A 112858-nucleotide genomic window follows, 5' to 3' on the forward strand; every position below is an offset into this window, starting at 1 on the left:
CCGCGCGCGACGTCCCCGCGGCCCGGGGCGCCGCCCGGCCCCGCCTGGCCGTCCCGGCCGGCCCGGCCGGGCTGTTCCCCCGGCCCACTGCGCCCCGCCACCCCACACGGGGGGCGCCCCCGTCGGGCCCCGCCCCTCTGTCCGTGCTGACGTGCGCTACGCGCAGGTGAACCGGGCCCCCGCCCAGTCCGCGTGGTCCCCGCTCTTGGAACCGTTGGTGTCACTCACCTTCAACCGCACGTGCCGGGCCCCGCGCACGTCGACGTCGACCGGCACAGTCGCCGAGGCGCCCGTCACCTTCGGCGAGGTCCACAGCACCTTGCCGTCGGCCTCGACCGAGAAGGCCACCTCCCCGTAGCCGTTGATCTCGTCGTCGATGCCGGCGTCCGCGGTGAACTTCGTGCACCGGCCGCCCGCGTAGACCTCGATCTCGGAGTCGGCGTGCGTGCCGATGCCCTTCTCGTACGTCCTTCCGGCGAGGGTCAGCGTCTTGCCGTCGCCCGCGGCCGACTCGCCGTTGCTGCGGTCGTGTTCGGCGGGGCCGTAGCCGTTGGTGGACTTCAGCCACGCCATGTCGCTCGCCCAGGTGTCCTTGCCGGGCGCCTCGGGCATCACGCCGAGCGCGAACCGTCCGGTGGCGGTGCGTTCCTGGCCCGCCGAGCGGTAACGGGCGCGCGCGGTGAGCGGCAGGTCACCGGGGTCGGCGTCCTTGGCCGGGGTGACGGCCAGCTCGACGCGGCGCGTGGCGCCCGCGCGCACGCGGTCGGCCTTCGCCGCCTGTACGGTCCACCCCTTCGGGGCGTCGAGGGTGACCTCGACGCCGGTGGCGTCCTTCGTGCCCGCCGTGACGTCGACGGCGACCTTGCCGGGCGTGCCCGCGCCGAGCTCCTGGCCGGCCGGGACGCTCACCGCGGCACTGGCGCCGGGCACGGCGCCGCCGACGGCGCTGGTGTCGTCGAGGGTCAGCTCGAAGGAGCGGTCGGTGCGGCGGGACGCCGTCTTCACCCGCACGACCCCGCCCCGGTCGTCCTTGTCGTAGAACCAGCCCTGCGCGGCCTTGTCGTACGCGCTCTTCGACGTGAGCCGCGGCAGCCGGTGCCCGTCGAGCCCGACCCGGCTCGGCGCGTCCCCGGTGTGCAGGGTGAACGCGTAGGGCCGGCTCGACGCCTTGCCCTCGAACCGGCCCTTGCTCGCGCCGATCCGCACGCTCACGTCACCCGCGCCCGAGCGCGGTGCCCGCACGTCCGCGCGCTGCGTGGCGTACCGGCCGTCGCGGTGCTGCCGGGTCACGCCGTCGTCCTCGTACAGCTCGAAGGAGGAGCGGCCCTGCGGGTAGATGTCCCAGGCGAGCGGCGAGTCGGCCTTCCGGTCCTGGTGGGAGCGGATGCCGCCCGGCCACATCGGCACGCTCGCGCCGCCCTTCACGAACAGCGGCAGGGTGTCGAGGGGCGCGCTGTAGCCGTCGACGGTGGTCGGCCCCTGGTAGGTCCGCCCGGTCCAGTAGTCGGTCCAGGTGCCCTTGGGCAGGTAGATGCCGTCGCGCGTGGCGGTGTCCTTGTACACGGGCGCGACGAGGAAGTCCTCGCCGGTCAGGAACTCGTACTTGGCGGCGTCGGTGGCGGCCTTCGGGTCGTCCGGGTACTCCAGGGCCAGCGGCCGCACCGCGCCCACGCCGGTCTTGGTCGCCTCGTGGGCGTACGAGTAGAGGTAGGGCAGCAGCGACTCGTGCAGCTTCAGGTACCTGCGGTTGATGGAGGTGTAGGGCTCGCCCTGGCGGAAGGGCTGCTTGTCGCTGGCGGCCCAGCCGTCCATCGTCATCGTGACGGGCAGGAACATCTTCCACTGCAGATCGCGTACGTACGTCTTGGGGCTGCCGCCGAAGATGCCGTCGACGTCACCGGTCGTATAGGCCATGCCGGACATCGTGGATCCGGCGTACGTGGGGATCTGCCAGCGGATGTACTCCCAGCTGCCGCTCTGGTCGCCGGACCACTGCACACCGCAGCGCTGCGCGCCCGACCAGCTCTCCGGCGCCCAGGTGAAGCCGCGGGCGTCGCTGTTGTCCTCGATGCCCTGGTACGCGTCCTTGCAGCCGTCGAGCGCCTTCTTGTAGCCGTCGCCGACCCAGGCGACGTCCAGCTTGGCGACGCGCTGGCCCGCCTTGACCTGCTCGGCGATCTTGTCGAGGCCGTCCTCGGTCCACAGGCCCATCTTCATCTTGCGCTCGGCGAGGCCCTTGGAGACCTCGGAGAGGTTCTCGTAACCGCAGCCGTAGCCGTCGTTGACGAGCATCCAGCCGTTGGGCATGTCGTTCTCGACGTAGCCGTCGGCGACGTCGAGGGCGTCCAGGGTGTGGCGTTCCCCCCGGTTGGCGTTGTGCAGATAGCAGTCGGCGTCACCGATCTCCATGCCGTAGACGGGCGGCATGAAGGGCTTGCCGGTGAGCTTCGTGTACTGCCCGATGACGTCCTTGGCCGCGTCGTCGCCGCGCCCCGCGAAGTAGTAGGCGTCGAAGCGCTGTTCCTTCGCGGTGGCGGTCACGGGCTCGGCGAAGTCATAGGTGTTGGGCGCGTAGGTGTTCCGGAAGACGCCGTATCCGGCCGAAGACAGGTAGAAGGGCACGGAGTTGGGGTGCCCGCCGTCGTCCCAGTTGTAGTCGACGCCGACCTCGACCTTCTTGCCGCGGTGCGAGGTGTTGCCGCGCCCGTTCTGCATCCCGGCGCCGTAGAACTGCTCGTCGGCGCCGCGCGCGAGGCTCTGCGTGGTGGCGTCCTTCGTCCAGGAGAGCCCCTTGGACTCGGCCCAGATCCGGCTCCCGTCGGCGCGGTACAGCGCGAACCGGAGCGGCGACTTGTAGGCGCGCAGGGTCACGGCGGAGGTGCGCAGCTCGTAACGGTCGCCCTTGTCCGCCCACTTGGTGCGCGGCGCCTTGCCCTGCGGCAGGACGATGTCCTTGCCGGCGGGGTCGGTGAACTTCCCGTCCGGCGCGAGTTCGAGCCGGAACGTCTCGGCCGACACGAAGCTGACGCGGGCCTCGGCCTTGCCCGCGGACAGACGGTAGACGGGCCCCTCGTGGGCGAATCCGGTGACGTCGCCGACGGTGGTCGCGGGTTCGTCGGCGGCCTCCGCGGCCCCGCCACCGGGCCCGGCGAACACGGCGAGCAGGCCCAGGAAAGCGGCGGCGGCCACCGATCTGAAGCGCGTGGAAGATCTCATGGCGGAGGTCTAGCGCGGGAACTGGCCCCGGGGCCATGGACTTTGCTGGGCCACTCCTGGATTTCCCGAAGCGACCCACCGGCGCCGGACCGTTTTCAGCCGGGCCGGCGAAGCTTCAACCCGTCCGGCGCTTGAGGACGAGCCGAAAGACGATCGGCCTCGCACAGGACGACAGCCCTTCCAGCAGGACGCCGGCGAAGCTTCAAGCCCGTCCGACGCTTGAGGACGAGCCCGGAGGGCGACAGACCTCAGCGCCGGACGACAGCAAGGAGAACGCGGGCCCAACCGCTACAAGGCCACGCCAAGCAACGCGTCGACGGCGCGGGAGACAACGCCGGGCGCGCCCTCGTCCGTTCCGCCGGCGGCAGCCTGCCCCGCGGCCCAGCGGTCGACTGCGGCGAGCGCGGCCGGTGCGTCCAGGTCGTCCGCGAGGGCCTCGCGGATCTCCTCGACGAGCGCGTCGGCGCCGGGCCCGTCGGGACGGGACACGGCCGCACGCCAGCGCCCGAGCCGTGCGACGGCCTCGTCGAGCACCGCGTCCGTCCACTCCCAGTCCGCCCGGTAGTGGTGCGCGAGCAGCGCGAGCCGGATCGCCGCCGGGTCGACCCCGTCGCGCCGCAGCCGCGAGACGAAGACGAGGTTGCCCTTGGACTTCGACATCTTCGCGCCGTCCAGGGCGACCATGCCCGCGTGCACGTACGCCTTGGCGAAGGGGAACTCCCCGGTCAGCGCCTGGGCGTGGGACGCGCCCATCTCGTGGTGCGGGAAGGCGAGATCCGACCCCCCGCCCTGCACGTCGAAGCCCATCCCCAGGTGTTCCAGGGCGATGGCCACACACTCGATGTGCCAGCCGGGCCGGCCACGGCCCAGGCTGGCGCCGTCCCAGCTCGGCTCGCCCTCGCGGGCCGCCATCCAGAGCATCGGGTCGAGCGGGTTCTTCTTGCCCGGTCGTTCCGGGTCGCCGCCGCGCTCGGCGGAGAGCAGCTTCATCGCGGCCGTGTCGAGCCCGGACACCTCCCCGAAGTGGGGGTCGGACTCGACGGAGAAGTAGACGTCGCCCTCGAGTTCGTAGGCGGCGCCCATGTCGCGGAGCCGTTCGACGAGCGGCACGATGCCGGGTATCGCCTCGACGGCTCCGATGTAGTGCTGCGGCGGCAGGAGCCGCAGCGCGGTCATGTCCTCACGGAAGAGCGCGGTCTCGCCCTCGGCGAGCTCCACCCAGTCCTTGCCGTCGCGGTTGGCGCGTTCCAGGAGCGGGTCGTCCACGTCGGTCACGTTCTGGACGTAGTGAACCTGCCGCTTGGTGTCGAGCCACACGCGCTGCACGAGGTCGAACGCGTTGTAGGTCGCCGCGTGACCCATATGGGTCGCGTCATACGGGGTGATGCCGCAGACGTAGATACGGGCGACGGGACCGGGGTCGAGGGTGACGAGCTCACCGGTCGCGGTGTCGTGGATCCGGAGGTCGCGGCCCTTGCCAGGAAGGGCGGGGACCTCAGAAGCGGGCCAGGCATGCATGCCATGAGCCTAACCGGACGGGGCGTCCGCATACGAGTGGGGATCAACGAAACGGTGGCCGGTTGGTCACTCTTGCGCGAGCGCGACGGATGTGCAGGGGTGCCGACAGATGTGCGGGGGTGCCGTGGAGCCGCCGGTGGGGCTATACGGGCGGCCAGGGAATCGGCGGCCAGTCCCCCGCGGGCTCCGGGTGCCGCCCCGACCTCAGCAGCTCCGCCACCCGGGCGCGCAGGGCCTCGGTCTCCGCCCCGGTGATCAGCGGGGCCAGCCGCTCGGCCAGCGCGGCGCCCTCCTTGAGGCCGTCCCGCAGGCCCTGAAGGACCTCGACGGCCTCCTCCGTCAGGGGCTCCCCCGCCCACCCCCACAGCAGCGTCCGCAGCTTGTTCTCGGCGTGGAAGGTGACCCCGTGGTCGATGCCCCAGAGGTGGCCGCCGGACGCCAGCAGGTGGCCGCCCTTGCGGTCGCTGTTGTTGATCACGGCGTCGAGGACGGCGAGCCGGCGCAGCCGCGCGTCGTCCACGTGCACCAGGAGCGCCGTCCGCTCCTCGTCGACCTGCGCGAGACCGACCGCCTTCCAGCCCTCGCCCGGCTCATCGCCGTCGACCAGGGCGAGCAGCTCCACGTCGTCGGAGCCCTCGATCCACAGCTGGCACATGCCCTCGCCGTGCGGCCCCTCCCGCAGCACGGTCGGCGGCACCAGATCCCAGCCGGTGGCCAGCGACACCTCGTACGCGGCGACCTCGCGCTGCGCGAGCGTGCCGTCGGGGAAGTCCCACAGCGGGCGCTCCCCGGCGACCGGCTTGTAGACGCAGGCGGCCTCCCGGCCCTCGTACGCGACCGTGCAGTACAGCACCGCGTTCGAGGCCTCCCGGATGCGCCCGCGCACGGTCAGCTCCCCGTGAGTGAGGAGCGGAACGGCGTCGGCGCTCACGCTCCCCGCCGGTATCCGTTCTGGCGCGGGCATACGTGTCCTTCCGGGTCGAGCGGGAGGCTGCACAGCGGGCACGGCGGGCGGCCTGCGTTGACGACGTCGAGGGCGCGCTTGGCGAAGGCACGGGCCTGCGCCCCGGTGAGCCGGACCCGGAGCATCGGCGGGCCGTTCTCCTCGTCCTGCAGAAGCCTTTCCTCCGCCTCGGCGAGGTCGTCCTCGGAGTCCGCGTCCAGCTCGACGAGCGCCTGCGCCTCGACGATCATCCGCTCCTCCTCGCCGTCCCAGGCGAGCGCCATCGTGCCGACGCGGAACTCCTCCTCGACGGGCGAGTCGAGCGGCGCGCTGTCGGCGACCTCGGAGGGGGTGACGGCGGGTACCGCGGCGCTGCCCCCGCTGCGGCGCACGACCTCGTCGAGGAGCTCCTCCATGCGCTCGGCGAGCGCGGCCACCTGGGTCTTCTCCAGGGCGACACTGGTCACCCGCATCCCCGCGGAGGCCTGGAGGAAGAAGGTACGCCGTCCGGGCAGCCCGACCGTTCCCGCGACGAAACGCTCCGGCGGGTCGTAGAGGAACACCTGACGGGACACGTCCTGTCTCCATTGATCGACTGCAAAGTACGGAGGGCTGTTCCAGCCCGGTTCACCCTACTGCGCGTGACGATCACGGTGCGCCCGCACCGCCCCCCACCGTCGCGTCGTCGCCCGGCGGCTCCTCGCGCGGCGCGAGCGAGGCGAAGTCACCGGTGTCCCCCAGGCGTACGAGGAAGGGGCGCAGCCGCGTGTAGCGGATCACGGTGACGGAACAGGGCTCCACGGAGATGCGCTGGAAGAGGTCGAGGTGGAGCCCGAGGGCCTCCGCGACAAGGGACTTGATGATGTCGCCGTGCGAGCACATCAGGTAGGCGGCGTCCTCGCCGTGCTCGCGCTCCACGCGCGCGTTCCACTCGCGGACCGCCTCGGCCGCCCGTGTCTGCATGGCCCGCATGGACTCGCCGCCGGGGAACGCGGCGGCCGACGGGTGCCGCTGGACGACCTCCATCAGCGGCTCGTCGGCGAGTTCGGCGAGCTTGCGGCCGGACCAGTCGCCGTAGTCGCACTCGCCGATGCGGTCCTCCTGGTGCGCCTGGAGTCCGGGCCGGGCGGCGAGCAGCGGCGCGACGGTCTCCCGGCAGCGCTGCAGCGGGCTCGTGACGACCTCGGAGATCGACAGCGGGGCGAGCCGCCCGGGGAGCGCGGCGGCCTGCGCGGTGCCGCGCTCGTCGAGGGCCACGCCGGGGGTCCACCCGGCGAGCAGACCGGCGGTGTTGGCCGTGGAACGTCCGTGCCGGACGAGGATCAGCGTGGGCATGCCGTTCAGCCTAAGCGGCCGAGGGGGTGCGGCGCCCGGACGGGTTGGGGAGAATGCGCGATGTGATCGTCGACTGCGCCATCTACCGGGAGGGCCGCCGGACCGAGGGCCCCGAGGACTTCTCCGACGCCCTGGACGAGGCACGGGCGGAGCAGAACGCGTTCGTGTGGATCGGGCTGCACGAACCGACCGAGAAGGAGTTCGCCAAGGTCAGTCAGGAGTTCGGGCTGCATCCGCTGGCCGTCGAGGACGCCCTCAAGGCCCATCAGCGGCCGAAGCTGGAGGTCTACGACGACTCGGTGTTCATGGTCCTCAAGCCGGTCGTGTACGAGCAGGACAGCGACACGGTCTCCTCCGGCGAGGTCATGATCTTCATGGGCGACTCGTTCGTGGTGACCGTCCGGCACGGCGAGGGTGCGCCGCTCGGTGTCGTACGGCACCGCCTGGAGGCCGACCCCGACGTCCTCAAGCACGGTCCGACAGCCGTCCTGTACTCGATCGCCGACGCCTCCGTGGACCACTATCTGGAGGTCGCCGACGAGTTGCAGGCCGACCTGGAGGTCCTGGAGGCGGAGGTCTTCTCGCCGGACGGCGGCAGCGCGTCGCGGAACACGGCGTCGCGGATCTACACCTTCAAGCGGCAGATCCTGGAGTTCCGCAGGGCGACCGGGCCGCTGGCGCTGCCCGTGGCACGCCTCTCCGGAGCGGGCCCGTACGCCCCGTCCGTGCCCTTCGTGGACGAGACGGCGCAGCCCTTCTTCCGGGACGTCAACGACCACCTTACGCGCGTCAACGAGTCGGTGGAGGGCCTGGACCGGCTGGTGTCCGACATCCTGTCCGCGCATCTGGCGCAGATGAGCGTGCGGCAGAACGACGACATGCGGAAGATCTCGGCGTGGGCGGCGATGGCGGCGGTCCCCACGATGATCGCGGGCGTCTACGGCATGAACTTCGACCACATGCCCGAGCTGCACTGGTGGTGGACGTACCCGGCGGTGATCCTGCTGATGGCCGTCCTGGAGGTCGTCCTGTACCGGATGTTCAAGCGCCGCGGCTGGCTGTAAGCGCCTTCCCCGGGGCGGGTGTCAGGCGAACTCGGGTGCCGGTGCGGCAGGGCCGCCCAGGGCGTCGCGCCGGGCCGGCGTCTTCAGGGAGACCATCCGCCGCCAGCCGCCGGCCCGCTCGTACCCGTACAGGGTGTGGATGCCCGCGGTGAGCAGCTGCCGTTTGGCGTGCGGCCAGTGCAGGATGCGCCCCATCCGGTCCATCACGGCGAGGCTCACGTCGCGGTAGATGCGGATCTCGGCGAGGGCGCAGGCGTGCAGGGTGCGCTGGATGGCGCGGCCGTGTCCGGCGTACGCGAACCGGAGCAACTCCTCGTGGCAGTACGCCAGATGGTTGTCCTCGTCGTGCGAGATCATCCGCACCGCGCGGCCGATGTCGGGGTGGTCGGCGAAGTACTTGAGCAGCAGCCGCATCTGCTCGGATGCGCGCTGCTCGGTGACCCTGCTGTGGGCGAGGTAGGTGACGATGTCCTGCACGGCGAGCGGCTCGTCGGTCTTCAGGCGCTCGTGCGCGAGGCCGATGCCGTGCTTCTCCAGGAGCATCGTGTAGTCGGTGTCGTGCGGGACGTCGACCGGTTGCAGCCCGCGCTTCTTCATGAGCGCCTGGAAGATCCTGCCATGCTTGTCCTCGTCGGCGCCGTGCCGGGCGATCTTCGGGGCGAGCGTGCGCTCGCCCGGCGGTACGAGGGCGGCGATGCGGCCGTTCTCCCAGCCGCCCTGCGCTTCGCCGCCGGCGGCGATGGAGCAGAAGAGCCGGAACGACTCGTCGTCGTCGAGGATCTCCCCGAAGACACTCTTGGCCGACAGCATCACTGGCACCTCCATGCCCTGTGCGGGAACCTCCGCAGAGATCACTCAAGTCCGAGGTGCCCCATCGGGCAACAGCTGTAGTGGTCCGCTCCGCCGAACGAAGGACACGCCGCCGCCACGAGGCCGTAACCGCGGGCCCCGTGACGCGTTGTTCCCCGTGACGGCCGTGGCGGGGAAGACCCCCCGAGCCCCCACCACGGCCGCGGACTTCTCTCCCCCTCCCCCAGCCTTCGGCTACGCGAGACCGGCGCGCTCCAGGGCCTCGGTGCCGGCGCGCAGCGCGGTGAGCCGCTCCTCCAGCGTGAAGCCCGCGGGGGCCAGCGTGAGTGTGGTGACACCCGCGGCGGCGTAGGCCTGCATCCGGTCGGCGATGCGCTCGACGGAACCGAGCAGCGTGGTCGAGTCGATCAGCTGTTGCGGCACGGCCGCGGCCGCCCCGTCCTTGTCGCCGCCCAGGTACTTGTCCTGGATCTCGGCGGCCTCCTTCTCGTACCCCATGCGCTGCGCGAGCTGGTTGTAGAAGTTCTGCTTGCGGCTGCCCATGCCGCCCACATAGAGCGCGGTGTACGGCCGGAACATGTCGGCGAGCGCGTCGACCCGGGAGTCCTCGCCCACGGCCAGCGGCAGCGTCGGGACGACGTCGAAGCCGTCCATCGTCTTCCCCGCCTTCTCGCGCCCGGCGCGCAGGTGGCGGACCGCGGTGTCCTCCAGGTGCTCGGCGGCCGGGAAGATCAGCAGGGCGCCGTCGGCGATCTCGCCGGTCTGCTCCAGGTTCTTCGGGCCGATCGCGGCGACGTACAGCGGGATGTGCTCGCGCTGCGGGTGGACGGTCAGCTTGATGGGCTTGCCGGGGCCGCCGGGCAGCGGCAGCGTCCAGTGCTCGCCCTCGTAGGAGAGGCGCTCGCGGGTCATCGCCTTGCGGACGATCTCCACGTACTCCCGGGTGCGCGCCAGCGGCTTGTCGAACTTGACGCCGTACCAGCCCTCGGAGACCTGCGGGCCCGAGACGCCGAGGCCGAGCCGGAACCGGCCGCCGGAGAGCGAGTCCAGGGTGGCGGCCGTCATCGCCGTCATCGCGGGCTGCCGCGCCGGGATCTGGAAGATCGCGGACCCGATGTCGATGCGTTCGGTCTGCGCCGCCACCCAGGACAGCACCGTCGCGGCGTCCGAGCCGTACGCCTCGGCGGCCCAGCAGACCGCATAGCCCAGCCTGTCGGCCTCCTTGGCGACGGCGAGATTGTCCGCGTCCATCCCGGCGCCCCAGTAGCCGAGGTTGATCCCGAGCTGCATGACCGATCCCCTTACCGCTGTACTCATGAGTAACGTCCCTGTGCCGGGGACTGTAGCGCGCGGTGCCGCATCCGTCAGTGCCGCGTCCGTCAGTGCCGCAGGGAACGGGTGGCCCGGTTCTCCACAATCACCGGCTTGTCCACAGCCCCGCCCGCCACCGGGGCCCGGCCAGTAATCTCAGCGCCCATGGAGCAGAGGCATCTCGGCCGCACCGGCCTGCGCGTGTCCCGCATCGGACTCGGGACCCTCACCTGGGGCCACATCGAGGAGAACGACGCCGCCGACCTGTTGAAGGTGTTCTGGGAGGCGGGCGGCACCCTCGTCGACACGGCCGACGTGTACGGCGACGGGGAGGCCGAGTACCTGCTCGGACGCCTGATGGAGCGGCTCGTGCCGCGGCGCGACCTGGTCATCGCGACCAAGGCGGGCAGCGTGCCGGACCCCGAGCGGCGCATCGACGGCTCGCGCGGCCATCTGCTCGCGGCGCTCGACGCGTCGCTGACCCGCCTCGGCACGGATTACGTGGACCTGTGGCAGGTGCACGCCTTCGACCCGGACACCCCGCTCGAAGAGACCCTGCAGGCCCTCGACATAGCGGTGACCAGCGGGCGGGCCCGCTATGCGGGGGTCTCCAACTTCAGCGGCTGGCAGCTCGCCAAGGCCGCCACGTGGCAGCTCGCCCAGCCGGGCACCCGCACCCGCCTGGCCGGTACGCAGATGGAGTACTCCCTGCTGCAGCGCGGCGTCGAGCGCGAGGTGCTGCCCGCCGCCGTCGACCTGGGCGTGGGCCTGCTGCCCTCGTCGCCGCTCGGCCGGGGCGTGCTCACCGGCAAGTACCGGCACGCCACCCCGGCCGACTCGCGCGGCGGCTCCGACCAGATGGCGCCCTTCGTGGCGCCGTACCTCGACGACACCGCGAGCCGCATCGTCGACGCGGTCGCGACGGCCGCCGACGGGCTCTCGGCGACCCCGCTGCAGGTCGCCCTCGCCTGGGTGCGCGACCGCCCCGGAGTGAGCGCCCCGATCGTCGGCGCGCGCAACGCGCAGCAGCTCACGGCCGCATTGTCAGTGGAGACCCTTAGTCTTCCTGACGAGATCTGCCGGGCGCTCGACGACGTGTCGGCGCCCGTGCACCGCTATCCCGATCACGACTGGAGCACGCTGTGAGTACGGAACCCGCCGCCACGGAGGACGCCACGCCGGGGACGCCGGAGGGCGGGGCCGCGGACGACTCCGAGCCCACTCCGGACGAGACCGCGCCGGTCGACGAGACCGAGGACGCCGAAGCCGCGCAGGACGGTGCGCCCGCCGAGGACGCCGACGACGCTGACGACGCTGACGACGCCGACGACGCCGACAACCCGGACGTCTCCGCTGACGCCGACGACAAGGGCGCGTCCGAGGGGGAGAGCTCCGAGCAACTGTCCGAGACCGAGGCCGAGATCGCCGCGCAGCGCGAGCTGCGGGAGCGCATCGAGCAGCGGAAGGCGTCGAAGCAGGCGCCGATCGAGGCCGGTACGAAGCTGAGCGGCACCGCCGCCGACCTGCTGGCCGCCGTGCGCGCCGTGGAGAGCGGCGAGAAGCCCGTCGCGAGCGCGTTCCAGGAGTCCGGCCCCGCGCCCCGCAGGCCCGCGCCGGCCCGCGCGCCCGAGCCCGTGCGTCCGCAGCAGCCCGCGGCGTCGCGGGCGCCCGCGACGGAGACCGTCGAGGCGGTCCGCGCCGTGCTCGCCGAAGGGGGCGCGCCGCCCGCGCTCGCCGAGCCGACGGCCGCCGCGCTCGGTGAGGGCGCCGAGGAAGACCTGCGCGCCGACCCCTGGCAGTTGCTGCGGGTCCCCGGTGTCCGGCCCGAGCAGGCCGACGGGTTCGCCCGGGCGCTGCTCGGCGCGGAGTGCCGGCCGGACGACGAGCGCAGGGGCCGCGCGGTCACCGTGTGGCTCCTGGAGCAGGCCGCCGTCGCGGGGCACACCGCGCTCGACCTTGCCGCGCTGACGGCCGCCCTGGGGCAGCGCGCGGTGCCGGATCCGGACGCCGCCGTGCAGAGCGCACTCACCGAGGGCGACGCACTGGTCTTCCAGGACGTCATCGAAGGCGCCGACGTGCCCGTTCAGCGCGCGCAGGAAGAGGCGCGCGGTGGGGGCGCGGACGACACGGCGGACGAGGGGGCCGAGGAGGGCCAGGAGCCGGAGCGCCCCGTCCGCGTCATGATCGGCCTCGAACGGTACGCACTCGCGGAGGAGAGCCTCGCCGACGGCCTCGCCCGCGTCGTCAACTCCCGCCCCGGCGAGAGCGGTTCGGACCCCGCGGCCGACGACTGGGAGGCCGCCGCCGCGCAGGCGTCGGGGTCCACCGCCGAGCTGATCCGCTCGGTCGCCGGGCACGGCCTCGTGCTGCACTCCGGCGGCGAGGAGGCGCGCGCCGAGCCCGCCGCGCTGGCGGCCGCCGCGGTGTCGCTGGGCCTGCGGGTGTGCGCCGCGGCCCACAGCGCCGACGGCCGCCGCCGGCTCGCCCGCGCCACCGGCTCGGACGAGACCGCGGTGACGGTGGCGGGGCTGCTCTCCGGCGACCAGGGCCCGGGCCGCGACCCGGACGGCGCGTTCGCACTCGACCTCCTGATCGTCCTGGACGCGCCGCAGCTGGACGTGGAGAGCGCGGCCATGCTCGTGGAGTCGCTGCCGGACGGGGCCCGTCTGGTGCTGAGCGGCGACCCGGGGGTGCTGTGGTCCGCGGGCCCGGGCCGGGTCTTCGCCGACCTCGTCGCCGCGCGCTGCTGCCCGCAGGTCGTCTCGCGCACCCCGGACCCGGGCCCCGTCGGGGAGCTGACGTCCGGCATCGCGATCGGCGAGCTGAACCAGGTCGAGGCGCCCGGCAAGGAGGTCGTCCTCGTCCCGGTGCGCGACGCCCCCGAGGCGATCCACCGCACCGTGCAGCTCGTCGCGGACTCGGTGCCGCGGGCGATCGGGGTGCCCGCCGAGCAGACGCAGGTCATCACGCCCGGCCACGGTGGCGCCGCAGGCACCCGCGCACTCAACGCCGCGTTGAAGGAAAGGCTGAATCCCGGCCCCGGCAGGTTCGGCGGCTTCGACCCCGCCGACCGGGTCGCGCACGTCCCGGCGGCCGGCCGGACGACGCTCGGCCGGGTGGTGCGCGCGGACGCGGAGGGCCTGCACCTGGAGTGCGACGGCTCCCCCGTCGTCGTACCGAAGGAGCGGGTGGAGCGGGAGGTGCGGCACGCGTGGGCGCTCACCGCGCACCAGGCGGCGGGGCTGCGCTGGCCCGCGGTGGTCGTGGTGCTGCCGGGCGACGCGGCGCAGCTGCTGACCCGGCCGTGGGTCTACACCGCGTTCAGCCGCGGGGAGCGCCATCTGTCGGTCGTGCAGGGCGTGGAGCAGGCGCTGCCGCGCGCGGTGGCGGAGCGCCTCTGGAAGGACCGTACGACGCGGCTGCAGACGCTGCTGCGCCCGCAGGTGCCCGCCGCGACGTCCTGAGCCGCCCGCTCACCCGCCGTGCGCGCGCCCGCCGCCCCGAGGGAGCGGCGGGCGCGCGCGGCGGTCAGCGACCGGCTCTCCCGACGCCCCGGACGTCGGAGTCGGGGTCCGGCCCGGGGTCGGCGCCGGAGTCATCGGAGTCGGGCTCCGCGTCGGCGTCGGCATCGACCTCGATCTCGATCTCGTCGAGGGGCACCGCCACGTCCGGATCGATGTCGACGTCCGCGTCGAGTCCGTCGAGCCCGTGGAGTCCCTCGTCGTCCAGTTCGTCGTCGAAGACCACGCTGACGTCGAAGCGGCACACCACCCGGTGCGGATCCGCCTGGTCGAAGGGGGCGTCGAGCCACTCCCCGGGCTCGGCGGGGCCGTCCACCGCGGTGACCCAGAGCGTCGAGTCACCCTCCTCCAGGCCGAACTCCTTGTGCCGGGAGGAGATTTCGTCCGGTTCGAACTCGCCGAAGAGGACGCCGAGCGCGCTGTGCACGGTGTCGGCCGAGCCGCCCGAGCCCCTGCCGCCCGCGTCGAGGTCGGCGACCCGCTGGGCCTGGGCGAGCAGCCGCTGCGACTCCACCACCGTGTAGTCGCGGCGGATCAGCACGCTCAGCGCGTTCGCCTCCTCCGGGCCCTGGTACGGCGGCAGCGCGTCGTCCGTGCCGGGGATCTCGAAGGGCGTGACCTCGTCGTAGCGGTCGTAGAGGAGTTCGTCGTACTCCTCGGCCGCGGCGGCGAGTTCGTTGAACGCTTCGTAGACGGCCGGATCGTCCTCGCCCGACCTGCGTTCGACCGCGGCCAGGTGGCGGTCGAGCGCGGTCTTGACCGCCTCGGCGGCGGCGCGTACCTCGGCAGCGGTGGGCTGCGCAGCATCAGACATAGTGCAGACGCTATCCGTACCGGGCCCATGCCCGCACAATAGATGCGATGCCGGAATACGAATTTGTCGACGTGTATGTGCCGCGCGGGGTCACCCGCAAGGAAGCCACGCGTCTGCTGACGGACCACGCGGAGTACGGACACTGGGAGTTGGACCGTCTGAGGCTGCATCCCGACGGCAGCCGCCGGGTGCGGCTGAAGCGACGGATCATCCGCCAGGTGAGGGCCACCTGGTGAGGGCAGCCCCATGAGGGTCGCCCGGTGAGAGCTGCCCGCTGGGGCCCCGCGGCGCCCCGCCGCGCCCCGTGACGGCCCGCGGCGGCGCGGACGCGGAACGGAGCGGGCCCCGCGACCGGCGGGCCCGCTCCGTTCCATGTGCTCGTGACGCGGCTCAAGGTGCTCGCGACGCGGCGGCTCAGACGTTCGTCCGGGCCCTGCGGTAGAGCACGGCGCCCGCGAGCAGCGCGCCCGCGCCCGCCGGAAGGACGAGGCCGAGCGGCAGCTCGCTGCCGGTCGAGGCGAGCTGGGCCGTCGCCGCCGGCTCCACGACCCGCGTGGGCACCTCGGGCGCCACGAGCCGCGAGGTGCCCTTGGGCTCGGTGGCCTGCTGGGCGCCCGGGTGGTTCGGAATGGCCCGGTCCTGCGAGCTGCCCGGCGTGACCGGAGTGTCCGGGCCCCCCGGGTGATGCGGCTTGCCCGGGTGGTGGGGCTTGCCCGGGTGATGCGGCTTGCCGGGGTGGTGCGGCTTGCCCGGGTGCCCGGGGCCGGACTCGTTGGCGCAGTCGTTGCCCATGGCCGGGTTGCCGAGGCCGCCGATGGTGACGCTGTTGCCGCAGATGTTGACCGGGGCGTCGATCGGCAGCTGGATGTCGTTGCCCGAGCCGACGCCGGGCGAGCCGCCGGTGTGGCCGCCGGCCTGAGCCCCGCCGCCGCCCTTCTGGTGACCGCCGCCCTGATGGCCGCCACCCTTGTGGCCGCCGCCGTGGGAGCCGTTGACGCAACGGTTGCCCATGGCCGGGTTGAGGACGCCGATCACGTTGACGGTGTTGCCGCACACGTTGACCGGCGCGTCCACGGGAAGCTGGACGGCGTTGCCCGACAGCACGCCGGGCGAGTCCGAACTGCCGCCGCGGGCCCCCGAGTCCGCGTGTGCGTAGCCCCCGGTCGCGGCGAGAACGCCGGTCGCGGCCGCCACGGTGATCAGGCCTTTGCGCGTGACCTGTCGCATAGCTGATTCCTGTCTTTGCCCTACGGAAGACGTCCGGACGTGGGTGCCCGGACGGGGAATGCCCGTCGGCCCCGGAGTGCGTGGCGCGCACTCCGGGGCCGATGGACTCAGACCCTCAAGGGGTGAGGCACTACAACGTCACTTGTTGACGCAGACATTGCCGAAGGCGGGGTTCAGCAGGCCGACCACGGAGACCGTGTTGCCACAGGCGTTCACCGGCACGTGGACGGGAACCTGGACAACATTGCCCGAGATGACACCGGGAGACTTCACGGCGGCACCCTGGGCACCGGCGTCGGCGGCGGCGATACCCGCGCCCGCGAGCACGAGACCACCCGTGGCAGCCACAGCGGCGACGATCTTCTTGATCATTATTCCTCCTTGTTGGCAATGCAGTCCCAGCCGCGGACTGCACACCTGTAACGAGGGGGAAGTGAGAGGGCTACGAGCCTCTGGTTGCTTTCACTCTTTTCAGTCAAGTACGTACGCGCTGGCGATTATTGGAGAGTCGTTTCAGCACGCAAAGCGGCCGATTCCGATCGGTCCCGGCCGCGCCACGTCAAGAGGCGTCACGTCAGGAGGCGTCACGTCAGGAGGCGTCACGTCAGGAGGCGTCGATGAACCGGTCCAGGACCCGGACGCCGAACTTCAGGCCGTCGACCGGCACCCGCTCGTCGACGCCGTGGAACATGCCCGCGAAGTCCAGCTCCGGCGGCAGCTTCAGCGGCGCGAAGCCGAAGCCGCGAATGCCGAGGTCGTCGAAGGACTTGGCGTCCGTGCCGGCCGACAGCATGTAGGGCACGGCGCGGGCGATCGGGTCCTCGGCGCGCAGCGCCGTCTGCATGGCGTCGACCAGCGCGCCGTCGAAGGTGGTCTCCAGCGCCTTGTCGGCGTGCACGTCCTCGCGCCGGACATGCGGGCCGAGCAGCCGGTCGAGGTCGGCGAGGAACTCCTCCTCGTACCCCGGCAGGTACCGGCCGTCGACGTGCGCGGTGGCCTGGCCGGGGATCACGTTGACCTTGTAGCCGGCGCCGAGCTGCGTCGGGTTGGCGGTGTTCTGCAGGGAGGCGCCGATGAGCTTGGCGATCCCGCCGAGCTTGGCGAGCGTCTCGTCCATGTTCTCCGGGTCGAGCTCGGTGCCGAGGGCGTCGCCCAGCTCGTCGAGGAAGTGCCGCAGCGTCTTGGTGACCCGCACCGGGAACTTGTGCCGGCCGAGGCGTCCGACGGCCTCGGAGAGCTCGGTGATCGCGTTGTCCTTGTGGATCATCGAACCGTGGCCCGCGGTGCCGTCCACGGTCAGCTTCATCCAGTGCATGCCCTTCTGGGCGGTCTCGACGAGGTAGAGCCGCAGGTTCTCGTTGACCGTGAAGGAGAAGCCGCCGACCTCGCTGATCGCCTCCGTGCACCCCTCGAAGAGCTCGGGGTGGTTGTCGACGAGGTAGCGGGCGCCGTACGTGCCGCCGGCCTCCTCGTCGGCGAGGAAGGCGAGGACGATGTCGCGCGGCGGCTTGCGGCCGCTGCGCATCCGCTCACGGATGACCGCGAGGGTCATCGCGTCCATGTCCTTCATGTCGACGGCGCCCCGGCCCCACACGCAGTCCTCCGCGATCTCCCCGGAGAAGGGGTGGTGCGTCCAGTCGACGGCGTTGGCGGGGACGACGTCCGTGTGGCCGTGGATGAGGAGCGCGGGCCGCGACGGGTCCTCGCCCTCGATCCTCGCGACCGTGGAGGCCCGGCCGGGGTGGGACTCGAAGATCTTCGGTTCGAGCCCGACCTCGGCGAGCTTCTCGGCCACGTACTCGGCGGCCTTGCGCTCCCCCGGGCCCGAGTGGTCGCCGTAGTTGCTCGTATCGATCTGGATCAGTTCGCGACAGAGGTCGACGACCTCGTCCTCACCGGTGACGGCCTTGCCCGTGCTGGACCCGCTCACGCTGGTTCCTCCCGCATTCGCTGCTGGTGGTCCCCCTCATCCTCTCTCTCCGCGGCCGTGTGCCCAAGGCCGGGCGGGGGTCGTCACCAGCCGTTCACAGCGGACTCAGGGGGTGATCGAGTCCCCCTGGAAGCCTGGTAATGTTCTCTGTGTCGCCGCGGGGAACGCCCCGCGAGGACAGACACCTGGTCCGGGTGGCGGAATGGCAGACGCGCTAGCTTGAGGTGCTAGTGCCCTTTATCGGGCGTGGGGGTTCAAGTCCCCCCTCGGACACCGGCAAGGCCCCAGTCGAAAGACTGGGGCCTTTTGCGTGTCACCCCTTTCCGGCCTGTCCGGTCAGTTCCTTCAGGGCGACGTTGAGCCGCAGGACGTTGACCCGGGGGTCGCCCACGAAGCCGAGGACGCGGCCGTCGGTGTGGTCGTCGACCAGCTTCTGGACGCGCGCCACCGACAGGTGGTTCCTGGCGGCCACGCGGCGGACCTGGAGGTCGGCGTAGGCCGGGGAGACGTGCGGGTCGAGGCCGGAGCCCGAGGAGGTGACCGCGTCGGCGGGCACGTCGGCGGGGCGGACGCGGTGGCCGGCGGTGGAGTTGTCCCTGATGACGGCCGCCTTGGCGGTCTTGATCTGCTGGATCAGCTCCTTGTTGTCGCCGGCGAGGTTGGTGGCGCCGGACAGGAGCAGCTTGTAGCGGGTGTTGACGCTGTTCTCGCCGAGGCCGTTCGAGGGGCGGGGCTGGAACCATTTCAGGTCCGGCGCGGCCGTCTCCTGTCCCTTCTTCAGCGGCAGGTCGTAGCGCTGGCCGATGAGGTCGGAGCCGACGACGCGGCCGTCGGCCCGTACCTCGGAGCCGTTGGCCCGGTCGGGGAAGAGGGTCTGGGCGGCGCCGGTCACCGCGAGCGGGTAGAGGACGCCGCAGAGCGCGGTCAGGACGAGCAGGGCGCGCAGTCCCGCGCCGAGCAGCCGGGCGGAGCTTCGTACGGAGTTGTTCATGACCACGTCACCCAATGCCGGGAAGGAGAGAGAGGAGTACGTCGATGACCTTGATGCCGACGAACGGGGCGATGAGACCGCCGAGGCCGTAGACGCCGAGGTTGCGGCGAAGCATCCGGTCGGCGCTCATCGGCCGGTACCGGACACCCTTCAGGGCGAGCGGCACGAGCGCGACGATGATCAGTGCGTTGAAGACGACCGCGGAGAGGATCGCGGACTCGGGCGACGACAGGTTCATGATGTTGAGCTTGTCGAGGCTCGGGTGGGCGACGGCGAACATGGCCGGGATGATCGCGAAGTACTTCGCGACGTCGTTGGCGATCGAGAAGGTCGTGAGCGCGCCCCGGGTGATGAGGAGCTGCTTGCCGATCTCGACGATCTCGATGAGCTTGGTGGGGTCGGAGTCGAGGTCGACCATGTTGCCGGCCTCCTTGGCGGCCGACGTGCCCGTGTTCATCGCGACGCCGACGTCGGCCTGGGCGAGCGCGGGGGCGTCGTTGGTGCCGTCGCCGGTCATCGCGACCAGCTTGCCGCCGGCCTGCTCGCGCTTGATGAGCGCCATCTTGTCCTCGGGCGTGGCCTCGGCGAGGAAGTCGTCCACGCCCGCCTCGTCCGCGATGGCCTTGGCGGTGAGCGGGTTGTCGCCGGTGATCATGACGGTCTTGATGCCCATGCGGCGCAGCTCGTCGAAGCGTTCGCGCATGCCCTCCTTGACGACGTCCTTGAGGTGGATCACCCCGAGGACCCGGGCGCCGTCGGCGTCCTCCACGGCCACCAGGAGCGGTGTGCCGCCGGCCTGGGAGATCGTGTCGTTGAGTTCCCGCGCGTCCTCGGCGACCGCTCCCCCGCGCTCCTCGACCCAGGCGATGACCGAACCGGTCGCGCCCTTGCGCACCTTGCGGCCGTCCACATCGACACCGGACATCCGGGTCTGCGCCGTGAACGGCACCCACGCGGCGCCGGTCAGCTCCCCCCGGTGCCGCTCGCGCAGCCCGTACTTCTCCTTGGCGAGTACGACGACGGAGCGGCCCTCGGGCGTCTCGTCGGCCAGTGAGGAGAGCTGGGCCGCGTCCGCGAGTTCGGCCCCGGTGGTGCCGCGCACCGGCACGAACTGAGCCGCCCGGCGGTTGCCGAGGGTGATGGTGCCGGTCTTGTCGAGCAGCAGGGTCGAGACGTCGCCGGCGGCCTCCACCGCCCTGCCGGACAGGGCGAGGACGTTGCGCTGGACCAGGCGGTCCATGCCGGCGATGCCGATCGCGGAGAGCAGGGCGCCGATGGTCGTCGGGATCAGACAGACCAGGAGCGCGGTCAGGACGATCATCGAGGTCTGGTCGTCGGCGCCCGCGTAGATCGCGAAGGGCTTGAGGGTGACGACGGCGAGCAGGAAGACGATGGTGAGGGAGGCGAGGAGGATGTTCAGCGCGATCTCGTTGGGCGTCTTCTGCCGGGCCGCGCCCTCGACCAGGTTGATCATGCGGTCGATGAACGTCTCGCCGGGCTTCGTCGTGATCTTGATGACCACGCGGTCGGAGAGCACCCTCGTACCGCCGGTGACGGCCGAGCGGTCGCCGCCGGACTCCCGGATGACGGGGGCCGATTCGCCGGTGATCGCGGACTCGTCGACGGAGGCCACGCCCTCGACGACGTCACCGTCGCCGGGGATGATGTCGCCGGCCTCGCAGACGACGAGGTCGCCGATGCGCAGGTCGGTGCCGGGCACGGACTCTTCCGTGGTGCCGGTGAGACGGCGGGCGACGGTGTCGGTCTTGGCCTTGCGCAGGGTGTCGGCCTGGGCCTTGCCGCGGCCCTCGGCGACCGCCTCCGCGAGGTTGGCGAAGAGGGTGGTCAGCCAGAGCCAGACGGTGATCGCCCAGCCGAACCGGTCCCCCGGGTCCTTGACGGCGAGGACGGTGGTGACCACCGAGCCGATCAGGACGACGAACATGACGGGTGACTTGACCATCACGCGCGGGTCCAGTTTACGGACCGCGTCCGGCAGCGACTTCAGGAGCTGGGCCGGGTCGAAGAGGCCCGCGCCGACCTTGCCCGCGTCGGGGCTCTGGTGGGCGGGGGGCGCCGGCTGTCGGGGGGCGGGGTCCTGGGTGGCAGGGTCCTGGGGGGTGACCGCGCCCGTGGGCCGGTCGTCCCGCTCGTGCTTCGTGGTGTGAGTGCTCATGACGCCAGCCCCTCGGCAAGCGGTCCCAGCGCTAGCGCGGGGAAGTAGGTGAGACCGGTGATGATCATGATGGTGCCGACCAACAACCCGGTGAACAGCGGCTTTTCGGTGCGCAGGGTGCCCGCGGTGACCGGGACCGGTCTCTGCCCGGCGAACGATCCGGCGAGCGCGAGGACGAACACCATCGGCAGGAAGCGGCCGAGCAGCATGGCGATGCCGAGGGTGGTGTTGAACCACTGCGTGTCGGCGTTCAGGCCCGCGAAGGCGGAGCCGTTGTTGTTGGCGCCGGAGGTGTACGCGTACAGGATCTCGGAGAAGCCGTGCGCGCCGGAGTTGGTCATCGAGTCGCCCGGGGTGGGCAGCGCCATCGCGACGGCCGTGAAGCCGAGGACCAGCGCCGGGGTGATCAGGAGGTAGCAGGCCGCCAGCTTGATCTCGCGGGTGCCGATCTTCTTGCCCAGGTACTCCGGGGTGCGCCCGACCATCAGGCCGGCGATGAACACCGCGATGATCGCCATGATCAGCATGCCGTAGAGGCCGGATCCGGTGCCGCCCGGCGCGATCTCGCCGAGCTGCATGCCGAGCATCTCGATGCCGCCGCCGAAGCCGGTGTAGGAGGAGTGGAAGGAGTTGACGGCGCCGGTGGAGGTGAGCGTGGTGGCCACCGCGAAGATCGACGACCCGCCGATCCCGAACCGGGTCTCCTTGCCCTCCATCGCCCCGCCGGCCAGGTCGAACGCCGGGCCGCCGTGGTGGAATTCGGTCCACATCATCAGCGCGGTGAAGCCGAGCCAGATGGTCGCCATCGTCGCGAGGATCGCGTGGCCCTGCCGCAGCGAGCCGACCATCCGGCCGAAGGTGCGGGTCAGCGCGAAGGGGATGACGAGGATCAGGAAGATCTCGAAGAGGTTGGACAGCGGGTTCGGGTTCTCGAAGGGGTGGGCGGAGTTGGCGTTGAAGTAGCCGCCGCCGTTGGTGCCCAGCTCCTTGATGACCTCCTGGGAGGCGACCGCTCCGCCGTTCCACTGCTGTGTGCCGCCCATGAACCGGCCGACCTCGTGGATGCCGGCGAAGTTCTGGAGAGCGCCGCAGGCGACCAGGACGAGGGCGCCGACGACCGCGATGGGCAGCAGGACGCGGACGGTGCCGCGCACCAGGTCGGCCCAGAAGTTGCCGAGTTCACCGGTGCGGAGGGAGGCGGGTTCACCGGTGCGGGTGGGGGTGCCGCCCGCTCGTACGGCGCCGAAGCCCCGTACGAGCGCGACCGCCACGGCGATCCCCACGGCCGCCGAGACGAAGTTCTGCACGGCGAGGCCGCCGGTCTGCACGACGTGGCCCATGGCCTGTTCGCCGGAGTACGACTGCCAGTTGGTGTTGGCCACGAAGGACGCGGCGGTGTTGAACGCCTGGTCCGGGTCGATGGAGCGGAAGCCGAGCGAGCCGGGCAGCGAGCCCTGCAGCCGCTGCAGCAGATAGAGGAAGAGGACGCCGGCCGCGGAGAAGGCGAGGACCCCGCGCAGATACGCGGGCCAGCGCATCTGCGCGTCGGGGTCGGCGCCGATGGCCCTGTATATCCACTTCTCGACGCGGAGGTGCTTCTTCGAGGAGTAGACGCGGGCCATGTGGTCGCCCAGCGGCCGGTGGACCAGGGCGAGCGCCGCGGTCAGGGCGAGGAGCTGGAGCACGCCAGCGAGGACGGGGCTCATGTTCGTGCTCAGAACCTCTCCGGGAAGACGAGGGCGAGGACGAGATAGCCAAGGAGGGTGACGGCCACGACGAGGCCGACGATGTTCTCGGCGGTCACAGCTTCGTCACCCCCTTGGCGACGAGTGCCACCAGCGCGAAGACCGCGATCGTGGTGACGACGAAGGCCAGGTCGGCCATCGTGAGCTCCTGGAGGAAGTGGACGGTGCAGCACGTGCTCGGACGGTCCGAGGTAACCGCCCTTTTCACCGTCCACAGCCGTCGTTGACACCCTCCATACGGCACGCTCAGCCGTCTTGACGGCTCTCATACGTCAGGGCCTCACGGGCGGACTCCCGCTGGTCTCACGCGTGCAGCGCGTGCCCCGTCGTCACGTCCACGTGCGCCGGGACCTCGTCGTGGCGGTCGCCGACCGTCGACGTCCCGGTGGGCTCGAAGAGGAGGATGCGGGCGCCGTCCGGGGCGCTCGGCCGGTGCTCCGTGCCGCGCGGCACCGTGAAGACCGAGCCCCGCGGGAGCGTGACCCGGCGCTCCCCCGCCGGTTCGCGCAGGTCGATGTGGAGCTCGCCGCCGAGTACGAGGAAGAACTCGTCGGTGTCGTCGTGGACGTGCCAGACATGCTCGCCCTCGACCTTGGCGACGCGGACGTCGTAGTCGTTGACGGAGGTGACGATGCGGGGGCTCCACAGGGCGTCGAAGGAGGCGAGGGCCTGGTCGAGAGCGATGGGTTCGGTGTTCATGGAGTGATCTTGCGACGTGACCCGCCACCGCCACGAGTGCTAGAAATCGCACATGACGCAAGGATCCTCGCAACCGCCCGCCGGACGACGGGCGCATCGCGTCGTGGTCGTCGTCGACGAGGGCACCAACCCCTTCGAAGTCGGCGTCGCCACCGAGGTCTTCGGACTGCCGCGGCCCGAACTCGGCCTGCCGGGCGCCCTGTACGAGATCGTGCTCTGCACCACGAGGCCGGACGTCCGCATGAACCACGGCTTCTTCACCCTCACCGGCGTGCCGGGGCTCGATGCCGCCGACACCGCGGACACCCTGATCATGCCGGGGCGGCCCGACCACACCGTGCCGCGCGCCCCGGACGTCCTGGCCGCCGTCCGGCGGGCCCACGCGCGCGGCGCCCGCATCGTGAGCTTCTGCACCGGCGTCTTCGCGCTCGCCGAGTCGGGCGTCCTCGACGGGCGCCGCGCCTCCACGCACTGGCAGTGGGCGGACGCCTTCCGGGAGCGGTTTCCGGCCGTGCGGCTCGAAGCGGATGTGCTCTTCGTCGACGACGGCGACATCCTCACCGCGGCGGGCAGTTCCGCCGCACTCGACCTGAGCCTGCATCTCGTGCGCATGGACTTCGGGGCGGAGGTCGCCAACTCCGTGAGCAGGCGGCTCGTGTTCGCCGCCCACCGGGACGGCGGGCAGCGGCAGTTCATCGAACGGCCCGTGCCCACGGTGCCGGACGAGTCCCTCGCACCGCTTCTCGCCTGGGCGCAGGGCCAGCTCGCCGACTCCCTCACGGTGGCCGGTCTCGCGGCCCGCGCCGGGGTCAGCCCCGCGACCCTGCACCGCCGTTTCCGCGCCCAGCTCGGCACCACCCCGCTGGCCTGGCTGACGGCCGAGCGGGTGGCGCTGGCCTGCCGACTCATCGAGCGCGGCGAGGAACGCCTCGACGTGGTCGCGCGCCGCAGCGGTCTGGGCACCGCGGCCAACCTGCGGGCCAGGCTGCGCCGCGAGACGGGGCTCAGCCCGTCCGGTTACCGGCAGCGGTTCGGCCCCGCGGGGTCTGCGGCGGCTGGCCGGTTCCCGGCTGCCGCCGCGGCCCGGACCCCGTGAAGACTGGCCTCCCCCACCCGGCGGGCGCCGCCGCCCACCGTGCGCCCACGTCACCGAGCAGAGGCGGACCGCCATGCCGAACGGAGCGCAGATCCTGATCGACGGCCTCGTGGACGGGGGTGTACGGGCCTGCTTCGCCAACCCCGGCACCTCCGAGATGCACTTCGTCGCCGCGCTCGACGAGACGCCCGGACTGCGGCCCGTGCTCTGTCTCTTCGAGGGGGTCGCCACGGGGGCCGCGGACGGGTACGGGCGGATGACGGGGCGCCCCGCGTGCACCCTGCTGCACCTCGGGCCCGGCCTCGCGGGCGGCCTGCCGAACCTGCACAACGCCCGGCGGGCCGCGACGCCCCTCATCAACGTCGTCGGCGACCACACGCTGCACCACAAGCGGCTCGACGCGCCCCTGGAGTCCGACATCGGGGCGCTCGCCCGCACCGTGTCGGCCTGGACGCGGCGTACGTACTACGCCACCGAGCTCGCCGGGGACGTCCCGGCCGCCGTCGCCGCCGCGACCGGGCCGCCCGGCGCCGTCGCGACGCTGATCGTGCCCGCCGACGTCTCCTGGTCGCAGGCGGGCGAGCCGTCGCGGGCCGCGCCGCCCGGGCCCGCGCGGCGCGGCCTGGTCTCCGTGGACGCCGTGACCGGGGCGGCCGCCGCGCTGCGCTCGGGTGCCGACGTCGCCCTGCTGCTCGGCGGGGATGCGGTCCGCGGGGCCGGGCTCGCGGCGGCGGGGCGGATCGCCGGGGCGACCGGCGCGAAGCTGCTGTGCGAGACCTTTCCCGCCCGCATGGAGCGCGGCGCGGGCCGCCCCTCCGTCGAGCGGCTCGCCTATCTCGCGGCGGGTGCGGCGGGCCAACTCGCGGGCGTACGGCACCTGGTGCTGGCCGGCGCGGCCTCGCCGGTCGCCTTCTTCGCGCACCCCGGGCGCGGCGGTGCGCTGGTCCCCGAGGGGTGCACGGTGCACACGCTTGCGGCCGGTGCGGAGGACGTGACGGCGGCGCTCGAAGGGCTCGCCGAGGTGGTCGGGCCCGGCGGCGCGAAGCCGGTGCGGCAGGCGGCGGACCGGCCCGCGCTGCCGCTCGGCGAGCTGACGGCCGAGTCGGCGGCGGCCGTGATCGGGGCGTTGCTGCCGGAGGGCGCGGTGGTGGTGGACGAGGCCAACACCTCCGGCCTGTGGCTGCCCGGCGCGACCGCGGGCGCGCCGCCGCACGACTGGCTGACGCTCACCGGCGGTGCGATGGGGCAGGGGCTGCCGCTCGCGGTGGGGGCGGGGGTGGCCTGCCCCGACCGCCCGGTCATCGCGCTGGTCGGCGACGGGGCCTCGATGTACACGCTGCAGGCGCTGTGGACGCAGGCCCGGGAGGGCCTCGACGTCACGACGGTGGTCTTCGCCAATCGTTCGTACGCGATCCTCAACCTGGAGCTCGGGGCGGTGGGCGGGGGCGGCGAGCGGGCGCGGCGGCTCCTCGACCTGTCGGGCCCGCCCCTGGACTTCGTCGCGCTGGCGCGCGGGATGGGGGTACCGGGAGAACGGACGGCGACGGCGGAGGAGTTCGCGGCGGCGCTGAAACGGGGGGTGGCGGAGCGGGGGCCGTTCCTGATCGAGTGCGGGGTCGCGGCGCTGGCTTGAGGGGTCATCGCCGCTCGGCGCGCCCGCCGGCATGCCCGCACACACGCACCCCCGCCACGGGGCTCCGCCCCGGACCCCGCTCCTCAAACGCCGGAGGGGCTGAATTGCAACCCCGGATCCCGCTCCTCGAATGCCGGAGGGGCTGAAGTACAACCCCGGGCCCCGCTCCCCGAACGCCCGAGGGGCTGAAGTACAACCCCGGGCCCCGCTCCCCGAACGCCCGAGGGGCTGAAGTACAACCCCGGGCCCCGCTCCCCGAACGCCGGACGGGCTGAACTCCAACCCCGGACCCCGCTCCTCAAATCGCGGAGGGGTTGAATCTCAACTCCCGTCGTGCACCGGCTGCACCTGTCGCCACGGTGCGAACGCGGTGGCTCCGCGTGGTAGGAGACCCGCGAGTTCCGGGCAGTGGCGCAGCAGGACGGAGTTCATGCCGCCCTTCTGGACCCAGTCGATGCCGAGCGGGGTGTAGATCTCGGGGCGGAAGTCGACCGTGAGGAAACGGTCGCTCTGCAGCCGCCGGGTGGCCATCAGGATGAAGACGCGGAACGCGGTGTCGCTGAAGCCGAAGCCGTGTGGCGGGTTCTCGGCGAACAGGCCGACGACGGTGTCGATCTCGTCGACGGACCGGTAGACGTCCCGCAGTCGCGCCACGGTCTCGGGGTCCTGCGACAGGTCCTCGAAGCGGCGGATGCGCCGCTTGTGCAGGCCCGCGCGGAAGTCGTTGTAGCGGGGCACGCCGCGCCTGCGGGTGCGGACCAGGTCGACGACGGAGAGGTCGATGATCTCGCCGTCGCGCTCGAACTGCTGTAGCGCGCGCGGGAAGTTGTGCAGGGTGATCGCGCCGGGATGGGCGATGCCGAAGGAGTAGAGCGTGTCGGCGAGACCCGTCTTGCGGATGGCCGCCTCCGCGGCGCCGCCCTGGATGTCGCGGAAACCGAGCGTCTCCAGGCGCTGCCCGAAGTGGTGCTCGCGCATCTCGAAGTCGTCGGGGATCAGCGGGTGCATGCGGTAGACGGTGACGAAGTCCTCCGTCAGGGAGTACGGGGCGCCGTGGTGGTCGGGCAGTGTCCTGGGGATGCCGGTCAGCGAGTGGGATTCGAGCAGCCACAGGCCGAGCTTCTGCAGCCATTTGCCGGGCGGGCCGTCCCAGTTGGTGTGCAGGCCGAGGTCGATGGCCTCGGTGGCGAGGATCGCCGGGGTCCACTCCACCGTGTGAATCTTGGCGATGAGGGCCGAGACGACGAGGCGCGCCGTGTGATAGACGCTCTCCTCGCTCATCGAGGGGTAGGCGTGCCGCAGCGCGTCGCAGACCGCGTTGTGCTCGCGGGCGAAGAGGGTGTGCAGGGCGCTGAGCCCCATCCACCAGCTCTCGGCGAAGCCGGTCAGCGGGATGCCGCCCGTACCGATGGGCAAGTGCCCCTCTTCCAGGCGGAGTTTGGCACCCCCACCGGGCTCGCGCAGGTACCTGGCGGTCTGTTCGTTCTCGCCGTACACCTCGGAGCCGTCCCACCAGTGGGACGCGGCGTTGGCGAAGAGGAGCGGCGGCCGGTCGCCGGGCAGTTCGATGCCCTCGTTCTCGGCGAAGCGCATCACCTTCTCGGCGGGCCCGCCCGGGGTGTTGTGCCAGACGGTGCCGGGCGGCAGCGGCACCTCGACGGACTTGCCGCCCGGCTTGTGGCGCCGGTGGTTGACCCAGTCGTGGACCTGGAACTGGATCCAGGCGGCGGCCAGCACGTTCAGCGAGGTCGCGGGCAGGAAGGTGTCCCGCTGCAGCAGTTGGCGGCTGACCGTGACCGGGTTCGGCACGTCGAAGAGGTCGGGGCGGTGGACCGGGGCGAGGTTGCGCCCGAAGGACGCGCCGACGGCGCCCATGGTGGGCTGGGAGAGGTCGTTGTACGTGCCGTCGTAGGAGCGGACGGTGCGCAGCCGCTCGTCGAACGGGGCAGGCGCGGGCATGGCCTTGGGCGGCGCCTCGTGCACGTCGGTGTCGATGAGGTTGAAGCGGCGCAGCGCCTTGCGCAGGAAGACGAGGTTGAGCAGGCTCGTCTCCAACGGCAGCTTGTGCCAGGGCACTTGGCGGTTGAGGAGGCGGAACGCGGCGCCGACGGGAGCGCCCAGCGCCTTGTTGCGCAGCGGTTCCACGGTGACGAAACGCAGTCCGCCCCGGTGTGCGGCGCTGGCCTCGTAGGCGGACTTGCGGGCCCGGTTGAGGTTGCCGAGCGGGCGGAAGTCGTCGGTGGTGTACCAGGGGTTGAAGCCGATGGCCTCGACGCGGCCCGCGGCGGCGCGCGCCTCGGCGGTGTCGAGGTCCTGGCCGGGAACGGTGAGGGTGGCGACGGGCACGGCGGGCGCGACGTTCTCCGGCCACACCGCCGCGCCGTCCTCGATCGGGGTGCGGCGTTCGTCGACGTACCGCTGGACGCACAGGTCGAAGACGATGTCGTGGCGGGCGAGCCGCGTCTCCAGTTCACGGCGCAGGTACTGGGGGTCGCGGTGGCCGCCGGCGTTCCGGGAGCCGCCGGTGGTGCCCGCGGGGCGCAGCAAATAGCGCACCGGCCCCGCGGGGCCCCACAGGATGGCGCTGCGGGACCAGTACGTCCGGGTGGCGAGGCTGTCGACCGGGTGCCGGGTGGCGGCCCGTACGTTGTGCCGCATCCGGGTGGCCGTACTGGGGCCGACGGCGAGCGGGAGCTTGACGAAGAGGGCGACGGCCTTCTTCGAGCGGGTGGTGGCGCCCGCCATGGCGCGGGCGAAGGCGACGAACTCGCGGGCGTCGCGGGCGTGCGAGACCGGGTGGTCGGTGGCCAGCAGGTCGTGGTTCTCGTCCGCGGTGACGGCCACGCGCACGGCGATGCCGCGCAGGTCGGGGGCGCCGTCGGCCTGCCGGATGCCGCTCGCGTTGGAGAGCCGCACGGTCGCCGGGTAGGCGGCGCCGGGCCGGGCGAAGCCGCAGCGCAGGGCGTCGGGGAGGTCGTCGTGGAAGCGCAGCCGGGCGTTCTCCACGCCGAGGGCGGCCTTGGCGTGCAGGGTGCGCTCGATCCCGGCACCCTTGGCCGCCCGGCGGTTCTTCTCCTGCACCTTCATCAGTTCCACGGCCAGGCGCTGGAACAGCCGGTGCTCCGCTTGTGGACTGCCGCCCAGGTAGCGCTCGTAACTCTGCTGGTGCTGTCCGGTGTCGGCCATCGGGCGCCTCTTCCTTCGCACGGCTGCTTGCGGGAGTGCGTACGGGACAAGGGGGCAGGCAGACGCTACTGGCGGCACCGGCGGCCCGCAGCGGCGGTTCCCGCCTATGTGCGCGGCAGGTTCCCGGCTTCGAACAGGCGGGCGGGGCAGGGCATTTGGGCCCGTGGACGGCGGTCAAGGGTGTACGGGGGCCGACGTGCGGCGCGGCGTTCACACCCCGTGTGCGCGCTCGCTTCCCAGCAGCCCCACGCGAGCGAGGTGCGCGGTGGCCGGGTCGCGACGGGTGGGCGCGGCGCGGGCCGCGGACGTGCGGGTCCGGGGCACCGCCGCCTGCGAACGCCTACTCGATGAAGGTGCCGTCGACGTACACCCATGCGCCGTCGAGCCGTTCGAAGCGGCTCTCCTCGTGCAGGGCGTCCGGACGGCCGCCGTCGGTGTAGCGGGCCCGGAAGGTGACCGTGCCGGTGGCGTGGAAGGCGGTGCCCTCGGAGACTGCCCGGATCTCCAGGCCGGTCCAGCGCATCGCCGGGTCGAACTCGACGCGGGGCGGCCGGGTCCGGGGGTGCCAGGTGCGCAGCAGATACCCCTCGTCCCGTACGGCGAAGGCGCTGTAGCGGGAGCGCATCAGCTCCTCGGGGGTGGTCGCGACGGCCTCGCCCCGGTGCAGCCGGCCGCAGCACTTCTCGTACGGCAGGGGGCGCCCGCAGGGGCAGGGCGTGGCGGCGGGGCGGGCGGCGCGTCGGGGCATGACGCCCATTGTCGCCGACCGGCGGGGGCGGCGTGCGCGGGGACGGGTGCCGGGGTCCTGCGCCACAGCCCGCCGGGGCCCGTCAGGGAGCCAGGATGTCCAGTTCCTCCAGGGCGCCCAGCGCGATCTCCCTGGTCAGCGCCTCCGCGCGGACCGCGTCGCCCTCCCTGACCGCCTCCGCGACCTTGACGTGCAGCGTGACGGCGGGCGGGTCGGGGTCCTCGAACATGACCTGGTGGGCGGTACGGCCGGTCAGGACCTCGGCGACGACGTCCCCGAGCCGGGCGAACATCTCGTTGCCGGAGGCGTTGAGGATCACCCGGTGGAAGGCGACGTCGTGCTTCAGGTACCCCTCCAGCTGGTGGCCGCGCGAGTGGGCGACCATGCCGAGGGCGCACTCGGTGAGCTCCGCGCACTGGGCGGCGGTGGCGTGCCGGGCGGCGAGCCCCGCGGCGACCGGTTCGACGGCGGAGCGCAGCACGGTCAGCGAGCGCAGCTGCCGGGGCTGGTCCGGGCCGGCCAGGCGCCAGCGGATGACCTGCGGGTCGTAGACGTTCCACTCCTCGGCGGGCCGCACGGTCACGCCCACCCGGCGGCGGGAGGCGACCAGGTGCATGGACTCCAGGACCCGCACCGCCTCGCGCATCACGGAGCGGGACACCTCCAGGCGCTGGGCCAGCTCGTCGGTGCGCAACACGCTGCCCGGCGGGTACTCGCCGGCCGTGATCGCGGGCCCGAGGCTTTCCAGTACGCGGGAGTGCAGCCCTCGGGGCGGTTCGGTCATGGCGAAAGCCTACGAGGCCGGAGCTCCGGACAATAAGTCAGACTTTTATGTCACAGCCTCTTGAATTTGTCGGACCTAATGAGTTTCAGTGACGTGAACAACCGACCGATGTCGATGAAGACAGCGAGGCAGGACGCGATGCAGGAACGGCGCACCCCCCACGTCGTCGTAGTCATGGGCGTGGCAGGAACCGGCAAGACCACGATCGGCCCCCTGCTCGCGGCCCGGCTCGGCGTTCCGTACGCCGAGGGCGACGACTTCCACCCGCCGGAGAACATCCGGAAGATGTCGTCCGGTACGCCGCTCACCGACGACGACCGGTGGCCCTGGCTCGACGCGATCGGCGCCTGGGCGCACGGGCGGGCCGGGCTCGGCGGCGTGGTCAGCAGCTCCGCGCTGAAGCGGGGCTATCGCGACCGGTTGCGGGCGGCCGCGCCCGGCGTCGTCTTCGTCCACCTCACGGGTGACCGGGCACTCATCGAGGACCGGATGTCGCACCGGCAGGGGCACTTCATGCCTGCGGCGCTGCTCGACTCCCAGTTCGCCACCTTGGAGCCTCTCGGGGCGGATGAGGTCGGCGTCGGCGTCGATGTCGCCGGGAGCCCGGACGACATCGCCGACCGGGCCGTCGAGGCGCTCGGTCGTCTTGGCTGAGCGCTCCCGCCAGTAGTTCTCTGACCGCGGGCCGGCTGTGGCTGGTCGCGCCCACGCGGCGGAGCCGCACATGTAACAGCCCCGCGCCCCTTCGAGGACGCGCCCCGCACCCCCGTACCCACGTACAAGGAACCCACCGTGACCCATCTCAGCGTCGAGATGTTGGCAGCGGAGTCCGTCGAGCCGATCACCTCCGCGGGCCACGCCCAGCTGGGGATCGCCGTCCTCGCGGGCATCGCCGTCATCGTCCTGCTCATCACCAAGTTCAAGATGCACGCGTTCCTCGCGCTGACCGTCGGGTCGCTGGCGCTCGGGGCCTTCGCGGGCGCACCGCTCGACAAGACCATCACCAGCTTCACCGGCGGGCTCGGCGACACCGTCGCGGGCGTCGGCGTGCTCATCGCGCTCGGCGCGATCCTCGGCAAGCTGCTCGCGGACTCCGGGGGCGCCGACCAGATCGTCGACACGATCCTCGCCAAGGCCGGCGGGCGCGCGATGCCCTGGGCGATGGTCCTGATCGCCTCGGTGATCGGACTGCCGCTCTTCTTCGAGGTCGGCATCGTGCTGTTGATCCCGGTCGTCCTGATGGTCGCCCGGCGCGGCAACTACTCGCTGATGCGGATCGGCATCCCGGCGCTCGCCGGTCTCTCCGTGATGCACGGGCTCATCCCGCCGCACCCCGGCCCGCTCGTCGCCATCGACGCGGTCAAGGCCAACCTCGGCGTGACGCTCGCCTTCGGCGTGCTCGTCGCCATCCCGACGGTGATCGTCGCCGGGCCGCTGTTCTCCAAGGTCGCGGCGCGCTGGGTGGACGTCCCCGCCCCCGAGAAGATGATCCCGCAGCGCCCCTCCGAGGACCTGGAGAAGCGCCCCGGCTTCGGCGCGACGGTGGCCACCGTGCTGCTGCCCGTCGTCCTGATGCTGGCCAAGGCGCTGGTGGACATCGTGGTCGACGACCCCGAGACCACCGTGCAGCGGGTCTTCGACGTCATCGGCTCGCCGCTGATCGCCCTGCTCGCGGCGGTGATCGTGGCCATGTTCACGCTGGGCCGGGCGGCCGGCTTCACCAAGGGCCGCCTCTCCACCACCGTCGAGAAGTCGCTCGCCCCGATCGCGGGCGTGCTGATGATCGTGGGCGCGGGCGGCGGCTTCAAGCAGACGCTCATCGACATCGGCGTGGGCCAGATGATCCTGGACTTCTCCAAGAACTGGTCGATCCCTGCGCTGCTCCTTGCCTGGCTGATCGCGGTGGCCATCCGGCTCGCGACGGGTTCGGCGACGGTCGCGACGATCTCCGCGGCCGGTCTGGTGGCGCCGCTGGCCGCCGACATGTCGACCGCGCACACGGCGCTGCTCGTGCTCGCGATCGGTGCGGGTTCGCTCTTCTTCTCGCACGTCAACGACGCGGGCTTCTGGCTGGTGAAGGAGTACTTCGGCCTCGACGTCGGCCAGACGATCAAGACGTGGTCGGTGATGGAGACGATCATCTCGGTGGTGGCGGGCGCCCTGGTGCTCCTGCTCTCACTGATCGTCTAGCTGCCGAAATACGAATCTGCCGTGGCCGCGCTGACCGTCAAAGCGCGGCCACGGCAGACCTGTTCAGCCACCCGGCACCCGAGACACCACCCCGGCCATGGCGGGCGATTCAGCCCGTCCGGCGCTTGAGGACGAACTCGGCGAAGCCGGTGACAGACCGAGCCCCGTACACCCGTCACGCCCCCGGCGACGGTCACGCCCCCGGCGACGCCGCCGCCGTCTTCTCCAGTTGGAACGCCTCGTTCCCCAACCCGATCCGCGCATGCGCCTCGGGGTCCCGGGAGCGCAGCACCCTCCCGTACACCACGCCCACGATCGCGGCCGCGAAGATCACGCCGGGCAGCACCCAGCTGAGCGTGGAGCCCTCCCCCGCGCCGACCAGGACGTCGAAGTCCTTGACCGTGTAGCCCGCGATGACCAGCAGGCCGACCGCGGCGAGGGCGGAGGCGGTGATCCGCCAGATCTGGGCGCGCGCGGCGCCGCGCCGGGCGAAGAAGACGATGACGGCGACGGACGCGGTGGCCATCAGCAGGATCACGCCGAGCGCCCCGATGTTGCCGCCCCAGGTGAACAGGTGCAGGACGGGTGCCGTCGGGTCGCCCGCCGCGCCGTCGTCGGTGACCGCGAACGCCGCGACGACGACCACGGAGACGACGGTCTGCAGCAGGGAGCCGGTGCCGGGCGCGCCGGTGGAGGTGTTGGTGCGGCCGAACGCGGCGGGCAGCAGCCTCTCGCGCCCCATCGCGAACGCGTACCGCGCGACCACGTTGTGGAAGCTGAGGATCGCCGCGAACATGCCGGTCACGAAGAGGACGTGCAGCACGTCGGTGAAGGTCCCGCCGAGCCGTGACTCGGTGAGCCCGAAGAGCAGCCCCGCGCTCTGTTCGCGCGCCGCGGGGACGATGCCGGAGGGGCCCGCCGCGACCGTGAGCGCCCACGAGCTGAGCGCGAAGAAGACCGCGACGAAGCCCACCGCGAAGAACATCACGCGGGCGACCACGACCTGCGGGCGGCTGGTCTCCTCCGCGTACACGGGGGCCTGCTCGAAGCCGGTGAAGGCGGCGATGCAGAAGCACAGGGAGGTGGCGACGCCCGCGCCGGTGAGCGTGTCCGGGTTGAACGCGTGCAGCGACAGGCCCTCCTTGGCCGGGTCGACGACGGCCGCGATGTCGAAGACGACGACGAGCGCCACCTCGATGAGGAGCAGCACGCCGAGCACGCGCGCGTTGAGGTCGATCTTCAGCCAGGCGAGGACCGCGACGACGGCGACGGCGCACAGGGCCGGGATCCACCAGGCGACCTCGACGTCGGCGTACGTGTGCAGGAGCCCGGACACCTCGAAGCCGAGCATGCCGTACAGGCCGGCCTGCAGCACGCTGTAGGCGACGAGCGCGACCACGGCGGCGCCCGCGCCTGCCGTGCCGCCGAGACCGCGGGATATGTACGCGTAGAAGGCGCCGGCGTTGTGCACGTGCCGGCTCATCTCCGCGTATCCGAAGCTGAAGAGCGCGAGGACGACGCCGAGGACGAGGAAGAGCAGGGGCTGTCCGACGACGCCCATCACGCCGAAGGTGGTGGGCATGACGCCGGCGACGACCATCAGCGGTCCCGTCGCGGCGAGCACGGAGAGCAGCAGGCCCGCCGTGCCGAGCCGGCCCGCGCGCAGCGCCCGCTCCTGTCCCTTGTACGTGCTGATCCCGGCCATGGCGCGGTAGTCCTTTCAGGGGTACTGAGGGAGTACTGAGTGCGTGATGAGGGGTTACGGATCGGGGGTCGGGGGCGGAGGGTCGGGGGCGGAGGGTCAGGCCGCGCCGAACGCGGCGGCCCGGGCGGCGCGGAACGCCGCGTAGGGGTCCCGGTCCGGATACGACCAGGGGCCCGGGGTCGCGTGCCGTCCGATGCGGTGGAAGAGCGCGGCGGCCTCGGCGGCCCTGCCCTCGCCGGACTTGGCGTGCGCGAGGAAGTTGAGGTCGACGAGGCAGCGGGGGTGGACCGGCCCCTCGGGCGTCCGCCACTCCAGCCACCAGTCGAAGGCGCCCTTCATGACCCCGCGGGCGCGCCGCCCCGCCCAGTGCCCGGACCTGACGGGGTCGGCGGACTCCAGGCCCGCGGCGGCGAGGACGCGGTAGCGCTCGGCGTGCGCGATGACCGGCAGGACCGCCAACGGCGAGTCGGCGGAGGCCTGTTCGGCGGCCCAGGCGGCGAAGTCGTACACCTCGTGCAGCGGATCCTGGCCGGCGCCGGGGCGCCGCTCGGCGAGCCTGGCCACCATCAGATGGTGGGCGTGGTGGTGCTCGGCGTGGCGGTGCCGCACCTCGTCGAAGAGGCGTACGACGTCCTCCTCGCGGCCGAGGGAGCGTTCGAGGACGAGCAGCGCGAGCCAGGGCGTCGGGTCGGCGGGGGCACCGGCCGCGGCGGCGCGGCACCGCTCCCTCGCCCGGTCGGAGCGCTCCTTGCCGCGCAGCGCCCGGTGTACAGCGGCGAAGGCGAGCAGCATCTCGGCGTCGTGGCTCTCGGGTTCGGCGAGCCGCCAGTCGCGGGCCCACGCGGTGGTGGTGGGCTCCTGGGCGAGGACGTCGAAGCGGTGGCCCCTGCGGTCCCAGTCGTCGCCGGTCGCGGCGAGCAGCGCGCGGGCCTCGGTCCAGCGGCCCTGCGCCAATGCCGTGCGGGCGGTGGCGAGTTCGGTGTCGTCGAGTGCGGCGTCGAAGGCGTGCCCTGCGGCTTTTCGGCGGGAACGCCCCAGTGGGGGTGGGGGTGGTGACACCGCGGGACGTCCTCCCCGGGCGCGGTTTGCGTACGAATGATCACGCACAGCAAACCGGTAGGCACGGCTCCGCGTCAAGGCCGGCCGAAGTCAACCCCTTTCACCAACTCGTCCCACGATCCGCCCACTTCGTCCCGCTCGACGTCCGTCCGGTCAGTTCACCGCACGGGCGGCGGCGCGGCCCGCCGTGCGCCCGGAGAAGAGGCAGCCGCCGAGGAAGGTGCCCTCCAGCGAACGGTAGCCGTGCACTCCGCCGCCGCCGAACCCGGCCGCCTCGCCGGCCGCGTACACCCCGGGCAGCGGCTCGCCGCCCTCGGTCAGGACGCGCGAGGAGAGGTCCGTCTCCAGGCCGCCGAGGGTCTTGCGGGTGAGGATGTTCAGGCGCACGGCGATCAGCGGGCCCGCCGCGGGGTCCAGGATCCGGTGCGGGGCGACGGCGCGGATGAGCCGGTCGCCGAGGAACTTGCGGGCGCCCCGGACGGCCGTCACCTGGAGGTCCTTGGTGAAGGGGTTGGCGATCTCGCGGTCGCGCGCGGCGAGGGTGCGGCGCAGCGCGGCCTCGTCGATGAGCGGCTCCTTGGTGAGCGCGTTCATGCCGCGCGCCAGCGCGCCGAGGTCCTTCTCGACGACGAAGTCGACGCCGTTGTCCATGAACGCCTTGACGGGGCCGGGCACGTCGGCCCGCGCCCGGTCGATGACGCCGCGCACGGACTTGCCGGTGAGGTCGGGGTTCTGTTCCGACCCGCTGAGGGTGAACTCCTTGCCGATGATGCGCTGGTTGAGCACGAACCACGTGTGGTCGTACCCGGCCTTCATGATGTGGTCGAGGGTGCCGAGCGTGTCGAACCCGGGGAAGAGCGGCACGGGCAGCCGGTCGCCGCGGGCGTCCAGCCACAGCGACGAGGGCCCCGGCAGGATGCGGATGCCGTGCCGCTCCCAGATGGGGTTCCAGTTCTCGATGCCCTCGGTGTAGTGCCACATCCGGTCGCGGTTGATGAGCCGGCCGCCGGCCTCCTCGGCGATGCCGAGCATCTTGCCGTCCACGTGCGCGGGCACCCCGGAGATCATCTTCTCCGGCGGGGTGCCGAGCCGCTCGGGCCAGTGCGCGCGGACGAGGTCGTGGTTGCCGCCGATGCCGCCCGAGGTGACGATCACCGCCTGGGCCCGGAACTCGAAGCTCCCGGTCACCGCGCGGCCGCTGGCCCGGCCCCGCTCCACGGACGACGGCTCCAGGATCTCGCCGCTGACCGTGTCGACGTCGCCCGCGCTGCGCCCGAGCCCCGTGACGCGGTGCCGGAAGCGGAACTGGACGAGCCCCCGGGCCGCCCCGGCGCGCACCCGCCGCACGAACGGCGCGAGCAGCCCCGGCCCGGTCCCCCAGGTGATGTGGAAGCGCGGCACGGAGTTGCCGTGGCCCTGCGCGTCGTAGCCGCCGCGCTCGGCCCAGCCGACCACGGGGAAGAAGCGCACGCCCTGCCCGTGCAGCCAGGACCGCTTCTCGCCCGCGGCGAAGTCGACGTACGCCTCGGCCCACTGGCGCGGCCAGTGGTCCTCCGGACGGTCGAACCCGGCCGTCCCCATCCAGTCCTGCAGCGCGAGCGCGTGCGAGTCCTTGATCCGCAGCCGCCGCTGCTCCGGCGAGTCGACGAAGAAGAGGCCGCCGAAGGACCAGTGCGCCTGCCCGCCGAGCGACTGCTCGGGCTCCTGGTCGACGAGGATGACGCGGCGCCCCGCGTCCACGAGCTCCGCGGTCGCCGCCAGTCCGGCGAGCCCCGCTCCGATCACGATCACATCTGCGTCGTACGCCATGGCGCTCGTCCTCCTCGACAGGGCCTTGCCAGGTTACCGACCGGTCAGATCCCGGACAGGTCGAATCCTGGAGAGCCGAGTGACGCACGTCAACCGACAGAGAGGGGGAACCCGTCAAGATCCGGGGAGCGGCGCGCACGGATCGCCGCTATCGTCGGGCCAAGTCTCCCTCTTCCACCCCGGCTTGACCCTTCCCGTCCCACTCGCCCCTTCCCTCCCGGTCAGAACCCCTCCGCCCCCACTCCTCAGGTATGTGACGTGTCGGTCCTGGTCCTCGCCCTCGCCGTCGGTGCCGCCTGCTGTCTCGGCCTCGGATTCGTGCTCCAGCAGAACGTGGCCCGCCGGGCGCCGCTGAGCGACTTCCTGTCGCTGCGGCTCCTCCTGGACCTGGTACGGGTGCCGCGCTGGCTGGCCGGGATCGGGCTGATGGTGTGCGGGATGGTGCTCGGCGCGCTCGCCCTGGGCCGCGGGGAGATCTCCTTCGTCGAGCCGCTGCTCGCCACCCAGCTGCTGTTCGCCCTCGCGCTCTCCCGCCACCAGACCGGCCAGCCGCTCGGCCGGCAGGGGTGGGCGGGACTCGTGCTGCTCGCGGGCGGGGTCACGGCGTTCATTGTGGCGGGCGAGCCACGCGGCGGCGACGCGGTCACCAGCCCGCTGCGGCACTGGCTCATCGTCGGGGTGATGGTGGGTGCGGCGCTGGTCCTGACGGCGTACGCGAAGAAGTCCCGGCTCGGCGCGGCGCCCACTCTGCTGGCGGTCGCGGCGGGGCTGCTCTACGGGGTGCAGGACTCGCTGACCCGGGTGACGGGTGACCGGTTCGCCGAGGGCGGGCTCATGGAGGTGCTCACCGGCTGGCAGCCGTACGGGGTGCTCGTCCTCGGCGTCGTGGGGCTCGTCCTGGTGCAGAGCGCCTTCGAGACGGCGCCGCTGCGGATGTCGCTGCCCGCGCTGACGGCCACGCAGCCGCTGGCCGGGATCGCCTGCGGCGTCGGGTTCCTCGGCGACCGGCTGCGGACCGACACGGGGGCGCTCGCCTGGGAGGCGGCGGGGCTGGCCTCCGTGGTGGTGGGGGTGGTGCTGCTCGGGATGCATCCGGCCATGCCGGGTCGTGGCCGGGGGCCTGTGGGGGTGCTTCACCGCCGTTGACGGTGACTGTCGCCGGCTGCGCCTGGCTCGTCCTCAAGCGCCGGACAGGCTTCCATCTCCGTCACCGGCTCCGCCGAGTTCGTCCTCAAGCGCCGGACGGGCTCTGATTTCCGTCGCCGGCTGCGCCTTGCTCGTCCTCAAACGCCGGACAGGCTTCCATCTCCGCCACCGGCTCCGCCGAGTTCGTCCTCAGACGCCAGACGGGCTCCTACTCTACGTCGCAGGCTTCGCCTTGCTCGTCCTCAAGCGCCGGACAGGCTTCCATCTCCGTCACCGGCTCCGCCGAGTTCGTCCTCAAGCGCCGGACGGGCTCTGATTTCCGTCGCCGGCTGCGCCTTGCTCGTCCTCAGACGCCGGACAGGCTCTGATGTCCTTCGCCAGGGCTCGTTTTTAATAATGGCCAGCATTACACTCGTACCCATGGCCCCTACATCCGGTTCCGCGACCCGCGAGAAATTGCTGCGCGCCGGTGAGGAGGTGTTTGCCGCTCAAGGGGTGGACGGGGCCCAGTTGCGGGACATCGTTCGGCTTGCGGGGCAGGGCAATCCCTCCGCCGTGCAGTACCACTTCGGCTCACGGGCCGGGCTGCTCGATGCCGTCATGGCGGAGCGTCAGCGCCGTACGGAGCAGGTGCTCGGCGTCGAGCTGGAGCGGGTCGGCGGCACCGGGGCCGGGCTGCGTGGGCTGCTCACCGCCCTCGTGAGCGCCGAGGCCGGCGAATTGCGTACCGAACGCGGCTGCCGCTGCCTCCGCATCTCCGCCCAGCTCAGCCACGAGAGCGGCGTCCGTACCCGCACTCCGCACCCCACCCTCGACGGCACCGTCTACTGGACGCTCATCGGGCGGATCGAGGAGCAGGTCGCCCGGCTCGCGCCCGGCCTCCCGGAGCCGCTGCGGCTCGAACGGCTCGACCTCGCCCTCACTCTGATCGGCGCCGCCCTGGCCGACCGCGCCCGCCAGTACCTGGCCGGCACCACCCCCCTGACCGGCGAGGACGTCCTCCTCGCCGACCTCGTCGAGACCACCGCGGCGCTGCTGCGGGCGCCGCATCCCACCCCTGGACCTGGAGACACCTCATGAGCCAGCCCGAGACCAACCCGCAGGAGACCAACCCGCACGACCTCACCGGCCGGACCGTCGTCATCACCGGCGCCGCGCGCGGGCTCGGCGCCGAGGCCGCGCGCCAGGCCGTCGCCGCGGGAGCGAACGTCGTCCTCACCGACGTGCTCGACGACGAGGGGCGCGCCACCGCGGCCGAACTCGGCGGGCGTGCCCGGTTCGTCCGCCACGACGTGACCTCCGAGGAGGACTGGCGGGCCGTCGTCGACTTCGCGGTCCGCGAGTTCGGCGACCTGCACGGCCTGGTCAACAACGCCGGGATATCCACCGGCCAGTTCCTGGAGTCGGAGTCCGTCGAGCACTTCCGCAAGGTCCTCGACATCAACCTCACCGGCGTGTTCATCGGCATGAAGACCGCCGTGCCCGCCATGAAGGAGGCCGGCGGCGGCTCGATCGTCAACATCTCCTCCGCCGCGGGCCTGATGGGCCTCGCGCTCACCGCCGGGTACGGCGCCTCCAAGTGGGGCGTCCGCGGCCTCACCAAGATCGGCGCCGTGGAGCTCGGCACGGCCCGCGTCCGCGTCAACTCCGTCCACCCCGGCATGACGTACACCCCGATGACCGCCCAGGTCGGCATCGAGAAGGGTGCGGGCAACTACCCCAACACCCCGATGGGCCGGGTCGGCGAGGCCCACGAGATCGCGGGCGCCGTGGTCTTCCTGCTCTCCGAAGCCGCGTCCTACGTGACCGGCGCTGAGCTCGCCGTCGACGGCGGCTGGACGGCCGGTCCCACCGTGCAGTACGTCATGGGGCAGTGAGGTCGAGCGTGTGATGGGAGTGATGTGGGTGTGCGGTTGGATGGGTCCATGACGTCGTCCCGTGGGCCCGCGCCCGATCCCCGCGAAGAGATGCTGACCATCGTCGACGAGAACGACCAGGTGATCGGTGCGGCCCCGCGCGGGGAGGCGTACGCCCGCGGGCTGCGCCACCGCTGTGTGTCCATCCAGGTCCGTGACGCCTGGGGCCGCCTCTTCGTGCACCGCCGCACCGCGACCAAGCTGGTCTACCCCTCGATGTACGACATGTTCGTCGGCGGCGTGGTCGGCGCGGGCGAGTCGTGCGACGACGCGGCCCTGCGCGAGGCCGAGGAGGAGCTCGGGGTGCACGGACTGCCGCGCCCCACCCCGCTGTTCACGTTCCTGTACGACGACGGCGCGGGGCACAGCTGGTGGTCGTACCTCTACGAGGTCCGCTGCGACCTGCCGGTGGACCCGCAGGTCGAGGAGGTCGCCTGGCACACGTTCCTCACCGACGAGGAGCTGGAGCAGCGGCTGGCCGAGTGGGAGTGGGTGCCGGACGGGCTGGCCGCCCACCGTCGCCTGCGGGCGTTCCGCGCGGGCGGCTGACGGTCTCACGCCCGGCGCGTGAGGCACCGTGCGGCCCCTTCCGTACCGGCCGGGCGGCACGGCTTATGGTGCGGCCGTGAGCAATTTCGTACAAAGCCTGAGGCTGTGGTTCGCCCCCGAGCGCATCCGCGAGGAGGGCGACACCCCCGACTACCGCTTCTCGCTCGCCAACGAACGCACCTTCCTGGCCTGGCTGCGCACCGCCCTCGCGCTGATCGGCGGCGGCTTCGCCGTGGACCAGTTCCTGCCGGACCTGCGCTGGGGGTGGCGGATCGGGCTCGCCCTCGCGCTGCTCGCCGCGGGCGTGCTCTGCTCACTGCGCGCGGTCGACCACTGGGTGCGCTGCGAGCGGGCCATGCGGCGCGGCGAGGACCTGCCGGCCGGCCGCTTCCCGACGGTGCTGAGCCTGGCGGTGGCCGTGGTGGCGCTCGCCATGGTGATCGTCGTCCTCTTCGGGTGGGCGGGGTGACATCGGCCGGCGAGGACGACGCCCGCGACCCGGGGCTGCAGCCGGAGCGCACCCGGCTCGCCTGGCGCCGTACGACGCTGTCGGCCACGGTCGCCGCGGTGCTCGCCGCCCGCGCGGTGCTGCACTCCGGGGCGACCGCGCCGGGCGTGCTGGCCTGCGCGGTCTGTCTGCTCCTGTGGCTGGGCTTCCTCGCCGTCGCGCACCGCAGGATGGTGGCCCTGACCACGCGCGAGCCCCGGACGATGACGCTGCGGGCCGCGCGGACGGCGGCGCTGTGCACGCTCGCGCTGGCCGTGTGCGCGGCGGCGATGGTGGTCTGAGGGCTCCTGGGGTGGCCCCGGTGCGGCGCGTACCGGCCTCTCGGCTCCCGGGGCTCAGTCCTCCCAGTCCACCGTGACGACGATCTTGCCGCGGGTGCGGCCCTCCTCGCTCAGCCGGTGCGCCTCGGCCGCGCGCTCCAGCGGGAACGTCCGGTCGACGTGGACGGTCACCACGTCCTGCTCCACCAGCTCGGTGAGGTGCCCGAGGTCCGCGGCGTCGGGGCGTACGAAACAGTAGACGCCGCCCAGGTCGACCACCCCGCCGTCCGCGATGGACGCCAACCGGCCGCCGGGCGCGAGCAGTTCGGCGGAGGCCTTGAGCGTGGCGCCGCCGACCGTGTCGAAGGCCGCGTCGACGCCGTCAGGGGCGAGCGCGCGGACCCGGTCGACGAGGCCGTCCCCGTAGGTGACCGGCTCGGCGCCGAGCTCGCGCAGGAAGTCGTGGTTGCGTTCGCTCGCGGTGCCGATGACGCGGGCGCCCGCGTGCCGGGCGAGCTGCACCGCGATCGAGCCGACGCCGCCCGCCGCCGCGTGCACCAGAACGACGTCTCCCTCGGTCACCCCCAGCGCGTCGCCGACGACCTGGTGGGCGGTGAGCCCGGCGAGCGGCAGCCCCGCGGCTTCCGCGAAGGTGAGGTTGCGCGGCTTGCGGGCGAGAGTGCGCACCGGGGCCGCGACGTACTCGGCGAAGGTGCCGCGCGAGAGGAAGTCCTCGCGCACATAGCCGATGACCTCGTCCCCGACCTCGTACTCCGGTACCGAGGCGCCCGGTTGGACCACCACACCGGAGACGTCCCAGCCTGGGATCACCGGAAAGACGGGGTCGATGAGCCCGTCGAGGTGCCCCTCGCGGCACTTCCAGTCGACGGGGTTCACGGCCGCGGCGCGCACCTTCACCAGGACGGAGTCGGGGCCGACCTTGGGGTCGCGCACCTCCCCGTACTCCAGGACGTCGGGTCCGCCGTAGCCGCGGTAGCTGATCGCCTTCATCGAGTCGCCTTCATTGGGTCGCCTTCATCGGGTCGCCTTCGCAGGGTCGGGGAAACGGCGGGAAAGGGAACATCGCCAAGGGTTCCATAACGGAATTAATGGGGCATCAGGGGCTAGCCTGAGAGGGTCAACCCCCTCCGGCAGTCACAGAAGGTGCGCGTCATGACCACGCTCCACCACGAACACCCGGTGCACGACCACATCCACGGCCCGGCCTGCGGCCACCCCGAGGTGCCGCACGGCGACCACGTCGACTACGCGCACGACGGCCACCTGCACCGTCTGCACTCCGACCACTACGACGAGTGCGAGCCGGCCGGTCACTCCGCTCACCAGAGCCACGACCACCAGCACGGGGACGGCTGCGGCCACGACGCCGTGGCGCACGGGGACCACGTCGACTACCTCCACGACGGACACCGGCACGCGGCACACGACGGGCACTGGGACGACCACTGACCCCTCCCCCGCACGCGTCCCGTGACTCCCCCGTACCGGCCCCGAATGGCAGGCTGGTGCGGGGGATCACGCATTTCCGGGGGCTCCGCGCCCGGCAGCCTCTGGACGACATACCGACTGGTCGGCATCATGAGGGGACCACGAGGGGGCATCGCCACCTCCCGTCCGATCAGGAGCAGACGATGAGCGCAGACCACCCGCCGGGCCTCGACCTCGACCACGTACGCGGTTACCTCGACCGCGAGCGGCCCGGCCTGGTCGGCGGGCCGCTCACCGCCCGGCTGATCGAGGGCGGCCGGTCGAACCTCACGTACGCGGTGACGGACGGCGCCGCACGCTGGGTGGTGCGGCGGCCCCCGCTGGGCCACGTGCTGGCCACCGCGCACGACATGAGGCGCGAACACCGGGTGATCGAGGCGCTGCACCCGACGGACGTACCGGTGCCCGCGCCGGTGCTGCTCTGCGAGGACGAGACCGTCATCGGATCGCCGTTCTACGTCATGGAGTTCGTCGACGGCACCCCGTACCGCACCGCCGACGAGCTGGCGCCGCTCGGCCCCGAGCGCACCCGGGACGCGGTGCTCGGTCTCGTCGACACCCTGGTCGACCTGCACGCCGTGGACCCGGCGGCGGTCGGGCTCGGCGACTTCGGGCGTCCCGATGGCTTCCTCGACCGGCAGCTGCGCCGCTGGGGCAAGCAGCTGGACGCCTCCCGCAACCGCGAGCTCGCCGGCATCGACGAGCTGCACGCCGCCCTCGGCCGCGCCCTGCCCACCTCCCCCGCGCCGACGGTCGTGCACGGCGACTATCGCCTGGACAACGTCCTGATCGGCGACGACGACCGGATCCGGGCCATCCTCGACTGGGAGATGTCCACGCTCGGCGATCCGCTCACCGACCTGGGTCTGCTGGTGATGTACAGCGCGAAGCTTGAGGTGCCGGACTCCCCGGTCAGCACCACGGCGGGCGCGGCGGGCCACCCCGACCCGGCCGAGCTGATCGAGCGGTACGCCGCGCGCTCGGGGCGCGACGTGTCGGCCGTCTCCTGGTACACGGCGTTCGCGTGGTTCAAGCTCGCCGTGATCTTGGAGGGCATCCACTACCGCTACACGCTCGGCCAGACGGTCGGCGCGGGATTCGACCGGATCGGCGAGCTGGTGCCCGTGTTCATCGAGCACGGCCGCGCCACGCTCCGGGGGCAGACCCTCCGGGCACGACAGGAAGGCTGAGACAGCGCCATGGACTTCGCATTCGACGCCCGCACCGAAGAGCTGCGCGCCAAGCTGCTCGCCTTCATGGACGAGCACGTGTACCCGGCCGAGGCCGTCGCCGACGAGCAGCGCGCCGGGCTGGCCTCGCCGTGGGACACCCCGGCCGTGGTCGAGGAGTTGAAGGCCGAGGCCCGCAGGCAGGGCCTGTGGAACCTGTTCTTCGTGGATGAGCACAGCCTGCCCGACGCGGCGCACGGAGCCGGCCTGACCAACCTGCAGTACGCGCCGCTCGCCGAAATCACCGGCCGCTCACCGCAGTTGGCGCCCACCGCGCTGAACTGCGCGGCGCCCGACACCGGCAACATGGAGGTGCTCGCGCAGTTCGGCTCCGAACAGCAGCAGAAGCGCTGGCTGGAGCCGCTGCTCGCCGGTGAGATCCGCTCGGCGTTCGCGATGACCGAGCCCGAGGTGGCCTCGTCCGACGCCACCAACATCACCACCCGCATCGAGCGGGAGGGCGACGACTACGTCATCACGGGCCGCAAGTGGTACATCTCCGGGGCGATGAACCCCCGTTGCGAGATCTTCGTCGTGATGGGCAAGACCGACCCGGACGGCGCCGACATCCGCCGCCAGCAGTCCATGGTCCTGGTCCCGCGCGACACCCCGGGCCTCGAAGTGCGCCGTGCCATGCGGGTGTACGGGTACGAGGACCACTATCACGGGGGTCACGCGGAGGTCGTCTTCGACCGGGTCCGGGTGCCGGTGTCGAACCTCGTCGGCGAGGAGGGCGGCGGCTTCGCCATCGCGCAGGCGCGGCTCGGCCCCGGCCGCATCCACCACTGCATGCGGCTGATCGGCATGGCGGAGCGGGCCATCCAGCTGATGTGCGAGCGGGCGGTGGCCCGTACCGCGTTCGGCAAGCCGCTGGCCCAGCAGGGCGTCGTGCAGGAGTGGATCGCGGACGCGCGGGTCGCCGTGGAGCAGTTGCGGCTGCTCGTCCTCAAGACGGCCTGGCTGATGGACACCGTCGGCAACAAGGGTGCGCACACGGAGATCCAGTCCATCAAGATCGCGACGCCGCGCGCGGTGGTCGACATCCTGGACCGCGCGGTGCAGCTGCACGGCGCGGGCGGCGTCAGCCAGGACTTCCCGCTGGCCGAGCTGTGGGCGGCGGCGCGGACGCTGCGTTTGGCCGACGGGCCGGACGAGGTGCACCAGCGGTCCCTCGCGCGGCGCGAGTTGAAGCGGTATCTCTGAGGCTCCGCGCACGGGTCGCCGCGCCCCTGAGGGCCCTACGGGGCCCGTAGGGCCCTCAGGAGCAGGTCCGCCAGGTGGTCCGCGACCTGTTGTGGGGTGAGGGGGCCCTCCGGGCGGTACCACGTGGACAGGTGGTGGACGGAGCCGAAGTGGTAGTCCACCACCAGGTCCGCGGGGGTCGCGGTGGAGAAGACCCCGGCCTCCTGGCCCTCCTCGATCAGCGCGCGGAAGCGCTCGTGGTACCGCCGCCGCTCGGCGCGGACCTGCTTGTTCTTCTCCGGGCTGAGGTGGTGCATGGAGCGGAAGAAGATCGACGCGTCGTCGAGGTTGTCGATGGTGGTGACCACGACGTCCGCGGCGGCGTCGCGCACCCGCCGCTCCACGGGGGCGTCCGCGTCGGCGATGGCGTCGAGCCGCTCCTGCTGGACGCGGAGCATCCGGGCGTAGACCTCGTGCAGGAGGTCGTCCTTGGAGCCGAAGTAGTGGTAGAGCGCGCCCTTGGTGACGCCGGCGGCCTCCACGATCTCCTGCACCGACGTGCGGTCGTAGCCGCGGTCGGCGAAGAGCCTGGTGGCGGCGGCCAGCAGGCGCTGCGGGACGGGCGTGCCGTCACCGTCCGTCGTTCTGGCCACTGCCGCCACCTGCCTTTCGCGTCACGTGTCGTTCGATGCGCGGGAACGCAGTTCCCGCCGGAGGATCTTCCCACTTGTCGTCTTCGGCAGCTCCGGCAGGATCTCCACGTCGCGCGGGTATTTGTACGCGGCGAGCCGCTCCTTGCAGTACGCGGTGAGCTCGTCGGGGCCCGTGCCGGTGCCCGGACGCAGGCTGACGTACGCCTTGACGCTCTCGCCCCGGTAGCTGTCGGGTATCCCGACGACGGCCGCCTCACGCACGGCGGGATGGCCGTACAGGACGTCCTCGACCTCGCGCGGCCAGACCTTGAAGCCGGACGCGTTGATCATGTCCTTCTTGCGGTCGACGACGTACAGCCAGCCGGCCGGGTCCATGAACCCGATGTCACCGGTGTGCAGTTCGCCGTCGGGGAAGGCCTCGGCGGTGGCCTCGGCGCGCCGCCAGTAGCCCGGCACCACCTGGGGTCCGCGCACGACGATCTCGCCGTGCTCCCCGTACGGCACCTCCTGGCCGGCGTCGTCCAGGATGCGTACGACCGTCTCGGGACCCGGGACGCCGACCGCGAGGGTGCCGGAGACCGGGTCGACGGGCGCCTCCTGGCCCGGCGGCACGGAGGCGCAGGGCGCGGTGCACTCGGTGAGGCCGTACCCGTTGTGCAGGTAGGGGCCGAAGGCGGCGCGGAACTTCTCCACCAGGGCGGGCGGCAGCGGCGCGCCGCCCGAGGAGATCATCGCGAACGAGTCGAAGTGCGCGCGGGTCGCCGCCGGGTGGGCGGCCAGCGCCATGAACGCGGTGGAGGGCCCGACCGTGTAGGCGGGGCGGTGCTCGGCGAAGGCGTCGAGGACCACGCCGGCCTCGAAGCGGTAGGCGAGCGCGAGGGTGCCCGCGTTGGCGATGCACGCGGCGACCTGGGCGACCATGCCGGTGATGTGGAAGAGCGGCGCCATCGCGAAGTAGCAGGCGCCCTCCGGGATCCCGGCGCCGACGCGCTGGCGCTCGGCGTTGTAGGTGATGTTGCCGTGCGTGTTCATGGCGCCCTTGGGGGTGCCGCTGGTGCCCGAGGTGTAGCTGATCAGCGCCACGTCCGAGGGGCCGAGCTCGCGGTCGCCGGGGGCGGGGAGCCCCTGGCGTGCGACCGCGACGAGGTCGTCGGCGTCGTCGGGGACGGGCAGCCGTTCGAGGTCGAGGACGCGGGTGTCGTTCCTGCTCTGCAGGTCGAGCTGGCAGGCGGTCAGGACGACGCGCACCGCGGAGCCGGCGGCCGTGTCGCGCAGATACGTCTCCCAGGCGCGGTCGGCGCAGATCAGCGCGCTCACCCCGGCGTCCGCAAGGACGTGCCCGACCTCCGCGGTCTTGTACATGGGGTTGACCGGGACGACGGTCGCGCCCGCCTTCCAGGCGCCGAGCAGCGCGAGGACGAAGTGCGGGGTGTTCTGCAGGAGGATCGCGACGCGGTCGCCGCGGCCGACGCCGCGCGCGGCCAGGTGTCCGGCGACGGAGTCCGAGAGCGCGTCCGTCTCGCGGTAGCTGAGCCTGCCGTCGAAGTAGGCGAGCGCGGTGTGTTCGGGGGTCCGCGCGACGGCCGCCCGGAAGGCGTGGGGCACGGAGGCGGCGGGGTGCACGGGGCCGCGCTGGGCGTCGTTGAGCCGGGCGAGCCAGGGCTTGGCCGCGTACGGGGACCCGGTGGGGGGAAGGTCGTTCACCGCTGCGTCGCCTCCCACTTCTGCTGCAGGTGGTTCATGCCGGTCAGCCAGGTGTCGGGGGTGGCTGCGCGCGCCCGGTAGTAGGCGTCGACCTCGGGGTGCGGCAGGATCAGGAAGCGATCCTCGGCCATGCCCGCGAAGAGCGCGTCGGCGACGTCGGCGGGTTCGATGGCGGTGGGGGTGAGCACGAGGTCGCCCGCGGTGCCGGTGGCGGCGAGCATGTCGGTGCGCACGCCCTGCGGACAGATCGCGTGGACCTTGACGCCGCGGTGGCGGTAGGTGAGCGAGAGCCATTCCGCGAAGGCGTACGCCCCGTGCTTGGTGACGCTGTACGGCGCGGCGCCGATCATGGTGAGCAAGCCGGCCGCGGAGACCGTCGAGACGAAACGGCCCTCGCCGCGCTCCAGCCACCCGGGCAGCAGCGCGTTCGCGGCCCGTACGTGCGCCATCACGTTGACGTCCCAGGCCGCGGCCCACACCTCCTCGGGCGCGGCCTCGCTGCCGCCGGAGCCGAGCCCGGCGTTGGCGCAGTACACGTCGATCGTGCCGCCGAGCGCCTCGCGGGCCTGCTCCACGATCGTGGACGCGTCACCCGGCACGGCGACGCCGCCCACCTCGTCGGCGACGGCCTTCGCCTTGGCGCCGTCCAGGTCGTTGACGGCGACGCGCGCTCCCGCGGCGGCGAACCGGCGGGCCAGCGCGGCACCGATGCCGCCTCCTCCGCCGGTGACGACTACTCCCTTGTCCTGCAGGGTCTCCACGATGGTTCTCCTTCGCCAGCGGCTCGGCCTCCCCGGCAGACTAACCAGTCGGTATGTCGTGGCGAAAGGGGGTCGGGGGGTACCGGAACCCGGCGGGCGCACACCGCTCCTGCGCGCCCGGTCTCACGCTCCGAGACACCGCGTCCCAGGTATTGACTGCCCCCTGCATCCACCAAGAGAGTGCCGCTCGTGCACAGCGAAGCGACAGCAACAGAGAACCCCCAGGTCCAGGGCGCGGAGGCGCCTCCCGAGCGGCTGCGCCGGGTGGCCGTGGCCTCCTTCATCGGGACGGCCATCGAGTTCTACGACTTCTACATCTACGGGACCGCGGCCGCCCTCGTCCTGAACGAGGCGTTCTTCCCGACCCTCGACCCGGTCAACGCCACGCTCGCGTCGTTCTCCACGTACGCGGTGGCGTTCGCGGCGCGGCCCGTCGGCTCGGTGATCTTCGGGCACTTCGGCGACCGGGTGGGGCGCAAGTCCGTCCTGGTGGCCTCGCTGCTCCTGATGGGTCTCTCCACCGCGCTGGTCGGCCTGCTGCCCGGCTACGGCACGTGGGGCTTCTGGGCCCCACTGCTGCTGATCCTGCTCCGGTTCCTCCAGGGCATCGGGCTCGGCGGCGAGTGGGGCGGCGCGGCGCTGCTCGCGGTGGAACACGCGCCGCGCAAGAAACGCGGACTGTACGCGGCCTTCCCCCAACTCGGCCCGTCCGTCGGGTTCTTCGCGGCCACCGGCGTCTTCTGGCTGCTCTCCGCGGCCCTCTCCGACGAGGCGTTCCGCTCGTGGGGCTGGCGGGTGCCGTTCCTGCTCTCCTTCCTGCTGGTCGGCGTCGGCCTGTTCGTACGGCTGCGGATCAGCGAGACGCCGGTCTTCGCGAAGGCCATGGCCGCGCACGAGGCGAGCAAGGCGCCCGCGCTCGACGTGCTCCGCCGCCACCCGCGCGAACTGCTGCTCGGCGCGGGCGCGATGATCGTCGCGTACGGCCTCTTCTACACCGCCACGACCTACTGCCTCTCCTACGCCACCGGCACCCTGCACATCTCCCGCAACACCATGCTGGGCCTCTCCCTGGTGGCCTGCCTCTTCCTCGCGGCCGGCACCTGGCTCGCCGCGACCCGCTCCGACGGGGCGGGGCGGCGCCGCCTCGTCCTCGCGGGTACGGGGCTCGCGGCGGTGTGGGGGCTCGTGCTCTTCCCGCTCCTCGACACCGAACAGCCCGTGCTCATCGCCCTCGGGATCGGCGGGGCGCTGTTCTGCATGGGTGTGATCTACGGCCCGATGGGCGCCTATCTGCCCGAGCTGTTCAGCACGAACGTGCGCTACTCGGGGGCCTCGCTCGCCTACAACCTGGGCGGGGTGCTCGGCGGCGCGGTCTCGCCGTTGGTGGCGACGCGGCTGCAGTCGGCGTTCGGCTCCTCGTCGGTGGGCTGGTACGTCAGCGCGATGGCGGTCGTCTCGCTCCTCTGCGTCCTCGCGCTGCCCGAGACCCGGGACCGGGAACTGGCCTGAGCGGCGTTCCGAATTCCCCCGCCGAATTTCCGGGCGGGGGAATTCAGCGGCTGAGCCACCAGCGTTGATTCTCGCCGGACAACGCGTTCCACAGCAGATTCAGCGGATGCCCCGGTCCGTACGCGGCCCGGTCGCCGCGCCGGACGAAGACACCCACCAGCACATCGGTCCGCGGTCCGACGTCGCCGATGACGTCGAGGCGGCGCAGTCCGGCCGCCTCGGGGAGAGCGCCGTTCTCCGCGGCGTCCCCGATGCCCCGGGTGACCAGCATCGCCCCGCTGACCACACCGGAGCGCAGCAGCTCGAAGCCGTAGTGCGCGGCCTCTATCTCGGCGGCCACGGACAGCTGTTGGCGGTAGTCGGCGCCGTACCAGGCGGTGAGGCAGCGGCCGATGAGGCCGCCCGTGGAGATCACCAGGGGCAGACCGGGGAGCCGGCCCGCGGTGACGGACGGGCCGGGCAGCCTGTCCTCGGGCAGGTTGGTGAGCAGCGCGAGACCGCTGCGGCGCCACTCGATGATCTCGTACGGATCGAGCTCCGCCTCCTGGCCCTCGGTGACCACGATGCTGCCGCAGACCAGGTCCAGCTCCTTGGCCTGCAGCTTGGCGAAGAGGTCGCCGGTGCGGACATGGGTCACCTTCAGGTCCACGCCCCGCCGTTCGTACGCCTCGCCGACGCGCTCCACGGCGTCGAGGAGGAAGCCCAGCGTGTAGCGGGTCGAGCCCACCGAGAGGGTCCTGCCGAGCCGGCGGCCCGCGTCGTGGATGCCCTCCGTCCACTGGTCGAGGGTGCGCCGCGCGAGGTCGACCAGGGCCTGGCCGGTGGCCGTGAAGAGGACGTCCTTGCCCCGGCCGCGCTTGAGGACCAGCGCCTCGCCGCACAGCGCCCCGAACGTGCGGTTCAGCGTGTCCAGTTGCTTCTGCACGCTCGACTGCTCGCGGCCGAGCAGCCGGGCGGCGGCGAGCGCCGTGCCGCTCTCGTGCACCGCGAGCAGCGTGCGCAGCTGGTCCATCGTGGTGTCGAGGAGATCCGTGGGGTATCGCAGCGGACCTGATAACTCCATGTGCGCGCTCTCGCTCTCCGAATCCCGCCGCATTCGCGGCCATGCAGCATAACCACAGCGGGAAACTGATCCGGAGTTCAGCACAGATTATCTACGGATTTCTTCCAGAAAATACTGGATGTGTTGTCGGTACCCATGGAATGGTCGGATCCACTCCCACTCGTGCCCGGCCCGCGCCGGGGCCGGTTTCCCGCGGGGGTGGGAACCGGCCCCGGCAGCAGGTCGTGCACGGCATCTGGCCAGGTGGCCCGGGGCGCAGGACACTCCGGGCGTGGAGCCCTACTGGGAATTGACCTTCGACGCCGACGGCGACGTCGACACCGCGCAGCGCGCGCAGCTGCTGTCCGGCGCGGACCGTGAACGCGTCACCGATCTGCTGGTCTTCGCGCACGGTTGGAACAACCAGCAGAAGGACGCGCGCAAGCTGTATCAGCGCTTCCTGACGCCCTGCCGCGACCTGTGCGGTCCCGGGGTGCGCCTCGGGTACGTCGGCGTGCTCTGGCCGGCCATCCGCTTCCCCGACGAACCGATCCCCGACTTCGACCCGTCGGCCGCTCCGGCCGCCCCGTCCGCCGCCACCCCGCCGGGCGAGCCGGTCCTCGACCCGGCGACCCGGCAGGCGCTCGACCGCGCCTTCCCCGACCACGGCGTGACGCTGGACCGGATCGCCGAATTGCTCGCCGAGCGCTCCCGGGTCCCGTCCCGCGTCTACGAGTTCGGCCGGCGGGTGCGCGAGCTGGTCTCCCTGCGCGAGACGCATCCGGCCCGGCACTTCGGCCAGGACACCGGCGCGGGCGAGCCCGCCATGCTCACCGACGACGCGGTGCAGGTCTGCGAGGTGTTCGCCGCCGCACGCCTGGACACCGGGGAGCCCGCGCTCCTCGGCGAGCTGCGGGAGCGGCTGTGGGACGGCGCCCACGAACTGCTGCGGCAGGGCACGTACTACGCGATGAAGCGACGGGCGGGCGCGGTGGGCCAGTTGGGGCTCGGACCCGCGATCGGGCTGCTCGCCGCGGATGTGCCGGGCATCCGGGTGCACCTCATCGGCCACAGCTTCGGCGGCCGTCTCGTCTCCTACGCGCTGCGCGGCATGCCGGCGGACGTGCGTGCGGTGAAGTCGGTGACGCTGCTCCAAGGAGCCTTCTCCCACTACACGTTCGCCGAGCGGCTGCCGCACGACAAGTTCCGCGGCGGCGCCCTGCACGGCATGCAGCACCGCGTCGACGGCCCGCTGGTCGCCTGTCACTCGCACTTCGACGACGCGCTGGGGCGGCTGTATCCGCTGGCGTCGAAGCTGGCCGGCGACTCCACGAGCTTCTTGAACCTGTGGGAGCGGTGGGGCGCCATCGGCTACAACGGCGTCCGGGCCGTGCCGGGCACCCGGCGCATCGAGCTCGGCCAGCAGGTGCCCGCCGAGGGGTGTGTGAGCATCGACGTGTCCTCGGTGGTGCGGCGGGGCGGCCCGCCCGCCGGCGCGCACAGCGACATCTGCCACGAGGAGCTGGCGCGTGTCGTGTTCGCCGCGGGACGGATCGCCCTCGCCTGACACCTCCGGTTCGCGATTGCCGTAACTACGGGCGGTGCCGGGGGAATTCGACGACCTGCTGGTAGGTGGGGCGGTTCTGCCACTGGATCGGCTTGTGCGTGATGCCGCCCAGCGCCCGGTGGATGACCGAGTCCGCGCACCACTGGTCGCCCGCCGTGCACGCGTCGTCGCCGGGGTAGACCTCGGTGGCGGGTTTCGCGACGGCCTCTCCCAGCGTGGCGAGCAGGCTGTCGCGGCAGGCGTCGAGCTTCCCGCCGCCGCAGTACGTCTGGGCCAACGGCCCCTTCACCGGCTGCCCGAGGACCGTGCGCAGATCCTTGTCCGCGTACCCCCACCAGCCGTACTGGAAGGCCGACCCGGCATGCGCCCCGGTCGGGCCGTGGCCCGCGGACGGTGCCTCGTCGGTGGCCAGCTGGGACGTGAGCGCCTCGTAGAGCTCCGTGCCGAGGCCCGGCTTGAACTCGGCCTCGACGAGCCGGGGCCACCAGGCGTCCATGATCCGTACGGCGTCGGCGTTGGCGTAGACCTTGGAGCCGGCCGCGGTCTGGTTGCGCTGGGCGCCGGCCTTGCGCCAGGCGTCCAACTGCTCGATGGCCCGGGACAGTTGCGGGTCGGTGACCGGCTTGCTGCGGAGCACCTGCAGGAGTTCGGGCAGCACCTGCTCGCCGCGCAGGTCGGTGACGGCCGCCTCCGACATGGCCCGGGTGAGGGAGGCGCGGGTGACGCCGCCCTCCTCGGTGAGCTTCTTGACCCGGCCGTCGAGCAGGTCGCCGCGGTGCACGGCGCTCACCCCGAAGCCGGCGGTGCTGAAGTCCTTGGCCTGCTTGTTGTTCCAGGAGATGTAGTAGTCCTGGTCGACGGAGTGCGGGTGTTCGGCGGGCGGGGTCTGCGCCGAGGTGTTGTCGGTCGGGTCGAAGTCACGCCACTCGTACTCCTGCCCGGCCCTGACCGGCAGGGCGGGGTCGACGCCGTCCGCGCGCTCGGGGTTGGCGCCGCTGTTGTAATACGCGATGTCGCGCGAGTCGGCATAGAACCAGTTGAACGCGTAGCTGATGTGCTGGGCCGCCTTCATGAACGTGTCGGCGTCCTTGACGTACGTCGGGTCGTTCAGCATCTGGAAGCCGATGATCGAGTCGGCCTCGTGGCGGTAGGTGGAGCGCAGCGAGACGTAGGCGACGGGCTTGCCGTCGACGTCCGCGCGGTGCGTGACGACGCCGTACTTCGTGCGGAAGACCTGCATGCGGTAGGAGCCGGCGGCCGTGGAGTCGGCGAGCGTCGGCTTCCAGGCGTTGTTGCGCTCCATCTTCTCCATGGGCGTGCAGGTGCCCCGGTAGAGGTAGCCGGCCGACCGCTTGGTGGGGGTGCCTCCGCCCGGCTCGCACAGCTCGACGGCGTAGGTGTCGGTGATGTCCTGGCCCGCGGAGGTGGCCGACCAGGCGTAGTCCTGGCCGCGGCCCAGCTGGACGTACATGCCGACGCCCGCGAAGGAGACGCCGCGCGCGCTGATGCCGGGACCCTGGAGCTCCTGCTGCATCAGGAGCTGCGGCGCGAAGTAGCCGGTCTGCGGTCCGAAGACGGCGACGGGGTTGCCGCTTGCCGTGTGCTTGCCGGAGACCAGCAGCGCGTTCGACATGCCCTTCTTGTGGCCGTCGGCCCGGAACAGATCGGGCGGCAGGACACCCTTGTCGTACATGCCCTGCAGCGGCTTCAGCTTCTTCGGGGCGGTGACCGGGTCCTTGGCGCCGCTCTTCGCGCCGCCCGTGCGGTCGTACACCAGCTGCTCGCGCTCGACCGAGCCCGGGTCGGGCAGGGCGGTGCCGCGCGCCTTCTCGGGCTTGCCCGCGTACGGGAAGCTCGTGCCGTCGTGGATGGTCTGCACGGCCTCGGGGTCGTTGCGGGCGCGGAAGGACTCCCAGACCTTGGTGCCCTGCTCGACGCCGTACTTCTGCTGGGACTTCAGCAGGGAGAGCGCGGACTCGACCTCTCCGCCGCCGCCGTTGCCGAAGAGCCCGCCGACCACGGAGGCCAGCGCGATCATGTCGGTGATCTTGAAGGGCTCGATCTCGCCGGCGTTGGTGATGGCGTCGATCTTGCCGGTGAGGACGTACTCGCCTGGGAAGTAGCGGCCGTTCTTGGACTTCACGCGGTAGGCGTTGAGGCCGTCGATGTAGGCCTGCGCGTCCTCCATGGCCTGCTTGCCGCGCTCGCCCTGGGTGGTCCTGATGTACTCGACCTGCTTCTCCAGGTCTTCTTCCGTGTACGGGGCCTGCGGCCAGAACTGCTGCTCCAGGCCCTGGTTGGCGAGGGCGCCGCCCGCGAACGACGTCAGCTGGCCGCGGCCGATGTGCCGGAACAGGTCGATGAGCCAGAGCCGGTCCTGGCCCGCGGCGAAGCCCGCGCCGAACTCGGTGCCGTAGCGCGTGGTGCCCTTGATGTGGGGGATGCCGTGCTTCTTGTCCCGGGTGATCGTCACGTCGTCGCGCGGCCTGGTCACCGAGGCGCTCTGGCCCTCGCCGACCCCGAAGGACGCGTCGTCGAAGAACTCGGTCAGCTTGTCGTCGGTGAGCGACGGGTAGCCGGAGGAGAGTGCGTCGTAGGGGCCCAACTGGTCGTCGGCGTGCGCGGGTTGGGTGCCGAGGAGCCGGTGGGCGAGGATCTCGGCGAGCGTCGCGTTGCCGTTGGCGCCGGGCGGCAGGATGTCCGCGCACCGGCCCCCGCAGTAGTCGGTGACCTCCTCCCGCGGGGCCTGGCCCCGCGGCGTGGCCGCGGCTCCCGGCAGCGGCGCGAGGAGTGCGGCGCCGAGCGCGAGCACCGCCCCCGCCGTGAGAGTTCTGAGCCTGACGTTGCCTCGTCGCATGGGTGCTCCTGACGGATCCAGCGGAAGACCGATGCGGCGGAGGCTACTGGCGAGTTGGCGACGCGGAAAGATGAACATGCGTCGCCTTTTCCGAATCACCACAACGCGCCCCCGTTGTGTGGGCATCACACCAGCTCACCAGGGCAGGCGAAAAAGAGTCGCGCGATGAGGGAGCCGAATCGCGTGTCGATACGTCTACTCGGCGACGTCGTTTCGAATCGGTCGACATCGACGCCGGCGAATGCGGAACACGGGTACCAGTACGGAAGTACGTGTGACGGAGGTGCAGGGCGATGGCCGGATTCCGGAGTCTCGCGAGACAGGTGCGTGATCCGCAGAGCGATCTGGCGCTGCGGCGCTACTCGCTGCGCAAGTGCCTGGAGAGGTTCGCCCCCTACGGCCACCGGGCCACCTGGGACCACTTGTGCACCCGGGCGGGGTTCGGGCCGCAGGACAGGTCCCCCGACCCGGCGCGTCTCGTGGCGGCGCTGACCGAACTGGAGGCGGCGCGGGCGGTCTGGCTCGCCTACGAGGCGGGCTTCGCGGAGCGCCGCCGCAAGGAGAAGCACGACGGGCTCAGGCGCCCGGGCAGTGTCGACGACTGGCACCGCTGCACCTGGGGCGGGTTCGGCATCGCCTGGTGCGACGACCCCGACATCCATCCGCATCAGCCCCTCGCCGAGGTCCTGCGCCGGCTCATCGCCGCGCTGGAGCGGGAGCCGGGCGCGGCCTGCCCGGTCTGCGCGGACACCGGCCTGGTCTGGCGGCACGGCCTGGCGCACCACCCGTCCTCGGGAGCGGTCTGCACGGGCTGCGGCATCGTCGTGCCCGCCCCCGTCCTCACCCCGGACGCGGTGGCGCAGGCCCAGGCGAGGCGGCTGCGGCCGCTGGTGTCGGCGTGAGGCGGGGCGGGGCGTCGATCGAGGTCAGGGGGTCTTCACGTCCGTGTGGATCGACAGTTTGAACTGGGCGTGCATCAGCGGCGTGGGGCGCTTCACGTCTCCCACGCCGCGTGCCGAGATCTTCAGGCCCAGCGGCGTGCCCGGGTGCACGAACATCTGCCAGAGGTAGGTGCGGTACTGCCCTCCCCTGGTGGGCGTCGAGTCGGTCGTGGCGGTCGAGTCGTACCCGGTCGACAGGTCCAGCGGGTCCCTGACATAGCGCGCGCGGAACTCCGTCGCCTTGGCGTCCGGCTCCCAGAAGACCATCGCCGAGAGCAGCCCCCAGCCCTCGTGGCTGGGCCAGATCAGCCCGGAGCGGGCGTCGGGGAACTTGGAGGGCGTGGTGGTGGCCTGCGCGGCGGCGCCCTGGGACGGGTCGTGCATGTGCCACGGGTCGTAGGACTCGTCTCCCGCGCCGTACGGAAAGCGCACCAGGTGGTAGCCGTCGCTGTCGTACTTGACGGCCTGCCGGCCGTGGCGTGCGGCGTCCCACAGCAGCGAGCAGATGACAACGGACATCGGCCTCTCCCCCGATCGGCGTCGGCGTGCTCCGCGAACTCCCTTGCCTACCCGACACGTTGATGCCCGGACCACGGTCGCGGCTAGACGTAGCACAGGGAAAATCCGGTGGTCATGCCATTTCGCGGCACGCGAGAGTGTGCGGCGATGACGGACACCGCGAAACCCTGAGGAGAACGGTCCATGTCGACGCTGCGCGTCACCGCCGAGATACTGACGATCCACGAGCATCCGGGCGCCGACGCCCTCGAACTGGCCCAGGTGGGCCTGTACCGCGCGGTCGTCGCCAAGGGCGTCTACCGCACCGGTGAGAGCGCGGTGTACATCCCCGAGCAGTCGGTGCTGCCGGCCGCGCTCATCGAGGAGCTCGGGCTCACGGGGCGGCTTGCGGGCGGCAACCACGACCGGGTCAAGGCGGTGCGGCTGCGCGGCGAGCTGTCCCAGGGCATCGTGTGCCGTCCGGCCGCGCTGGCCGGCGTCGACCTGGCGCGGGCGGCCGCCGACGGCACGGACTTCGCGGATCTCCTCGGGGTCACCAAGTGGGTGCCGCCCGTGCCGCCGACGATGAACGGCGAGGTGGCGGCGGCGCCCGACCTGCTGCCGTGGGTCGACATCGAGAACATCCAGCGCTACCCCGACGTCTTCGAGCCCGGCGAGCCGGTCGTCCTGACCGAGAAGCTGCACGGCTCGGCCTGCCTGGTCACCTACGTCGCCGGGAGCGAGAGCGTGTACGTCTCCTCGAAGGGCTACGGCGCCAAGTCGCTCGCCCTGCAGGAGGACCCGCGCAACCTGTACTGGCGGGCGGTCCGCGGGCACGGCGTCGCGGCCGTGGCGGCGAAGCTCGCGGAGCGGCTCGGGGCACGCCGGGTCGGTGTCTTCGGCGAGGTGTACGGCGCGGGGGTGCAGGACCTGGCGTACGGCGCGGACGGGCGGCGCGACACACTCGGGTACGCGGTGTTCGACGTCAGCGCGGAGATCGACGGCCGGGTCCACTGGCTCGACGCCCACGAGCTGCTCGACGGTGAACTGCCGTTGGTGCCCCGGCTGTACGAGGGCCCCTACGACGCCGCGCGCGTCCTGGAGCTCGCGACGGGCCGCGAGACCGTCTCCGGGCAGGAGCTGCATCTGCGCGAGGGCGTGGTGATCCGGTCCGCCGTGGAGCGGTACAGCCCGGTGACCGGCGGTCGCGCCATCGCCAAGGCGGTCAGCCCGGCCTATCTGACCCGAAAGGGCGGCACGGAGTACGAGTGATCCGCCCCGGCGCCGGCCCCGCGCCCGCCCCGCCTCCGGTCGGCGTCAGCCGCTCCGGGGGCGGCGCTCCACCAGGAGCCGGGAGCCGCTGTGCCGCTCGCCGAAGACGTCGTCGGGGTTGGAGAGCACGCAGGTGTCCAGGGAGAGGCAGCCGCAGCCGATGCAGTCGGTGAGGTGGTCGCGCAGCCGGCCCAGCTGCTTGATCCGCTTGTCCAGCTCCGAGCGCCAGCCCTCCGAGAGGCGCGCCCAGTCCTCGCGGGTGGGGGTGCGCTCCTCGGGCAGCGAGTCGAGGGCCGCGCGGATCGTGGAGAGCGGGATGCCCACGCGCTGGGAGGCGCGGATGAAGGCGACGCGGCGCAGCGTGTCCCGGTGGTAGCGGCGCTGGTTGCCGGAGGTGCGGCGGCTGGTGATGAGGCCCTTGGACTCGTAGAAGTGCAGGGCCGAGACGGCGACGCCGCTGCGGTCGGCAAGGCGGCCGACGGTGAGTTCGTGGACCTTCTCGGGGATCTGGGGCACGCCTCAAACCTACTGGCTGGTCCGTTGACACGCGTCGGCCCGCACCGCATGCTGAGCAAGCGCTTAGTCTGCGTACGTTTCTGCATACGTCTAGGAGGCCAGGGACATGGCGGAGCCGAGGATCTTCACGTCGCCCGAGGAGCTGCGCGCCGGTGTCGGCGAGCAGCTCGGGTACAGCGACTGGCTGGAGATCGACCAGAAGCGGATCGACCTCTTCGCGGAGGCGACCGGCGATCACCAGTGGATCCACGTGGACGCGGAGAAGGCGGCCGACGGCCCCTTCGGGACGACCATCGCGCACGGCTATCTGACGCTGTCGCTGCTGCCGATCCTGGTACCGCAGACGATGCGCGTCGAGGGCATGAAGATGGGCCTCAACTACGGCACGGAGAAGGTCCGCTTCCCCTCCCCCGTACCGGTCGGCTCACGGCTGCGCGCGACCGCCGTGCTCACGGACGTCTCGCCGACCAAGGACGGCGGCGTACAGGTGACGGCCAAGGTCACCGTGGAGCGCGAGGGCGGCGACAAGCCGGCGTGCGTGGCGGAGTCGGTGTCGCGCTACTACTTCTGAGGTTCCGCGGGCCGTGCGCCCACCATCCGCAGCACGAGGTCGGCGTAGAGCGCGCCGACCTCGTCGGGCGTCCGGTGGCCCGCCGCGTTGAACCAGCGGGCGACGTCGATGCAGAGCGAGAGCACCGCGAGCGTGGTGCCCGGCACGTCGGGGACGTCGAACTCCCCCGCCCGCACACCGTCGTTGATGATCTCGCGCACGGCCGCGTCCGACTCGCGGCGCAGCGCGACGATCTCCGTGCGGTGCTCCTCGCCGAGCGCGTCCAGCTCGTACTGCACGACCCGCGCGGTCATGTGGTGCGCGGCGTGCCAGCCGACGAAGGACCGCACCGCCGCCGCGAGCCGCCCGGCGGCGTCGCCCTCGCCGTCCGCCGCGGTGCGCAGGATGGCCAGCGCCTTGTCGTGGCCGATCCGGCTGATGCGGTGGAGCAGCTCTTCCTTCGTCTTGTAGTGGATGTAGAGCGCGGCGGGGCTCATGCCGGCGCGGCCCGCGATGTCCCGGGTGGTCGTCGCGTGATAGCCGCGCTCGGCGAAGGCCTCGACGGCGGCGACCAGCAGCCGCCTGGCCGCGTCGGGGCTCACCTCGCCCCACGGCTGCTCCTCGCCGCCGGTCTCCTCCGCCGCGCTCATCGCCCACTCCTTCGTGCCTGACCCCGGTCTGCCCGGGATGGACACCTTACCCCGCGGGGTGAGCAAGCGCTTAGGGAGCGGTTCAGGCGACGGGCTTGAAGGGGTCGTGGTCGGCGAGGATCTTCTCCAGGCGGGCCTGGTCGACCCGGCTCACGATCTGGTCGGCCTCCTGCCGGTCCCTGACCACCTTGGCCAGGGTGAACGCGGACGTCGTCAGATACAGGACGGAGACGGCGAGGAAGGCGCGGATCCAGCCGCTGACGTCGAGGCTGTAGATGCCGATCGCCGTCGCGGCGAGCGCGAAGGCGAACGACGCGATCGCCTGGCCGTAGTAGGCGGCGGTGTTCTGCTGCTTGACCGGTGTTTCGCTCATGGGCACAGCCTCTACGGGCAGCGGCGGCGCCACATCCGTCGCCGTACTCACCTCACGTACTCAGCTGTCGTACGCACTGCGCACGCGCACCGCACGCGTCCGACTCCCGTGCGCCGGGCCGCCGTCAGAAGGCGGAGACCCCCGTGAGCGCGCGGCCGATGACGAGCTTCTGGATCTGGCTGGTGCCTTCGTAGAGGGTCATCACGCGCGCGTCGCGCAGCAGTTTGCCCGCCGGGTACTCGTCGATGTAGCCGTAGCCGCCGAAGACCTGCAGGGCGTTGTTGGCGGCGCGCACGGCGGCCTCCGAGGCGAACAGCTTGGCCTTGGAGGACTCCGTGGCGAAGGGCAGGCCCCGGTCGATGAGGTCGGCGACCCGCCAGGTCAGCAGGCGCGCGGCGTCCACGTCCACCGCGATGTCGCTGAGCAGCTCCTGGACCAGCTGGTGGTGGGCGATGCTCTTGCCGAACTGCTCGCGCTCACCGGCGTAGCGGACCGCGGCGTCGAGCGCGGCCTGCGCGATGCCCACGCACCCCGCGGCGACCGACATGCGCCCCTTGGCGAGGGCCGACATGGCGACGGAGAAACCCTTGCCCTCGGGGGCCAGCATCGCCGAGGCCGGCACGCGGACGTCCTCCAGGACGATTTCGGCGGTGGCCTGGCCGCGCAGGCCGAGCTTGCCGTGCAGGGTGCGGCGGGTCAGGCCGGGCGTGTCGGTGGGGACCAAGAAGGCGGAGACGCCCTTGTGGCCCGGGGCGTCGCCGGTGCGGGCGAAGAGGAGGACGACGTCGGCCCAGGTGCCGTTGGTGATGAACATCTTGGTGCCGTTGACGACGTAGGAGTCGCCGTCGCGCACGGCCCTCGTCGTCAGGCTGCCCGCGTCGGAGCCGGTGCCCGGCTCGGTGAGCCCGAAGCACCCCACGTACGCGCCGGAGGTGAGCCCCGGCAGCCACTGCCGCTTCTGCTCCTCGCTGCCCCAGTGCGCGACGCTCTTGGCGACCAGGCCGAGCGAGACCGAGACGATGCCGCGCACCGAGGAGTCGCCGCGCCCCAGCTCCTCGGTGACCAGGCAGTACGCGAGGTGGTCGCCGCCCGAGCCGCCGTACTCCTCGTCGATGGTGAGTCCCAGGAAGCCGACCTCGCCGAGCTTCTTCACGAGGGACCGGTCGACGCTCTCGGCGCGGTCCCACTCCACGACGTGCGGAGTGATCTCGCGGGCCACGAAATCCTCGGCAAGCCGGCGGACGGCGGCCTGCTCGTCGCTGAGCTCCAGGTTCATCGCGGACACCTCTCACGTCGGGTTACGGCGGGTTACTCGAACAGACGTCGTGCGGACGTCGAGTTTTAAATTAGCACTGCTAGTTTGTGGCGGCAGCCCTACTATGTGCCGCATGGCCCGACCGCGCAAGCCCCTCCTCAGCCGTGAACGCATCGTCGACACGGCCCGCGCTCTCGTGGACTCCGAGGGACTCGCGGCCGTCTCCACGCGCCGCCTCGCCGCCGAGCTCGGCGTCAGCGGGCCCTCGCTCTACAACCACTTCCGCACCAAGGACCAGATCCTGGAGGCGGTCGCCGACTCGGTGAGCGCGCAGGTCGACCTGGCGATGTTCGAGCCGTCCGACGGGCGCGACTGGCGCACGGCGCTGCACGACTGGGCGGTCTCCTACCGGGCCGCGCTCACCCTGCACCCGAACATCGTTCCGGTGCTGGCGAGCGGGCCGGGGCGGCGGCCCGCCGGACTGCGGCTCGCCGACGCGGTGTTCGGGGCGATGGTGGACGCGGGCTGGCCCGCCGCGCAGGCCACGTCCATCGGCGCGCTGATGCGGTACTTCATCATGGGCTCCGCGCTCGGCTCGTTCGCCGGGGGCTTCGTGGACGACGAGGCGGCGTACGACCCCGCGGACTACCCGCACCTGGGCCAGGCCCACCTCCTCGCCGACCGCCAACAGGTCATCGACGAGCGGGCCTTCGAGGCGGGCCTGCGGGCACTGCTCGACGGCCTCGCGCTGCAGTACGAGCAGGTGCGGGTGCGGGCCTGACGCGGGCCGTTGGTGGGTCACCGTTCGGTGCGGGGCCCGATCCAGCCCCCGTCCCCGTCCGTGGTCACCGTTCGGTGCGGGCCGAAGTGTTCCTGCGCCATCCTGGTCGCATGAGACCCGGCCCCTCGAAGAACGCCGTCGCCCCCGCCCTCGCCTCCCTCGCCGCTCTGTTCGCGGACGAGACGCGGGCCGCCTGTCTGCTCGCGCTGCTCGACGGGCGGGCCTGGACGGCCGGTGAGCTGGCCCGGCACGCGGGCGTCGCCCCGTCGACGGCCAGCGAGCACCTGGGCCGGCTGGTCGGCGGCGGTCTGCTCGCCGAGGAGCGGCAGGGGCGGCACCGCTATGTACGCCTGGCCGACGAGCGGGTCGCCCAGCTCGTCGAGGACCTCGCCGCCCACGCGGCGCCGGGCGTGCGGACCGCGCCCCGCACGCTGCGCGAGGCGGGCGCCGCCGGCGCGATGGCGCGGGGCCGCACCTGCTACGACCACCTGGCGGGGCGCCTCGGCACCACGATCACCGGTGCCATGACGGACCGCGGGCTGCTGCGGCAGGACACCGGGTTCGCCCTGACCGACCGGGGCGTGGCCTGGTTCGGGGAGCTGGGCATCGCGCTCGCGTCCGGCGGGCGGCGGCCGCTGGCCAGGTCCTGCCTGGACTGGACGGAGCGCAGGCCGCACCTGGCCGGGCTCGCCGGAGCCGCGCTGTGCCGGCACGCGCTGGCCGAGGGCTGGTGCGAGCGGATCGGCTCGGAGCGGGCCGTACGGGTCACGCCGTCCGGGACGCGGGCCTTCGCCGCGCACCTCGGGATCGACGGCCTGTAGGGCCGGCCGCCCGTCGCATCTAGCTGCCGAGCCACCCACCCCACCGGACGGTCAGCCCGCGATGACCCGGTCCACCGCCGCCGCGACGATCGCGTCGCGCTCGGCCTCCGAGAGCACGTCCGGCAGGGTGAGCTGCTCGACGATCAGCCAATTGAACGTCAGGTACAGCAACTTGACCGCCATCGCGTCGCCCGGAAGGCCGGAGGCCTCGTGGTACGCGAGGTTGGCGTCGAGGTCGGCGCGGACGCGCTCGGTCAGGACGGCGCGCAGCTCGGGGCGCCGGGTCGCCTCCAGGCGCAGTTCGAGCAGGGCCAGATATCCCGTACGGAAGCCGCTGACCCGGCCGACGACCTCGCGCATCAGCTTGACGTAGGTCTCCTTGTCCGGCGTGGCGGTGCGCTGCCGTTCGATCTCCGCGGCGCCCGGCGTGAGCCGCTCGTACACCCGGGCGCCCGCCTGGGTCAGCAGGTCGTCCCGGTTGCCGAAGTAGTTGGACGCGGTACCGGTGGGCACCGCGGCCTCCGCGTCCACGGCCCGGAAGGTCAGCCCGCGGGCGCCCTCCCTGGCCAGCACCTCGATGGCGGCGTCGACCAGGGCAGCCCGCCGACCGTCGTTCCTGCGCACCATTGACACCACTCCATTTGCAGTACTACGTTGCGACCACTACAGCAGCAGTACTACAGGAGGAGTTACCGGATGCGCAAGCTGGTGTACTACATCGGCACCTCCCTCGACGGTCCGCCCGCTCGCCGGCCTCACGGACGCCCCGAACCTCCGCTTCGACACGGCCCTAAGGACATCTGGCTGTGCGGCGGCGGACGGGTGGCGGCGGCGCTGCTGCCCGAGCTCGATGAGCTGATCGTCAAGAGCTACCCCGTGGTCGCGGGGGCCGGAGTCCCCGTGTTCGCCGGGGAGTTCGACCCCACGCGGTTCCGCGTGACCGCACGCGAGGAGTTCCCGAGCGGGGTGCTGATGACCTGGTTCGAGGCCCTCCGGTGAGGTGGGCGTGCGGAGGTGGTGGACGGACACTGCGGCTGACGGCAACCGTGCGGAGGTGATGGACGGACCCTGCGGCTGACGGCAACCGTGCGGTGAGCGCCGAAGCGTTCGCGTTCTAGCCTCTGCGCATGTCTTCCTCCCGCCCGGCCCCCGTCACCCGTCCCCCGGCTTCCGCTCGCGCGAAAGCCGGCTCCCTCTCCCGTCGTCCACCGCCGCGCCCCCAGCTCCTCGCCGCGGCCGCCGCCACGGTCACCGTCGTCATGTGGGCCTCCGCCTTCGTGTCGATCCGCAGTGCGGGCTCCGCCTACTCCCCCGGCGCGCTGGCGCTCGGGCGGCTCCTCGCCGGGGCGGTGACGCTGGTGGCCGTCTGGGCGGTGCGCAGGGAGGGGCTGCCGCCGCGGGCCGCCTGGCCGGGGATCGCCGTCTCCGGGCTGCTGTGGTTCGGGGTGTACATGGTCGTCCTCAACTGGGGCGAGCAGCAGGTCGACGCGGGCACCGCCGCGCTGCTGGTGAACATCGGCCCCCTCCTCGTCGCCCTGCTCGGCTCGCGGCTGCTCGGCGACCCGCTGCCGCCGCGGCTGCTCGCGGGCATGGCCGTCTCGTTCGCGGGGGCGGCCGCCGTCGGCTTCTCGATGTCCGGCGAGGGGCGCGCCTCGCTCCTCGGTGTGGCGCTCTGCCTGACGGCGGCCGTGGGGTACGCCGCCGGCGTCGTCGCACAGAAGCCCGCGCTGGGCAGCGCGAGCGCGCTGCAGGTGACGACTTTCGGCTGCCTGGCGGGTGCGGTCCTGTGTCTGCCGTTCGCGGGGCAGTTGGTGACCGACCTGCGCCACGCGCCGGCCTCCGCGACCCTCAACATGGTCTATCTGGGCGTCTTTCCGACCGCGCTCGCCTTCACCACATGGGCGTACGCGCTGGCCAGGACGACCGCGAGCCGGATGGGCGCGACGACGTACGCCGTGCCCGCCCTGGTCGTCCTGATGTCGTGGCTGGCGCTCGACGAGGTGCCGGGGGCGGTCACGCTGGGGGGCGGCGCGCTCTGCCTCGCGGGGGTCGCGGTGGCTCGATCCCGCCCCCGCGCCCGGCCCGGCGATGTTCCGGAGGTCCCCACCCCGGATAAGTAGATGTAACCTGCATCCGTCTCGTCCGGCGCCGGGCCGCGGAGGCCGCGTGCGTTAATAACCGGACGCCGGATGTATGGGACACAAGTACAGAACGCGGGGGTGGCCGTGGGGCACGCGACGGATGCGCTGGACGCCGGGGGCTCGACCGGTGGTACGGGACGGGTGGCCGGGATGCCGCGCGCCCGCGCCTTCGCCGCGCAGGTGCTGCGCGGGCACGCGCAGGTCACCTTCCTGCCGAGCGCCGCGGCGGGCGCCCTCTTCTGCCTCGCGCTCTTCGCGGCGGGCTGGGAGTACGGGCTCTACGGCCTGGGCGGCGCCGCCGTCGGCACGGCCACGGCACGGCTCCTGGGCGTGGACCGCGACCGTGTCTCGGTCGGCCTCGAAGGCTTCAACGCCTGCCTGACGGCGCTCGGTTGCGCGGTCTTCCTCGGCGCGGAGCACCTCTCGACCGCGCTGCTCGCGGTCGCGGGCTGCGTGGTCGTCACCGTCGTGACGGCGGCCGTGGTGCGGCTCTTCGGGGTCTGGGGACTGCCCTCGCTCACCCTGCCGTTCTGTCTGGTCGCCTCCGCGACGACGGTCGCGGCGCCCGGCTTCCGGCGGGTGTGGCACCACGGCGAGGGCCTGGCCGCGCTCGCGGCGCCCGCGTCGGGGCCGACCTCCCTCCAACCGGACGACCTCGCCCGGGGGTTCTTCGCCGGCTTCGGCCAGATCTTCCTCATGCCCCAGTGGTACGTGGGCGCCCTGCTGCTGCTCGGCTTCCTCGTCGCCGGGCCCCGCGTGGCCGCCGTGGCGAGCCTGGGCAGCGCCGTCGGCATCGCCACGGGCTGGGCGCTGGGCGCGCCCGCGGCGCGGATCGCCGACGGCACGACGGGGTACAACGCCGTCCTCGTCGCCCTCGCCCTGTGCGGGGTCTTCCTGCCGGCGCGGGCGGCGACACTCACGTACGCGCTCGTGGGCGCCGCCACCGCGACGGCGCTCAGCCCGGCGGTGGCGGCGCTCGCCGCGCCGGCCGGCGGCCACGCCTTCACGTGGCCGTTCGTGCTGACGACCCTCGTGTTCCTGGCGGCGGCGACGGCCTTCCCCCGGCTCACCGTTCCGGCCGCGGAGGGCTGACCGCCGACCGGCCGGATCCGGTCAGAAGACGACCAGCGCCCGGCCGCCCTTGCCCGCGACCATGTTGTCGAAGGCGGCCGGAATGTCGTCGAGGGCGATCCGGTCGGTCACCAGGGCGCCGAGGTCGAGCCGGCCCGCGCGGACGTGTTCGGCGAGGATCGGCAGGTCGACCGCCGGGTCGCAGTTGCCGTACACGCAGCCGGAGAGCGTCCTGCCCCAGTGGAAGAGCTCCAGGGCGTTGAAGGTGACCTGCTGGTCCTTGCCGCCGATGCCGACCACCGTGGTGCGGCCGCCGCGCCGGGTCGACTCCCAGGCCGTACGGATCGTCACCGCGCGGCCCACGCACTCCACGGCCACGTCGACGCCATGGCCGCCGGTGAGCTTACGGATGTCCTTCGCCGTCGTCTCCGACGCCACCACGTACTCCGTGGCGCCCGCGGCGCGCGCCAACTCCTCCTTCTCCGGGGAGACATCGACCGCGACGATCCGTGCCGCGCCCGCGATCCTGGCCGCCTGCAGCGTGGCGAGGCCCACCCCGCCGACGCCGAAGACCGCCACGCTCTCACCCTCCCGGACCCGCGCCGCGTGGTGCACGGCGCCGTACCCGGTCAGGACGGCGCAGCCGAGCAGGGCCGCGTCGGTGAGCGGGACGCCGTCCGGCACCGGCAGGACACAGCCCGCCGCGGCCACCGTCTCCTCGGCGAACGCGGCGACGTTCAGGCCGGGGTGGAGATCGGTGCCGTCGGAGCGCCGGGCGTAGACGTCCGCCGCGCCCGCGAGCGCGTTGCCGCAGAGCCACACCTCGCCGAGCGTGCAGGCGTGACAACTGCCGCAGGACGGCGCCCAGTTCAGGACGACGCCGTCGCCGGGGGCGACGTGGGTGACGCCCTCCCCGACGGAGACCACGGTGCCCGCGCCCTCGTGGCCGAGGACGGCGGGCACCGGGACCCGCATCGTGCCGTTGGTGAGGGACAGGTCGGAGTGGCAGACCCCGGCTGCGGCGAGGCGCACCCGGACCTGGCCGGGCCCCGGCTCCGGCAGGTCGATCTCGGCGATCTCCAGCGGGGAGCCGACGGCGGGGAGGATGGCGGCGCGGACCACGTTCACGTACTCCTTGGGGAAGTGGGCGGGCTGGGGGCGGGGCTCAGGACCTGGGGGCGGTCGTGCGGGTCAGAACTGCAGGGACTTCGTCTGCAGGTACTCGGTCAGGCCGTGCGCACCCAGTTCGCGGCCGACGCCCGACTGCTTGTACCCGCCGAAGGGGGCCAGGGGGTTGAAGCTGCCGCCGTTGATGTCGACCTGGCCGGTGTCCATGCGGCGCGCGAAGGCCACGGCCTCCGCGTCGTCGGCCGCCCACACGGCGCCCGCCAGCCCGTACACGGTGCCGTTCGCGATGCGCAGGGCGTCGTCCTCGTCCTCGTACCGGATGATCGAGACGACCGGGCCGAAGATCTCCTCCTGGGCGATGGTCATCTCGGGCGTGACGTCGGCGAAGACGGTCGGCTGGACGAAGTAGCCCTTGTCCTGCGGGGCTTCGGGGCCGCCGGCCACGATCCGGGCGCCCTCCTCGACGCCCTTCTCGATGTAGCCGCGCACGCGTGCCTGCTGCTTGGCGTTGACGACGGGGCCGATGCGCGGGCCGTACTTGGCGGCCGCGGCGGCGGCGAGCTCGACCGCCTCCTCGTAACGGTCGGTATGCACCAGCATGCGGGTCCAGGCGCTGCACGTCTGGCCGGAGTTGGACATGACGTTGGCGACGCCGACGTTCACGGCCTTGGCGAGGTCGGCGCTCGGCAGGATGACGTTGGCGGACTTGCCGCCGAGCTCCAGCGCGACGCGCTTGACGGCCGCGCCCGCGGTGGCGCCGATCTGCCGGCCGACGGCGGTGGAGCCGGTGAACGAGACGAGGTCGACGCCCTCGTGCTCCGCGAGTGCCTGGCCCGCGACCGGGCCGAGTCCGGTGACCAGGTTGAAGACGCCCGCGGGCACGCCCGCCTCGTGCACCGCCTCGGCGAAGAGCTGGGCGGTGAGCGGGGTGTCCTCGGCGGGCTTCAGCACCACCGTGCAGCCCGCGGCGAGGGCGGGCGCCACCTTGTTGACGATCTGGTGCAGCGGGTAGTTCCAGGGCGTGATCGCGCCGACCACGCCGACCGGCTCCAGATAGACGGTGGAGTTGCCCACCCGCTCCTGGAAGGGGTGGGCCGCGGCGAGCTCGGCGTACGAGCCGGAGACCAGGATCGGCACGCCGGCGTGCACGGCCTCGGAGAACGCCAGGGGCGCGCCCAGCTCGGCGGTGACGGTCTCGGCGATCTCGTCCTTGCGGGCGACCAGGCGGTCCCTGAGGGCGCCGATCAGGGAGGCGCGCTCGGCGGGCGGCGTGGCGGCCCAGCCGGGCAGGGCGGCGCGGGCGGCGCGCACCGCGGCGTCGACGTCCTGCGCGGTGCCGGCCGGGACCCGGCCGACGGGCTCTTCGTCGGCCGGGTTCAGGACCGTGATGGTGTCGGTGCCCGCGGCCGGGCGCCAGGCACCGTCGATGTACATCCCGTCGTGGGCCTTCATCGCGTTCCTCCAGATAGTCGTCGGCGCCCCCAAACTAGCGCTGATAGTTTTCGGACACCAGGGGGGTCCGCGCCATGCCCGTGCCAACGAGTGCGCCCCGTGACCATCTCCCGTGCCATCTGGTGCGCCCACGCGTCCGTGTGCTGAGGTGCACAGCGTCCCGCAAGACCCGCGACACCGCCCCGGAGGGTGATCGTGCGCAGCCTGACCTTCGTCATCGGCACGGGCCGCAGCGGCTCCACCGCCCTCTCCCGCATCCTCAGCACCCACCCCGACGTGCTCAGCCTCAACGAGTACATGGCCTCGGTCGGCGACGCGGCCTTCCCCGAGGGGCGGCTGACCGGCGCGGAGTTCTGGGAGACGCTCTTCCGGCCCACCCCGTACTTCGCGGGCATGCTCCGCAGCGGGGTGCTGATGCCGGAGTTCCTCTACACCCGCAGGCCGGGCCGGTACGCGGCCGGGACCACCGGCATCCCCGCGCTCTCCCTGATGGTGCTGCCCCACCTCACCGACGATCCCGACGCCCTCCTCGACGAGATCCGCGCGGCGGTCGTCGAGTGGCCCGACCGTACGGCCCCGCGCCATCACGAGGCGCTCTTCGCGCTGCTCGGCGAACGGTTCGGGCGCACGGCGGCGGTGGAGCGCTCCGGGTACTCGACGGGCTGGGCACCGGGGCTGCGGGCCGCGTTCCCGTACGCGCGGTTCGTGCACCTGCACCGGGACGGGCCGGACTGCGCCCTGTCCATGAGCCGTCATCCCGGGTACCGGGTGATCACGCTGATGCGGGAGATCGCGGAGCGGACGGGGGTGGAGCACCTGGCCGAGCTGACGGCCGAGCAGGTGCGGTCCCTGCCGCCGGATCTGGCCCCCCTGCTCGGCGAGCGGTTCGACGCGGCCCTCGTACGCGACCGCGATCTGCCCCTGCGCCGCTTCGCCGACCTCTGGTCCGAACTGGTCGGGGACGGCGTCCGCTTCCTCGACGGCCTGCCCGCCGGACAGGGCATGTCGCTGGCCTACGAGGATCTGCTCGACGCCCCACGCGAGGAACTGACCCGCCTCGCGGCGTTCGTCGGGGTCGAACCGGTCACCTCCTGGCTGGACGGCGCCTGCGCCCACCTCGACGGCAGCCGCCGCGGCTCGGCGGGCCGGCAGCTGACGGCGGAGGAACTGGCGGACGTACGGGAGGGCTGCGCGGCGGGGACGCGGGCGCTGGCGGGGTCCGGGGCGGGAGCGGGGTCGGGGTCTGCGGCTGGGCGGGGAGCGGGGCCGGGGTCTGGGCCGGGAGCGGGGTCGGGGCCGGGAGCGGGGTCTGGGTCTGCGGCCGGGCGGGGGTGACGCCTCGCCCTCATCAGTTCCGTACCGGGTCCGAACCTGGCTCGTACCGCGTCCGTGCCGGGTCCGAACCGGTCCCTTACCGCGTCCGTACCCCGACCGTTTCCCACCGCCCCCGGCCCCTCAGGACTCAGGACCGCCCGACAACTCGCTTGTCCCGGTGACCCGTTCGGCCGGCCCCGCCCTCCCCCGCCCCCGGCGGGCCACCCCCGCCCCAGGGAAGCCCGCGCAGCCCCAGCCCCGCCCCCACCAGCAACAACCCGCCCAACATCACGAACGGTGCCGCCACCCCGGCGACCCCCGCCACCAGGCCCGCCGACGCGGGAGCCGCGACCTGGCCGAGGCGGTTGCCGGTGAGGCGCAGGGCCAGGGCCGTCGAGCGGGCGCCGTCGGGGGCCGCCTGGACGACGGTCGTCATGGAGAGCGGCTGGCCCACCCCCAGGCAGAAGCCGAGCGCGGCGAGCATCAGGGCGAGGCCCCAGACCGGGACGGGCAGCGCCATGGCCGCGCACAGCAGCCCGCCGAGCAGACAGGTGCCGGCCAGGAGTGCGCCGCGGCCGAGGCGGCGGATCATCGGCGTCATCACGAGCCGGCAGGCGATCGTGGCGGCGGCCCGCAACGAGAGCAGCAGGCCCACGGTGGCGGGGGCGATGCCCCGGTGTTCGCCGACCACCGGGAGGTAGGCGGTGAGGATGTCCGTGGCGGAGAGCACGGCGAGGCTGATGAAGATGCCCGCGGGCACGCCCCGGGTGCGCAGGATGCCGAGCACCGGGACGCGCTGCGCCCGCTCCGGCGCGGGCCCCGTCCGCCGCCGCTCGATGCGCCACAGCGAGGTGAGCGAGACGGCGGCGACCCCCGCCGCGACGACCAGCGCGAGGGCGCTCGTACGGCCGGTGTCGGCACCGATCAGGGCGCCCGCGGCGACCGGCCCGATCAGCTGGCCGAGGGAGGCGCCGATGGTGAAGTGGCCGAAGTTGCGGTCCTGTTCGGCGGGCGCGGACTGCCGGGCCACGATCGACTGGGCGCCGATCACGAAGCAGAGGTGGCCGAGGCCCATCACCCCGCTCCAGGCGGCCATCGCGGCGAGCGAGTCCGCCGTACCGCTCAGGGCGCAGCCGCCGGCGATCAGGAAGACGCCGAGCGGCAGCAGCGGCGCGCACCGCCCGTGGTCCGTCCGGCGGCCGAGCGGGACGGCGGCGAAGAGCGGCAGCAGGGCGTACACGCCCGCGATGACGCCGACGGCCCGCTCGTCGGCGCCCAGCGCGAGGGCCCGGTAGGAGACGGCGGGCCGCGCCATCGACACCGCCCCCTGCGCGAAGCCGAAGGCGATGACGAGGCGCAGCAGCCACCCCCTGGCACCGGGCCCGGACCCCGGCCCTTGCGCCGGCCCGGACGACGCGGCCGGCATCAGATGATGCCGAAGAGGATTCCGGCGCCGAGGACCACCAGCGAGGTGAGCACGGCCCATTTGACGGTGAACTTGGTGTGGTCGCCGAACTCGACCTTGGCCATGCCGACGAGGACGTACACGGCGGGCACCAGCGGGCTCGACATGTGCAGCGCCTGTCCGGCGATGGAGGCGCGGGCGATCTCCAGGGTGGAGACGCCGTGGGCCTGGCCCGCCTCGGCGAGGACCGGCAGGACGCCGAAGTAGAAGCCGTCGTTGGACATGAAGTAGGTGAGCGGGATGGAGAGCAGGCCGGTCACCAGGCCCATCTGCGGGCCCATGCCCTCGGGGATGGCACCGACGAGCCAGTCGGCCATGTGGTCGACCATGCCGGTGCCGGTGAGCACCCCGGTGAAGACGGCGGCGGCGAAGACCATGCCGGTGACGTTGAGTACGTTCTCCGCGTGGGCGGCGACACGGGCCCTCTGGTCGGGCATGTGCGGGTAGTTGACGGTGAGGGCGAGCGCGGCGCCGAGCAGGAAGAGGACCGGGATCGGCAGCCACTCCATGATCATGGCGGTGAGCAGCAGGACGGTGAGGGCGGCGTTGAACCAGTAGAGCCCCGGGCGCAGCGTGGCGCGGTGGGGGTCGAGCCCCTGGAGCCCGTCGTCGCCGTCCTCGGCGCCGGGCCCGCCCTCGGGGGCGTCCGCGTCGGAGCCGGAGCCGGAGCCCGAGCCGGCAGCGGGCTTCTTCGTGAGCGACGTGCGCCCGTCGCCGCCGCCCGCGGTGCCCGCGGTGCCCGCGCCGACCAGCACCGTCTCCTCGGCGGTCTCCTTCTCCAGGACCTCGTCGAGCGACAGGACGCCGAGCCGCTTGCGCTCGCGCAGGCCCAGGGCGTACGCGAGGACGAAGACGGCGACCAGCCCCATGGCGAGCGCCGGGATCATGGGGACGAAGATGTCGGTCGCGTCGACCTTGAGCGCGGTCGCGGCGCGGGCCGTCGGGCCGCCCCAGGGCAGCGTGTTCATGACGCCGTTGGCGGTCGCGGCGACACCGGTCATCACGACGAGGCTCATCTTCAGGCGCCGGTAGAGCGGATACATCGCCGACACCGTGATCATGAAGGTGGTCGAGCCGTCGCCGTCGAGCGAGACGATCGCGGCGAGCACGGCGGTGCCGATCACGATGCGCACCGGGTCGGCCTTGCAGAAGCGCAGGATGCCCCGGACGATCGGGTCGAACAGGCCGACGTCGATCATGACGCCGAAGTACACGATGGCGAACATGAGCATGGCCGCGGTGGGCGCCAGATTGCCGACGCCGTCGAGGACGTAGTCCCCGAGGTGGGCCCCCTTCCCGACGAACACGCAGAAGAGTGCGGGGATCAGCACCAGGGCCGCGATCGGCGACATCTTCTTCATCATGATCAACACCAGGAAGGTGGCGATCATGACGAATCCGAGGATTGTCAGCATGGGGGCTACCTCACGTTCACCATCGAACTCCCACCAGGTCTGGCGGTCCGGACGACGTTAGGACCCGCTCTCCGGCGTTAACAAGATGTTGACGTGCGAGCAATAAGCGCAAAACTCCTGGTCACGGCCGGGTGCCGGCTCAGTCCAGGGACCGCCCCAGGTACGCGTGCAGCAGCTTGCGTGCCTCGTCGACGAGGGCCGCGTCGCCCGACGGCGCGGCGCGGAAGGCCAGCTGGAGGACCGCGTCGACCGCCTCGACGCCGACCAGCATCGTGCGGCGCAGGTCCGCGTCGAGCGGGCGGTCCAGGTGGACGGAGAGCAGCGCGGCCACCCGTTCGGCGACCTGGACGTTGGCGTCGGGCATCGCCTCGGGCGCGCAGGGGACGCCGAAGTCGACGAGGCCGAAGCCGGGGACCGTACGCATCATCGCCAGGTACTCGTCGAAGGCCGCGTCGACGGCGCCGCGCCAGTCGCCGCGCTCCACGGCGGCGACGCGCTCGGTCACGCGCTGCGCGTACGCGTCGAGGTTGCGGTGGGCGAGGGCGTCGACGAGGGCGCGCTTGTTGCCGAAGAAGCGGTAGACCGAGCCGATCGGGACGCCGGCGCGCTGGGCGACGGCGCGGGTGGTGAGGCCCTCGTAGCCGACCTCGTCCAGGACGGCGGCGCAGGCGTCGAGGATCCGGGTCAGCCGTTCGGTGCTGCGCTCCTGTACGGGGACGCGGCGCATGGAGGCCGGGGACGGCGGGCCGGGCCGCGGGTCCTCGGGCGGGTTCGGGTGGGGCATTCCGGGACAGTAGAGCATCGCTCACCTTCCCGCTTCCTCTTGCGGAAGGAAAAAGTCAATCCTACGGTGTCCCATAGGAATCACTGATGAGGGAGCGGTGCGATGACCGGGGACCACGCAGGCAACGCGGAGCGAGCGGACGCGAGCGACGCACGCAAGAGCGCCGAGGGGCTGGCCTACCTCTCCGGCTTCGGCAACGAACACAGCTCCGAAGCCGTGCCCGGCGCCCTGCCGCACGGCCGCAACTCCCCCCAGCGCGCGCCCCTCGGGCTCTACGCCGAGCAGCTGAGCGGCTCGGCGTTCACCGAGCCCCGCGCGCACAACCGGCGCTCGTGGCTCTACCGCATCCGCCCCTCGGCCGCGCACCCGCGGTTCACGCGCGTCGACAACGGCGCGCTGCGCACCGCCCCCTTCGCCGAGTCGGTGCCCGACCCCAACCGGCTGCGCTGGAACCCGCTCCCCGAGCCCGCGCCCGGCACGGACTTCCTCGCGGGCCTGTGGACGCTCGGCGGCAACGGCGACGCGACCCAGCGCACCGGCATGGGCATTCACCTCTACCACGCCAACTCCTCGATGACGGAACGGGTGTTCAGCGACGCGGACGGCGAACTGCTCGTCGTGCCCGAGCACGGCGGACTGCTCCTGCGCACCGAGTTCGGCCTGCTGCACGCGGAGCCCGGCGAGGTCGCGCTGATCCCGCGCGGTGTGCGCTTCCGCGTGGAGCTGCTCGACGCGAGCGCCCGCGGTTACGTGTGCGAGAACTACGGCGCGCCCTTCCAGCTTCCCGACCTGGGCCCGATCGGTGCCAACGGCCTGGCGAACGCGCGGGACTTCCGGGCGCCGGTCGCCGCGTACGAGGACGTCGAGGGGCCGGTGGAGGTGGTGAACAAGTTCTGCGGCAACCTCTGGCAGGCGACGTACGACCACTCGCCGCTCGACGTGGTCGCCTGGCACGGCAACCACGTCCCGTACGTCTACGATCTGCACCGCTTCAACGTCATCGGCTCGATCAGCTACGACCACCCGGACCCGTCGATCTTCACGGTGCTCACCTCGCCGTCCGACACCCCGGGCCTCGCCGGCGTCGACTTCGTCGTCTTCGCGCCGCGCTGGCTGGTGGGCGAGGACACCTTCCGGCCGCCGTACTTCCACCGGAACGTGATGAGCGAGTACATGGGCCTGATCGAGGGCGCCTACGACGCGAAGGCGGAGGGCTTCGTGCCCGGCGGGGGCTCGCTGCACAACATGATGTCCGCGCACGGCCCCGACCGCGAGACCTTCGAGAAGGCGTCCGCGGCCGAGCTGCGCCCGCAGAAGATCGACGACGGCCTCGCCTTCATGTTCGAGACGCGCTGGCCGGTGACGGCGACCGAACAGGCGGCGACCGCGTCCCACCTGCAGCGCGGCTACGACGACGTGTGGCAGGGTCTGGAGCGCCACTTCCGTGACTGATTCGGAGAGACCGTGACCGCATTCGCCCCGGACTCGATCGTCCTGAATCGGAAGCTACCGCTCTGGTATCAGGTGTCGCAGTCGTTGCGCGCCTCGATACTGGGGCGCTCCCCCGACGCCCCGCTCCGGCTGCCCACCGAGGAGCAGTTGGCGGGGCACTACGGGGTGAGCGTGCTGACCATGCGGCAGGCGCTCAAGGAGCTGGAGGACGAGGGGCTGATCACCCGGCACCGGCGGCGCGGCACCTTCATCGAGCCGAGCGCCCGGCGCGGCACCCCGGTCCGGCTGCTGGGCTCGGTCGACGCGATCGTGGCCCAGCAGTCGGGCATGACCACCCGGCTCCTGGACCACGGCACGGTCCCGCTCCCCGCCGAACTCGCCGAGCACTTCCCGGACTCGGCGGAGGTGGCCACGTACCACCGGCTGCGCCGCGACGAGAAGACGGGCGAGCCGACCAACCACGCGCGCAACTACATCCGCCCCGAACTGGCCGCCCGCATCGAGGGCGAGGACCTGGTGCGCTGGCCGATGACGAAGGTCCTGCGCGACGTGGTGGGCGTCCGCATCAGCCGGATCACCGACACCGTCGAGGCCACCCTCGCCGACCCGGAGACCGCCCGGCTGCTCGAAGTGCCGCTGCTCAGCCCGATCCTGCACTACACGGGCGTCACCTACGACGAGCACGGCAGGACCCTGGACGTGGCCCGCATCCACTACCGCGGCGACCGCTTCTCCTTCTCGGTCACGCTCGACGCGACGTGACGGGGCCGGGCGCTCCCGTCGTACGATGCCGGACGTGACGCACGACGAAGCGCCGCTGCTCGCGGATCTCATGCCGTGGTCCGTCGCACCGCTCCGGCCGGGCCGCGGGTGGCCGATGGGCCCGGACTCCGCATCTCTGAAGGCCCGTTGGAACGCGCTCGTGCGCGCCGCGGGCCAAGACCGCGAGGCCCTCTTCTGCCCCACCCGCGCCCGCACCCTGCACACCGCGGTCGCCCAGCTCCCCGGCCACCCCGGCGGCACCGGCCGGCTGGCCCGCGAGAGCGGCCCCTGCCCCGAACCCGTGCGCGTCCTGCACGGCCCGTACGACGAACAGTGGCTGATCCCCGACCACCGCCTCCTCGACGTCGCCCGTCCCGAGCTGTGGCGGGTCGCGGGCGAGGGTCAGCTCTTCGCCGTCGAACAGGGCCATGTCCCGGGCGCCGCGGGGCCCGCCGTCCTCGCCTCCGCCGTGCTGCCGGACGGCCGCTCACCGGCCGGGCGGCCGGGCCGCGTCCGGCCGCTGTTCCGCCGCCCCGGCGGCCTTGAGCCCAATGTGACGCCCGGGCTGCTCGCGCACCTCTCGGACACGCTCGGGCAGGACGTGACGGCGCCCGCGCTGCTCGCCTGGGCGCTGGCGACCGGGACCGGGTCACCGGCCGGCTGCCGCGTGCCGCTCACCCGGGACGCCGATGTCTGGGTGCGGGGCGTGGAGCTCGGGCGGCGGCTGCTCCGGCTGCAGCTGCGCGGCAACGGCGGCGGCGACCGGCCGAAGCTGCCGGGCGGCCGCAGACCGTACGTCCGTTCGCCGCTCCCCGCCCGGCCGCGCACCCTCGCGTACGACGCCGACGAGGAGGTGCTCCTGGTCGGCGACGAGGGCGTCATCTCGCCGGTGCCGAGACAGGCCTGGGAGTACGAGGTGAGCGGCGTGCGGATCGTCGAGCGGTGGTTCGCCCTGCGCACCGAGCCGGCCGAGGCGGGCACCCTGGAGGCGATCCGGCCGACGGTCTGGCCCCAGCCGTGGACGTCCGAACTGCTCGAACTCATCACGGTGTTGGCGCTGGTGGCGGAGCTCGCCCCGCGTCAGGAGGAGCTGCGCTCGTCCCTCGGCGCGTCCCTCACCGAGGACGGGCTGCGCCGGGCGGGCGTCCTGCCCGTGCCCGAGGCCGCGCGCAGGCCCGCGTCGGTCCTGGACCACCGCGAAGAGGGGCCGGAGGGGCAGTTCGCCCTGCTCTGAGGTTGCGGGCGGCCCGCCCCCGGGCAGTGCGACCGCGGCGGGCGGCCGGGCGTTATTCTGTGGCCGCGGCCGCCGACATACCCCCCTGACCAGCGTCTTTTCGGGACGCAACGGCCGCGTGGGACGAACAGGAAGCTCAGGTTGTGGACTACCAGGCCGTACTCGAAGAAGTCGCCGCCTTCGCCCGGCCGCTGGTGGGCCGCGGCCAGGTGGCCCAGTACATCCCGGCGCTCGCGGACGTGGACGCGGAGGGCTTCGGCATCGCGGTCGCCGACGTCGACGGCGCGGTGTACGGCGTCGGGGACTGGCAGGAGCCGTTCTCCGTCCAGTCCATCTCCAAGGCCTTCAGCCTCGCGCTCGTCCTCGCGGAGGGCGGCGACCGGATCTGGGACCGGGTCGGCACGGAACCCTCCGGCAACCCCTTCAACTCCCTCGTCCAGCTCGAATACGAGAACGGCATCCCGCGCAACCCCTTCATCAACGCCGGGGCGCTGGTCGTCACGGACCGGCTGCAGACGCTCACCGGGGACGCCGGCACCACGATGCTGGAGTTCCTGCGCGCCGAGAGCGGCAACCCGGACCTCGCCTTCGACCCGGTGGTGGCCGCGTCCGAGGCCGAGCACGGCGACCGCAACGCCGCCCTCGCGCACTTCATGGCGAGCTACGGCAACCTCGACAACCCCGTGGCCACGGTGCTCGAACACTACTTCCGGCAGTGCGCGATCCGGATGAGCTGCCGCGACCTCGCCCTCGCGGCCGCCTTCCTGGCCCGGCACGGACTGCGCGGCGACGGCACGCGCCTGCTGCCCCCGCGCGAGGCGAAGCAGGTCAACGCGGTGATGCTCACCTGCGGGACGTACGACGCGGCGGGCAGCTTCGCCTACCGGGTCGGCCTGCCCGGCAAGAGCGGCGTGGGCGGCGGCATCGTCGCGGTGATCCCGGGCCGCTGCACCCTGTGCGTGTGGAGCCCGAGCCTGGACTCGTACGGCAACTCCGTGGCGGGCGTGGCAGCACTCGACCACTTCACTACGGTGACGGGCTGGTCGGTGTTCTAGAGGGCCGGCGCCAGTCCGGCGGTCGGCAATCGACGTGCCGGGGTCGACCGCGGGCCTCCCGGGGGAGTGTGGGCCGAGGGGCCCGGCGGTCGGTCACGCATGGCTGAAACCCGATGGTTTCAACGGTGCCCCGGTGGTCTCAACGGAGCTTTGGGGCAGGGGGGTTGTGGGTCCGGTGGTGACAGGTGACGGGGTGGAGCGGGGTGGGTGGGAAAGATCCGCCGCGGAGCGGCGGTTCCGTCCCGGGGACCACCCGCGGTCAGCGTCCGCCGAACAGCGAGCGCCGCAGCCTGCGCAGTGGCGCGAAGAGCGAGACTCGGCTCACTCGGACACCCCTGCTGCTGCGGGCGTGCGCGGCGTCACGTGAGGTCAGCTCACGCATCAGCAGCGTCGCCTCGTGCGACTCGCGCTGCGGGACGGCGGGGCCGCCCAGCACCGAGAGATGACGGTCGAGACGCGAACTGCTCGCGCTGCTGCCACAAGTGATCGCAGGGACACGCGCCCTGCTGCGCACCGTTATCTGTTCCATGTCACTCCCCACCCGTACGAGGGCACCCGGCCCAGGGCAGGTTAACCCTATCGCCCCCTCATGACACACGTGTATCCCGGTCGCAGGATTCACCTTCCCCACAAGGAGGTTGACGGTCACTCTCCGAATCCGATTGATTCCAGGGCGAGTTGGACATACGGCGCGAGAGGGGGGCGGTATCGCCCCCTTCGGGGCCCCGGAGCGGCGCTGCGACGTGGGGTATCTCACGTACCGTCAGCGGCTGCTCCGGCCGGACCGGCCGGCTCCGCCCGGCGCGTCGGTCAGTAGAGGTGGCGGACGAAGACGTCCGGCTTGCCGTTGGTGTCGCCCGGCACGATGTCGTCGGCCGCGGACTGGAAGACCACGTCGCGCCCGTCGGCGCTGACCGCGTCGGTCCCTGCGGTGGCCGGCCGGTCCGAGATCGTCTCGTCGGTGCCCCTCCGCAGGTCGCGCAGGACCAGCGAGGGCCCGCCCGTGGCCTGCCGGGCGTACAGCAGATAGCGGCCGGTGGGATCGATGGCCACGCCCCGCGCGTCCGGCACCTGCTGTGCGGTGCCCGAACTCATGTCGTGGACATAGGTGTCGGAGCCGGAGAGGTAGACGACCTTGCCGCCGTCGTCGCTGAGCTGGACGAGCGACGCCGACTTGGCCGGGCCCTCGATCGGGCCGGGATCGGTGCCGCCGGTCCGGTCCCACACGAACACGTCCTCCGCCTGAGCGTCCTGGTAGGCGAGGCGGCGGGCGTCGCCGCTGAGGGAGGGCCGGGACGGGAGGGTGTGGCCGAGGTCGGCGACGGTCTGCTTGGCGCCGGTGTTCCAGTCCTGCACCTCGACCCGCTGGCCGGACAACGGTGCCTTGAAGCGGATGGCGAGGGCGATGTGGCGGCCGTCCGCGCCGAGCGAGGGCTGGTTGCAGCTGTGCGCGGAGCAGTCGGCGGAAATCGTCCGCCCCGTGCTCACCTGGTACTGACGGATGCGTACGTCGTTCATCCACTGCACCGGGTACGCGACGTGTTCCCCGTCGCCGCTGATCGCCGGGGGCTGGAGCGTGGTCAGATAGCCGATCCGGCCCGTCTGACCGGTCCGCCGGTCACGGACGAACACCTTGTCGCCGCCCGTCGACGTGTCGGGCGTGAGGTTCTTCGCCGACGACGCGAAGACGACGTGGCGGCCGTCGGGCGTGATCGAGGCGCCGGCGGAGGCGTCGTCGGCCTGCGTGCCGTCGGTGGCGACGCTGATCCGCTCGACACCGGCACCGAGGCCGCCACCTGCGGCGTCGACGGCTGCCGTCGATCCGGCCGAGGCGGTCGCGGTGGCGCCCGGCCACACCGCCACGACCGCACAGGCCACGACGGCCACCGTCGCGGATCTGGACGTGCGCCCGGCCGTGCGCCCGGTCACGCGCTTGGCCATCCGCCCTGTCATGCGCTTGGTCATGGTCGTTTCCCCCCAGGTGGTTCGCGAGAGCTCGCGGAGGCCCCCCGGTCCCCGCGGGCGGCCACCTGCATGCAATCGCGGAGGCGTGGTGGGGTCAACGCGGCAATCCGGCCTGGGGGCGGATTGCTGTGCAAGGGGGCCGCAACCGCGCTCGGTTGAGCTACTTTTGTGGAGAATCGCACTGCTGCGGATGGGGGCGCCCGTGAGCCAGTCAGAGCGCGTGATCGCCGGCCGCTACCGCCTCCTGTCCCCGTTGGGCGAGGGCGGCATGGGCACCGTGTGGCGGGCCCGTGACGAGGTGCTCGGCCGCGAGGTGGCCGTCAAGGAGGTGCGCGCCCCCGCGGGCCTGCCGGCGGGCGACGTCGAGCGGCTGTACGCCCGGCTGGAGCGCGAGGCCTGGGCCGCCGCCCGTATCCCGCACCGCAACGTGGTCACGGTCTACGACGTCGCCAACGACAGCGGCCGCCCGTGGATCGTCATGGAGATGGTGCGCGGCCTCTCGCTCTCCGACGTGCTTGACGCCGAGGGCGCGCTGCCTCCGCTGCGGGCCGCCCACATCGGCGCCGAGGTCCTCGCCGCCCTGCGCGCCGCCCACGGCGCCGGGGTCCTGCACCGCGACGTCAAGCCCGGCAACGTACTGATCGCCAACGACGGCCGCGTCGTCCTCAGCGACTTCGGCATCGCCCTGGTCGAGGGCAGCTCGGCGCTGACGATGACCGGCGAGGTCGTCGGGTCGCCCGAATTCCTCGCCCCGGAGCGGGCGTTGGGCCACCGTCCCGGACCTGCATCGGACCTGTGGTCGCTCGGCGTCCTGCTGTACGCGGCGGTGGAGGGCAGCTCACCGTTCCGCCAGGACACCCCGCTGAGCACGCTGCGCGCGGTCGTCGACGAACCGCTGCCGCCCGCCCGCGCCGCCGGGCCGCTCGCCCCGGTCATCGAGGGGCTGCTGCGCAAGGACCCCGACGAGCGGATGTCCGCCGCCGACGCCGAGCGCGATCTGCGCACCGTCGCCTCGGGTGGCACGCTGCGCGCGCAGACCCCGGGCCCCTATCTGCCGACGGCCACCGCCGGGCAGCACCCGTACGACCCGACCCCGCCCGCGCCCCTGCCCGTCACCCCTCCCCCGCACCCGCCCACCACCACCGTCACCGGTGCGGCCGGGCCCCGGCGGTCCCGTCGTGCGAGGGCGGCCCTGATCGCGGGGGTGGCCGCCCTGGCACTCGCCCTGGGCGGCCTCACGTACGCCCTGGTCGACCGGGACGACGGCGACGACGGGAGCGACAACGGCGGCGCCCAGGTCGGCGGCGGTCGGCCCACGGGTGGTCAGGGCGGGGACAGCAGCGCGACGAAGAGTGCGGGTGGCGGCTCGGACGGGGGCGGCAAGACCGGTGACACCGACGCGAACGGCGGTGGCTCCACGCACGACGGCGGCAGCGGCAACAACAGCGGGCACGGCGGCACCACGAAGCCGCCCGCACAGACGGTGAAGGTCTACGTATCCGGCGCCCACACGCGCTATACGGGGGTGTGCCCGCCGACACCCGGTCAGGCCCCCTCGTTCACCGCGACGTTCACGGTGGGCCGCGTCCCCGCCACCGTCGAGTACCGCTGGGTCACCCGGTCCGGCGAGCCGGCCGATCCCGGCTGGAAGACGCTCTCGTTCTCCTCGGGCGGCGCAAGGACGCGGCAGGTCAACCACGTCGAGACGGCGTACGACGCGGACGGCGGCACGTACGAGAACGCGATCAGCGTCGAGGTGCGCCGCCCGGTGCAGGCCACCTCGAACGCGGTCGCGTACGCGGTGGCCTGCGAGCAGGAGACCCCGACGGACGGAGCCTCCTACTCGCCGTGAGGCGGGGCGGGGGTCAGGCGGCCGAGGTGAAGACGGGCAGGTAGCCACCGGACTGTCCGGCGGCGGTGGGGTGGTAGGACTCGCTGATGTTCAGCCAGTTGACGCTGTGCAGCCAGGAGTTGCTGGAGCAGATCTCGTGGCCGGAGAAGGCGGACGTGACGTCGCCGAAGGTGAAGCCGTGGTCGGCGGCGCGCTTCTCGGTGGCGGCGTTGAGGTAGTCGGACGCGCTGTTGATGGCGGACCGCTCCCGCTCGGAGAGGCCCGCGAGACAGCTGCCGCTCAGCTTGTAGAAGCGGGGGTAGCCGAGGACGACGACGTGGGCGGAGGGGGCCTTGGCGCTGATCGCGTCGTAGACCCGGTCGAGGTTGCCGGGGAGGGTGGAGTCGACGTACTTGCGGGCCGTGTCGATGCGCGCCAGGCAGGTGCTCTCGGACTGCAGCACACAGGTCGTCATGACGTCGGCGAATCCCGCGTCGTTGCCGCCGATGGAGATCGACACGAGTCCGGTGCCGGAGCCGAGCGGGCCGAGCTGGTTCGCCAGAACATCACCCGTACGAGCGCCCGAGCAGGCGACGAAGTCAAAGCTTGCGGGTGAATGGGCCGCCGCCCACAGGGCGGGGTAGGCGCGGGTGCTGCGCTTGCAGTTGCCGCTGCCGCTGTCGTAGTTGCCGGACCCGACGCCCGATGAGTACGAGTCGCCGAGGGCCACATAGCCGCCGGCCGCGGCGCGTTGACCGGCCGACTGGTCCGCGTGGGCCGCCGCCGCCCCGGTGAGGGCGAAGGCGATCGCGAGGAGGAGCGAGGACATGTATGCCGTGATGCGGGACAATTTCATGGAACCTCCCTTAGCAGGGTTTCTGCCTCGACCGTGGTAGCACGCGGCACGGGTCGCCGATAGTGTCCATGTCAATAAGTTCCTCGATGAGTCACTCATCAACTGACTTGCCCACATGGGGAGTTCACCAACACTCACGGGTGATGACGGGGAACATCTGCACGCCCCCTCCGCACCTTGACGCGCCGATCTCGGCTGCGCGACATTGAAGCCCGGCATCCGGCGCGCTGGGGGGCAAAGTCGCCAATGCAGTTCATAGGGAACAAACTTCCGACGACGGATCTTTCGCCGCTGCTCACCGGGGCGGGCGTCGCCGTCGCCGGGGTGGGCGCGACGCTGGCGCTCGCCGATCTGGAGTCGCCGCTGCGCGGCCCCCTCACCCTCTTCTTCCTCCTCGCCGCGCCGGCCGCCGCGATCGGCACGGCGCTGCGGGGACTGACGCCGTGGGGGCGCGCCGTCGCCTCCGTCTCCGGGGCCGTCGCGGTCGACATGCTGGTGGCGCAGGGGATGTTGGCGCTGCACCTGTGGTCGGTGCGCGGCGGTGTCGCCGCGGTGGCCATGCTCAGCTCACTCATCCTGCTGCCGGCCGCGGTACGACGGCACGCCCTCGCACCGTACGAAGGCACCGCACCAACGCACCGTACGAAGGTGGACCTCCTGACGTGAACATCACCGTGCACCGCCCCGGCGACCTCACCTCCGCCGACCGGGCGGCGTGGACCGCTTGGCAGTCCAAGGCCCATCTCGACGGCGTGCCCGAGCTCGCCAACCCCTTCCTCTCCCCCGAGTTCGCGGTCGCGACCGGGCACCAGCGGCGCGGGGTGCGGATCGCCGTCGTACGCGAGGAGGGCGGCCCCGCGGCGTTCCTGCCGTTCCAGCGGTCCGTCGCGGGTGTCGGCCGGGCCGTCGGCATCGGTGTCTCCGACTGCCAGGGGCTCGTGCACCGGCCGGGCTTCCGCTGGGACGCCCGGGAGCTGGTGCGGGGCTGCGGGCTCGCGGTCTGGGAGTTCGATCATCTGGTGGGCGGTCAGCCGTCGTTCGCGGCGAGCGCATCCGGCACCTTCGCGTCCCCGGTGATCGACGTCGACGGCGGCTACGCCGAGTATCTCGGCGGGCTCCGGGAGCGGTCACCGAAGTTCACCCGTACGACGCTGGCCAAGGAGCGCAGGCTCGGCCGGGACCACGGCGCGGTGCGTTACGTGCACGACGAGCGCGACCCCGCCGTCCTCGCCCGGCTGATGGCGTGGAAGTCGGCGCAGTACCGCAGGACGGGGCGCGGCGACCGGTTCGCGCGCCCGTGGATCACCGGCCTGGTGCGCCGGCTCTTCCACACCCGCTCCGCCTCGTTCGCCGGGATCCTGTCGGTCCTGTACGTGGCGGACGTGCCGGTCGCCGCGCACTTCGGGCTGCGTTCGGAGCGGATCCTCTCCTGCTGGTTCCCCGCGTACGACCCGGCGTACGCGAAGTACTCGCCCGGCCTCGTGCTGCATCTGCGCATGGCCGAGGCGGCCGCCGCCGACGGGATCGCGTACCTGGACCTCGGTCGCGGTCAGAAGGCCTACAAGGATTCCCTCAAGACACGCGAACTCACCGTGTCCGAGGGGTGGGTGGCGCTGCGCCACCCGGTCGCGCTCGGACACCGGGCGCGGCGTGCTCCGGTCAGGGCGATACGGAACACCGTGCGATCCAGACCGGAATTGTTCGAACCGGCCGACAGACTGCTCAAGAACATCGGCAGGATGCGGTCCGGAAAACGCGCGGACAGCGATCTCAAGTCGATGCACTAGGCGCGGCAGGGGGGTGTCGTGACCGGCCTCGGCTCGACGGCCGGGTCACGTCCCGCGCGATCTCGGCTCACCGGCGTGCACGGAGTCCTCTTCGTCATGCCCGCATGAGCACCCCCTTTTCGTGCTGGATCCATTACCGGATGGCCCGTGGTGGGCCGCCCACCGGACGAGAGGGATCACCGGACTCAATGTCTTCTTCCGTACGCCCGGCCGACGCCGGCCAGGACCCGCTGGACCAGAGCGCCAGGAATTACCGCCCGATCTCCACGCACCTGGCGATCGCGCCTCCGGTCAGTGTCGTCATACCCGCCATGAACGAAGCGGAGAATCTGCCGTACGTGTTCAAGACGCTGCCCGCGTGGATCCACGAAGTCGTGCTCGTGGACGGCAATTCCACCGACGACACGGTGGCCGTCGCCCGTGAGCTGTGGCCCGGCGTGAAGGTCGTCCGCCAGCGCGGCAAGGGCAAGGGTGACGCGCTGATCGCCGGGTTCGCCGCGTGCACCGGCGACATCATCGTGATGATCGACGCCGACGGCTCGGCCGACGGCCACGAGATCGTCTCCTACGTCTCCGCCCTCGTCTCCGGCGCGGACTTCGCCAAGGGCTCGCGGTTCGCCAACGGCGGCGGCACGGACGACATGACGCCCATCCGCAAGCTCGGCAACCACGTCCTGTGCTCCGTCGTGAACACCAAGTTCGGCGCCCGCTACACGGACCTCTGCTACGGCTACAACGCCTTCTGGCGGCACTGCCTGGACAAGATCGAGCTCGACTGCACCGGTTTCGAGGTCGAGACCCTGATGAACATCCGGGTCGTCAAGGCAGGGCTCAAGGTGCAGGAGATCCCGAGCCACGAGTACCTGCGGATCCACGGCGTCAGCAACCTCAGGGCCGTCCGGGACGGTATCCGCGTCCTCAAGGTGATCCTCGGCGAGCGCTCCCACCGCGTCCGGCGGGCCCGCAGGAGCGCTCGGGTGCTCCCCTACGGACCCAGACAGGGAGAGGTGTCGTGACCGCGCGGATCTCCGTCGTCGTCTGTGTGTACACCGAGGACCGCTGGGCGGACATCCGCGCCGCCGTCGCCTCGGTGCGCGCCCAGTCGCTCACGGCCCTGGAGACCCTTCTCGTGGTGGACCACAACGCCGCGCTCCAGGACCGGCTGACCCGGGAGTACCGGGAGACCGAGGGGGTGCGGGTGCTCGCCAACGCGGGCCCCCGCGGCCTCTCGGCCGGCCGCAACACCGGGATCGCCGCCTGTCGCGGTGAGTTCGTCGCCTTCCTCGACGACGACGCCGTCGCCGAGCGGGACTGGCTGCGGCACCTCGCCGAGGGGTTCGAGGATCCGCGGGTCCTCGCCGTGGGCGGCCGCACGCTGCCGGCCTGGGACTGCGGGCGGCGGCCCGGCTGGTTCCCCGAGGAGTTCGACTGGGTCGTCGGCTGCACCTACCGCGGGCTGCCGCCGGGGCGGGTGCGGGTGCGCAACGTCCTCGGCGGCAACGCCGCGTTCCGGCGCACCGCCTTCGACGCGGCGGGCGGCTTCGCCACGGGCATCGGACGGGACGGCGGCCGACGGCCGCTGGGCTGCGAGGAGACGGAGTTCTGCATCCGCCTCACCCGCGCGAGACCCGACGCCGTCCTGCTCATCGACGACCGCGCGGTGATCCACCACCGGGTGCCGGCCGCACGGCAGCGGTTCCGTTACTTCCGCACCAGGACCTACGCGGAAGGACTCTCCAAGGCACTGGTGGCCCGCAGCGTCGGCGCCGCCCGGGGCCTCGCGTCGGAGCGGCGCTACACCACCCGAGTGCTGCCCGCCGGGGTCGCCCGTGGCCTGCGCGACGCGGTCCTCGGCAGACCCGGCGGCGCGGGCCGCGCCGGGGCCATCGTGGCGGGGGTGCTCAGCGCGGCCGGCGGGTACGCGCTCGGCAGCCTCCGTGCGCGCAAGAGCGGCGCCGGGTTCTCCGTCGTGGAGATCTCGGACATCCGGGAGACCGGGGAGGGCGCGGGCGGCGCGGGAGCCGCGGCATGAGCACGGAAGCGGTGCCGATACTGATGTATCACTCCGTGGCCCCCGCGCCGAACGTGGCGACGCACGACCTGTCCGTCACGCCGGACGCCTTCACGCGCCAGATGGAGGTGCTCGGCGAGCGCGGGTTCACACCGCTCACCACCGCCCAACTGGCCGCCGTCTGGCGCACGTCCGGCGGCCGCCTCCCGGAAAGGCCGGTCCTGATCACCTTCGACGACGGCTACGAAGGCGTGCACCGGTACGCGCTTCCCGTCCTGGCCCGGCTCGGTTTCGCGTCCACCGTGTTCGTCTCCACCGGCTGGCTGCGCGGCGAGCACGACACCGGGGGCGGCCCGGACCGCATGCTCGACTGGGACCAGGTGCGCGAACTCGCCGCCGCGGGCGCGGAGATCGGGGGGCACAGCCACACCCACCCCGAGCTCGACCAACTGGACGACGACGCGCTCGGGTTCGAGCTGCGGGCCTGCCGCGACATCGTCACCGACCAGGTCGGCACCCGGCCGGTGTCGTTCGCGTACCCGTACGGCTACTCCAGCCGCCGGGTGCGCACGCGCGTGCGCGAGACGGGCTTCGACCAGGCGCTCGCCGTCGGCAACGACCTGGCACGGCGCGCCCAGGGCCCGTACGCGCTCCGGCGCGTGACCGTGCGCCGCTCCACCGGGCCCGAGGAGTTCGAGCGGCTCGTCACGGGCCGGTCGATCGTCCGCACCTTCGCCGGGGACCGCGCCCTGACCAAGGGGTACGCCGTGGTCCGCAGAGCACGACAGGTCCGTCGGAAGGCCATCCCCTCACGTGTCTGACACGACCACGGCCCAGGCCGACGTCACCGGGCCCGGTACACCGCCGCCCGGCCGGGGCGGCGGCCCGAGCCCGCTGTTCCGCAACGCCTACGCGCTCATGCTCAACACCGGCATCTCCGGTGTCCTCGGCGTGGGTTACTGGCTGGCCGCGGCCCGGTACTACTCGGAGCCGGCCGTCGGCCAGGGGTCCGCGGCGATCGCCGCCATGAAGCTCCTCGCCGGGCTCACCGCGCTGACGCTGACCGGCGCGCTCGCCCGGTTCATCCCCGTCGCGGGGCGCGCCGCGGGGCGGCTCATCTTCCGTACGTACGCGCTCAGTTCGGCGGCGGTGGCGCTCGCCGCCTGCGCCTTCCTGCTCACGCTCGGCTTCTGGGGACCCTCGTACCGCTTCCTGCACGGACCGGCGCACGGCGCCGGGTTCGTCCTCGCCGTCGTCGCCTGGTCGGTACTGACCCTCCAGGACGGAGTGCTGACGGGGCTGCGCAACGCGCTCTGGGTGCCCGTCGGCAACACCGTCTTCTCGGTCGTCAAGCTCGGGCTGCTCGTCGCGATGGCCGCCGCGGTCCCCACCGCCGGCGTCTTCGTCTCCTGGGTCGCCGCCATCCTCGTGTCGGTGGTCCCGCTCGGCTGGCTGGTCTTCCGGCGTCTGGTGCCCCGGCACGTGCGGGCCACCGGCGGCACGGCGCGGCCGCCGACGGCGCGCGAGGTCAGCCGTTTCCTGGCCGGCGACTACACCGGCTCGCTGTTCTCGCTCGCCGTGGTCTATCTGGTCCCGGTGCTCGTCGCCTCCCAGGTCGGCTCGGTCGACAACGCGTACTTCTACATCGCCGCCACCATCGGCGGCACCGTCAATCTGCTCGCCATCAACATGGGCGCGTCGCTGACCGTCGAGGGTGCGCACGACCCGGCGCTGCTCGCCGCCAACACCCGCTCGGCGCTGCGCCGGATGGCGCTGCTCATGCTGCCGGTGTGCGGGGTGCTCTTCCTCGCGGCGCCGCTGATCCTGCGCCTGTTCGGCCGGGGGTACGCGGACGCGGCCACGCCGTTGCTGCGCTGGTTCGCGGTGGGGGCGCTGCTGCGGGTCGTCATGGAGACGTACTTCGCGGTGCGGCGCGCGCAGAACAGGACGTCCGGGATCGCCTGGCTGCAGGGCCTGTTGTGCGTCCTGGTGCTCGGCCTGACGCTGCTCCTGCTGCCGCGGATGGGGCTGGCCGGGGCGGGCGTCGCGGAGGTCTGCAGCCTCGCGGTGATCGTGGCCGTCGCGGCGCCGAAGCTGTACGGGGTGGTGCGGGGGGCTCCCGCGCAGCCGGCGGCGGGCGTGGCTCCGGACGGGGACCTGGCGGACCTGTGCGTGCCGTCGGGCGGGGGCCTGGCCGGCCTGAGCGTGCCGTCGGGTGGCGAGTCGTCGAGCGAGAAGCCCGGCGCGCCCCCGCCTGCCCGCCGCCGCCACGTCCTGGTCATGGCACTGCTCTTGGCCACCGCCCTCGCCCTGTACTGGCTGCCCGTCCTCGGTCTCGGCGAGCGGGACCTCGACGCCATGGGCGGGCTCGGTCTGGTCTCCGTCGTGCCGCTGCCCACGCTGCTCGGCGCGGCCCTCCTGGTCGTCGTGTTCGCGGCGCTGCTCGGGATGGACCGGCCGGTCCGGGGCCTCCTGCTCCTGACGCTGCTGGCCACCGTGGTCTCGCTGCACGCCCTGCCCGCGGTGGTCGAGACCGAGCCGCGGTTCGCGACGGCCTGGCAGCACCTGGGTTTCATGGAGTACATCGACCGGACGGGCTCCGCGGTGCCCGATCTGGACGCGCGCTGGAGCTGGCCGGGGTTCTTCGCCGTGGCCGGCTTCGTGGCGCGGGCGTGCGGCGCATCGGACCTGACCGAGGTGATCCGCTGGTGGCCGACGGTCGTCCAACTCCTCTACCTGGCGCCGATGTTGCTGCTCGTGCGCTCGCTGAGGGCGTCCTGGCGGGCCAAGTGGGCGGGGCTCTGGGTCTTCGTCCTGAGCGGCTGGGTCGGCCAGGACTACTTCTCCCCGCAGGGCTTCACGTATCTGCTCCACCTCGCCTTCGTCGCGATCCTGCTGGTGTGGTTCCGGGCCCCGCGCGTGCTGTGGGCCGGGCGGCGCCCCGGCGAGGCGGAGGTCGAACCGGCGGGCCGGCGGGAGCGCGTGGTGCTCCTCCTCGTCCTCGCCGGGCTCTTCGCGGCGACCGTTCCCGCGCACCAGCTGACGCCGTTCATGATGCTCGGCGTCCTCACGGTCCTGGTCATGGTCGGCCGGTGCGAGCTGCGCGGCCTGCCGCTCCTGTGCGGCCTGCTGGTCGTCGGGTGGCTGGGCTTCCTCGCCGAGCCGTACTGGTCGGGCCATTTCGACGACCTGTTCGGCGGGGTCGGCGGCGTGGGCGGCAATGTGTCGTCGTCGGTCACCGGCCGTATGGCGGGCGGGAGTTCGGCCCACCGGCTCGTGCTGTACGCGCGCGTGACGATGGCCGGCACCGTCATGGCGCTGGCCTGCTGGGGCTGGTGGCGCCGACGCCGCAACGGATACGGCGAACGCTCGCTGCTCGTCCTGACCTTCGTGCCGTTCCTCGGCTTCGGCATGCAGTCGTACGGCGGCGAGATGGCGTTGCGCGTCTTCATGTTCGCGCTGCCGGGCGCGGCGCTGCTCGCGGGCCTCGCGCTGTTCCCGCGCGCGGGCCACGCGCCGCGGGAGCGCGGCCGGGGCCGCGCGGGGCTCGCGCCGTGGGCCGTGCTGCTCGCCGGGCTCGTCCTGATGGGCGGTTTCCTGGTGGCCCGTTGGGGCAACGAGTCCTTCGAGCGGGTCCGTCCCGGCGAGGTCGCGGCCATGGAGTACGTGTACGCGCACGACGATCCGACGGTGCGGCTGCTCTGGCTGACCGCCGACCCGGTCGACGACGTGACGCCCGCGATGCCGTGGGGCGCCCGCGACATGGAGAAGGTGGAGTACGTCCCCACGCTCGCGCCGACCGACCCCGTCCTGGTGTCCGGCCTGGTGAAGGCGCTCAAGGACGCGGGCCCCCGCTCGTATCTGATGGTCAACCGGGGCCAGACGACCTATCTGCGGCTGGACGCGGGCTACCCGCCGGGGTGGGAGTCGCAGCTCCTCGGCCGTCTCGACGAGCGCCGGGGGCTGACGAAGGTGCTCGGCAACGACGACGCGGCGCTCTACACGCTGCGTGAGCGACCGGACGGCCCCGTCGCCGAGGCCGACCCGGGGCCCGTCGGGCCGCGGGTGACCTGGACGCCCTGGTCGGTGGCGGGCGGACTCGCCGCCGTCCTGCTCATCCTCATCCTCGGGGCGCGCGAGGTGGTACGGGTCGGCGCGGCGCCGAGCGTGCGGCAACAGCGGTGGCTCCAGGGCAGTTTCTGGTTCGCGCTGCCGCTGCTGGCGGTGTTCCTCGCCGCGCTGGTCCAGCGGTTCGTGACGATGGCGTGAGGGGGCGGCGGGTGACGGCGGGCGGCCGGCTCAGCGCTCCAGCCACTGCACGCCGTACCCCGGCAGGCCGACCCGGTGTCCGTCGACCTTCGCGTCGACGTGCCGGTCGCGGGTGTTGACCACGAGGACCGCGTCGTCGTCGGCGAGCACCCGGACGTCGTCCCGGGCGCCGGCGTCCACCGGCACCGTCTCGTACCGCGTGCCGGGCCCGAACTCCTTGCCGAAGCGTTCGACGAGCCGCAGCATCGGCAGCGCGGCGCCGCCGTCGGGGCGCCGCGTGGACGTCCACAGGCAGCCCGCGCACGCGTCGCCGTCCTTCTTCTGCGGGTTCCAGTAGAAGCCGCTGGTGGCGCCGCCCTCGGCCATCGCGATCAGTCCGGCGGCGTGCACGGCCACGCGGTGCGGCTCGGTCCAGCCGTCGCGGTCGTCCTCACTGTCACCCGGTTCCACGTAGTACTCGGCCCACCACAGCGGCAGGTCGCCGGTCCGCTCGCGCAGCCACCGGCCGACGGCCGTGAACTTGTCCGTGGCCCGGAACTCGTCGGGGAGCATCTCGTCGTCATCGGTGTAGCTGGCACCGTCGACGACGACGAAGTCGGCGCCCGCCTTGTGCCGGTTCCAGTACGCGAAGGCGTCGAGGACGCGCTGGTCCAGGCTGCCCCACGGCCCCGTCAGCTCCTTCGACGAGCCGCCGGTCCTGCGCGGGTCCAGGCTGCTCATCGGCAGGTAGGGGCCACCGACCATGATGTCAGCGTCGACCTTCTTGAGCTCCTTGTAGACGAGGTTGTACAGCTCCGTGTAGCCCTCGTAGTCCCAGCGGGCCTCCGCGTCGTTCCAGAAGCCCTTGAACTCGTTCCAGACGAGGAAGTGCCGTACGTCGGGATAGCGCTTGGCGACCGTCGCGGCGAGCCTCGCGAAGTCCGCGTAATGCGCGCGCTCCGGGGCCTTCTCCAGGGCGGCCTGGCTCCAGTCGGTGTTGTCCGCGCCCGGCCGGCCGCCCTTCATCCAGTCGGGGGCGCAGCACAGGGTGACGACGGGGGTGCCCTTGCTCGCCCGGACGAAGTCGATCCGGTCGTCCATCGCGGCGAAGGCGTAACGGCCCTTGACCGGTTCCGGATTGCCCGCGCCCCAGCCCATGAGGTGCTGGATCTGCGGGACGGGCCTGCCCTGGCCGGCGAGTTCGGCGCGGACGCGTTCGACGGCCGCGTCCTCGCCGTCGTCGGCGCTGTACTGGGTGTGGGTGAAGCCCCAGCCGACCCGGGGGGCGGGGGCGCCGGGCGGGACGACGGGGTCGCCGTGCACCTTGTCGCCGTCGGGGCTGGTGCCGGCGATGCCGTTCTTACCCCCGCCCCCGGGGCCGTCCCCGGGCCCCGTGTCGACGAGGGTGAGCACCAGGGCCAGCAGGACCAGGCCGACGCCGAGCAGGGCGGCGAGACGCCACCCCCGTACGTTCGCATTCCACCCATGACGTGCCATCAGGGACAAGCGTATCGGCGCCCGTCGGGGGCGGGACAGGTGCGGCGGGTGTGGGACGGGTGTGCGGCAGGCGTGGGGCAGGTTCTGGGGGCGCACTGGGGAAACCTGGTGCACGACGGCGTGCGCGTGCCGGATCATGTCGGCATGTCTGCGAACCCACAGGACGCCCTGCCGATCCGGCTCAACGTCGACGACAGCGACTCCCCGGCGGATGTCGTGGACGCGCTCTTCCTCGGCCGCTTCGCCACCGGCGAGCAGCCGTTCTCGCACAGCGCGAACATCGACCGCGTGAAGTCGGGCTGCACGCTGCTGCCCGCTGGGGCGAAGGTGCTGCGCGCGGCCCGCGACGACGACCGCAGCGCGACGCTCGCCGAGGGCGAGGGGTGGACGCTGCTGGTCTCCCGCTGGAACCACGGCGCGGACGTCACGGTGACGGCGACCACCGCGGAGCTCGCCGAGAAGGTCCTCGACCAGGCCACGGACGGCGCGCAGGACGAGCCCGAACCCGTCCCGGAGAACGTGACCATGGGCTTCTGGTACGTCTCCCCGCGGCGCGGCCCGCACCGCACCACCCGGCAGATCTCGGCCGGTACGTGGGACGAGGTGCGGTCCAACTACACGGCGCCGGTCGCCGACGCCATGGACTCCCTGATGAAGACCACGCCCGAGGACATCGCGGGCCGGCTGCTCCTGCTCCACGGCCCGCCGGGCACGGGCAAGACGTCGGCGCTGCGGACGCTGGCGCGCTCGTGGCGGGACTGGTGCCAGGTGGACTGCGTCCTCGATCCGGAGCGGCTGTTCAGTGACGTCGGCTATCTGATGGACATCGCGATCGGCGAGGACGACGGGACGGCGAAGGGGCGGTGGCGGCTGCTGCTCCTCGAGGACTGCGACGAGCTGATCCGCGGCGAGGCGAAGCACACGGCGGGTCAGGCGCTCTCGCGCCTGCTCAATCTCACGGACGGCCTGCTCGGCCAGGGGCGGAACGTGCTGGTGGGCGTCACCACCAACGAGGACCTGGAGCGCCTGCACCCGGCGGTGGTCCGCCCCGGCCGCTGCCTGGCCCGCATCGAGGTCGGCCCGCTGACCCGCACCGAGTCGGTGGAGTGGCTGGGCACGGAAGAGGGCGTGGGCCGCGAGGGCGCGACCCTCGCGGAACTCTTCGCCCTACGCCGCGGAACGACACCGACATCGGTGCCGGACCAGCGGGAGGGGTCGGATGCGGGTTTGTACCTGTAGGACACAGGAGGCCGCGGACCACGCCCGGCGGCAAACCCGCGCCCCGTACACCGCGCGCACGGCGGCCAACACATCCGCATGCGCAACCGCAGCCCCACCGGGCCGCACCCGCGTACGAGACGGGAGGGGACGTGGGGGTATGTGCGCACGGAGCACCGAGCGCAATGTAGCCCCGCCGTTCACGAGGCGTGGCGAACAGTGGATGGCGAGTACGCACATACCCCCGCGGCCCCGCACCCACAAACGAACCCAAGGCGCAGACGCAAGCCCCCACGCACCCGCAGACGCCTTCGGACAGCGCCAACCGCCGGACCCGCCCAGCGAAGACCGCCGGTGAACGCGGCCCGAGGCCTACCCCGCGTCCCCGTACACCGCCCGCACCGCATCCCGCACCGCACCCAACGCATCCGCCTCGGACAACCCCAACCGCCGCGCCCGCTCGGCAAAGGCCCGCGCCTCCGTCGCAGCGGCCCGCGCCGCCGCGTCCCCCGCCGCCGCGACGAACGTCCCGTTCCGCCCCCGCGTCTCGATGACCCCGTCCGCCTCCAGCGCCCGGTAGGCCTTGGCGACCGTGTTGGCCGCGAGGCCGAGCGACTCGGCGAGCCCGCGCACCGTGGGCAGTTTGTAGCCGACCGGCAGCCCGCCCGACCTCGCCTGCTCGGCGATCCTGGCCCGCACCTGCTCGTACGGCGCGTCGCCCGCGCCCTCATCGATGTCGATCTTCAACGTCACGGAGCGATTGTCCCGCACACTCGGGCCGGAAGCGGACCGCCCGCGCCCGGGGAAAAAGGGGAGGCACTCCGGGCGGGCCCGCGCGTACCGTGCGGCTCCATGACTGTGATCGTCCGAGCCCTCGGCGCCGACGCCCCGGCCACCACCCCAGCCACCGCCACCGCCGCCCCCGCCGCCCCCGCGGCCACCGCGGCCACCGCGGCCGACGCCGGTTTCGCCGCCGTGCGCCGCGCCTGCGTACCGTCCATGCTCACCTCGCCCGCCGCAGTCGCCTTCGACCGGGCGCACGCCCATCCGGACGCCGCCTACCGGCAGTTGATCGCCGAGGCGGACGGGGAGGTCATCGGGACGGCACAGGTGGGCGTCGCCCACGACAGCCCCGAGCCGGGGCAGGGCTACGCCAACATCTACGTCGACCCGGAGCGGCTCGGCCGGGGCGCCGGAACGCTCCTCCTGCGCACCGCCGAGGAGCACCTGGCGAACGCGGGCGCACGGTTCGTCTACGCGTGGGTGCTCGACGAGCCCGCGAACCTCGCCTTCGCCGCCCGCCACGGCTATGCCGCCCGGCGCACGGCGCACTTCCTCCGCCTGGACCTGGCGCACGGCACGCTGCCGCCCCGCCAGGAGCCGCCGGTCGGCGTGGAGCTGGTCAGCGGATCGCTGTACGCGCAGGACGCGCGGCCCCTGTTCGCGCTGGACGCGGAGACCGTGGCCGACGAACCGGGCGACGTGGCGGCCGAGTTCACGGACTACGAGCACTGGCGCGCCGAGACCTGGGACCACCCGCTGACCAGCAGGGAACTCACCACGGTGGTGCTGGTGGACGGGCGCCCGGCGGCGTTCAGCCTGGCCCTCACGGACGGGGCGGGGCGTTACTCCTCCGGCATGACGGGCACGGCGCGCGGCCACCGCGGCCGCGGCCTGGCCAAGCTCGCGAAGAACGACTCCCTGCACCGCGCCCGCGCGGCCGGCTGCACCGAGGCGTTCACCGGCAACGACGCCGGGAACGAGCCGATGCTGGCGATCAACGCATGGTTCGGTTACGAAATCTGCGGAACGGAGGTCCGTCATGTCCGCACACTCGGCTGACGCGACGGAGGACACGACGGAAGGCGTCACGGAGGGCGGGACCACACTGGACATCGTCCTCACGAAGGCGGGCCGCACCAAGATCCGCTACCCCGCACAGCTCCTCTCCGACGACGGCACCCACGTGACCGTCCGCGCCCCGTGGGCGGCGCCCGGCGTCCGCGACTTCGGCTTCGTCCGCTTCGAGCCGGGCGACGTCTTCATCGAGCACTACTGGCGTGACCTCCCCCATAGCCTGAAGGGCATGGGAGGTGCCCCCAGTACGCCATCAAGGAGGTGTACGGGCCGGACGGCACGCTCAAGGGCTGGTACTGCGACGTGACCCGCCCCGCGGTACGCGACGACACGGTTCTCACGGTGGAGGACCTGGACCTGGACCTGTGGTGCTCGGCGGACGGCGCCACGGTAGTGCGCCTGGACGAGGACGAGTTCGAGGCAAGCGCCCTCCAGACGACGGACCCCGAGGCGGCCAGATCAGCGAGAGAGTCCCTGAACACCCTGGAATCCCAAACCCGAACCAACGGCCACCCTCTCCCCTGACCCCACGGCAACCGCACCACACCTCGGCCCCAGCGGCTCCGCCCCCGTCCCCCCGTCGTCGTACGCGACCCCCTCCTCGTCCGACTGCCAGTGGAGTGCGAAGTGTTCGCCCGAGTGGTACGCCGTCAGGGCCGCGTGGCAGTACGCCACCATGTCGTGGGGCAGTGCGGACAACGGGTGCCAGGACAGTTCCGCGCACTTGTCCGGCTCGGTGTTGCGCGGGGTGCCGCCCGCCCCGTACCGCGCGGAGAAGAACCAGCCCGTGCGTGGCGTCTCGCCGGGGCCCCGGTGTTGGAGGACGAGTTCCGCGCGCAGGTCCGCGGGGGTGAGGTCGATGCCCAGTTCCTCGTGGGCCTCGCGGATCATCGCCGTCCGGACGTCCTCGCCGGGCTCCACGTGGCCCGAGGGCAGGTGCAGCAGGCCGTCGGCGTAGCCCGTGCCGGTGCGGCGGGACAGGAGTACGGCGTCGCCGTGGCGCAGCATCAGGTGGACGTCGACGATCTCGGCGTGCCGCGCCGGTGTCCGGGGCAGCGTGCCCACCACCGCGTACCGCTCGTCCTCGACCCGTCTGCCCCACAACTCCGCGTCGCCCGAAAGGCGTTCGGTGTGGATGTGGAAGGCGAGGGGCGTCAGGGCCGCCACCAGACGGGACATCGGGAGGCCCGCCGGGGACTCCGTGCCCCACACCCCTTCGATCAGGATCAGTCGCCCGCCGGGGCGCAGCAAGGCGCACCAGTCCCGCAGCGTCGCCTCCGGGTCCGGCATCATCCACAGGACGTGGCGTGCCAGGACCACGTCGAACTTCCGGCCGCCGACCGGGGGTTCGCGGACGTCGCCCACCAGGAACTCCGCGTCGTAGGAGGCCAGTTTCGCGCGGGCCCGCTCCAGCATGTTCGGGGACAGGTCGACCCCCGTGACCCGGTGGCCGCGCCCCGCGGCGAGCAGGGCGAGGCTTCCCGTGCCGCAGCCGAGGTCGAGGACGTCGCCAGAGGCCTCCGGCAGCCAGTCCCGCAGCCGGTCCGCCCAGGCGCGCCGCACCGCCTCGTCCCGCAGGCCGTGGTCCGGCTCCTCGTCGAAGGTGGCCGCCATGGCGTCCCAGTCGACCGGATCGGCCGGCCCGGCCCGCCCGACCGGCTCTCCGTCGACCCTGTCCGTCGTCTCCGTCGCCCTGTTCCGCGTCATGTTCCGATCGTCGCAGCCGTCACTGACAATCCGCCCTCGATCAGAAAGCGGGCCGCAACAGGTCTACCGAGTGCCTGGAATGGACATCGGTAAGGCAGGGAGTCGGGAAGCCGGGAGGCCGCCATGCGTCGAGTGACCACGCACAAGCCCGTGGGCAAGTCCGTCAGCCGCCGGGTGCGGGAGCGTCAGGAGGCGGAGGTCCGGCCGCGCGAGAGGCCCGAGGTCCGCAAGGACATCCAGCGGACGTGGTGGCCGGACGGCTGAGCCGGGGGTGATGCCCCGTCAGCTCGACGCGAGCCGCTTGCGGTAGTGGACGCGGCCGTAGGGGCCGTCCATGCGCCGCTCGACGACCTCGTACCCGTACCGGGGGTAGATCTTCTGGTTCTCCCACATCAGCGCGTTGGTGTAGAGGCGGATCTCGACGAACCCCAGCGCCCGCGCGTGTGCCTCCACGAAGGCGAGCAGCCGCCGGCCCACCCCCTGCCCCGCGGCGTCGGGGTGGACGGCGATCGACTCCAGCAGGAGCCGCCCCTCGTACGGCCGCGGGACGAGGACGAGGAGACCCACCACGGGGTCCCCGGTGACGTACACGAACCCCGCCGCCACATCGGCCGCGTGGTCGGCCTCCATCGGGACGGGGACCTGCCCGATGCGTTCGATGTAGCGGTGGTACGCCGCGTCCGTGACCGCCCGCACGGCGGGCACGTCGGCGGCGGTGGCAAGGCGGATGTCCGCGAAGGCGTCGGGCGTGGTCATGCCTCTACGTCTACGCCACGTCGCCGCGCCCGCACCACCGCCTTGCGCAACAACGGCCACACCACGATCAGGACGATGAGGCCATAGACCGTCTTGGAGAACGGCGTGTCGACGAGGCCGGCGGCGCTGCCGTCGCTGATCTGCAGGGCGCGGCGCAGCTGCTGCTCGGCGTTGGGGCCGAGGATGACGCCGATGACGGCGGGCAGGATCGGCAGCCCGTACCGCCGCATCCCGAAGCCCAGCAGGCCGATGACGAGCAGGATGACGAGGTCGAGCGACTCTCCGCCGACCGCGTAGGCGCCGACGGCCGCGAAGAAGAGGATGCCCGCGTAGAGGTAGGGCCGCGGGATGCGCAGGAGCTTCGCCCAGACCGGCGCGAGGGGCAGGTTGAGGGCGAGCAGGAGCACCATGCCGACGAACAGCGAGGCGATCAGGCCCCAGACCAGGTCCGCCTCGCGTTCGAAGAGGAGCGGTCCCGGCTGGATGCCGTACTGCTGGAAGGCGGCGAGCATCACGGCGGCCACGGCGGTCGTGGGCAGGCCGAGCGTCAGCATGGAGACGAGGGTTCCGGCGGCCGACGCGGACGAGGCCGACTCGGGGCCCGCGACACCCTCGATGGCGCCCTTGCCCCACTCGTCCTTGTGCTTGGACAGGCGCTTCTCGGTGACGTAGGAGAGGAAGGTGGGGATCTCGGCGCCGCCGGCGGGGATCGCGCCGAAGGGGAAGCCGATGAGCGGGCCGCGCAGCCAGGACTTCCAGGTGCGCTTGACGTCCTCCTTGCCCAGCCAGGGGCGGCCGACGGGGATCGCCCGGCCGCTGGTGCGGCGCAGGTGGGCGGCGACCCAGAGGGCCTCGCCGATGGCGAAGAGGCCCACCGCGACGATCACCACGTCGATGCCGTCGGCGAGTTGCAGCGAGCCGAAGGTGAGCCGCTGCTGGCCGGTCATCTGGTCCAGGCCCACGAGGCCGATGGTGAGGCCGATGAGGAGCGAGGCGAGGCCGCGGACGCGGGACGCGCCGAGCACGGAGGTCACCGCGATGAACGCGAGCACCATGATGGCGAAGTAGTCGGGCGCGCCGATGTCGACGGCCAGGTCGGCGACCGTCGGCGCGAGGACCACCAGGAGCGTCGTGCCGATCATGCCGCCCGCGAAGTGGCCGACGGCGGCGGCCGCGAGGGCCTGTGCCCCGCGCCCTGACCTGGCCATCGGATGGCCTTCCATGGCGGCGACGACGGCCGCGCTCTCGCCCGGCGTGTTGAGCAGGATCGAGGTGGTCGAGCCGCCGAACATCGCGCCGTAGTAGATGCCGGCGAACATGATGAAGGCGCCGGTCGGTTCGAGCCCGTACGTCACCGGGAGCAGCAGGGCCACCGCCATCGCGGGGCCGATGCCGGGCAGTACGCCGATGGCGGTGCCGAGGAGGACGCCGACGGCGGCCCAGAGGAGGTTGATGGGGGTGAGGGCCGTACCGAAGCCGTCCATCAGGGAGTTGAAGGCGTTCATGTCACAGCACTCCCATCAGGGGGCCGCCCGGCAGGGGCACGCCGAGCAGGTTGTCGAAGACCTCGTAGGTGACGACGGAGAGCCCGGCGGCGATCAGCGGGTCGCGCTCGAAGTGGCGGCTGCCGAGCGCGTAGGCGGCGCCCCAGAAGAGCAGCGCCCCGGCGACCGGGAAGCCGGCGGGTTCGATGAGGACGGCGGTCATGAGGAAGACGCCGGCCAGGAGCAGCACGGTGCGCCAGTCGGCGGGTTCGGAGAGGTCGACGTCCTCGCCGCCCTCGGCCTCGCCGCGGCCGCCGCGCAGCACGTCGACGGCGAGCAGGACGGCGACGACGAGCAGCCCGGAGCCGACCGCGATCGGCACGGTCTTCGGGCCGATGGGGCCGCGCTGGGTGAGGTCGACGTCCATGGTGAGCGCGTCGGTGAGGACGAGGGCGCCGAGGGCGAGCAGCAGGACGCAGACGCCGAGTTCGGAGTGTTCGCGCAGCCAGGAGCGGCGGTCCCGCGCCTCGCCCCCGGTCGGTTCGGTGGTGGTGGTCACAGTCCCAGCTCCTTCAGTACGGAGACGACGCGCCGGTCCTGGGCGGCCAGGAAGTCGCCGAAGTCGTCGCCGGTGAGGAAGGCGTCGTCCCAGCCGTTGGTCTTGAGGGACTTCCGCCACTCGGGCGAGGCGTGCAGCTTCCTGACGAGTCCGGTGAGCTTCTTGCGTTCGGCGTCGCTGAGTCCGGGCGGGGCGACGATGCCGCGCCAGTTGGTGAAGTCCACGTCGTAGCCGGACTCCTTGAGGGTGGGCCCGTCCAGGCCCTTGACCCGCTCGGGTCCGGTGACGGCGAGCAGCCGCAGTTCGCCCGACTTGATCTGGTCGAGGTACTCGCCGACGCCGGAGACCCCGAAGGCGACCTTGGAGCCGAGGATCGAGGCGAGCAGTTCACCGCCGCCGTCGAAGGGCACGTAGTTGACCTTCTTCGGCTCGATGCCCGCGGCGCGCGCCATCAGCATCGGGGCGAGGTGGTCGGGCCCGCCGGGTGACGACCCGCCGCCGACGGTGACCTTGCCCGGGTTCTTCTTCCAGGCGCCGACGAGCTGGCCGATGGTCTTGTACGGGGAGTTCTTGGCGACCACGACGACGTCCTGCTCCTCGGTGAGCCGGGCGATGGGGGTGGTGTCGCCGAGGGTCTTCGGGGAGTGGTTGGAGCGGGCGGCGCCCACGACGCCGAGGCCCATGGACATGGCGAGCTTGCCGTTGCCGTGCTCGCCGACGAGCCGGGACAGGCCGACGGTGCCGCCTGCGCCGGGCAGGTTGAACACCTCGATGTTGTGGGTGAGTCCGGCGTCCTCGGCGTTCTTCGCCGCGGTGCGCGCGGTGATGTCGTAGCCGCCGCCGGGGGTGTTGGGGACCATGAGGCGCAGCCCGGGGATCTTGGTGCCGGTGTCGTCGCCGCCGCCCGTGGTGAGCAGCGGCGGCGCCACGAGCACGAGGAGGGCGGCCCCGCACAGGGCGAGGGGTGTGCGCAGGCGCACGTGTGCCACCACCTGTCGGTACGTAGTCGGGTGTGAGGTGGCCCACATGTTGCCCGCGCGTTAACAACCTGTCTCTCTTCCGGAATCAACGGACGTTGTGGTCGTTGTGGTCGCGCCCATAGCCTGCGGCGATGACAAGGGTGCTGGTCGTGGACGACGACTTCATGGTCGCCAAGCTGCACAGTCGCTACGTCGCGGCGGTGGAGGGGTTCACCGTGGTCGGGGCCGCGCACAGCGGGGCCGACGCGGTCGACGCGGTACGGCGGCTGCGTCCCGATCTCGTCCTGCTCGACGTGTACCTGCCCGACATGGACGGCATCGCCGTGCTGCGCGAGCTGCGGGCGGCCGAGGAGCGCGAGCCGGGGCGCCGGCCGGTCGACGCCCTGTTCATCACGGCGGCACGGGACGCGGAGGTCGTCCGGGCCGCGCTGCGGGCGGGCGCCCTGCACTATCTGATCAAACCGTTCAACCAGGCGGCGCTGCACGAGCAGTTGAGGCATGTGGCGGCGTTGCGGGCCCGCCTCGACGGCCTGCGGGAGGCCCGCCAGGAGGACGTCGACCAGCTCTTCGGCACACGGCCCCCCGGCTCCCGGGAGCTACCGAAGGGCCTGGCCGCGCACACGGCGGAGCTGGTGGAACAGACCCTGCGCGGCCACCCGGACGGCCTCTCGGCGACGGAGTGCGCGCAGGCGGGCACCCTGTCCCGGGTGAGCGCACGCCGCTACCTGGAGTTCTTCGCGGACACCGGACGCGCGGAGGTGACGCTCCGGTACGGCGGGACGGGCCGCCCGGAGCGGCGGTACCGGTGGGTGGGCTGAACGACGACCCTCAGGGACGCGGGCGACCGGTCCGGTAGCCGGGGTCGTGCATCTCGTCCCCCGCCATCCCCTCGGGTCACGGGCCCCTCGTCCGCCTCGTACGGGCCGTTGTCTGAGCTCCTGATTAGCCCTCCCTTAACCGCACCATAAAGATCGCCATCACCGGCGCTCAGCAGGGGATTTCGCGGTTTTCAGGGGCTAGTTTTCTGACTCGCCGGGGCGATGACGAACCGTCGGTGCCGCTGGTGATCGGGGGGCTGTGCCGCCCGTTCGCCGTCGCCCCGTGTCCCCCTGAACCGCCGTTTGAGGAGAACCCGTATGTCCGCTCGTCGCAAGGTCGCCGCGATCGCCGCCGCCGGTGTGGCGCCGCTCGCCCTGACCGCTCTCTCGGTCTCGCCCGCCACCGCGCACGGCTCGATGACGGACCCGGTCAGCCGGGTCTCCGCGTGCTTCCAGGAGGGCCCCGAGTCGCCGAAGTCGGCCGCCTGCAAGGCCGCCGTGCAGGCCAGCGGCGTGCAGGCGTTCTACGACTGGAACGCGGTGAACATCGCCAACGCCGCCGGCAAGTCGAAGGAGATCATCCCCGACGGCAAGCTGTGCAGCGCGGGCAACGACAAGTACAAGGGGCTCGACCTGCCGCGCGCCGACTGGCCGTCCAGCAAGCTGACGGCCGGCAACCACACCTTCCGCTACAAGGGCACCGCCCCGCACAAGGGCTCCTTCGAGCTGTACATCACCAAGGAGTCGTACGACCCCTCGAAGCCGCTGAAGTGGTCGGACCTGGAGGAGAAGCCCTTCGTCGACGTCGCCGACCCGAAGATGGAGAACGGCGACTACGTCTTCGACGGCAAGATCCCCGCCCGCCAGGGCCGCCACCTGATCTACTCGGTCTGGCAGCGCTCGGACTCCCCCGAGGCCTTCTACACCTGCTCCGACGTCGTCTTCGGCAAGGACACCGGCGGCACCGGATCCGCCCCCGCCCCGGCCGCCTCCGCCCCCTCCGAGCAGGAGATCGCGGCCGGCGCCGACAAGTCGACCGTCGAGCACCACGGTCACGGCGACGCCAACGCCCACACCGGCGCGGAGGCCACGGGGGCCGCGCCCGCCGCCGACTCCGCAGACTCCGCCGACGAGCCGGCGGTCGGCGACAACGAGCCGGAGGTGAACGGCGGCGCCGAGAAGCCGGTCACCACGGCCGACGACAACCTCGCCGAGACCGGCGGCGACAGCACCACCCCGTACATCGCGGTCGGCGGCGCCGCCGTTCTCGCCGTCGGCGCCGCGGCGATGTTCGCCACGACCCGCCGCCGCGCGGCGAGCGGGCGCCACGGCCGCTGAGCCGGTCGTGCCTGAGTGAGTGAAGGGCCGTGCTTCCCCGGCCGGGGAGCACGGCCCTTCACACCGTTCGGGGGTCGCGGTTACGACAGGCAGGTGCTCGGCGTCGCGTGCGCCGGATCGAGCGCGTTCGCCACCTCGTGGTGGGCGACGCGGTCCAGGATGCCGATCGCCACGTGCTCCGACGCGTCGACGGGGCACAGGTTCTGCAGCGTCACGTTGTGCACGCCGGGGCCGTCGAGGAACTGGGTGCGGTACGGGGTGACCACCTCGTCGTACTTGGTGGCGATGACGGTGTAGCGCACACCGGGCACCGTGTCGCCGCCCGCGTTGAGCTTGGTCAGGAAGGGCGATCCCGCCACCTGGTCGGCGAGGGCCGGGGTGTTGGTGGTCAGCAGGTCCTCGATGCCCGGGAAGTACGGCAGCAGCTTGGTGAGGCCGAGCAGGGTGGTGCCGTGGTTGTCCGGGGCGAGGCCGATCATGGCGTTCACCTTCTCGGCGCCGCCGAGGAACTTGAGGTAGTAGCGGGGCATCATGCCGCCCTGCGAGTGGCCGACGAGGTCCGCCTTCTTCGCGCCCGTCGAGGCGAGCACCTTGTCGACGAAGACGTCGAGCTGTCCGGCCGACTTGTCGATGGGGCCGAGCCCGTTGAAGAGGGGTACGCCCGGCAACTGGCCGTAGTCCAGGGAGAAGACGCAGTAGCCGCGCTTGACGAGGTAGGGCGCGAGGACGAGCCAGTTGTCGACGGAGTTGCCGAACGTGCCGTGCACGAGGACGACGGGGCGGGGGTGTGCGGCGGACGGCTTGCAGCCGTAGTCGTTCCAGCCGCTGGACGAGGCGGACGTCTCGGGCGAGGCGGCCGCCGTGGCGGCGGGGGCGAGGGTGGCCGCGCCCGTGACGAGCAGGGTGGCGGCGAGGGCGCGCAGCGCGCGTCTCCAGGGCAGCATCGGGTGATCTCCTTGCGGCTCAAGGGAGTTGCGAGGAAGGTGCGATGAGGGGTGCGGGGAGTGCGTGGGGGTGCGGAGATGCCCTGTGACCCGGATCGACAGGATGCCGTGCTCACGTCAAATTACGCGCGAGTAGGTGAAGAGTGAAGCGGCGCGTCGGCAAAAAGTTCCAGTGTTCACTGGCACGGTCGCCACCGCTCGGCCGACGCCGCACGGAGCCGGGCCGAAGCCGAGCCGCGCCTCACGCCACGCCACGCCTCACGCCACACCGCACCTCACGCCACACCGCACCTCACACCGCGCCTCACGCCGCCAAGGTCCCCGGCACGATCGCCCCGGGTCCGAACTTCTTCCGCGCCCGGTCCGCCACCTCCTCGATCCGGCGGGCCTTCTCGTCCGTCGGGTCGAACGTCAGCTGGTGGGTGGCGCGTTCGGCCGGGCCGAGGCCCTCCGCGCGCAGCGACACGGCACGCACCCGGGCCCGTTGCAGGCCGAGCGACTCGTACATGCGGTAGGCGGCCGTGGTGAGCGCGGCGGAGTGGGCGGTCGGCTCGGGCAGGGTACGGGTCCGGGTGATCGTCGCGTACCCGGTGCGGTCGGCGTACCGCACGGTGAGCGCCAGCGAGCGGCACACCTGGTCCTCGCCGCGCATCCTGACGCCCAGCTCCTCGGCGCCGGAGAGCAGCGCGCGGCGGTGCCGGAAGGGGTCCAACTCGTCGCGTGGGAAGGGCCGTTCGACGGCCAGCGAGCGGGCGGCGGCGTTCGGTGTGACCCGGGTGCGGTCGACGCCCCGCGCCTTCTCGCCCAGTTCGCGGCCGGCGCGGGCGCCGAGGAGCCGCTGCAGGGTGGACAGGGGCGCCGCGCCGACCTTCTCCAGGGTGTCGAGGCCGTACTCGCAGAGCGTACGGGCGGTGGCGCGGCCGATGCCGGGCAGCTCGCCGACCGGCCGCCCGGCGAGGAACTCCCGTACCCCGTCAGGACCTTCGGGCACCGCACACGTCACGCCGGGGGCGGCGTCGCGCGCGGCCATCCGCGCCAGCATCGGCCCGGGCCCGGCGCCGACCGCGCACTCCACCCCGTACAGCGCGAGCGCCCGCACCCGGACCAGCGCGGCCAGCTCGACGGCATCCCGCCGAAAGTACCGCCGCGCCCCGCGCACATCCACGAGCGCGGCATCCGGCGGAAGCGCCTCGACCTGCGGGGTGAACTCCCCGAGCAGGGCGATCAGTTGGGGCAACAGGGCTTCGTACATGGACGGCAACAGAAAACGTACGTAGAGGGTGGCACCCCCATCCCCGTCCCCGCCCCCGTCCCCCACAGCGGCCCCGGTCCTGGTCATCCCGTCGTTCATCCCGCGCTCCCCGGACTCTGGTGCCACAGCTTTCTGTTCGGGCCCGCTGATCCCTCGCCCGCCGGGCGCAGGTCCGCCCAGGGGTGCATCTCGTATCCGTTGGCCATGCGGATGCGGCGGCCGCCGGCCCGGTCCCGGGTCTCCTCGGGGGCCGCCTCCGGCTCCGGAGGCGCCAGGCGCGCCGCCACCGCGTCCAGACCGCCTTCCTTGCGCACCTCCACCAGGTCCGCCAGGTTCCACGCCGCCGCGCCCACCACGCTGAGGCTGCGGGGGCCCCGGCGCTGCACCACGCCGCGTACGAGCAGCAGCCAGGAGTGGAAGACGGTGTGCGCGCACCGTTCGTGGGCGTCGTCGAAGAAGGCCAGGTCGACCAGGCCCGTACCGTCGTCCAGGGTGGTGAAGATGACGCGCTTGCCGGAGCGGATCGGCGGGGTCTGGGTGGCCGCCTTGGCGCCCGCGACCAGCACGGTCGCCCCGTGTTCGGCCTCGCGCAGCCGCCGCGCGCTGAAGACGCCGAGCTCCTCGAGGAAGCCCCGGTGATCGCCCATGAGATGGCGCGAGGAGTCCATGCCGAGGACGCCGAGCTCGGCGCTGAGCCGCTCCGCGTCGTCCAGGTCGGGCAGGCCGGCGGGGGCCGTCTTCCGGCCGTCGGCCAGCGGCAGTTGAGCCCCGCCCCCGCCCCGTACGCCTCCTGCTCCCCCTGTACCTCCTGCGCCCCGCGCCCCCCGGCGCAGCTCGGCCAAGTGCAGTTGCAGGTCACGGCGGTTGGCGCCGAACGCGTCGAGCGCGCCGACCTGCGCGAGCCGTTGCGCGACCGGCTTGGAGGGCCGGGCCCGCTCCCAGAAGTCGACGAGCGAGGCGTAGGGCTGCCCGTCGGCGATCCGCGCGGCCTCCGCCTCGCTGATGCCGTGCACGTCACAGAGGGCGAGCCGCAGCCCCCAGACCTCCCGGGATCCCGCTCCCTCGGACACCAGTTCGATACGGTGAGCGACCGCGGACCGGTTCACGTCCAGCGGAAGGATCGGCACCCCCCGCCGCCGCGCGTCCGCGAGCAGCAGCCGCTTCGGGTACATGCCGGGGTCGTGGGTGAGCAACCCCGCGTAGAAGGCGGCGGGGTGATGGGCCTTCAGCCACGCCGACTGGTACGTCGGCACGGCGAAGGCCACCGCGTGCGCCTTGCAGAACCCGTACGACCCGAAGGCCTCGACGATCTCCCAGGTGCGGCCGATCGTCTCCGCGTCGTACCCCTTGGCGGCCGCCTGCTGCGCGAACCAGAAGCGGATCCGGCCCTGCGCCTCGGAGTCGGAGAGCCCGCGCCGCACCCGGTCCGCCTCGTCGCGCCCGCAGCCGGTCATGACGTTCACGATCTCGATGACCTGCTCGTGGAAGACGACGACGCCGTAGGTCTCCTTCAGCGCCCCGGCCAGGTCCGGATGCGGGTAGCGGACGGGCGCCCGGCCGTGCCGGGACTCGATGAAGGGCCGCACCATGTCCGCGGCGACCGGCCCCGGCCGGAACAGTGAGATGTCGACCACCAGGTCGTGGAAGGTCTCGGGCTGCAGCCGGCCGACCAGATCGCGCTGGCCCGGCGACTCGATCTGGAAACAGCCGAGCGTCTCGGTGGACTTGATGAGCCGGTACGTCGCCGGATCGCCCGGCGCGACCCGGCGCGGGTCGTCGAGGTCCACCACGTCGCCGGTGGCCCGCTCGACCTCCGCCACCGCGTGCGCCATCGCCGACTGCATCCGCACGCCGAGCACGTCCAGCTTGAGCAGCCCGAGATCCTCCACGTCCTCCTTGTCGAACTGCGCCATGGGCAGGCCCTCGCCGCTGGTCGGCACGACGGGCGTACGGGCGAGCAGCGAGGCGTCGGAGAGCAGCACCCCGCACGGGTGCATGGCGACGCCGCGCGGCAGTGCGTCGAGGCCCTCGACCAGCTCCCACAGCCGCCGGTCGCCGCCCCACTCCTCGGCCACCTCCCGCAGCTCCGGCAGCTCCTCCAGCGCGGCGCGGGCGTCGCGGGCGCGGATGTGCGGGAAGGCCTTGGCGATCCTGTCGATCTCGGCGGGGTTCATGGACAGGGCGGCGCCCACGTCGCGCACGGCGTGCCGGACGCGGTAGGTCTCGGGCATGGCGACGGTCGCGACCCGCTCGGTGCCGAAGCGGCCGATGATCGCGCGGTAGACCTCCAGGCGGCGGGCCGACTCGACGTCGATGTCGATGTCCGGCAGGACGTGCCGCCGCTTGGACAGGAACCGCTCCATGAGCAGCCCGTGTTCGACGGGGTCGGCGTGCGCGATGCCGATGAGGTGGTTGACCAGGGACCCGGCGCCGGAGCCGCGCGCCGCGACCCGGATGCCCAGGTCCCGTACGTCGTCGACGACTTGGGCCACGGTCAGGAAGTACGAGGCGTAGCCGTGGTGGTCGATGATGTCGAGCTCGTGGTGCATCCGCTCCCAGTACGCGCGCCGCGTGTCGTAGCCGCGCCGGATCATGCCGGCCGCAGCGCGCGAGGCGAGGACCCGCTGCGCGGTGCGGCGCCCGGCGCCGACCAGGCGCGGTTCGGGGAAGTGCACGGAGCCCATGCCGAGGTCGCCCTCGGGGTCGACGAGGCACTCGGCGGCGGTCGCCCGGGTCTGTTCGAGCAGGCGGTGGGCGGTGTCGCGGCGGAAGCCCGCGGCCTCGACGACGCGCTCGGCGACGCCCAGCATGTCGTCCGCGCCCTTGAGCCACCGTTCGCCGCTGTCGAGTCCCTTGGTCGGGTCGACGGGGACGAGGCGGCGCGCGGCGTCGAGGACGTCGGCGACGGGGCCCTGGCCGGGGTCGGCGTAGCGCACGGCGTTGCTCAGGACGGGGCGCACGCCCTGTTCGGCGGCGAAGCCGAGGGTGCGTGCGGCGAGCCGCAGCGAGCCGGGGCCTGTGCCCTCGCGGCCGTGCCAGACGGACTCCAGGCGCAGCGCGTCGCCGTAGCGTTCGCGCCAGGGGGCGAGGAGGCGGGCGGCGCGGTCGGGGCGGCCCGCGGCGAGCGCGCGGCCCACGTCGGACGCCGGGCCGAGCAGCACGGTCAGACCGTCGCCGTGGTTCTCCTGCCAGGGCAGGACGGGCGGCCCTTCGGCGGTGCCCGCGCGGTGCGCGGCGGTGATCAGCCGGCAGAGCGCGGCCCAGCCGGTGGCGCCGTCCCGGGCGAGGTAGGTCACGCGCGGGGTCGACTCGTCGATGAAGGCACCTCCGCGCACGGGGACCCGGTGTCGCTCGCCCGCGGTCGGCGCGGCGGCCTCCCCGACCGCGAGTTCGGCCCCGAAGAGCGGCCGGACACCCGCCTTGGCGCAGGCCTTGGCGAACCGGACGGTGCCCGCGACGGTGTCCCGGTCGGTGAGCGCGAGGGCGTCCATGCCCCGTGCGGCGGCGCGCTCGGCCAGCCGCTCCGGGTGCGAGGCGCCGTACCGCAGGGAGAACCCGGAGACGGTGTGCAGATGCGTGAACCCTGGCACACGCACCTCCTGGAACCCTGAACCGATCCGATCTCACATCCCCCGCTCTCCACCATAGACCAGTTTCGAACTTACGTACGACACATACGTTCGATTAGGGAGCGTGGGCGGCCGCAGCCCCGTCCCCGCCGCCGTTCCCTCGTCCGTTCGGCCCATCCCACCTGCGCGAACGCCCGCGCCCCCCGAGCGTGGACGCATGAGCTTCGCCGACGAATTCAAGAGCGCCGTCACCCCGCGAGCAGCCCTGCTCGTCATCGGCGTCCTCGCCCTGCAGCTGCTGTTCATCGCCTCCTACGTAGGGGCGCTGCACGACCCGAAACCCAAGGACGTCGCCTTCGGGGTCGTCGCTCCGGGGCCCGCGGCCGAACAGACCGCCGACCGTCTGGAGAAGCTCCCCGGCACCCCGCTCGACCCCCGCGTCCTCAAGGACGAGGCCACGGCCCGCCGCCAGCTCATGAACCGCGACATCGACGGCGCCCTGCTCGTCGACCCGCGCGGCACGACCGACACCCTCCTGGTCGCGTCCGGCGGCGGCACCGCGCTCTCCAGGACCCTCACCGACCTCGTCGGCAAGGTCGACGCGGACCAGAAGCGCACGGTCACGACGGACGACGTGGTCCCGGCCTCGGCCCACGACTTCAACGGCCTGTCGTCCTTCTACCTGGTCGTCGGCTGGTGCGTCGGCGGCTATCTGTGCGCGTCGATCCTCGCGATCAGCGCGGGCTCCCGGGCCGCCAACCTCTCGCGCGCGGTGATCAGGCTCGGCACGATGGCGCTCTACTCGATCGTCGGCGGCCTCGGCGGCGCGGTCATCATCGGGCCGATCCTCGGCGCGCTGCCCGGCAGCGTCCTCGGCCTGTGGGGCCTCGGCGCCCTGGTGATCTTCGGGGTCGGCGCGATCACGCTCGCCCTGCAGGCGCTCACCGGCATCGTCGGCATCGGCCTGGCCGTCCTCCTCATCGTCATCGGGGGCAACCCGAGCGCGGGCGGCGCCTTCCCGCTGCCGATGCTGCCGCCCTTCTGGCGGGCGATCGGGCCCTGGCTGCCGCCGGGAGCGGGCACCTGGGTGGCCCGCTCCATCGCCTACTTCGAGGGCAACTCGATCACCCGGGCGCTCCTCGTCCTCTCCGCCTGGGCGGTCCTCGGCGTCGTCGTCACCCTCGCCCTCTCCGCCCGCCGCAGGACGCCGCACAGCAGCTCGATCGACCTCAGCGCCACCCGGTACCGGGGCATCGCGTGAGGCTCGCGTGACGTGAGCGCCTTCGCGTGACGTGAGCGGCGGTGGCCTCGCGGGCGGGCCGCGTTGTCAGACCCCGGTGCGAGGCTGGGACGCATGATCCGCACACTCGCTGTCGAGAACTACCGTTCCCTGCGCAAACTGATCGTCCCGCTGGACCGGTTGAACGTGGTCACGGGCGCGAACGGCACGGGCAAGACCAGCCTCTACCGCGCCCTGCGGCTGCTCGCCGACTCGGCCACCGGCGGCGCGGTCGCGGCCCTGGCCAGGGAGGGCGGCCTGCCCTCCGCGCTCTGGGCGGGCGAGCGCACGGCGGAGCCCGCGGGCCTGAAACTGGGCTTCGCGGGCGACGAGTTCGGGTACGCGGTCGACTTCGGCCTCCCCCAGTCCAGCGGCGCGGGCCCCGGCGGCACCCCCTCCCTGTTCGCCCTCGACCCCGAGATCAAGCGCGAGTCCACCTGGGCCGGGCCCGTCCTGCGCCCCGCCGCGCTGCTCTGCGACCGCGCGGGCCCCGCCGTGCGCACCCGTACGGCCGCCGGCGGCTGGCACCGCTCGCAGGGCATCCGGCCGTACGACAGCATGCTGAGCGAGTTCGCGGACCCGCAGCTGGCGCCCGATCTGCTGCGGCTGCGCGAGCTGATCCGCTCCTGGCGGTTCTACGACCACGTGCGCACCGACGCCGACGCGCCCGCCCGCGCCGCCCGCATCGGCACCCGCACCCCCGTGCTCGCCCACGACGGCGCGGACCTGGCCGCCGCCCTGCAGACCATCCGCGAGATCGGCGACGACCGGGCGCTCGACGACGCGGTGGACGACGCCTTCCCCGGCAGCCGGGTCCGCGTCGTCGACAACGCCGGGCGCTTCGAGCTCCAGCTGCACCAGCACGGGCTGTTGCGCCCGCTGGGCCCCGCCGAGCTGTCCGACGGCACGTTGCGCTATCTGCTGTGGACCGCCGCGCTGCTCACCCCGCGTCCGTCGGCCCTCCTGGTCCTGAACGAACCGGAGACGAGCCTCCACCCGGACCTGCTGCGTCCGCTGGCCGACCTGATCACGGCCGCGACGAAGGACACGCAGGTCGTCCTGGTGACCCATGCCCGCCCTCTCGCCGAGGCGGTGGCGAAGGGCGCGGCCCGCCACCGGGTCGACGTCAACTCCGTGGAACTGCTCAAGGAGTCGGGCCGAACGACGGTGGCGGGCCGAGAGAGCTTCCTGGACGAGCCGCAGTGGTACTGGCCGAAGCGGTGAAGCGCCCCTGGACGCCCCGTAAGGGGCGCACCAGGGGCGCGGGGAACTGCGCGACAAGCCACGACGGGCCCGCAGCCGGCAACCCGGATCAGGCACCCTTCCCGTAATACGCCTGCCGCATCAACGCCTCCATCTCGGAGAGCACCGGCATCCGCGGATTGGCCGGCGCGCACTGATCCGCGTACGCGTTCATCGCCTGCTGCGGCAGGGCCTCGATGAAGGCGGCCTCATCGACACCCTCCTCCTGGAAGGAGCCAGGAATCCCACACCTGGCACGCAGCTCCTCGACCGCGCGGGCGTAGGACTCGACACCCTCCTCCGGGGAAGCCGCCGCGAGGCCCAGCATCCGGGCGATCTCCTGGAACCGCTCCGGGGCGCGGTAGACCTCCGCCTTCGGCCACGGCGTCGCCTTGCCGGAGACCGTGCCGTTGTGCCGGATGACGTGCGGCAGGAGCAGCGCGTTGGTGCGGCCGTGGGCGACGTGGAACGTGTTGCCGAGGGTGTGCGCCATGGCGTGCACCAGGCCGAGGAAGGCGTTGGCGAAGGCCATGCCCGCGACCGTCGACGCGTTGTGCATCTTCTCGCGCGCCTCGGGGTCCTTCGCCCCGTCCACCACGCACCGCTCCAGGTTCTCGAAGATGAGCTTGATCGCCTGGAGGCAGAGCCCGTCGGTGTAGTCGTTCGCGTACACGGAGACGTACGCCTCGGTGGCGTGGGTCAGCGCGTCGAAGCCGGAGTCGGCGGTGACGGTCGCCGGGAGGTTCATCGGCAGGACCGGATCGACGATGGCCACGTTCGGGGTGAGCGCGTAGTCGGCGAGGGGATACTTCTGGGCGGCCTCCGGGT

Annotated in this window: 100 protein-coding genes, 1 tRNA gene and 1 pseudogene (1 of these 102 cut by a window edge); 48 read left to right on the forward strand and 54 right to left on the reverse strand. The window is 72.6% G+C overall.

Features of this window, described 5'->3' with window-relative positions:
• Positions 1–156 precede the first annotated feature (156 nt).
• From ACFYO9_RS34925 to ACFYO9_RS34945, 5 genes are all read right to left on the reverse strand, one after another.
• Positions 157–3216: an NPCBM/NEW2 domain-containing protein gene (locus ACFYO9_RS34925; RefSeq protein ID WP_358777934.1), complete on the reverse strand. Its 3060-nt coding sequence runs from the start codon at positions 3214–3216 to the stop codon at positions 157–159.
• Positions 3217–3504: 288 nt separating this feature from the next.
• Entirely contained in the window at positions 3505–4734 is a 1230-nt protein-coding gene (gene mshC, locus ACFYO9_RS34930) for a cysteine--1-D-myo-inosityl 2-amino-2-deoxy-alpha-D-glucopyranoside ligase (protein WP_355810244.1), read from the reverse strand.
• 142 nt (positions 4735–4876) lie between these two features.
• A complete protein-coding gene (locus ACFYO9_RS34935; RefSeq protein ID WP_358777935.1) occupies positions 4877–5698 on the reverse strand; it encodes an SCO1664 family protein in 822 nt (273 codons plus the stop codon).
• Complete coding sequence (locus ACFYO9_RS34940; protein ID WP_355810240.1) at positions 5662–6252, reverse strand: DUF3090 domain-containing protein; 591 nt, start codon at positions 6250–6252, stop codon at positions 5662–5664. The genes ACFYO9_RS34935 and ACFYO9_RS34940 overlap by 37 nt, the downstream gene beginning before the upstream one ends.
• A 73-nt stretch (positions 6253–6325) precedes the next feature.
• Positions 6326–7012, reverse strand: coding sequence for a histidine phosphatase family protein (locus ACFYO9_RS34945; protein WP_358777936.1), 687 nt, complete (start codon positions 7010–7012; stop codon positions 6326–6328).
• Between the two features lie 62 nt (positions 7013–7074).
• Here ACFYO9_RS34945 and corA point away from each other — a divergent pair, with 62 nt between their 5' ends.
• On the forward strand, positions 7075–8076 hold the full coding sequence (corA, locus tag ACFYO9_RS34950) for a magnesium/cobalt transporter CorA (RefSeq protein ID WP_355810620.1): 1002 nt from the start codon (positions 7075–7077) through the stop codon (positions 8074–8076).
• Positions 8077–8097: 21 nt separating this feature from the next.
• Here the strand turns inward: corA and ACFYO9_RS34955 are convergent, their stop codons facing one another.
• Both ACFYO9_RS34955 and ACFYO9_RS34960 read right to left on the reverse strand, forming a co-directional pair.
• Positions 8098–8886 (reverse strand): ferritin-like domain-containing protein, encoded by a 789-nt coding sequence (locus tag ACFYO9_RS34955; RefSeq protein WP_358777937.1) that lies wholly within the window; start codon positions 8884–8886, stop codon positions 8098–8100.
• 234 nt (positions 8887–9120) lie between these two features.
• Complete coding sequence (locus ACFYO9_RS34960; RefSeq protein ID WP_358709715.1) at positions 9121–10176, reverse strand: LLM class F420-dependent oxidoreductase; 1056 nt, start codon at positions 10174–10176, stop codon at positions 9121–9123.
• Positions 10177–10362: 186 nt separating this feature from the next.
• Between ACFYO9_RS34960 and ACFYO9_RS34965 the strand changes: the two genes are divergently transcribed.
• Complete coding sequence (locus ACFYO9_RS34965) at positions 10363–11343, forward strand: aldo/keto reductase (RefSeq protein WP_355810229.1); 981 nt, start codon at positions 10363–10365, stop codon at positions 11341–11343.
• Positions 11340–13661: a helix-hairpin-helix domain-containing protein gene (locus ACFYO9_RS34970; RefSeq protein WP_358777938.1), complete on the forward strand. Its 2322-nt coding sequence runs from the start codon at positions 11340–11342 to the stop codon at positions 13659–13661. Before ACFYO9_RS34965 ends, ACFYO9_RS34970 begins: the two co-directional genes overlap by 4 nt.
• Positions 13662–13725: 64 nt before the next feature.
• On the opposite strand, the gene ACFYO9_RS34975 is transcribed toward ACFYO9_RS34970, so the two are convergent.
• Entirely contained in the window at positions 13726–14532 is an 807-nt protein-coding gene (locus ACFYO9_RS34975; protein ID WP_358777939.1) for a hypothetical protein, read from the reverse strand.
• A 47-nt stretch (positions 14533–14579) separates the two neighbouring features.
• Between ACFYO9_RS34975 and ACFYO9_RS34980 the strand changes: the two genes are divergently transcribed.
• Positions 14580–14768: a DUF5703 family protein gene (locus ACFYO9_RS34980; protein ID WP_355810220.1), complete on the forward strand. Its 189-nt coding sequence runs from the start codon at positions 14580–14582 to the stop codon at positions 14766–14768.
• Positions 14769–14946: 178 nt separating this feature from the next.
• Here ACFYO9_RS34980 and ACFYO9_RS34985 read toward each other — a convergent pair whose 3' ends face one another.
• From ACFYO9_RS34985 to ACFYO9_RS34995, 3 genes are all read right to left on the reverse strand, one after another.
• The gene (locus ACFYO9_RS34985; RefSeq protein ID WP_358709719.1) at positions 14947–15759 is read right to left on the reverse strand and encodes a chaplin; all 813 of its coding nucleotides are present in this window, start codon (positions 15757–15759) and stop codon (positions 14947–14949) included.
• A 138-nt stretch (positions 15760–15897) separates the two neighbouring features.
• Positions 15898–16131 (reverse strand): chaplin, encoded by a 234-nt coding sequence (locus ACFYO9_RS34990; protein ID WP_358777940.1) that lies wholly within the window; start codon positions 16129–16131, stop codon positions 15898–15900.
• 232 nt (positions 16132–16363) lie between these two features.
• On the reverse strand, positions 16364–17689 hold the full coding sequence (locus tag ACFYO9_RS34995; protein ID WP_355810211.1) for a M20/M25/M40 family metallo-hydrolase: 1326 nt from the start codon (positions 17687–17689) through the stop codon (positions 16364–16366).
• Positions 17690–17877: 188 nt separating this feature from the next.
• Here ACFYO9_RS34995 and ACFYO9_RS35000 point away from each other — a divergent pair.
• Positions 17878–17962 (forward strand) — tRNA-Leu (locus ACFYO9_RS35000).
• Positions 17963–18002: 40 nt separating this feature from the next.
• Here ACFYO9_RS35000 and ACFYO9_RS35005 read toward each other — a convergent pair.
• The 6 genes from ACFYO9_RS35005 to ACFYO9_RS35030 form a co-directional block, all read right to left on the reverse strand.
• Positions 18003–18680 carry a potassium-transporting ATPase subunit C gene (locus tag ACFYO9_RS35005; protein WP_358777941.1) on the reverse strand — a complete coding sequence of 226 codons (678 nt, stop codon included), beginning with the start codon at positions 18678–18680 and terminating at the stop codon, positions 18003–18005.
• Between the two features lie 7 nt (positions 18681–18687).
• Positions 18688–20856 (reverse strand): potassium-transporting ATPase subunit KdpB, encoded by a 2169-nt coding sequence (gene kdpB, locus ACFYO9_RS35010; protein WP_358777942.1) that lies wholly within the window; start codon positions 20854–20856, stop codon positions 18688–18690.
• The gene (gene kdpA / locus ACFYO9_RS35015) at positions 20853–22562 is read right to left on the reverse strand and encodes a potassium-transporting ATPase subunit KdpA (protein WP_358777943.1); all 1710 of its coding nucleotides are present in this window, start codon (positions 22560–22562) and stop codon (positions 20853–20855) included. The genes kdpB and kdpA overlap by 4 nt, the downstream gene beginning before the upstream one ends.
• 8 nt (positions 22563–22570) lie before the next feature.
• Positions 22571–22660, reverse strand: coding sequence for a K(+)-transporting ATPase subunit F (gene kdpF, locus ACFYO9_RS35020; RefSeq protein WP_355810199.1), 90 nt, complete (start codon positions 22658–22660; stop codon positions 22571–22573).
• The gene (locus ACFYO9_RS35025) at positions 22657–22809 is read right to left on the reverse strand and encodes a hypothetical protein (RefSeq protein ID WP_358777944.1); all 153 of its coding nucleotides are present in this window, start codon (positions 22807–22809) and stop codon (positions 22657–22659) included. Before ACFYO9_RS35025 ends, kdpF begins: the two co-directional genes overlap by 4 nt.
• Positions 22810–22904: 95 nt before the next feature.
• A complete protein-coding gene (locus ACFYO9_RS35030) occupies positions 22905–23300 on the reverse strand; it encodes a cupin domain-containing protein (protein WP_355810196.1) in 396 nt (131 codons plus the stop codon).
• Between the two features lie 52 nt (positions 23301–23352).
• Here ACFYO9_RS35030 and ACFYO9_RS35035 point away from each other — a divergent pair, with 52 nt between their 5' ends.
• A complete protein-coding gene (locus tag ACFYO9_RS35035) occupies positions 23353–24396 on the forward strand; it encodes a helix-turn-helix domain-containing protein (protein ID WP_358777945.1) in 1044 nt (347 codons plus the stop codon).
• Positions 24397–24469: 73 nt separating this feature from the next.
• Positions 24470–26029 carry an acetolactate synthase large subunit gene (locus ACFYO9_RS35040; protein ID WP_358777946.1) on the forward strand — a complete coding sequence of 520 codons (1560 nt, stop codon included), beginning with the start codon at positions 24470–24472 and terminating at the stop codon, positions 26027–26029.
• A 321-nt stretch (positions 26030–26350) separates the two neighbouring features.
• Here ACFYO9_RS35040 and ACFYO9_RS35045 read toward each other — a convergent pair whose 3' ends face one another.
• The 3 genes from ACFYO9_RS35045 to ACFYO9_RS35055 form a co-directional block, all read right to left on the reverse strand.
• The gene (locus ACFYO9_RS35045; RefSeq protein WP_358777947.1) at positions 26351–29215 is read right to left on the reverse strand and encodes a peroxidase family protein; all 2865 of its coding nucleotides are present in this window, start codon (positions 29213–29215) and stop codon (positions 26351–26353) included.
• A 340-nt stretch (positions 29216–29555) separates the two neighbouring features.
• Complete coding sequence (locus ACFYO9_RS35050) at positions 29556–29972, reverse strand: YchJ family metal-binding protein (protein ID WP_358777948.1); 417 nt, start codon at positions 29970–29972, stop codon at positions 29556–29558.
• 73 nt (positions 29973–30045) lie between these two features.
• A complete protein-coding gene (locus ACFYO9_RS35055) occupies positions 30046–30747 on the reverse strand; it encodes a FadR/GntR family transcriptional regulator (protein WP_355810183.1) in 702 nt (233 codons plus the stop codon).
• A gap of 138 nt (positions 30748–30885) precedes the next feature.
• Between ACFYO9_RS35055 and ACFYO9_RS35060 the strand changes: the two genes are divergently transcribed.
• Together ACFYO9_RS35060 and ACFYO9_RS35065 are read left to right on the forward strand one after the other, a co-directional pair.
• Entirely contained in the window at positions 30886–31401 is a 516-nt protein-coding gene (locus tag ACFYO9_RS35060; protein WP_355810617.1) for a gluconokinase, read from the forward strand.
• Between the two features lie 138 nt (positions 31402–31539).
• Positions 31540–32937 carry a gluconate:H+ symporter gene (locus ACFYO9_RS35065; RefSeq protein WP_355810181.1) on the forward strand — a complete coding sequence of 466 codons (1398 nt, stop codon included), beginning with the start codon at positions 31540–31542 and terminating at the stop codon, positions 32935–32937.
• A gap of 193 nt (positions 32938–33130) precedes the next feature.
• Here the strand turns inward: ACFYO9_RS35065 and ACFYO9_RS35070 are convergent, their stop codons facing one another.
• From ACFYO9_RS35070 to ACFYO9_RS35080, 3 genes are all read right to left on the reverse strand, one after another.
• Positions 33131–34642, reverse strand: coding sequence for an APC family permease (locus tag ACFYO9_RS35070; protein ID WP_358777949.1), 1512 nt, complete (start codon positions 34640–34642; stop codon positions 33131–33133).
• 96 nt (positions 34643–34738) lie between these two features.
• Positions 34739–35701, reverse strand: coding sequence for a hypothetical protein (locus ACFYO9_RS35075; RefSeq protein WP_358777950.1), 963 nt, complete (start codon positions 35699–35701; stop codon positions 34739–34741).
• 153 nt (positions 35702–35854) lie between these two features.
• Entirely contained in the window at positions 35855–37510 is a 1656-nt protein-coding gene (locus ACFYO9_RS35080) for an FAD-binding dehydrogenase (protein WP_358777951.1), read from the reverse strand.
• Positions 37511–37768: 258 nt separating this feature from the next.
• On the opposite strand from ACFYO9_RS35080, the gene ACFYO9_RS35085 reads away from it, so the two are divergent.
• From ACFYO9_RS35085 to ACFYO9_RS35110, 6 genes are all read left to right on the forward strand, one after another.
• Complete coding sequence (locus ACFYO9_RS35085) at positions 37769–38656, forward strand: DMT family transporter (RefSeq protein ID WP_358777952.1); 888 nt, start codon at positions 37769–37771, stop codon at positions 38654–38656.
• Between the two features lie 420 nt (positions 38657–39076).
• Entirely contained in the window at positions 39077–39736 is a 660-nt protein-coding gene (locus tag ACFYO9_RS35090; protein ID WP_358777953.1) for a TetR family transcriptional regulator, read from the forward strand.
• The gene (locus ACFYO9_RS35095; protein WP_358709736.1) at positions 39733–40533 is read left to right on the forward strand and encodes a glucose 1-dehydrogenase; all 801 of its coding nucleotides are present in this window, start codon (positions 39733–39735) and stop codon (positions 40531–40533) included. The genes ACFYO9_RS35090 and ACFYO9_RS35095 overlap by 4 nt, the downstream gene beginning before the upstream one ends.
• 48 nt (positions 40534–40581) lie before the next feature.
• Entirely contained in the window at positions 40582–41121 is a 540-nt protein-coding gene (locus tag ACFYO9_RS35100; RefSeq protein ID WP_358777954.1) for an NUDIX domain-containing protein, read from the forward strand.
• Positions 41122–41197: 76 nt separating this feature from the next.
• Positions 41198–41590 (forward strand): DUF202 domain-containing protein, encoded by a 393-nt coding sequence (locus tag ACFYO9_RS35105; RefSeq protein ID WP_355810159.1) that lies wholly within the window; start codon positions 41198–41200, stop codon positions 41588–41590.
• On the forward strand, positions 41578–41910 hold the full coding sequence (locus ACFYO9_RS35110) for a DUF202 domain-containing protein (RefSeq protein ID WP_355810157.1): 333 nt from the start codon (positions 41578–41580) through the stop codon (positions 41908–41910). Before ACFYO9_RS35105 ends, ACFYO9_RS35110 begins: the two co-directional genes overlap by 13 nt.
• A 54-nt stretch (positions 41911–41964) precedes the next feature.
• Here the strand turns inward: ACFYO9_RS35110 and ACFYO9_RS35115 are convergent, their stop codons facing one another.
• Positions 41965–42900, reverse strand: coding sequence for an NADP-dependent oxidoreductase (locus ACFYO9_RS35115; RefSeq protein WP_358709738.1), 936 nt, complete (start codon positions 42898–42900; stop codon positions 41965–41967).
• A 162-nt stretch (positions 42901–43062) separates the two neighbouring features.
• Here ACFYO9_RS35115 and ACFYO9_RS35120 point away from each other — a divergent pair, with 162 nt between their 5' ends.
• From ACFYO9_RS35120 to ACFYO9_RS35130, 3 genes are all read left to right on the forward strand, one after another.
• Complete coding sequence (locus ACFYO9_RS35120) at positions 43063–43359, forward strand: hypothetical protein (protein ID WP_358777955.1); 297 nt, start codon at positions 43063–43065, stop codon at positions 43357–43359.
• 182 nt (positions 43360–43541) lie between these two features.
• Positions 43542–44588 carry a phosphotransferase family protein gene (locus tag ACFYO9_RS35125; RefSeq protein WP_358777956.1) on the forward strand — a complete coding sequence of 349 codons (1047 nt, stop codon included), beginning with the start codon at positions 43542–43544 and terminating at the stop codon, positions 44586–44588.
• A 9-nt stretch (positions 44589–44597) separates the two neighbouring features.
• Positions 44598–45830: an acyl-CoA dehydrogenase family protein gene (locus ACFYO9_RS35130; RefSeq protein WP_358777957.1), complete on the forward strand. Its 1233-nt coding sequence runs from the start codon at positions 44598–44600 to the stop codon at positions 45828–45830.
• A gap of 35 nt (positions 45831–45865) precedes the next feature.
• Here ACFYO9_RS35130 and ACFYO9_RS35135 read toward each other — a convergent pair whose 3' ends face one another.
• The 3 genes from ACFYO9_RS35135 to ACFYO9_RS35145 are packed head-to-tail and all read right to left on the reverse strand — an operon-like array spanning position 45866 to position 48930.
• Complete coding sequence (locus ACFYO9_RS35135) at positions 45866–46462, reverse strand: TetR/AcrR family transcriptional regulator (RefSeq protein ID WP_355810144.1); 597 nt, start codon at positions 46460–46462, stop codon at positions 45866–45868.
• A 21-nt stretch (positions 46463–46483) separates the two neighbouring features.
• Positions 46484–48166: an AMP-binding protein gene (locus tag ACFYO9_RS35140; protein WP_358777958.1), complete on the reverse strand. Its 1683-nt coding sequence runs from the start codon at positions 48164–48166 to the stop codon at positions 46484–46486.
• Positions 48163–48930, reverse strand: a complete 768-nt coding sequence (locus ACFYO9_RS35145) for an SDR family oxidoreductase (protein WP_355810614.1) — start codon at positions 48928–48930, stop codon at positions 48163–48165. The genes ACFYO9_RS35140 and ACFYO9_RS35145 overlap by 4 nt, the downstream gene beginning before the upstream one ends.
• A 186-nt stretch (positions 48931–49116) precedes the next feature.
• Here ACFYO9_RS35145 and ACFYO9_RS35150 point away from each other — a divergent pair, with 186 nt between their 5' ends.
• Entirely contained in the window at positions 49117–50436 is a 1320-nt protein-coding gene (locus ACFYO9_RS35150) for an MFS transporter (protein ID WP_358777959.1), read from the forward strand.
• 43 nt (positions 50437–50479) lie between these two features.
• Here ACFYO9_RS35150 and ACFYO9_RS35155 read toward each other — a convergent pair whose 3' ends face one another.
• Positions 50480–51499, reverse strand: coding sequence for a LysR family transcriptional regulator (locus ACFYO9_RS35155; RefSeq protein ID WP_355810137.1), 1020 nt, complete (start codon positions 51497–51499; stop codon positions 50480–50482).
• A 271-nt stretch (positions 51500–51770) separates the two neighbouring features.
• Here ACFYO9_RS35155 and ACFYO9_RS35160 point away from each other — a divergent pair, with 271 nt between their 5' ends.
• Positions 51771–53045, forward strand: coding sequence for a serine-threonine protein kinase (locus tag ACFYO9_RS35160; RefSeq protein ID WP_358777960.1), 1275 nt, complete (start codon positions 51771–51773; stop codon positions 53043–53045).
• Positions 53046–53070: 25 nt separating this feature from the next.
• On the opposite strand, the gene ACFYO9_RS35165 is transcribed toward ACFYO9_RS35160, so the two are convergent.
• A complete protein-coding gene (locus ACFYO9_RS35165; protein WP_358777961.1) occupies positions 53071–55902 on the reverse strand; it encodes a penicillin acylase family protein in 2832 nt (943 codons plus the stop codon).
• A gap of 293 nt (positions 55903–56195) precedes the next feature.
• Between ACFYO9_RS35165 and ACFYO9_RS35170 the strand changes: the two genes are divergently transcribed.
• Entirely contained in the window at positions 56196–56804 is a 609-nt protein-coding gene (locus tag ACFYO9_RS35170; RefSeq protein WP_355810130.1) for a hypothetical protein, read from the forward strand.
• Between the two features lie 24 nt (positions 56805–56828).
• On the opposite strand, the gene ACFYO9_RS35175 is transcribed toward ACFYO9_RS35170, so the two are convergent.
• Positions 56829–57362: a hypothetical protein gene (locus ACFYO9_RS35175; RefSeq protein WP_355810127.1), complete on the reverse strand. Its 534-nt coding sequence runs from the start codon at positions 57360–57362 to the stop codon at positions 56829–56831.
• Positions 57363–57545: 183 nt separating this feature from the next.
• On the opposite strand from ACFYO9_RS35175, the gene ACFYO9_RS35180 reads away from it, so the two are divergent.
• Positions 57546–58613, forward strand: coding sequence for an RNA ligase (ATP) (locus ACFYO9_RS35180; RefSeq protein ID WP_355810124.1), 1068 nt, complete (start codon positions 57546–57548; stop codon positions 58611–58613).
• Positions 58614–58658: 45 nt separating this feature from the next.
• On the opposite strand, the gene soxR is transcribed toward ACFYO9_RS35180, so the two are convergent.
• Positions 58659–59129, reverse strand: coding sequence for a redox-sensitive transcriptional activator SoxR (gene soxR, locus ACFYO9_RS35185; RefSeq protein ID WP_355810122.1), 471 nt, complete (start codon positions 59127–59129; stop codon positions 58659–58661).
• A 106-nt stretch (positions 59130–59235) separates the two neighbouring features.
• On the opposite strand from soxR, the gene ACFYO9_RS35190 reads away from it, so the two are divergent.
• Positions 59236–59700, forward strand: a complete 465-nt coding sequence (locus ACFYO9_RS35190; RefSeq protein WP_355810119.1) for a MaoC family dehydratase — start codon at positions 59236–59238, stop codon at positions 59698–59700.
• Here the strand turns inward: ACFYO9_RS35190 and ACFYO9_RS35195 are convergent.
• The 3 genes from ACFYO9_RS35195 to ACFYO9_RS35205 form a co-directional block, all read right to left on the reverse strand.
• A complete protein-coding gene (locus ACFYO9_RS35195; RefSeq protein ID WP_355810117.1) occupies positions 59691–60329 on the reverse strand; it encodes a TetR/AcrR family transcriptional regulator in 639 nt (212 codons plus the stop codon). The two genes, ACFYO9_RS35190 and ACFYO9_RS35195, sit on opposite strands and share 10 nt — an antisense overlap.
• A gap of 82 nt (positions 60330–60411) precedes the next feature.
• Complete coding sequence (locus tag ACFYO9_RS35200; protein ID WP_355810114.1) at positions 60412–60702, reverse strand: YiaA/YiaB family inner membrane protein; 291 nt, start codon at positions 60700–60702, stop codon at positions 60412–60414.
• 124 nt (positions 60703–60826) lie between these two features.
• Positions 60827–61978 (reverse strand): acyl-CoA dehydrogenase family protein, encoded by a 1152-nt coding sequence (locus tag ACFYO9_RS35205; RefSeq protein ID WP_355810111.1) that lies wholly within the window; start codon positions 61976–61978, stop codon positions 60827–60829.
• A 112-nt stretch (positions 61979–62090) separates the two neighbouring features.
• On the opposite strand from ACFYO9_RS35205, the gene ACFYO9_RS35210 reads away from it, so the two are divergent.
• Together ACFYO9_RS35210 and ACFYO9_RS35215 are read left to right on the forward strand one after the other, a co-directional pair.
• Positions 62091–62738 (forward strand): TetR/AcrR family transcriptional regulator C-terminal domain-containing protein, encoded by a 648-nt coding sequence (locus ACFYO9_RS35210; protein ID WP_355810109.1) that lies wholly within the window; start codon positions 62091–62093, stop codon positions 62736–62738.
• Between the two features lie 110 nt (positions 62739–62848).
• Complete coding sequence (locus ACFYO9_RS35215; protein WP_355810106.1) at positions 62849–63559, forward strand: helix-turn-helix transcriptional regulator; 711 nt, start codon at positions 62849–62851, stop codon at positions 63557–63559.
• 51 nt (positions 63560–63610) lie between these two features.
• Here the strand turns inward: ACFYO9_RS35215 and ACFYO9_RS35220 are convergent, their stop codons facing one another.
• Positions 63611–64186: a TetR family transcriptional regulator gene (locus ACFYO9_RS35220; protein WP_358709749.1), complete on the reverse strand. Its 576-nt coding sequence runs from the start codon at positions 64184–64186 to the stop codon at positions 63611–63613.
• A 69-nt stretch (positions 64187–64255) separates the two neighbouring features.
• Between ACFYO9_RS35220 and ACFYO9_RS35225 the strand changes: the two genes are divergently transcribed.
• The 3 genes from ACFYO9_RS35225 to ACFYO9_RS35235 all read left to right on the forward strand — a co-directional run bounded on the left by ACFYO9_RS35225 (position 64256) and on the right by ACFYO9_RS35235 (position 66792).
• Complete coding sequence (locus ACFYO9_RS35225; protein ID WP_358777962.1) at positions 64256–64558, forward strand: hypothetical protein; 303 nt, start codon at positions 64256–64258, stop codon at positions 64556–64558.
• A gap of 128 nt (positions 64559–64686) precedes the next feature.
• Positions 64687–65679: a DMT family transporter gene (locus tag ACFYO9_RS35230; RefSeq protein ID WP_358777963.1), complete on the forward strand. Its 993-nt coding sequence runs from the start codon at positions 64687–64689 to the stop codon at positions 65677–65679.
• Positions 65680–65778: 99 nt separating this feature from the next.
• On the forward strand, positions 65779–66792 hold the full coding sequence (locus ACFYO9_RS35235) for an urea transporter (protein WP_388667038.1): 1014 nt from the start codon (positions 65779–65781) through the stop codon (positions 66790–66792).
• Between the two features lie 21 nt (positions 66793–66813).
• Here ACFYO9_RS35235 and ACFYO9_RS35240 read toward each other — a convergent pair whose 3' ends face one another.
• Positions 66814–67893: a zinc-binding dehydrogenase gene (locus tag ACFYO9_RS35240; protein ID WP_358777987.1), complete on the reverse strand. Its 1080-nt coding sequence runs from the start codon at positions 67891–67893 to the stop codon at positions 66814–66816.
• Positions 67894–67962: 69 nt separating this feature from the next.
• Complete coding sequence (locus ACFYO9_RS35245) at positions 67963–69351, reverse strand: aldehyde dehydrogenase family protein (protein ID WP_358777964.1); 1389 nt, start codon at positions 69349–69351, stop codon at positions 67963–67965.
• Positions 69352–69546: 195 nt separating this feature from the next.
• Between ACFYO9_RS35245 and ACFYO9_RS35250 the strand changes: the two genes are divergently transcribed.
• On the forward strand, positions 69547–70686 hold the full coding sequence (locus ACFYO9_RS35250) for a sulfotransferase (protein WP_358777965.1): 1140 nt from the start codon (positions 69547–69549) through the stop codon (positions 70684–70686).
• Between the two features lie 127 nt (positions 70687–70813).
• Here the strand turns inward: ACFYO9_RS35250 and ACFYO9_RS35255 are convergent, their stop codons facing one another.
• The 3 genes from ACFYO9_RS35255 to ACFYO9_RS35265 form a co-directional block, all read right to left on the reverse strand.
• Positions 70814–72091 (reverse strand): MFS transporter, encoded by a 1278-nt coding sequence (locus ACFYO9_RS35255; RefSeq protein WP_358777966.1) that lies wholly within the window; start codon positions 72089–72091, stop codon positions 70814–70816.
• Positions 72091–73545: a citrate:proton symporter gene (locus tag ACFYO9_RS35260; protein ID WP_358777967.1), complete on the reverse strand. Its 1455-nt coding sequence runs from the start codon at positions 73543–73545 to the stop codon at positions 72091–72093. Before ACFYO9_RS35260 ends, ACFYO9_RS35255 begins: the two co-directional genes overlap by 1 nt.
• 139 nt (positions 73546–73684) lie before the next feature.
• Positions 73685–74329: a TetR/AcrR family transcriptional regulator gene (locus ACFYO9_RS35265; RefSeq protein ID WP_358777968.1), complete on the reverse strand. Its 645-nt coding sequence runs from the start codon at positions 74327–74329 to the stop codon at positions 73685–73687.
• A gap of 102 nt (positions 74330–74431) precedes the next feature.
• Here ACFYO9_RS35265 and hmgA point away from each other — a divergent pair, with 102 nt between their 5' ends.
• From hmgA to ACFYO9_RS35285, 4 genes are all read left to right on the forward strand, one after another.
• Positions 74432–75781: a homogentisate 1,2-dioxygenase gene (gene hmgA, locus ACFYO9_RS35270; RefSeq protein WP_358777969.1), complete on the forward strand. Its 1350-nt coding sequence runs from the start codon at positions 74432–74434 to the stop codon at positions 75779–75781.
• A gap of 12 nt (positions 75782–75793) precedes the next feature.
• Positions 75794–76543, forward strand: a complete 750-nt coding sequence (locus tag ACFYO9_RS35275; protein WP_355810080.1) for a GntR family transcriptional regulator — start codon at positions 75794–75796, stop codon at positions 76541–76543.
• Positions 76544–76568: 25 nt separating this feature from the next.
• Complete coding sequence (locus tag ACFYO9_RS35280; protein WP_358777970.1) at positions 76569–77777, forward strand: type ISP restriction/modification enzyme; 1209 nt, start codon at positions 76569–76571, stop codon at positions 77775–77777.
• Positions 77778–77920: 143 nt separating this feature from the next.
• Positions 77921–78832: a glutaminase gene (locus ACFYO9_RS35285; protein WP_355810074.1), complete on the forward strand. Its 912-nt coding sequence runs from the start codon at positions 77921–77923 to the stop codon at positions 78830–78832.
• Positions 78833–79091: 259 nt separating this feature from the next.
• Here ACFYO9_RS35285 and ACFYO9_RS35290 read toward each other — a convergent pair whose 3' ends face one another.
• Both ACFYO9_RS35290 and ACFYO9_RS35295 read right to left on the reverse strand, forming a co-directional pair.
• On the reverse strand, positions 79092–79361 hold the full coding sequence (locus ACFYO9_RS35290; protein WP_355810071.1) for a hypothetical protein: 270 nt from the start codon (positions 79359–79361) through the stop codon (positions 79092–79094).
• A gap of 281 nt (positions 79362–79642) precedes the next feature.
• The gene (locus ACFYO9_RS35295) at positions 79643–80797 is read right to left on the reverse strand and encodes a hypothetical protein (RefSeq protein WP_358777971.1); all 1155 of its coding nucleotides are present in this window, start codon (positions 80795–80797) and stop codon (positions 79643–79645) included.
• Between the two features lie 190 nt (positions 80798–80987).
• Between ACFYO9_RS35295 and ACFYO9_RS35300 the strand changes: the two genes are divergently transcribed.
• The gene (locus tag ACFYO9_RS35300) at positions 80988–82649 is read left to right on the forward strand and encodes a serine/threonine-protein kinase (protein WP_358777972.1); all 1662 of its coding nucleotides are present in this window, start codon (positions 80988–80990) and stop codon (positions 82647–82649) included.
• A 13-nt stretch (positions 82650–82662) separates the two neighbouring features.
• Here the strand turns inward: ACFYO9_RS35300 and ACFYO9_RS35305 are convergent, their stop codons facing one another.
• Positions 82663–83484 carry an SGNH/GDSL hydrolase family protein gene (locus tag ACFYO9_RS35305; protein ID WP_355810060.1) on the reverse strand — a complete coding sequence of 274 codons (822 nt, stop codon included), beginning with the start codon at positions 83482–83484 and terminating at the stop codon, positions 82663–82665.
• 246 nt (positions 83485–83730) lie between these two features.
• On the opposite strand from ACFYO9_RS35305, the gene ACFYO9_RS35310 reads away from it, so the two are divergent.
• From ACFYO9_RS35310 to ACFYO9_RS35335, 6 genes are all read left to right on the forward strand, one after another.
• A complete protein-coding gene (locus ACFYO9_RS35310; protein WP_358709762.1) occupies positions 83731–84150 on the forward strand; it encodes a hypothetical protein in 420 nt (139 codons plus the stop codon).
• On the forward strand, positions 84147–85271 hold the full coding sequence (locus tag ACFYO9_RS35315; protein ID WP_358709763.1) for a GNAT family N-acetyltransferase: 1125 nt from the start codon (positions 84147–84149) through the stop codon (positions 85269–85271). The genes ACFYO9_RS35310 and ACFYO9_RS35315 overlap by 4 nt, the downstream gene beginning before the upstream one ends.
• A gap of 188 nt (positions 85272–85459) precedes the next feature.
• On the forward strand, positions 85460–86287 hold the full coding sequence (locus ACFYO9_RS35320) for a glycosyltransferase family 2 protein (protein ID WP_355810052.1): 828 nt from the start codon (positions 85460–85462) through the stop codon (positions 86285–86287).
• Positions 86284–87303: a glycosyltransferase family 2 protein gene (locus ACFYO9_RS35325; RefSeq protein WP_358777973.1), complete on the forward strand. Its 1020-nt coding sequence runs from the start codon at positions 86284–86286 to the stop codon at positions 87301–87303. The genes ACFYO9_RS35320 and ACFYO9_RS35325 overlap by 4 nt, the downstream gene beginning before the upstream one ends.
• The gene (locus tag ACFYO9_RS35330; RefSeq protein ID WP_358709766.1) at positions 87300–88103 is read left to right on the forward strand and encodes a polysaccharide deacetylase family protein; all 804 of its coding nucleotides are present in this window, start codon (positions 87300–87302) and stop codon (positions 88101–88103) included. The genes ACFYO9_RS35325 and ACFYO9_RS35330 overlap by 4 nt, the downstream gene beginning before the upstream one ends.
• A complete protein-coding gene (locus tag ACFYO9_RS35335) occupies positions 88096–91551 on the forward strand; it encodes a lipopolysaccharide biosynthesis protein (protein WP_388667041.1) in 3456 nt (1151 codons plus the stop codon). The genes ACFYO9_RS35330 and ACFYO9_RS35335 overlap by 8 nt, the downstream gene beginning before the upstream one ends.
• Before the next feature lie 30 nt (positions 91552–91581).
• On the opposite strand, the gene ACFYO9_RS35340 is transcribed toward ACFYO9_RS35335, so the two are convergent.
• Complete coding sequence (locus ACFYO9_RS35340; protein WP_358777974.1) at positions 91582–93027, reverse strand: xylan 1,4-beta-xylosidase; 1446 nt, start codon at positions 93025–93027, stop codon at positions 91582–91584.
• A gap of 144 nt (positions 93028–93171) precedes the next feature.
• Between ACFYO9_RS35340 and ACFYO9_RS35345 the strand changes: the two genes are divergently transcribed.
• Positions 93172–94266 (forward strand): DUF5925 domain-containing protein, encoded by a 1095-nt coding sequence (locus ACFYO9_RS35345; protein ID WP_358777975.1) that lies wholly within the window; start codon positions 93172–93174, stop codon positions 94264–94266.
• A 351-nt stretch (positions 94267–94617) separates the two neighbouring features.
• Here ACFYO9_RS35345 and ACFYO9_RS35350 read toward each other — a convergent pair whose 3' ends face one another.
• Complete coding sequence (locus ACFYO9_RS35350) at positions 94618–94998, reverse strand: GntR family transcriptional regulator (RefSeq protein WP_358777976.1); 381 nt, start codon at positions 94996–94998, stop codon at positions 94618–94620.
• A gap of 99 nt (positions 94999–95097) precedes the next feature.
• Between ACFYO9_RS35350 and ACFYO9_RS35355 the strand changes: the two genes are divergently transcribed.
• On the forward strand, positions 95098–96087 hold the full coding sequence (locus tag ACFYO9_RS35355; protein WP_358777977.1) for a GNAT family N-acetyltransferase: 990 nt from the start codon (positions 95098–95100) through the stop codon (positions 96085–96087).
• A pseudogene (locus tag ACFYO9_RS35360) lies at positions 96068–96627 on the forward strand (DUF402 domain-containing protein). The gene ACFYO9_RS35355 and the pseudogene ACFYO9_RS35360 overlap by 20 nt, the downstream one beginning before the upstream one ends.
• Here the strand turns inward: ACFYO9_RS35360 and ACFYO9_RS35365 are convergent.
• On the reverse strand, positions 96562–97809 hold the full coding sequence (locus ACFYO9_RS35365; protein WP_358777978.1) for a methyltransferase domain-containing protein: 1248 nt from the start codon (positions 97807–97809) through the stop codon (positions 96562–96564). The pseudogene ACFYO9_RS35360 and the gene ACFYO9_RS35365 overlap by 66 nt on opposite strands.
• Before the next feature lie 123 nt (positions 97810–97932).
• Between ACFYO9_RS35365 and ACFYO9_RS35370 the strand changes: the two genes are divergently transcribed.
• Positions 97933–98073, forward strand: coding sequence for a hypothetical protein (locus ACFYO9_RS35370; protein ID WP_355810029.1), 141 nt, complete (start codon positions 97933–97935; stop codon positions 98071–98073).
• A gap of 18 nt (positions 98074–98091) precedes the next feature.
• Here ACFYO9_RS35370 and ACFYO9_RS35375 read toward each other — a convergent pair whose 3' ends face one another.
• Genes ACFYO9_RS35375 through ACFYO9_RS35390 form a run of 4 tightly spaced genes read right to left on the reverse strand, consistent with a single transcriptional unit; the run spans position 98092 to position 101588 of the window.
• A complete protein-coding gene (locus ACFYO9_RS35375; RefSeq protein ID WP_358777979.1) occupies positions 98092–98565 on the reverse strand; it encodes a GNAT family N-acetyltransferase in 474 nt (157 codons plus the stop codon).
• Positions 98562–100070, reverse strand: a complete 1509-nt coding sequence (locus tag ACFYO9_RS35380; RefSeq protein WP_358777980.1) for a tripartite tricarboxylate transporter permease — start codon at positions 100068–100070, stop codon at positions 98562–98564. The genes ACFYO9_RS35375 and ACFYO9_RS35380 overlap by 4 nt, the downstream gene beginning before the upstream one ends.
• Before the next feature lies 1 nt (position 100071).
• On the reverse strand, positions 100072–100608 hold the full coding sequence (locus ACFYO9_RS35385) for a tripartite tricarboxylate transporter TctB family protein (protein ID WP_358777981.1): 537 nt from the start codon (positions 100606–100608) through the stop codon (positions 100072–100074).
• The gene (locus ACFYO9_RS35390) at positions 100605–101588 is read right to left on the reverse strand and encodes a tripartite tricarboxylate transporter substrate binding protein (RefSeq protein ID WP_358777989.1); all 984 of its coding nucleotides are present in this window, start codon (positions 101586–101588) and stop codon (positions 100605–100607) included. Before ACFYO9_RS35390 ends, ACFYO9_RS35385 begins: the two co-directional genes overlap by 4 nt.
• A 131-nt stretch (positions 101589–101719) precedes the next feature.
• Between ACFYO9_RS35390 and ACFYO9_RS35395 the strand changes: the two genes are divergently transcribed.
• Both ACFYO9_RS35395 and ACFYO9_RS35400 read left to right on the forward strand, forming a co-directional pair.
• Positions 101720–102406, forward strand: coding sequence for a response regulator (locus tag ACFYO9_RS35395; protein ID WP_355810017.1), 687 nt, complete (start codon positions 101720–101722; stop codon positions 102404–102406).
• Between the two features lie 318 nt (positions 102407–102724).
• On the forward strand, positions 102725–103744 hold the full coding sequence (locus ACFYO9_RS35400; protein ID WP_358777982.1) for a lytic polysaccharide monooxygenase: 1020 nt from the start codon (positions 102725–102727) through the stop codon (positions 103742–103744).
• An 80-nt stretch (positions 103745–103824) separates the two neighbouring features.
• Here the strand turns inward: ACFYO9_RS35400 and ACFYO9_RS35405 are convergent, their stop codons facing one another.
• The 3 genes from ACFYO9_RS35405 to ACFYO9_RS35415 form a co-directional block, all read right to left on the reverse strand.
• Positions 103825–104688: an alpha/beta fold hydrolase gene (locus ACFYO9_RS35405; protein ID WP_355810012.1), complete on the reverse strand. Its 864-nt coding sequence runs from the start codon at positions 104686–104688 to the stop codon at positions 103825–103827.
• Between the two features lie 304 nt (positions 104689–104992).
• Positions 104993–106027 carry a hypothetical protein gene (locus tag ACFYO9_RS35410; protein WP_388667056.1) on the reverse strand — a complete coding sequence of 345 codons (1035 nt, stop codon included), beginning with the start codon at positions 106025–106027 and terminating at the stop codon, positions 104993–104995.
• A gap of 8 nt (positions 106028–106035) precedes the next feature.
• The gene (locus ACFYO9_RS35415; RefSeq protein WP_358777983.1) at positions 106036–109530 is read right to left on the reverse strand and encodes a DNA polymerase III subunit alpha; all 3495 of its coding nucleotides are present in this window, start codon (positions 109528–109530) and stop codon (positions 106036–106038) included.
• 196 nt (positions 109531–109726) lie between these two features.
• Here ACFYO9_RS35415 and ACFYO9_RS35420 point away from each other — a divergent pair, with 196 nt between their 5' ends.
• On the forward strand, positions 109727–110770 hold the full coding sequence (locus ACFYO9_RS35420) for a DUF3533 domain-containing protein (RefSeq protein WP_355810007.1): 1044 nt from the start codon (positions 109727–109729) through the stop codon (positions 110768–110770).
• A gap of 93 nt (positions 110771–110863) precedes the next feature.
• On the forward strand, positions 110864–112012 hold the full coding sequence (locus ACFYO9_RS35425; RefSeq protein WP_358777984.1) for an AAA family ATPase: 1149 nt from the start codon (positions 110864–110866) through the stop codon (positions 112010–112012).
• Between the two features lie 88 nt (positions 112013–112100).
• On the opposite strand, the gene adhE is transcribed toward ACFYO9_RS35425, so the two are convergent.
• Positions 112101–112858: the 3' portion of a bifunctional acetaldehyde-CoA/alcohol dehydrogenase gene (gene adhE, locus ACFYO9_RS35430; RefSeq protein ID WP_358777985.1), read on the reverse strand. 1843 nt of this gene lie beyond the right edge of the window; the window shows 758 of its 2601 coding nt (coding positions 1844–2601); the start codon falls outside the window, past its right edge; the stop codon is at positions 112101–112103.

It is taken from the genome of Streptomyces sp. NPDC005863 (genome assembly GCF_042871345.1).
GTDB lineage: Bacteria > Actinomycetota > Actinomycetes > Streptomycetales > Streptomycetaceae > Streptomyces.

Bases quoted from the DNA above. Each gene is read 5' to 3' on its own strand.
- ACFYO9_RS35055 (WP_355810183.1), bottom strand. From the start codon at position 30,747: ATGACCGAACCGCCCCGAGGGCTGCACTCCCGCGTACTGGAAAGCCTC.
- mshC (WP_355810244.1), bottom strand. From the start codon at position 4,734: ATGCATGCCTGGCCCGCTTCTGAGGTCCCCGCCCTTCCTGGCAAGGGC.
- ACFYO9_RS35190 (WP_355810119.1), top strand. From the start codon at position 59,236: ATGGCGGAGCCGAGGATCTTCACGTCGCCCGAGGAGCTGCGCGCCGGT.
- ACFYO9_RS35120 (WP_358777955.1), top strand. From the start codon at position 43,063: ATGACCACGCTCCACCACGAACACCCGGTGCACGACCACATCCACGGC.
- ACFYO9_RS35265 (WP_358777968.1), bottom strand. From the start codon at position 74,329: ATGCCCCACCCGAACCCGCCCGAGGACCCGCGGCCCGGCCCGCCGTCC.
- ACFYO9_RS35280 (WP_358777970.1), top strand. From the start codon at position 76,569: ATGCCGGACGTGACGCACGACGAAGCGCCGCTGCTCGCGGATCTCATG.
- ACFYO9_RS35170 (WP_355810130.1), top strand. From the start codon at position 56,196: ATGGCCGGATTCCGGAGTCTCGCGAGACAGGTGCGTGATCCGCAGAGC.
- ACFYO9_RS35100 (WP_358777954.1), top strand. From the start codon at position 40,582: ATGACGTCGTCCCGTGGGCCCGCGCCCGATCCCCGCGAAGAGATGCTG.
- ACFYO9_RS35030 (WP_355810196.1), bottom strand. From the start codon at position 23,300: ATGAACACCGAACCCATCGCTCTCGACCAGGCCCTCGCCTCCTTCGAC.
- ACFYO9_RS35355 (WP_358777977.1), top strand. From the start codon at position 95,098: ATGACTGTGATCGTCCGAGCCCTCGGCGCCGACGCCCCGGCCACCACC.
- ACFYO9_RS35255 (WP_358777966.1), bottom strand. From the start codon at position 72,091: ATGCCGGCCGCGTCGTCCGGGCCGGCGCAAGGGCCGGGGTCCGGGCCC.
- ACFYO9_RS35210 (WP_355810109.1), top strand. From the start codon at position 62,091: ATGGCCCGACCGCGCAAGCCCCTCCTCAGCCGTGAACGCATCGTCGAC.
- ACFYO9_RS35330 (WP_358709766.1), top strand. From the start codon at position 87,300: ATGAGCACGGAAGCGGTGCCGATACTGATGTATCACTCCGTGGCCCCC.
- ACFYO9_RS35215 (WP_355810106.1), top strand. From the start codon at position 62,849: ATGAGACCCGGCCCCTCGAAGAACGCCGTCGCCCCCGCCCTCGCCTCC.
- ACFYO9_RS35125 (WP_358777956.1), top strand. From the start codon at position 43,542: ATGAGCGCAGACCACCCGCCGGGCCTCGACCTCGACCACGTACGCGGT.
- ACFYO9_RS34975 (WP_358777939.1), bottom strand. From the start codon at position 14,532: ATGTCTGATGCTGCGCAGCCCACCGCTGCCGAGGTACGCGCCGCCGCC.
- ACFYO9_RS35380 (WP_358777980.1), bottom strand. From the start codon at position 100,070: ATGAACGCCTTCAACTCCCTGATGGACGGCTTCGGTACGGCCCTCACC.
- ACFYO9_RS35395 (WP_355810017.1), top strand. From the start codon at position 101,720: ATGACAAGGGTGCTGGTCGTGGACGACGACTTCATGGTCGCCAAGCTG.
- ACFYO9_RS35165 (WP_358777961.1), bottom strand. From the start codon at position 55,902: ATGCGACGAGGCAACGTCAGGCTCAGAACTCTCACGGCGGGGGCGGTG.
- ACFYO9_RS35295 (WP_358777971.1), bottom strand. From the start codon at position 80,797: ATGACCAAGCGCATGACAGGGCGGATGGCCAAGCGCGTGACCGGGCGC.
- ACFYO9_RS35155 (WP_355810137.1), bottom strand. From the start codon at position 51,499: ATGGAGTTATCAGGTCCGCTGCGATACCCCACGGATCTCCTCGACACC.
- ACFYO9_RS35230 (WP_358777963.1), top strand. From the start codon at position 64,687: ATGTCTTCCTCCCGCCCGGCCCCCGTCACCCGTCCCCCGGCTTCCGCT.
- ACFYO9_RS35045 (WP_358777947.1), bottom strand. From the start codon at position 29,215: ATGGCCGACACCGGACAGCACCAGCAGAGTTACGAGCGCTACCTGGGC.
- ACFYO9_RS35420 (WP_355810007.1), top strand. From the start codon at position 109,727: ATGAGCTTCGCCGACGAATTCAAGAGCGCCGTCACCCCGCGAGCAGCC.
- ACFYO9_RS35115 (WP_358709738.1), bottom strand. From the start codon at position 42,900: ATGAAGGCGATCAGCTACCGCGGCTACGGCGGACCCGACGTCCTGGAG.
- ACFYO9_RS35220 (WP_358709749.1), bottom strand. From the start codon at position 64,186: ATGGTGCGCAGGAACGACGGTCGGCGGGCTGCCCTGGTCGACGCCGCC.
- ACFYO9_RS35305 (WP_355810060.1), bottom strand. From the start codon at position 83,484: ATGAAATTGTCCCGCATCACGGCATACATGTCCTCGCTCCTCCTCGCG.
- ACFYO9_RS35090 (WP_358777953.1), top strand. From the start codon at position 39,077: ATGGCCCCTACATCCGGTTCCGCGACCCGCGAGAAATTGCTGCGCGCC.
- ACFYO9_RS35130 (WP_358777957.1), top strand. From the start codon at position 44,598: ATGGACTTCGCATTCGACGCCCGCACCGAAGAGCTGCGCGCCAAGCTG.
- ACFYO9_RS35365 (WP_358777978.1), bottom strand. From the start codon at position 97,809: ATGACGCGGAACAGGGCGACGGAGACGACGGACAGGGTCGACGGAGAG.
- ACFYO9_RS35195 (WP_355810117.1), bottom strand. From the start codon at position 60,329: ATGAGCGCGGCGGAGGAGACCGGCGGCGAGGAGCAGCCGTGGGGCGAG.
- ACFYO9_RS34965 (WP_355810229.1), top strand. From the start codon at position 10,363: ATGGAGCAGAGGCATCTCGGCCGCACCGGCCTGCGCGTGTCCCGCATC.
- ACFYO9_RS35245 (WP_358777964.1), bottom strand. From the start codon at position 69,351: ATGAAGGCCCACGACGGGATGTACATCGACGGTGCCTGGCGCCCGGCC.
- ACFYO9_RS35180 (WP_355810124.1), top strand. From the start codon at position 57,546: ATGTCGACGCTGCGCGTCACCGCCGAGATACTGACGATCCACGAGCAT.
- ACFYO9_RS35035 (WP_358777945.1), top strand. From the start codon at position 23,353: ATGACGCAAGGATCCTCGCAACCGCCCGCCGGACGACGGGCGCATCGC.
- ACFYO9_RS35320 (WP_355810052.1), top strand. From the start codon at position 85,460: ATGTCTTCTTCCGTACGCCCGGCCGACGCCGGCCAGGACCCGCTGGAC.
- ACFYO9_RS35340 (WP_358777974.1), bottom strand. From the start codon at position 93,027: ATGGCACGTCATGGGTGGAATGCGAACGTACGGGGGTGGCGTCTCGCC.
- ACFYO9_RS34935 (WP_358777935.1), bottom strand. From the start codon at position 5,698: ATGCCCGCGCCAGAACGGATACCGGCGGGGAGCGTGAGCGCCGACGCC.
- ACFYO9_RS35260 (WP_358777967.1), bottom strand. From the start codon at position 73,545: ATGCTGACAATCCTCGGATTCGTCATGATCGCCACCTTCCTGGTGTTG.
- ACFYO9_RS35050 (WP_358777948.1), bottom strand. From the start codon at position 29,972: ATGGGCGTCATGCCCCGACGCGCCGCCCGCCCCGCCGCCACGCCCTGC.
- ACFYO9_RS34985 (WP_358709719.1), bottom strand. From the start codon at position 15,759: ATGCGACAGGTCACGCGCAAAGGCCTGATCACCGTGGCGGCCGCGACC.
- ACFYO9_RS34980 (WP_355810220.1), top strand. From the start codon at position 14,580: ATGCCGGAATACGAATTTGTCGACGTGTATGTGCCGCGCGGGGTCACC.
- ACFYO9_RS34945 (WP_358777936.1), bottom strand. From the start codon at position 7,012: ATGCCCACGCTGATCCTCGTCCGGCACGGACGTTCCACGGCCAACACC.
- ACFYO9_RS35370 (WP_355810029.1), top strand. From the start codon at position 97,933: ATGCGTCGAGTGACCACGCACAAGCCCGTGGGCAAGTCCGTCAGCCGC.
- ACFYO9_RS35205 (WP_355810111.1), bottom strand. From the start codon at position 61,978: ATGAACCTGGAGCTCAGCGACGAGCAGGCCGCCGTCCGCCGGCTTGCC.
- ACFYO9_RS35060 (WP_355810617.1), top strand. From the start codon at position 30,886: ATGCAGGAACGGCGCACCCCCCACGTCGTCGTAGTCATGGGCGTGGCA.
- ACFYO9_RS35405 (WP_355810012.1), bottom strand. From the start codon at position 104,688: ATGCTGCCCTGGAGACGCGCGCTGCGCGCCCTCGCCGCCACCCTGCTC.
- kdpB (WP_358777942.1), bottom strand. From the start codon at position 20,856: ATGAGCACTCACACCACGAAGCACGAGCGGGACGACCGGCCCACGGGC.
- ACFYO9_RS35070 (WP_358777949.1), bottom strand. From the start codon at position 34,642: ATGGCCGGGATCAGCACGTACAAGGGACAGGAGCGGGCGCTGCGCGCG.
- ACFYO9_RS35300 (WP_358777972.1), top strand. From the start codon at position 80,988: ATGGGGGCGCCCGTGAGCCAGTCAGAGCGCGTGATCGCCGGCCGCTAC.
- ACFYO9_RS35400 (WP_358777982.1), top strand. From the start codon at position 102,725: ATGTCCGCTCGTCGCAAGGTCGCCGCGATCGCCGCCGCCGGTGTGGCG.
- ACFYO9_RS35200 (WP_355810114.1), bottom strand. From the start codon at position 60,702: ATGAGCGAAACACCGGTCAAGCAGCAGAACACCGCCGCCTACTACGGC.
- hmgA (WP_358777969.1), top strand. From the start codon at position 74,432: ATGACCGGGGACCACGCAGGCAACGCGGAGCGAGCGGACGCGAGCGAC.
- ACFYO9_RS35425 (WP_358777984.1), top strand. From the start codon at position 110,864: ATGATCCGCACACTCGCTGTCGAGAACTACCGTTCCCTGCGCAAACTG.
- kdpA (WP_358777943.1), bottom strand. From the start codon at position 22,562: ATGAGCCCCGTCCTCGCTGGCGTGCTCCAGCTCCTCGCCCTGACCGCG.
- ACFYO9_RS35375 (WP_358777979.1), bottom strand. From the start codon at position 98,565: ATGACCACGCCCGACGCCTTCGCGGACATCCGCCTTGCCACCGCCGCC.
- ACFYO9_RS35175 (WP_355810127.1), bottom strand. From the start codon at position 57,362: ATGTCCGTTGTCATCTGCTCGCTGCTGTGGGACGCCGCACGCCACGGC.
- ACFYO9_RS34955 (WP_358777937.1), bottom strand. From the start codon at position 8,886: ATGCTGTCGGCCAAGAGTGTCTTCGGGGAGATCCTCGACGACGACGAG.
- ACFYO9_RS35080 (WP_358777951.1), bottom strand. From the start codon at position 37,510: ATGGCGTACGACGCAGATGTGATCGTGATCGGAGCGGGGCTCGCCGGA.
- ACFYO9_RS34990 (WP_358777940.1), bottom strand. From the start codon at position 16,131: ATGATCAAGAAGATCGTCGCCGCTGTGGCTGCCACGGGTGGTCTCGTG.
- ACFYO9_RS35290 (WP_355810071.1), bottom strand. From the start codon at position 79,361: ATGGAACAGATAACGGTGCGCAGCAGGGCGCGTGTCCCTGCGATCACT.
- ACFYO9_RS35345 (WP_358777975.1), top strand. From the start codon at position 93,172: ATGTCTGCGAACCCACAGGACGCCCTGCCGATCCGGCTCAACGTCGAC.
- ACFYO9_RS34960 (WP_358709715.1), bottom strand. From the start codon at position 10,176: ATGCAGCTCGGGATCAACCTCGGCTACTGGGGCGCCGGGATGGACGCG.
- ACFYO9_RS34925 (WP_358777934.1), bottom strand. From the start codon at position 3,216: ATGAGATCTTCCACGCGCTTCAGATCGGTGGCCGCCGCCGCTTTCCTG.
- ACFYO9_RS35410 (WP_388667056.1), bottom strand. From the start codon at position 106,027: ATGACCAGGACCGGGGCCGCTGTGGGGGACGGGGGCGGGGACGGGGAT.
- ACFYO9_RS35005 (WP_358777941.1), bottom strand. From the start codon at position 18,680: ATGAACAACTCCGTACGAAGCTCCGCCCGGCTGCTCGGCGCGGGACTG.
- ACFYO9_RS35040 (WP_358777946.1), top strand. From the start codon at position 24,470: ATGCCGAACGGAGCGCAGATCCTGATCGACGGCCTCGTGGACGGGGGT.
- ACFYO9_RS35225 (WP_358777962.1), top strand. From the start codon at position 64,256: ATGCGCAAGCTGGTGTACTACATCGGCACCTCCCTCGACGGTCCGCCC.
- ACFYO9_RS35310 (WP_358709762.1), top strand. From the start codon at position 83,731: ATGCAGTTCATAGGGAACAAACTTCCGACGACGGATCTTTCGCCGCTG.
- ACFYO9_RS35095 (WP_358709736.1), top strand. From the start codon at position 39,733: ATGAGCCAGCCCGAGACCAACCCGCAGGAGACCAACCCGCACGACCTC.